Below are 111179 nucleotides of genomic sequence, written 5' to 3'. Positions count from 1 at the left end.
GATGGCCTCCTCGCTCGCCGCATCGCGGGAAAGGATGCCGGTCTGGCGGCCATCGGCCATCACCAGAATGCGGTCGGAGAGGTGCAGCAGTTCCGGCAATTCGGAGCTGATGACGGCAATGGCCAGCCCGTCGCGCGCAAGCTTGAAGATGAGATCGTAGATCTCGCGCTTGGCGCCGACGTCGATGCCGCGCGTCGGCTCGTCGAGAAGAAGCACGCGCGGCCGTGTCGCCAGCCATTTGCCGATGACGACCTTCTGCTGGTTGCCGCCCGACAGCGTGCCGGCTGGCTGGTCGATGTCCTCGCAGCGTATGCCGAGCGCCCGGACCGCGTGGCGCGCCAGCTCCTGTTCGCCGGCCAGCGAACGGATGCCGAAACGCGCCAGCGATCCGACCAGCGGCAATGCGACGTTGTCTGTAATGGAAGCCTGGAGATGCAGGCCTTGGGTCTTGCGGTCCTCGGTCACCAGCGCAATGCCGAGGCGCCTGGCATCGCGCGGCGAGCGGATCTCGACCGGCGCGCCGTCGAGCCGGATCTCGCCGCCGGTGCGGCCATCGCTCGAGCCGAAGATCGCCTCCAGGATTTCGGTGCGCCCTGAACCCAGCAGCCCGCCAATGCCAAGGATCTCGCCTTCGGCGAGTTCGAGGCTGACTCCGTCGATCACGGTGCGCCAGCCATGGGCGTCGGGTTTCGTCAGCGACAGGTTCTCGACGGAAAGCACGATTTCGCCGCCGGAACGGCGCTCCTCTTCCGAGGAGGCCAGCAGGTCTCGCCCGACCATTGCCGAAATGATGGCGTTCTCGTCGAGCTCGCCCATCGGCCGCGTCAGCACGTGGCGTCCGTCGCGAAACACAGTGACCCTGCCCGCCAGGTGCATGACCTCGTCGATGCGGTGCGAGATGTAGACGATGGCGACGCCGCTGTCGGCAAGCTGGCGGATGATGCGGAACAGCCTCTGGCATTCGGCTGGAGAAAGCGCCGAGGTCGGCTCGTCCATGATCAGGATGCGCGCCGACATCGACAGCGCCTTGGCGATCTCGACCAGTTGCTGTTCGCCGACGCGCAAGGTGCCGACACGGGCTTCCGGGTCGAGCTCGATGCCCAGCCGCTGCAGAAGGGCGCTGGCGGCGCGGCTGCTCGCCTTGCGGTCGACGATCAGCCCGGCGATCAGCTTCTCGCGTCCGAGAAAGATGTTGTCGGCGACGCTGAGTTCGGGAACCAGATTGAGCTCCTGGTGGATGATGGCAATGCCGGCGGCCTCGGCGTCGCGCACGCCGGCAAAATTCGCGGCTACGCCGTCGACGCGAACCGTGCCGTCGTAGCCGGTGTAGACACCGGAAAGGATTTTCATCAGCGTCGACTTGCCGGCGCCGTTCTCGCCCATCAAGGCGTGGACTTCGCCGCGCCGCAGCTCGAAACCGACGTCGACCAAGGCGGCAATGCCGCCGAAGCTCTTGGATACGTGCTCAGCGCTTAGGACGACATCCGAACGATCCGCCGCAACATCCCGACGCGCGATGGAATTTCCGTGCTCCATGACAAAGGCGGCCTCCCTTCCGTCGTCGTCTGACCCTCATGAACGCTATTCTAAACGTTTCGATCCTGTCAAGCTTCTATCTGGTGACGTGAGATTGGCTCATTTCAATTCTTGCGAAAAACCGCGATATTCCGTAGGTATGATGCATAGAGAGGCGGCGAAACGTTTCGAAAATGGCAGGGCCAAGCAAGACAAGGCAGCGAAAATCGACGGCGCCGACCATGCTTCACGTGGCCGAAGCGGCGCGCGTGTCGGTCGCCACGGTTTCGGCGCTGATCAACGGCACGGCGACCGTCAGTCCGGAGCTCAGCCAGCGCATCGAGCAGGCGATCCGCGATATCGGCTACAAGCGCAATGCGATCGCCCGCAGCCTGAAAATGGGCACAACGCGCACCATTGGATTGACTGTCCCGCACATCACCAATCCGTTCTTCACCGATGTCGTGTCAGTCATCCAGCAGGCCTTCGACCGCGCCGGCTATGCGGTCATGCTGTGCTGCACGGACGAGGACCTCAACACCCAGGACGACCAGATCAGGCTGCTGCTCGACCGTATGGTCGACGGGCTGATCGTGGCGCGGGTCGGCGATGGGACGATCCTCAAGCGCATCGTCGACGACGCCAACGTGCCGGTCGTCCTGCTTGACCGCATCTGCGACGGTGTCGACACGGATGCCGTGGTGCTCGACAACCAGCGCGCCGTGTTCGACGCCATCACCTACCTGATACATCTCGGGCACCGGCGCATCGGCTACATCACCGGAACGTCGGATATCTCACCGATGCATGATCGCATGGCCGGATATCGCGAAGCGCTTCAGGCAGCCGGCCTGCCGGTCGCCGAGGAGCTGGTACGTTCCGGCAATTTTCACGAGATCGACGGCTATAACGCGGCCATGCAGCTGTTGTCGCTGCACGACAGGCCGAGCGCGATCTTCTCAGCCAACAATCCGATGGTGATCGGCACCATGAAGGCGATCCGCGATATCGGCCTGTCCTGCCCGGAAGATGTTTCGATCGCCTGTTTCGACGATTTTCCGTGGTCGGACGTGTTTGTCCCGCAACTGACCACGGTGGCGCAGCCGGTGCAGGCGATCGGCGAACAGGCGGCCAATTTGCTGCTCGACCGCCTTGCCGGAAATCGCGACGCGCCGCCGCGCAAGCTGGTGCTCAAGGGCCGGCTGATGATCCGCAATTCATGCCGACCGCTGGGAGCGGTGGCGCAGAGTGTGAGTGCGTAGAGCGGTTCAGTGGTTGAATCGCTATCGGCAAGCGCCGAGCTGGAAATCTCACGCCGCTTGCGACAGCGATTTGTGGGCGTCGGCCAGGATTTCGAAGGACCTCACCCGAGCCGCATGATCGAATATCTGCGCGGTGACCATCAATTCGTCGGCGCCGGTGCGGCGAACGAAGGCGTCGATGCCTTGCCGCACCGTTTCCGGCGAGCCGACGACGGCGCAGGACAGCGCTTGGCCGAGCATGGACTTGGCCATCGGATCGAGATCGCGGTCATAGTTCTCGACCGGTGGCGGCAATTTTCCGGGGCGGCCGGTGCGCAGATTGACGAAAGCCTGCTGCAGCGAGGTGAACAGCAGTCGTGCCTCAGTGTCGGTGGGCGCCGCAAAGACGTTGAGGCCGAGCATGACATAGGGCTTGTCGAGCTGTTCCGACGGCTGGAAGCGGGAGCGGTAGATGTCCAGCGCATGGTCTAGCTCGGCCGGCGCGAAATGCGAAGCGAAGGCGTAGGGCAGGCCGAGCATGGCGGCAAGCTGCGCGCCATACAGGCTGGAGCCGAGGATCCAGACCGGCACGGTCTGGCCTTCACCCGGCACGGCGCGCAGCCGCTGGCCCTCTTCCGCCGGCAGGAAATAGCCCATCAGCTCGACGACGTCCTGCGGAAAATTGTCGGCACCGGCCTCGAGATTGCGGCGCAAGGCGCGCGCCGTGTTCATGTCCGTGCCGGGCGCCCTGCCGAGGCCGAGATCGATGCGGCCGGGGAACAAGGCGGCCAGCGTGCCGAACTGCTCGGCGATGACCAGCGGCGAGTGATTGGGCAACATGATGCCGCCGGCGCCGACGCGAATGGTCTTGGTGCCGCCCGCGACATGGGCAATGACGACCGAGGTGGCGGCACTTGCGATGCCCGGCATGTTATGATGCTCGGCCAGCCAATAGCGCTTGTAGCCCAGCCGCTCGGCATGGCGGGCAAGATCGAGCGAATTGGCCAGCGACTGCGAGGCATCGCTGCCTTCGACGATCGGCGACAGGTCGAGGACGGAAAGGGCTGCCATGTCAGGTCTCCACGAGGTTTATCTCAAGCACCCTGCCTCGAAGGCCGTGCGGTCGGGAATGAGGATGCCAAGCCGCCCCCGAGCGCATCGGCAAATCCGCTGGCCGCGGCCATGCGTTTCTGCTCGGCGGGGCTGCCGCGATGATGGACAGGAAATGCAATCCCGGATCTGTCGACGCCAAATGTTGGCGACGCGCCCAGCCGCGCATCGCGCAAGCCGGCATGGCCGATGCGAGCGAAACAGTCGTCGAGGTCGAAGGAAGCATCGCTCATGGGAAGGGCACCGGCCATTGGACCGGCCGGATATAGGCATTCGAGCCAGGCGCCGCAAACCAGACGCGCGGCTTTATGCCGGAGCCTTACCTTCCTCGGTGGCCTCATCTTCCACCGCCGAGAGATGTTGTGCCGCCAGGAAGTTGCCGACATGGCTCAGACCGTCGAAGTGATCGCAGAACACCTTGATGAGGACCAGCAGCGGCACCGCCATCAGCGCGCCGACAAAGCCCCATAGCCATGACCAGAAGGCAATGGCGATGAAGATCGCCACGGCGTTGATCTCGAGCCGCCGGCCGACAACCATCGGCGTTACGAATTGGCCTTCGACGATGTCGCACAAAAGCAGGAAGGCAGGCGCCAACAACGCATAGGAGATCGTGTCGAAGCTGATCAGCGCGATGATCGTGACCACGATGAGCGTGATCATGGCACCGACATAGGGCAGGAAATTAAGCAGAGCGGCCGTGGCGCCCCAGACGAGCGGGTTGGGCATGCCGAGTGCCCACAGACCAAGGCCAATGATCGTGCCGAGGCCGATATTGATGATGGTGACGGTGAGCAGATAGTGCGAGATTTCCCGTTCCACGTCGTAAACGACCCGCAGCGCCCGCTTCTTCTCGGTAAGGCTGGCGAAGGACTGGATGATCTTTTCATAGAACATCGTGCCTGAAGCGAGCAGGAACAGCGACAGCACGAAGATGATGGTCAGGCTTGTTCCCGCCGAAAGAATGTTCGAGGCCGCCGACGACAGGAAGCCAGACTGGGCTACCGCGACTTTCTGTATGCCCGGCTCCTGCGACGTCTCGGTGAGGCCTTCGATCTGATGTGTAACCTCCATGATCCTCTCGAGCGGAGGCCGCAAATGCGCCAGCCGCTCGGTCAGCCGCTGGCCGATCGACGAGGTGTTGTTGATGAGATCGATCACCGGGCCGCTCAGCAGGTAGCCGGCGCTGGCGAAGAGGCAGAGGGACAGAAGCACCAGAAGCGTCGCCGAAATCACCTCGGGGATGCCGCGCTTGCGCAGAAGCCTGACGATCGGCGTCAGCGTCAATGCCAGCAGAAAAGCCAGTATGACCGGCATGAAGAAGGCACGGGCGAAATAGAGCGCATAGATGGCCATGAAAATGAAGATGCCGACGAGCAGCGAGCGTATCATATGGGTGTCGGCGCGGGCGGCGATGCGCGCCTCTTCTGCTTCGGAAACGCCCGCGACCGAAGCGGTGGGGTCAGCTTTCATCACGGTCCCTCGGCGGCGCACCGCAATTGGCGCAACCGCTGAGAAAACGCCCCTGCCGGTCCAAAGTTCCGTTAGCCGGCGTTGACGGCGAGCCCACGAGGCCCGCCGTCGCGGTTACTGTTCCCGCGCAATTTTTCGCGGAAGTGCAATACTACGCGGCAGGCGCCGGGGCCGGGACGGCGTCAGCCGTTTCCTTGCGCACGATCGGCGCCACCCTGGTGCCGTAGAGTTCAATCGCCTTCATGACCTTGGCATGCGGCATGATGCCGATCGCCATCTGCAGCAAAAAGCGGTCATTGCCGAAGATCTTGTGCTGGGCGACGATCTTCTCGGCCACCTGCTCGGGATTGCCGACGAACAAGGCGCCGCCCGGGCCGCGTGACTGGTCGAAATGCGCCCGCGAGGTCGGACCCCAGCCGCGCTCGCGGCCGATGCGGTTCATCACCTCGGCCTGTGGGCCATAGAAATCGTCGGCCGCCTTCTCGGTCGTGTCGGCGATGAAGCCGTGGACGTTGATGCTGGTGGCAAGACCCTTCGGATCGGCGCCCGCGCGCCTGGCGGCCTCGCGATAGAGGTCAAACAGCGGCGCGAACCGCGCCGGCTCGCCGCCGATGATGGCGAGCGCCAGCGGCAGGCCGAGCGCGCCCGCGCGGGCGGCGGACTGCGGCGTGCCGCCGATGGCGATCCAGATCGGCAGTTTTTCCTGCAAGGGGCGTGGGTAGACGCCGCGATCGTTGATCGGCGCGCGCAGATTGCCGGACCAGGTGATCTTCACCTGATCGCGGATGGCGAGCAGCAGGTCGAGCTTTTCGGCGAACAGCTCGTCATAATCCTCAAGATTGTAGCCGAACAGCGGAAAGGATTCGATGAACGAGCCGCGCCCGGCCATGATCTCGGCCCGGCCGCCGGAAAGAAGGTCGAGCGTGGCGAATTGCTGGAAGACGCGGACCGGATCGTCCGAAGACAGGACAGTGACGGCGCTGGTCAGTTTTATGCGTTTGGTTTGCTCGGCCGCCGCGGCCAGAGCCACGACAGGCGCGGACGCGGCATAGTCCGGCCGGTGATGCTCGCCAAGGCCGAAAACGTCAAGGCCGACCTGATCGGCCAGTTCGATCTCCTCGATCAGGTTGCGCAGCCGCTCGTGCGGGCCGATTGCGCCGGGGCCCGGCTGCGGGCTGACGTCGGCGAAAGTGTAGAGACCGAGTTCCATCTGGTGTCATCCTGGCGTTTGATTTTCGCGCTAGAGGTAGCGATCAGCCCGTATCACCACCAGAGGGTCTGACTGCGAACAGTGCGTGTCCGTTTCGGCCGCGAAGGCGTCTCCCGGCTGCAACAGCACGGAATTTCATGGCTGGCATACCGTTTTGGCGCTTGAACTCCCGGTTTTCGCGCGTATGTAAGCGTCGCGAATTGACTTCAGGGAAGTGGACTTGGCTATCTACAGGGAAAAAGACATTTTCGAGCGGCGCAACGCCGCGAACGAGGCAAAGAAGGCGCTTCTGGAGCGCTTCAAGTCGAAGCCGGCGGCGGACGATCCCGCGGTGCTGGCGCGACAGGCCGAACGCAAGGCTATCCTTGCGGCGCGTGAGATACGCGAGGCCGAGAAGGCGAGGCTGAAGCAGGAAAGGCTGGCACGCGAGGCAATCGAGAAGGCCGAGCGCGAGGCCGCAGCCGAAGCCGCACGGGTCGCGGCCGAAGAGGCGGCGCAGGCGGAAGCCAGGATTCGGGAAGCCGAAGAGGCCGAGCGCATCGCGCGTCTGCTGGCCGACGAGGCCGAGCGCAAGGCGAAGCGCGACGCGCGCTATGCGGCGCGCAAGGCGCGCACCGGCAGGACACCGCCAGGCTTTACCGGCCGCTAGCCTCAGACCGCCGGAGCAACCTGCTTCGAGGATCAGGGTCGCTGCGAAGCGGCCCTGCATGCGTTTGTCCGCGCGCCAATTCGTGCGATTGCCGACGCCGTTCGTGATGCGACTTTCGCAAAATTGCTCTGTTTGCTTCGACGCAATTTCGGATGGAAAACCGCTTCGCTTCCTGGATTGCTTTATGCCGCGAATTTCAGCCCCATAATGCCGCAGACGATGAGCGCGATGCAGGCGAGCCTGATGACGGTCGCCGGCTCGCCGAGCAGCCAGATACCGAGCAGCGCCGTGCCGACCGTGCCGATGCCGGTCCACACCGCATAGGCGGTGCCGACGGGCAGCGCTTTCAGCGCCAGTCCAAGCAGCGAGAGACTGACGATCATCGAGGCGACCGTGAGCACGGTCGGGACGAGCCGGGTGAATCCGTCGGTGTATTTGAGGCCGATTGCCCAGCCGATCTCGAACAGGCCGGCGAAAAACAGAAAAATCCATGACATGGGGAACGCTCCATCCAAGCATCGCACCAATGTCCGTTTCAAGACGATGCAATGCGCGATCGACCGAGCACCGCGGCAGCCGATGCCCTATCAGACAGTGGGCGGGTCGTCCCGACCGGATTTCAGGAGATGTGGGGTCGTCCCCGCACCAGATATAGGGTGTCTTAACGCCCGATCAACAAACTGCCGGCGGTGTTCCGAACGCCGCCGGCGAACTCCATCCGAGGCACGCGACTATTTTTCCTTGAGCCTCGTTGCCTTGACCGGCGGCGCCTTGAGCGTGGGAGCAGCGGCCGGCTTCTTGGCGTCCTTCTTTGGCTTGCGGGCCTCCTTGCCTGCCTTCATCGCACCTTTTGCCATGATTCGTTCCTCCAGTTGCGGGAAGTGAAGTGAAACAAGAGAAATGCCTCTAGGCAAGGGCCGTTCGCGGTCACGGCCGCGAAAACCGGCAACCTGTTTCGGCGGCCTTATGAATCCGAACCGGCGCGCAGCGACTTGAACGGACGGGGTGTTGGTGCGTCGCGATGGCCGCGGAATTTCGGCGGGCCCGCAGCATGATCTCAAGGAAATCGGCTCCCACTTTTCCTGCAATTGCTCTAGACTTCGCGTGTCGGACAGGACGACAGGGAAGCAATGGCGGGGCATGGCGGCTCTCGAACGGTCATCTACGCGGCGCTCGCCGGCAATCTCGCGATCGCGCTGACCAAATTCGTCGCAGCCTTCTTCACCGGCAGTTCGGCGATGTTTTCGGAAGGCGTGCATTCGCTGGTCGATACCGGCAATGGCAGCCTGCTGCTTTATGGCATGCATCGCGCCGCACGCCCGGCCACCCGCGCGCATCCGCTCGGCCATGGCCGCGAGCTCTACTTCTGGAGCTTCATCGTGGCGCTTCTCGTCTTCGCGCTCGGCGCCGGCGTATCGTTCTACGAAGGCGTGACGCACATCATTGCGCCCGAACCGGCCGCCAATGTCAGGGTCAACTACATCGTGCTCGGCCTGTCGTTTCTGTTCGAGGGCAGCTCATGGCTGGTGGCGCTGAGGGAATTCCGCCGGCAGAAGGGCCAGCAGGGCTGGCTGCAGGCCGTGCAATCGAGCAAGGATCCAAGCGTCTACACAGTGCTGTTCGAGGACAGTGCCGCGCTTCTCGGCCTGATCGTCGCCTTTGCCGGCATATTGGCGGCGGAGATTTTCGAGATGCCGGAACTGGACGGCGCCGCCTCGATCGGCATTGCGCTGATCCTGGGTGCGACCGCGGCCTTCCTGGCGCGCGAGAGCAAGGGGCTGCTCATCGGCGAGCCTGCTTCGCCCGCGGTGCAGAAAGAAGTGCTGGCGATCGCGCAGCAGGATCCGGCGGTGCAGCGGGCGAACGGCGTCCTGACGGTCCACCTGGGGCCGGAAGAAATCGTTGCCGGCCTGAGCATCGAATTCGAGGACCATCTGTCGGCGCCGGAAATCGAAGCCTGCGTCGAGCGCCTCGAAGCGCGGCTAAGGAAGGAAATGCCCGAGATCACCCGGCTGTTCGTCAAGCCGCAGACGACAGGCACCTGGGAACAGCGGCGCAAGCTGATCGAATCGGCATCCGAGTAGAGTTTTGAGCAGGTCTCGAAAGCACATTTCACTCCTCGGGATTATGTCTTGGACCAGCGTCGCGTCGTTGCCTTGCGACGCTGCGCCGCTAAAATCAGCCGATCGAGTTTTGGAGGACTGATTATGAAGATCGACGGCGGCTGTCATTGTGGTGCCATCACCTATGAGGCGGAGGTCGAACCGGAAAAGACCTCGATCTGCCATTGTACCGATTGCCAACAGTTGACCGGTACGGCCTTTCGCGTCACCGTTCCGGCGCCTGAAGATCACTACCGGATCACAAAGGGTACACCGAAGGTCTACATCAAGACCGTGGCAAGCGGCGCCAAGCGCGTCCAGGCCTTTTGCGCCGACTGCGGTTCGCACCTTTACGCCACGTCGGTCGGAGATGGCCCAAAGGTCTACGGCATTCGAGTGGGAACCGCGCGGCAACGCCAGGATTTGATTCCGACACTGCAAAAATGGCACCGCTCGGCGCTTCACTGGCTACCTGAATTTCACGGCATGACCACAGTGGAGGAGCAGTAGCGCCGTCCGGTGCGGCGCCTCATTCGTCGCCTTCGACGACCCTCAGCCTGAGCTGGCCGGTCTTTGAATCGGCAACGCGTGGGGAATCGACAACGCGCGGGCCGGGTTCCGGCTTCGCAGGGGCTGGTGACGCCATGTCAGGGTCGGCATCGCCTCCGGGCTGCGCCCCAAACTCCAGAGCTTCGATCTTCTGGCCGCGTTTGGTCACCTTCGACGTCGAGACGAGGATGTCGTCTATATCCTTGGCCGACTGGGCAAAATGGCCCTGCAATTTGCGCACCCGCTCGTCGACGCGCGAAACATCCTCCATCAGCCGGATCACCTCGCCCTGGATCAGGTGTGCCTGCTCGCGCATACGGGCATCCTTCAGGATCGCCTGGATGACCTGGATCGACAGCATCAGGAGCGACGGCGAGACGATGACGACGCGGGCGCGGTGCGCCTTCTGCACCACCGCCTCGAAATTTTCGTGGATCTCGGCAAACACCGATTCCGACGGCACGAACATGAAGGCGGTATCCTGCGTCTCGCCCTGGATCAGATATTTATCCGCGATATCGCGGACATGCACCTCGATGTCGCGGCGGAAGGCCTGCGACGCGACCTTCTGCTGTTCGGCGCCTTCGGCGGCGCGGATGGCGTTCCAGGCTTCCAGCGGAAACTTGGCGTCGACGGCAAGCGCCGGCGCGCCGTTGGGCATCTTCACCAGGCAATCGGGACGGCTGCCGTTGGACAAGGTCGCCTGGAACTCGTAGGCGCCGTGCGGCAGACCGTCGGCGACGATCGCTTCCATGCGCGACTGGCCGAAGGCGCCGCGCGTCTGCTTGTTGGAGAGGATCGCCTGCAATTGCACGACCTGGCCGGCGAGCGACTGGATGTTGCCTTGCGCGGTGTCGATGACGGCCAGCCGCTCCTGCAATTTGGCCAAGCTCTCATGAGTGGATTTGGTTTGCTCGGTCATGGTCTGGCCGAGGCGGCCGGTCATGGCATCGAGGCGCTGGCCGATCGATTGCGTCAGTTCCGCCTGCCGCGCGCCGAAGACTTCCGCGATGGCGCCCATGCGGCCCTGCATCTCGGCTTGGCTTTGCAATATGCCGGCCATCCGCGCCTCGGCGTCGCGGGCATGGTCGGCGGCTTCGGCAGCGGCCACGGCGCGCGCCTTGGCCGAGCGCCACAGCGCGACGACAAGCGCCACGAACAGGCCAAGAAACACAAAGGCCCCGAACGCCAGCGCATGGCCGAGCGTGATCGTGGTCGCGCCAAGCCGGGCGACAGGTTCCGAAAGGATGGATGTCAGGTCGTTCATGCACACAGCATAGACGATTCGGCCGGCCAGCACAGATCAAAACGTGAACGATCCCCCGGCGTACCGGTTGACGCCCTTTATTCAAGGTCTTAGGTGAGACGCCATGCCGATCAAGCCGCTCATCATCCTTCCCGACCCCATCCTGCGCCAGGTTTCCAAGCCGGTGGAGCGCGTCGACGCGCCCTTGCGCAAACTGGCCGACGACATGCTGGCGACCATGTATGACGCGCCCGGCATCGGGCTGGCCGCGATCCAGATCGGCGAGCCGCTGCGCATGCTGGTGATCGACCTCGCCAAGGAGGACGAGACGCCGGCGCCGCATGTCTTCATCAATCCCGAAATCCTGGAAAGCGCCGACCAGCGCTCCGTCTACGAGGAAGGTTGCCTGTCGATTCCCGACTATTATGCCGAGGTCGAACGCCCGGCTTCCGTGCGGGTCAAGTATCTCGACCGCGATGGCAAGCTGCAGGAAATGGAGGCCGAGGGGCTGATGGCAACCTGCCTGCAGCATGAGATCGATCATCTCAACGGCGTGCTGTTCATCGACCACATTTCGAAGCTGAAGCGCGACATGGTGGTGAAGAAGTTCAAGAAGCTGGCCAAGGACAAGGCTCCGGGCAAGCTGGTGGGATAGGGGACAATGCCCCTTCGCGTCATTTTCATGGGGACGCCGGAGTTTTCGGTGCCGACATTGCGCGCAATTGCCGATGCCGGACATGAGGTCGCGGCCGTCTACACGCAGCCGCCGCGAGCCGCCGGCCGGCGCGGCCTTGAGCTGACGCCGTCGCCGGTACAGCGCGAGGCGGAACGGCTGGGCATCGAGACGCGCACGCCGACGTCGCTCAAGGGCGAGGCCGAACAGGCAGCTTTTCGCGCGCTGCAAGCCGATATCGGCGTGGTCGTGGCTTACGGCCTGCTGCTGCCCAGGGCGGTGCTTGAGGCGCCGCGACTGGGCTGCATCAACGGCCATGCCTCGCTGTTGCCGCGGTGGCGCGGTGCGGCGCCCATCCAACGGGCGATTATGGCGGGCGACAGCGAAACCGGCATGATGGTCATGCGCATGGAAGAAGGCCTCGACACCGGCCCGGTGGGGCTGGTTGAAAAATGCGTCATCGAACCCGATATGACCGCCGGCGATCTGCATGATCGATTGATGAGCGTCAGCGCCGCACTGATCGTGGAAGCGCTGGCGCGGCTGGAAAGGAATAGCCTGGCGTTCACCGCCCAAGCGGTTGAGGGGGTGACCTACGCCAAAAAGATCGATAAATCCGATACGCACGTGGATTGGACGCGACCCGCGGCCGAAGTCCACAATAACATTCGCGGCCTGTCGCCCTTCCCCGGCGCCTGGTGCGAGGTTGAAATTGGTGGCCGGGTGGAACGGCTGAAACTGCTTCGCTCGACGCTTGCGCAAGGCATGGGCGAACCGGGAGGAATTCTCGACGACCGCCTGACGGTCGCCTGCGGAGCGGGCGCGATCCGGCTGGTCGAAGTTCAACGGGCGGGCGGAAGGCCCGCCGCCGCGCAAGAATTCCTGCGCGGGACCAAGATCGAAAAAGGAATGAAATTGTCATGAGCATGATGTCGATACGCGCGGCGACGCCGCGGGATCGCGAGGCCATCCGCCTCGTCGAGGAACACGCTTTCGGCCAGCAGGCGGAGGCCGGGCTGGTTGACGCGCTGGTTTCCGGCGGCGACGCCGTTGTCGAACTGGTGGCGGAAGAAGACGGGCAAGTGGTTGGCCACATCCTGTTTTCGCGGCTTTTCGCCCGCACCGGCGGCAAGGATTTCCCGGCGGTGGCACTGGCGCCGCTGGCGGTGGAGCCCTCCTTTCACGGCACCGGCATTGGCGGCGCGCTGATCCGCGAGGCTCACATCCGCCTGCGCGACGCCGGCGAGATGCTGGCCGTGGTGCTGGGCGACCCCACCTACTACGGCCGTTTCGGCTACAGCCACGCGCGCGCCGAAGGATTCGAGAGCGAGTACCAGGGCGAGGCGCTGCAGGCGCTGGCCTGGGGCGACGCTCCCGAAACCGGCCGGCTGGTCTACGCCTCGGCCTTCACCGCACTCGCCGCCTAGGCGAGTGCGTATAGCCGCCCGACATGCCGCGTTTTCGCCTCGACATCGAATATGACGGCAGCCTGTTTGCCGGCTGGCAGCACCAGGCGGACCAGCCTTCGGTGCAGCAGGCGATCGAGCAGGCGATCGAAAAATTCTGCGGCCAGCAGGTCCGCTTGCGCGCTGCCGGCCGTACCGATGCGGGCGTGCATGCGACGGCCCAGGTGGCGCATGTCGACCTGGCCAAGGCCTGGCCGGACGACAAGGTGCGCGACGCCGTCAACGCGCATCTGCAGGCCGCCGGCAACCGCATCGCGATCTTGAAAGCAACGACCGTCGTCGACGGCTTCGATGCCCGCTTCTCGGCTATCGGCCGTCACTATCTCTACCGCATCCTCAACCGGCGCGCGCCCTCGGCGCTGGAAAAGGGCAAGGTATGGTGGGTGCCGAAGCAGCTTGACGCCGCTGCCATGCACGAAGCAGCCAAAGTGCTGCTCGGGCGGCATGATTTCACCACCTTCCGTTCCACGCAATGCCAGGCCGAGAGCCCGGTGCGCACGCTCGACCGTCTTGACGTCAGCCGTTCGGGCGACATGATCGAAGTCAGAGCCTCGGCGCGTTCCTTCCTGCACAACCAGGTGCGCTCGATGGTCGGCTCGCTCAAGCGCGTCGGCGAAGGCGCATGGACGGCCGGCGATCTCAAGGCGGCGCTCGAGGCGCACGACCGCGCCGCCTGCGGCCAGGTGGCGCCGCCCGACGGGCTTTTTCTGATCGGCGTCGATTATCCCGGATAGAGTCCCGAAAGGCTCTGAGCTCCGGTGTCCGGAACCGTGATGCCAAGCAGCGCCTGCAGCCCGAACAGCACGATCAGCGAAGCGATGAACATGCCAACGAAGACAGCGGTCCCGATTGCGGCCCCCCTGCCGATGGTCGCGTTGGTCATGCGCCAGGTCAGCACCATCGACAGCGCGAACAACAGCAGCGACACAAGGCTGGAGATCTGGCTCGCCGAGGTCAGGAAAAGCCTGATCAGCGCGGACGGCAGCATCAGCCAGGCGGTGATGGCAGAAGCCCAGTTCGAGGCCACGACATAGTGCACGAAGCGGCCGCCGATGCCGGCGCGCGGCGCGACCAGAGCGAGTGCGACCAGAGGCAGCACCCAGGAACCGATATCGACTGTCGCCAGCCGCAACAGCATGCTGAAGCGGCCCGCGAAGGCATCGGGATCGCCGATCTCGTTGGCGATGCCGACCCAGCCGACGATCAATGCCGGCGCCGCGACGACGATGGCGAAAAAGGAATTCCAGAAACCATCGGCAGACAGGTCGAGCAGACGCAGGCCATCGGCCCTGCCGAGCATCAGTCGCCAGGCGCCGGTCAGCGAAACTTGGGTCTCGTCCGCCGAAAGCATGCTGCTCAGTCCTGTCCGAACCAGTCTTCGATGAAGCGCTGATAGATTTGCGTCAGCGTCTCGAGATCGGCAAGGGCGACGCGCTCGTCGACCATGTGCATGGTCTTGCCGACCAGGCCGAATTCGACAACCGGGCAATAGTCCTTGATGAAGCGCGCATCCGAGGTGCCGCCGGAGGTGGATAGCGCCGGTTCTCTGCCGACCACCGCCTTGACCGAGCCGCTCAACGTCTCGATCAGCCTGTCGTCGCGGGTCAGGAAGACATGGCTCGGCCGGTCGCGCCAGACGAGTTCGTAGTCGACCGGCATCTCCTTGCCGGGCCGATATTTCCTGCGGCCCGCCGCCTGGTCGAGACGGTTGTGGATTTCGGCCTGTATGGTCTCGGCGGTCCAGCTGTCATTGAAGCGGATGTTGAAGGTGGCGGTCGCCTTGGCTGGAATGACGTTGGTGGCCGGGTTGCCTACGTCGATGGATGTCACCTCCAGATTGGTCGGCTGGAAATCCTTCGTGCCCTCATCGAAGACGGGATGCAGCAAAGCATCGACCAGGCTCATCAGCCCGCGTACCGGATTGTCGGCAAGCAAGGGATAAGCGACATGGCCCTGGCGGCCATTGACGATGACGTCGCCCGACAGCGAGCCGCGCCGGCCGATTTTTATCATGTCGCCGAGCGCAGCCGGGTTGGTCGGCTCGCCGACGATCGATGCATCCCATTTCTCGCCCCTGGAAGCCGCCCATTCGAGCAGCTTCGTGGTACCGTTGATGGCCGGGCCTTCCTCGTCGCCGGTGATCAGCAGCGAGACCGAGCCCTTCGGGCCGCCATTCGTCTCGACATGGCGCGCTATCGCGGCGATGAAACAGGCGATGCCGCCCTTCATGTCGACCGCACCCCGGCCATACATCTCGCCATTGGCGATCTCGGCGCCGAAGGGCGGATGCGTCCAGGCGGCTTCGTCGCCGACCGGCACCACGTCGGTGTGTCCGGCGAACATCAGATGCGGGCCATTGCCTGAGCGCCTGGCATAAAGGTTTTCGATATCGGGCGTGCCGTCTTCCGAAAAAATCGGGCGATCGACGAGGAAGCCGAGCGGTTCCAGCATCGTCTGCAACGCGGTCAGCGCACCGCCTTCGGCCGGCGTCACGGAGGCGCAACGGATGAGGGCGGCGAGGTTTGCGGCGGGATCGGTCGGCAGCGTCATGGCAAAAGCGATAGTCGAAAGCTGAAGGCCTGTCACGGCCAGACGTAGGGGCCAGTCCTATGACCGGCGATACCGCCGACATTATGGTTTTCATGTCGTATAGTCGTGGGCCCGGTGCGGAGCGACTGGATGGCAAACGGGGACAAGAGAATCGTCATTGCCGGCGCCGGCAGCATCGGCTGCTATGCCGGCGGCTGCCTGGCGCTCGCCGGGCGCCAGGTGATTCTGCTTGCCCGGCCGCGCATCGAGGCGGCTCTGCGGCAAGGCGGATTGCGGGTCAGCGACCTTGAGGGCCGCGACCGGGGCCTCGAGCGGCAAGCGCTTGCCGTCACCACAGATCCAGCCGCCGCCTTGCCGCAGGCGGACGTGATCCTGGTCACCGTCAAGAGCGGCGCGACGCGGGAAATGGCTGCGCTCATCGCCGCACATGCCCCGCCGGACGCCGTGGTGGTGAGCCTGCAGAACGGCATCGACAATGCCGACAGGCTGCGCGCCGGTGTCGACGGGCGAACAGTGCTGGCGGGCATGGTGCCGTTCAATGTCGTGCAATCGGCCGACGGCGAATTGCCGCTTCGTGTCCACCGCGCCAGCGACGGCAAGGTCATGATCGAGGACAGCGATGCCGGTCTGATCAGCCTTCTCGGCGTCGAAGGGTTCCGGGTTGAAGTCCATGCCGACATGAAAGCCGTGCTGTGGGGCAAGCTTTTGATGAATTTGAACAATGCGCTGGTGGCGCTTTCGGGCCTGCCGCTGGCGAGCGAGCTTGCCGACCGGCGCTGGCGGCTGATCCTGGCAAGACAGATCGACGAGGCGCTCCAGGCCATGAAGGCGTCGGGCATCGAGCCGGCGCGGATCGCCGGCTTGCGGCCGGCGCTGTTGCCGATAGTGCTCCGCCTCCCCGATTGGCTATTCAGGCTGCTGGCGCGGCGGATGCTGGCCATCGACCCGGAGGCGCGTTCCTCCATGTGGGACGATCTGCAGCGCGGCCGGCCGACGGAGATCGGCGATTTGCAAGGCGCCGTTCTTCGCCTGGCGCAAGAAGCGGGCACGCCGGCGCCGACGGTCCGGCGGATCATCGCCCTGGTGCGTGAAGCGGAAGCGGCCGGCCGCGGATCGCCCGGTTTCGGCGCGGATCAGGTCGCCGCGCCTGAAGCGCGTCGCGTCTGAATGAATTCAGGCGACGCGGATCAGGCCTTCATTTTCATGCATACCGTCAGTAGCGTATCGCGATGATGGGCGCTCAGGGTTCGGCCGGTGCATTGGTGCGCTTGCCATAGCGGTTGGGTCCCGGCTTGCCCGGAAACAGGCAAAGCACGACGAAGGCGACGATCGAGACGACCGGCACGAACAGGATCAACGCCGCGATGCCGGGCTTGTCGAGGTCGTGCAGCCGCTTCACCGCCAGTGCGATGTTCGACCACAGCGAGGCGATGAAGGCGATGAAGAAGACGAACGACCACATGTTGCTCTCGGGCGAGCCTTCCGGCACCAGCGTGAAACGATAGAGCGGGAAGGCCTGGATGATGGCCACGAGCAGCCCACCAAGAAAATAGGCCGCGCGGCTGACGCGGCCCGATGTCTTGAAGAAAAGCCAAGTAAGGTTGGATCTGTCAGGCAAGCGGGTCCCGTCCATATTGATTGACACCCTGGGCGCCTTCGAGAACGCCGAGACCGATCAGCGTCCACCAGCCCGACTTGTCGCGGTCGTGCCAGCGTTTTGCATAGAGAGCAATCGCGAAATAGATCGACGCCAGCGCGACGAGCATGCCGATCCTGCCGCCGCCTGCGGTCGTGAAGCGCGTGCCGAGAATCGCATCGAGAATGAAGACAACAATACCGATGACGATGAATATACCGATGCCGGCCCAGAACTTGGCGCGATTGATGCGGCTGTCGAAGCTCGTCAGCAGATACTTCCAGTCCATGTCACCCCTCCATGTTGAACCGGCGCGACCGATCGTCGCGCCGGCGGAAGGTGCGCCCGCTTTCCAAAAAGATCAATCGCGCAGCAATTCGTTGATCGACGTTTTGGACCGGGTCCTGGCATCGACCCGCTTGACGATGACCGCGCAATAGAGACTTGGACCCGGCTCATTGTTCGGAAACGGCTTGCCAGGCAGCGAACCGGCTACGACGACGGAATTCGGCGGCACTTCGCCGTAGAAAATCTCGCCGGTGGCGCGGTCGACGATCTTGGTCGATTGGCCAATGAAGACGCCCATGCCGAGCACAGAGCCCTCGCGCACGATGCAGCCTTCGACCACTTCCGAGCGCGCGCCGATGAAGCAATTGTCCTCGATGATGGTGGGACCGGCCTGCATCGGCTCCAGCACGCCGCCGATGCCGACGCCGCCCGACAGGTGCACATTCTTGCCGATCTGGGCGCAGGAGCCCACCGAAGCCCAGGTATCGACCATGGTGCCCGAATCGACATAGGCGCCGACATTGACGAAGGACGGCATCAGCACGGCGCCCGGCGCGACATAGGCCGAGCGGCGCACGATCGACGACGGCACGGCGCGGAAACCGGCCTTCTCGAAATCGACGGCGCTCCAGCCGTCGAACTTCGACGGCACCTTGTCCCACCACACGGCCTGGCCGGGACCGCCCTTGATGATCTCCATCGGGTTCAGCCGGAAGGACAAAAGGACGGCTTTCTTCAGCCATTGGTTGACATGCCACTGGCCATCGGCCTGGCGCTCGGCAACGCGGGCGGTGCCGCGGTCGAGCAGATCGAGCGCCGACTGGATGGCGTCGCGTGTCTCGCCTCTGGTCGCCGTCGAAATCGCGTCACGTTCCTCGAAGGCCTTGTCGATGGTCTTTTCGAGGCTCGCCAGATCCGGCTTCGACATGAATTCGCTCCATTACCAGGCTGTTAAGGGGCTGAGCCTTAACCTGTTTTGAAAATCGCGCGGACCCTATGTGAAGGCAGAGTAGGGGTCAATCGCGACTGCGCCATGTGACGGCGCAAGTGAATGAAATGGACGGACCTGACATGACACCCATGGAAAAGGCGGGCTGGACGCCGCTGCCGCATTCGGACGAGGATCTGGAGCGGGCCAGGAGCGTGCCGGACACGCCGCAGACGCGCGCCGAGACCTACCGCCTGGCGTGGAACGATCCCGACTTCATGACGCGGCGCGAACTGCGCGCGGTCAGGCTGCAGCTCGAACTCCTGAAGCCGGAGATGATCCTGGCCGAGCGCGGTATCCGCTCGACCGTGGTCCTGTTCGGGGGCGCGCGGCTGCCTGAACCCGGCGGCGAGGCCTGGGCGGCCAAAAACGAGACGCAGAAGAAAAACCTCGAGGAAAACAGCAAATATTACGAGGAAGCGCGCAAATTCGCCCGCCTGTGCTCGCAGCAATCGGCCAGTTCATACTACCGCGAATATGTCGTGGTGACCGGCGGCGGGCCCGGCGTGATGGAAGCGGGCAATCGCGGCGCCGACGATGTCGGCGCGCCCTCGATCGGCCTTAACATCGTTCTGCCGCACGAGCAGGCGCCCAATGCCTATGTGACGCCGGAACTCTGTTTCAACTTCCACTATTTCGCCATCCGCAAGATGCATTTCGTCATGCGCGCGAAGGCCGTCGCGGTGTTTCCCGGCGGCTTCGGCACGATGGACGAATTCTTCGAGACGCTGACGCTGATCCAGACCGGGCGCATGGAGCGCGTGCCGGTGATCCTGTTCGGCAAATCCTTCTGGAAACGGGCGATCGATCTCGACTTCCTCGCCGAGCAAGGCACGATCAGTCCCGGCGACCAGGACATCATCGATTTCGTCGACACCGCCGACGAGGCCTGGGGCATCGTCAGCCGGTTCTATAAGTTAGGGGAGTAAGGGAGTAGGGCAGTAAGGCAGTATATCTAGAATCAAGGGCTGAGAGCGCCCCTCATCTTCCTACTGCCCTACTGCCCTACTGCCCTACTGCCCTACTGCCCTACTGCCTTATCCCCACGACTATCTCCGTCAGAAACCCGGCCAAATCGTCGGTGACGAAGTCGACATCATCTTCCTGCGCCGGATCGCGCTCCCAGATTTCGGAGAATGTCGGCTCGAAATTGCGCGGCACCACCAGGACCGTCGTCATGCCCAGTGACTTCGGCACGGACAGGTTGCGCGCGAGATCCTCGAACATCACCGCATTGTGGCCGGTGACGGCGTGAAGTTCGGCGAATTTCTCGTAGGTCTGGCGCGCCGGCTTGGGGTTGAGCCCGGCGGCGACGATATCGAAGATGTCGTCGAAATGATCAAGGATGCCAAGCTGGCGCGCAGTGCGCTCGGCATGCCTGCGGTCGCCGTTGGTGAAGATGAACTTGCGGCCGGGAAGCTGGCGAATGGCGGTGCCGAGGACGGGATCCGGCACCAGCCAGGAATAGTCGATGTCGTGGACCTTCTCGAGGAAATCGTCGGGGTCTATGCCATGACGCGTCATCAGCCCGTTCAGTGTCGTGCCATACTCCCGATAAAGTTCCTTTTGCAGCTTGCGCGCGTCCTCGCGAGGTAGCGACAGCAGTTCCCCGACATAGGCGGTCATCTTGACGTCGATCTGCGAGAACAGATTCGAATGATGCGGATAGAGCGTGTTGTCCAGGTCGAACACCCAGTCGGTGACATGGGCGAAGCGAGCGGGGTCGGGGTGTGTAGCCATGCGCCCCTTATGGCACGAAACGGACGATCTTGAAGGGGCTTTATCCACAACTTCTACGCGCCGAAAGTGGCAGAACAGTCTCACCGTTCAAATTTTAGGCATCCTGGAAAGGTGGCCTTCAGGGCTTGCTGGCACAGAGGCGGTCCAGTGGGAGCCAGCGATGAGCAGTATAATTCTGAAGTCCGCCACCATTGCTTTCGTCTCCGTCGCGGTTTCGCTCCTTCTGACCCTGATCATCGTCCCCGCCATGGGATTCCCGGTCAACCGCATGATCTGGCTGACCTCGACATTGTGTCCGCTGGTTCTTGCATGGGCGGCCTGCGCAAGCACGTTCTGGCACAGCGACAGGCTGAAGTCGGCGCATCGCGACCTTGCCCGCACGCACGCCCAGCTTGCCGCAGCGCATCGCCGGCTGGCGGAAAAGGCCAGCCGCGACGACATGACGGGCATGCTCAACCGGGAAAGCTTCTTTGCCGTGCTCAACGGCTCCCGGCACAAGCCCGATCGCGGCGCCTTGCTGATCATCGATGCCGACCATTTCAAGATGATCAATGACAGTTTCGGCCATCTGACCGGCGACGACGCGCTGCTCCTGATCGCCAGCGCCATCAAGCGCGGGGTGCGCGACGGCGACGTCCTCGGCCGCATCGGCGGCGAGGAGTTCGGCGCATTGCTGGTCGGAGCCACGGAACGGGAAGCCAAGCGCGTTGCCGAGCACATCCGCCGCGAGGTCGAGCTGATCCGCTTCCGGCCCGTGGACGAGCGGACCATTCCGCTGACCGTCAGCATCGGCGGAACCCTCTGCGACGAAAGCGCCAGCGTGTCGGAGCTGATGCGGGCCGCCGACCGGCGCCTCTACCAGGCCAAACATCGGGGACGCAACCTGGTGATCCTCGACACCGACATCTCCGAGGCGGCCTGAACGGGCTGATCCAGCATATCGGCTTGTTAAGGAGTCTCTAACCCTGTTTGCACTCGGCTGCGCATTGTTCCGGCTTGCAACCAGTTTTGGCACGCTTCTGGCTTCGATGATGAAGCATGTGCCGTTCAGGGAACATGCCTGGATGTTCAGGGAACATGCCTGGATAGAGACCCCGTCGAGAGACCTGTCATGAGTTTCCTTATCAAGAAGATATCGCGCCGAATGATCATGCAGACGCTGATCGCGGTGCCTGCCCTGTCGCTGTTCCGCAAATTGCCCGATGCGGGTTCTTCCGAAGCCGCCCCCGATGAGATCGTCGAGGTCAATGGCTGGATCCTGAAGCGGAGCGACCTGGCATGATCTTCGACAGTTATGAGGCGTTTCGCGCCGCGAATTTCACGCCCAGGGTCTGCGTTCTCGGCTCCGGCCCGGCCGGCACCACGATCGCCAGAAAGCTCGGCGCCGCCGGCATATCGGTCGTGGTGCTGGAGGCCGGCGGCAGGGAGTTCAGCGACACCTCGCAAGATTTCTACCGCGGCACCACGGTCGGCGATTTCTATTTCGATCTCGATATCACCCGGCTGCGGTTCATGGGCGGCAGCTCGAACCACTGGGCCGGCTGGTGCCGCGTGCTCGACAAACAGGATTTCGAGCCGAAGGCGTGGGTGCCGGACACGGGCTGGCCGATCCGGCGCAGCGACATCGAACCGTATCTGGGCGAAGTGCGCGACATCCTGGAACTGCCGGATTTCCGGCCGGACGCGCCGATCTCGGACGACATCCGCTGGGTGCAGCTGATCAAGAGCGGTGCGGTGCGCTTCGCTGAAAAATACGCCGACGAGCTCGACAAGAGCAGGAACATCGCTGTCGTGCTCAACACCTGCGCCGCCGAGCTTGCCGGCGACGGCAGACGCGTGACCGGCGCCAGGCTGTGGTCGCAGGGGCAGGATGCCGGCTTCTTTAGCGCCGATTATTTTATCGTCAGTACCGGGGGGCTGGAGAATTCGCGGCTGCTTTTATGGTCGAACCAGCGCTCCAATGGCGGCGTCGTGCCGAACGCGACGGCACTTGGCCGCTACTGGATGGAACACCCGACCTTCCAGGGCGGCAACGCCATCCTGTCCGACTATGGCGCATTCGAGGTCGATGCGGTGAACGAGGCCTTCTTCTCGCCGATGCCGGCCGCGATGGAGCGGCTGCGGATCATGAATTTCGGCATCAGGCTGATCGAGACGCCCTATCCCGGCGTCAAGGACCTGATCGCGGATCTCGCCTGTACGGCGCCCAACATGGCGGAGTGGCTATCGGGCAGGCTCAACCAGAACCTGCGCTGCGCGGCCCAGCTCTATGTCGCCTGGGAGCAGGCGCCGCTGGCCTCGAATCGGGTCGAGCTGTCGAAGACCGTGGTCGACCACGCCGGCGTGCCGCGCATCGAGCTGCACTGGAAGAAATCGGACCTGGAACGCCGCACGCTGCTCGAAGGGCTGAGGCTTTTCGGGACGACGCTAGCCCAGAAGAACCTGGGCCGGGTGCGTATAGCCGACTGGATTTCGAATGGCGGCGACTACCCGACGGACGAGGAGACGGCCGGTCACCATCACATGGGCGGCACGCGCATGGGCACCGATGTCGCCACAAGCGTCGTGGATGCCAATTGCAAGGTGCACGGCATGGACAATCTCTATGTCGGCGGCTCCTCGGTGTTCTGCACCTCGGGCCAATGCAACCCGACGACGACGATCACGGCGTTGGCCTGCCGGCTCGGCGAGCATCTCGGCAAGGTGGTCACCGCCTGATCGTTCCGCAGCCCCGCGAAATCACCTCATCCCGGCAAGGCCGCGTCACATAATGGCGCGGCCGCCGGAGCGGCTCAAAGGCCGTGGAGATGCGCACCAGCACGGCGGCGACGCAGCTTTCCGGAATTGCCCTATGCCCGCCGTTCCGACCTGCCGAAACGCCGTTCGAGATAGGCCTGGCCGAACTCCAGCGTGATCGACAGGATCCAGTAGATCATCGAGGCGGTGATCAGCATTTCGATATGGCGGAACTCCGTCTGGCCCATGGTGCGGGCGAGATACATGATCTCCCAGACGCCGACGACCGACACGAGGGATGAGTCCTTCAGCATGGCGATGAACTGGTTGCCGGTCGGCGGGATGATGACGCGCATGGCCTGCGGCAGGATGACCAGCCCCATGGTCTGGCCGGGGCTCAGTCCAAGCGCGGTGGCGCCTTCGCTCTGTCCGCGCGGAATGCTTTCGATGCCGGCGCGGAAGATCTCGGTCATGTAGGCGCCATAACACAGCGACAACGCCAGAATGCCGGCCGGCACCGCGCCGATCACGTAACCGACCTGCGGCAGGCCGAGATAGATGATGTAGATCTGCATCAGCAAAGGAAGGCCGCGGAACAACGAGGTGTAGAAAGTGGCCAGCCCGTACACAATGCCGTTTCCGGTCAGTTTGGCGATGGCGCCGACAAGTGCGATGGCTGTCGCGATCAGGATCGAGATCGCCGAAATGTAGAGCGTGGTGGTGACGCCCTGGGTGATCAGGAAGCCGATCTTCCTGGCGATGAAGGCAAGCGACAGGTCGAAGGAATAGAAGAACAGCATCAGGAGCACGAACAGTTCGATCCAGACGCCGACGATCTGCTGCCGCCGGGGCAAAAGCAGCAGCAGCTTGCAATTCACCAGCACAATGAGCGCGATCAGCACTGCGGAAACGGCGCGCGACAGGGCAGGGTTGGCCTGCAGCCAGCCGGATGCAACTGGAATCACCGAGCCGATCCAGCTTGACTTGATGCCCATCGCGTAAAGGCCGGCGGCCAACAGCGCCAGCACGAGCGCCGCCGCTGCGCGGCGGGTGATCCCCGGATAGAAGAGCATCAGCCTGCCGATCATGCCGTCACCTTGTCTTTCGTGGCGGCATGACGTTCTCGCCACCAGTCCTGCGCCTGCAATTTCCAGTAGGTGAGCTGCGCGGCCGCCAAGCCGGCGGCGCCGCCGGCCCAGCTCAATCCGAATGGCGCGAACTGCCGGTACCGGTCCGAAACGCCCAGAATGCCTTCCGCAACGACTTTTCCGGCGATCGCCGTGGTGTTGAGACCATGGCCGCCGAAAGCCGTGCAATACCAGACGCCCGGCTGCAATTCGCCGATCTGGGGCATCAGGTGACGGGCATAGGACATCAATCCGGACCAGGCCAGTTCGGTCTTGAGGTCCGCAAGCTGCGGATAGGTACCGACCATCTCGCGGCGCAATTCGCGCGCTAGCGCGTAGGCAGAAGCGGCGCGCGTGGTGATGCGCCCGCCCCACAAAAGGCGATTGCCGCCATCGACCAGCCGATAATAGTCGCCGGCCCGCCGGTTGTCGCCGACCGCGTCCGTGGTCGCAACGGCTTGCGCGATCAGGCGCGGCGCCGGCTCGGAAACCATCACATAGGTCGCGATGGGCAGGAAGGCGCGGTGGAGCTGGGTGAATACCGGGCCGGTGTAGCCGCCGGTAGCCAGCACGACGCGAGTTGCCCGAAGCGTGCCCTCTCGCGTGCGCAGCATCTTTTGCGGCCCCGACAGATCACATTGCACGACTTCGGAGCTCTCATGGATGCTGCCGCCAAGCCGCTCGATCTCATCGGCCACGGAACGCAGATAATTAAGCGGATGGATGTGAAAGGCTTTCGGGTCGCGCAGGCCCTGATAGTAGCGAGCCGATTTAAGCACCGAACGGACGTCTTCTCTGCGCAGATATTGAAGCTCGTATCCGTGGTCGCGCGCCGTCTGGTCGGCATAGGCCTTGAGCGCGTCGCCATCGTCGTAGCGCAGGACGCTGACCAGCCCGTCGCGCGGCGTGGCGGCCGATATGTCGAGCGCCTCGATGGTGTGACGCACGAATTCGACGCCCTCGATCGACAGCCGGTGCAGTTGCCGCGCGGCCTCCTTGCCGACGCGCGCGGCAATGGTGTCGCCGCCGGTGGCGAAGCCAGGCGTGACGAAGCCGCCATTGCGGCCGGAGGCGCCGAAACCGACGACCTGGGCCTCCAGCACGGCGACGCGCAGCCCGGAACGCGACAGTTGCAACGCCGTGGTCAGACCGGCCAGTCCTCCGCCGACGACGGCCACGTCACAGTGCGCCTCGCCGCGGAGCGGGGGCCTGATCTTCCGGTCGATCATGGTGCGGGCGTAATAGGTGTCCGGATAGGCCATCGGCGACTTTCAACTGCATCCCGCTCAGAGTCAGGAAAAGCGCGTAGCGCTTTTCCCTGGGGAATTGCGCAAGAACAAAAGGTTTAGAGAGGGGTGGCGATTGTTTCAAACGCTGAACCGCTCCAGCATCTGACGCGTGATGCCCGCCGGTCGCCGAGCGGCGGCCGGCGGGCAATCCAACGTCATTTGGCGCTGTAGTCCTTGCCGTACCATTTCGTGGTCAGCGCGGCGAGCGTGCCGTCCTTCTTCAGCTCGGCGATGATGCCCGAAACCTTTGCGGTCCAGTCGGGGTCGTTCTTCTCAGCGATGACCACGAGCGGTTCCCGGAAGGCATATTCCCCTTCGAGGATCTTCACGGGATAGCCGTTCTTGATGGCGTTCTGCGCCGTCTGCTCCGGAGCGATCACGGCATTCAGGCGGACGCCGTCGCCAAGCCGCAGGTCATCGAAGGGAAGCATGGAATCGGCGAAGGTGCGGATCTCGCCGGGCTCCAGCTTGTATTCGACGGGAGGCAGGCCGGGCGCGTCGATCTCAAGCTTGCGGCGGATGAAATCCTCCGAGGTGGTGGCCGTCTCGACGCCGATCACCTTGCCGTTGAGATCGGCGACCGACTTCGCGGTGCTGTCCTTGTGCACGACGTAGACATAGGGGCTGTAGTAATAGATGCCGACAAAATCGATCACCTTGGAACGGGCCTTGGTCGGCGTGACCGAGCCGACGCCGAGGTCGTAGCGCCCTTGCCAGCGGCCGCCGGTCAGGGTCGCCCAGTCGGGCGTCTCGAACGAGACCTCGACCCCCAGCCGTTTGCCGATCTCGCGCGAGACATCGATGTCGAAGCCGGCGAGCTCGTTGCTGTCATTGAGAAAGCTTTGCGGCGGCCAGGCGGCGTTGGTGGCGACGACCATCGCCTTCTTCGACGTGACGCGATCCAAAGTTTCTCCGGCCATGGCCGCCGTCGTGATCGCGAATGTCGCGACGGCAAGAATGGCGAAATCGAGCAGTTTTTTCAAAGTTATCCTCCCTTATGGATGCAGCTGAAATGACGGTACCTGCGTCGGGCACCAGTGGTTGTTTCGATCGGCCTCGTCCGCGACGTCTCCGCGGCGTACCGTGGCGTTCGGCTTGCGGATGCAAGTCCAACGCGGCTCGGTGTCGATTTGCGTCCATCGCAGCCGAAGCTGTTCCCCCTCATGGACTGGCGTTTGTGACAGTTGACACTCAGGTCGCGAAAAGCAGGGTTCCACCCGGCGAAATGCCGGATAATGGCAGCCATGCAGTCATTACGTGCCGTGAGGCGGCAAAATGCCGGATATTTGCGCCTTGCGCAGCCTGCACCGGCGGTTCCTGAGGATTGTCGCGGCGGTGGTTCAGCCGATAGGATCGCGCCGAGCGATTGGACGGGTTCCAGGGCGGATCGAAGGAGAGGATTGATTGTGGAATTGACCGAAAAAGATCGCCAGCTGCTCGCGCTGATGCAGAAGAACGCGCGTGAGCCGGTCGCATCACTGGCGCGTCAGCTCGGCGTATCCCGGACTGCCTTGCAGGAGCGCATACAAAAGCTCGAGGCGGGCGGGGTCATCGAAGGCTACGCGGTGCGGCTGACCAAGGAGGCGGCACAGAATTCCGTCCACTGTTTCACCTTCGCCGCCCTGAACAACAAGAGCTACCCTGACGTCTCCAGGAAGATCAAGGCGATGCCTTCGATCCAGGCGGTCTATGCCATAACCGGCGAGTGGGACCTGATCATCCATGTCGCGGCCGAGACGCTCGAGAAGCTGAACCGGGAAGTGAATGCGCTGAATGAAATCAGCGGCATCGTCAAAACCGCATCGCATGTGGTGATGGAGACGAAGTTCAATCGCAACATCTATGCCGCACTGTAGGAAGGGCGAGGTTTCGCTCGCCCCTGCCCATCCAAATCCGGCTACACAGTCGCCGGGTCGAGTGCGGGCTCGCCCATGCGGCGAGCGACGATCGCCCCGAAATCAGCGGTCTGGAATGTGTCGCGCAGCGCGTCGAAGGACGGCAGCACGAAATAGACGCGCTGGAACTTGTCGATTTCGTAGCCCGTGCGCATCACCGTTTCCAGGTCGAAAGGCGCATGGTGCGCATCCTTGCTTTCGACCGCGAACTGCAACTCCGTGAAGGATGACATCAGACCGGCGCCGAAGGCCTTCAGCGGATGACCACTCTCCTGCATGAGGCCGTATTCGGCCGTGTACCAGTAGAGCCGGCTGATCATTTCGTCGCCGCCGAGCGCGATGATGTCGCCGGCCTTCTGGCCATACATCTGCATGAAGTCGGCGAAGACCGGCTGCGACAGCACCGGCACATGGCCGAAGAAATCATGGAACATGTCGGGTTCGACGATGTAGTCGAGCTCCTGCTGCGTCCGCAGCCAGTTGGTGACGGGGAAACGGCGGCTGGCGAGATGGTCGAAGAAGGGCGCGGCCGGGATGAGCCCTGGCACGGCGACGATCTCCCAGCCAGTGAGCTTGCGCAACTTGGCACTGACTTCGTCGAAGTCCGGGATGCGGTCGAGCAGGCCGAGCTTGTCGACGCCGTCGAGATAGGAATGGTGGGCGAGCTTGCGCGTCAGTTTCGTCTGGCGGTCGCACAGCGTGCGCCACACCGCCTGTTCCTCGGCGCTGTAGTCATAGCCTTGCGCCACGGTGAAATCGGCACGGCAGACCGAGTAGTCGCCGCGCAACCCTTGAGCCGCGCAGTCGCGGGCATATTCGGCAACGCTCATTGTCGTCATGGTTTTCTCCTCGCCAATCTTGAATTTCCGGATGTGCCCGAAGTTAACCGGACTTGCGGAGGCAAATCGGTTTTGGTGATGGCCGGAATGAGGATTTTTGGATAACATCCACTCGGAATGTGCCATAGCGGAGTGAAAATGCCTCAATTCGACGATTTCGAGATCAAGATGCTCGATATCCTCCAGCGCGACGGACGCAAGCCGGTCTCCGAACTGGCGCAGGAGATCGGCCTGTCGACGACACCTTGCGCGCGGCGCTTCGAGGCGCTGCAGGAGGCCGGCATCATCAAGGGCTTTGCCGCCGTGCTCAGCCGCCGTGCCGTCGGCCTGACGGTCGAGGTGTTCATCCAGGTGCGGCTGGTCAGCCACAGCGACGGTTCGCCCGAGAGTTTCATCGCCGCGGTCCAGCGCATGGACGAGGTATCATCCTGCTGGACGATGACCGGCGACCACGACTTCCTGCTGCATGTCATGGTGCCGTCGGTCGACGAACTCAACGCCTTCGTCATGCACCGGCTGATGCGGCTCGACGGTGTGCGCGACGTCCACACGCAGCTCGTGCTGCAGAACATCAAGGGACCCGGCCACGTGCCGCTCGGACATCTGCGGCGGTGATGGCGCCGGCCAGCATGGGCGGACCACCCATGAAGAGGTCCCGCCATGAAGCTCGTTCTCCATGCGCTGGTATACGCAGATGGACGGCGACTCTGGTCCGCGAGTCTGGGGATTTCTGACGCGCGATGGCCGGATGAAAGATGGCCGATTTCCGGAGCGCGCCACAGGACGCGGAAGAGCAATCGACGGTGTTCGAACGGACGGCATGGAAACCTGCCGTGCTCGCGGCCATGCATTCGCACCGCGCCTGACTTTTTCACGCTGGCCGTTATCAGGCTGCGCGCTACTTCCTGGAAGCAGAGGGTGTCCGGCAGGAGGAAGCGATGGAGCTTGTCACCCATAAAAAGATGAAAGAGGGCCGGCTGATGCCTTGGGGAAAAGGCACCGTCGTCAGCGGCGCCAGGGGCTATGTCTTTCTCGCCGGCAATACGGGCACGGCCGAAGATTACGACCCGTCGACGGGCAAAGGTGGCGCCGTCGGGGACGCGGCGACGCAATGGCGCTCCATTTTGACGACCATCAAATCGGACCTGGAGGAGCTTGGCAGCTCGCTCGAGCATCTCGTCAAGATCACCCAATATGTCAAAGGACCATTTCCGGACGGCGGCGTTCTGAGTTCCCCCAATTTCCGGCTGGACGTCATGGACGAATTCTTCGCCGCGCACTGCCCGAAGCACTGCAGCTACAACAATCCGCCGCCATCGGAGGTAATCGGGGTTGCCGCACTTGCGCATCCCGATCTCGTCATCGAGATCGTGGCGATCGCCGCTCTACCGGACTAGCGTCCGGCGCGACAGCCCACAAATGTCAGGGCACGATCAGCGTGCCGGCGCCGTGCTCGGTGAACAGTTCAAGCAGCACCGAATGCGGCGTCTTGCCGTTGAGGATGACGACGCCTTCGACGCCGCGCTCGATCGCCTCGATGCAGGTCTCGACCTTCGGGATCATGCCGCCCGACACCGTGCCGTCCTTGATCAGCGCCTTGGCCTCGGCGACCGTCAGCTCGTCGATCAGCTTCTTGTCCTTGTCGAGCACGCCCGGCACATCGGTGAGGAACAGAAGACGCGAGGCCTTGCAGGCGCCGGCGATGGCGCCGGCGAAGGTATCGGCATTGATGTTGTAGGTGTGACCATCGCGGCCGGGCGCCACAGGTGCCAGCACCGGGATCATCTCGGAGCGCGCCAGAAGGTCGAGCAGCGTGCGGTCGACCTCGACCGGCTCGCCGACGAAGCCGAGATCGAGCACGCGCTCGATGTTGGAGTCCGGGTCGATCATGGTCTTGCGCGCCTTTTCGGCGAACACCATGTTGCCGTCCTTGCCGCACAGGCCGATCGCCCATTCGCCCTCGGCGTTGATGAGTGCGACGATCTCCTTGTTGATAGAGCCCGCCAGCACCATCTCGACGATCTCGACCGTCTTCTGGTCGGTGACGCGCAGGCCGCCCTCGAATTTGGATTCAATGCCCATCTTGTTGAGCATGGCGCCGATCTGCGGCCCGCCGCCATGGACGACGATCGGGTTGACGCCGGACTGTTTCAACAGCGCGATGTCGCGCGCGAAGGCTTTGCCGAGTTCGCTGTCGCCCATGGCGTGGCCGCCATATTTCACCACCACCGTCTTGTTCTCGTAGCGCTGCATGTAGGGCAGCGCCCGCGACAGCAGGGCGGCCTGCATTTCGGCGGTGGCGGCGATGTCCGTCATCGGCGTGGTTCCCTGGCTTTTGATTTCATGCCTGTCGTTGCCCCAAAACCGCTGCGCATTTTTGGCGACATGCATCAGGTAAAGACGGCGGCGTCTTAGCGGGAATTGACGCGGGCCGCAAACGGCTTTGCTGTCATATTCGGGCGGCTCACGACCTCGTCATCACTTAAGGCACCATAAGCGGCGCCCTGCGGCCAAGCCAACCGGAGATCTTCTCCATCTGCGCGGCCAGGGACAAAAGCGTCTCCTCGTCACCGGGGCGGCCCGCGGCCTGGACGCCGAGCGGCAGGCCGGCTTCGGTGACGTAAACAGGGAGCGCGATGGAAGGCTGGCCGCTGACATTCTGGATCGCCGGCCAGTGAGTGAACCACAGGCTCTTGTCCATCAACTGGCCGAACAGCGGTTCGATCCTGAGCAGCGCCGTGAGGCGAAGCTTGTCGAGCATATTCTCGATGAGCTCGTCGGCACCCTTCGGGTCCATCGCACCGCAAGCGAGCGGCGGGTGGGCGATAACAGGCATCAGCACGGCGTCGTAACGCGCCGTCTCCGCAATCAGTTGCCGCGAGGCGGCATGCAGCCGCTGCAAGCCGGCATAGGTCTCGCCGGCCGAGACCATTTCGCCCAGTCGGCCGAGCACCCGCGTCGCGCGCTCGATGTCGCCGGTGACGGTGCGGCCGACGCGCACCGCCTCGGCCCGCAACATGCCTGCGACAGCCGAGGCAACCGTTCTGCAGAAATCGGCGAAGAAGTCGCGACCGATGGAGGGCAAATCGATTTCCTCGACGCTGTGGCCGCCCTCGCGGGCGAGCGCCACCGCGGTATCGAGCGCTTTCAGCGTCTCGGCCGAAATCGGCAGGCCGAGCGGAGAGTTCCGGTACATTGCGAGCTTGAGCTTGCCGGGATCGCGCGCGGCAGCCGCGGCGAACGCACCCTTCGGCGGCGGCGCGACATAGGGTGCGAGCGGGTCGGGGCCATGGGTGAGGTCAAGCAGCAGGGCGCAATCGCGCACCGAGCGGGTGACGGCATGGTCGACCACCATGCCGTACCAGCTTTCGCTCACCAATGGCGACAGCGGGACGCGGCCGCGCGAGGTCTTGAGACCGACCAGCCCGGTGCAGGCAGAAGGCACGCGGATCGAGCCGCCGCCATCTGAGGCATGCGCCACCGGCACGACGCCGGCGGCGACCAGTGCCGCAGCGCCGCCGGACGAGCCGCCGCTGGTGTGGCCGGTGTTCCAGGGATTGCGGGTGATGCCGAAGGCTTTTGATTCGGTCATCAGCCGCAGCCCGTGTTCGGGCGATGTCGAGGTGACGATGGGTGTCAGTCCGGCGGCGAGATAGCGTTCGGTCAGCACCGAACTGACCTCGGGCATCCAGGCGGGGATGCGGCTGCCGCCATGCGACGGCACGCCCTTGATGGCGATGCCGAGATCCTTGATGGCGAAGGGCACGCCGGCCAGCGGTAGGGAACGATCGATGCCCTTCGCCCGGCTGCGCGCCGCATCGTAGAGTGTCTCGGCCGTGGCATTGATTTCAGGCCGGCTGGCCTCGGCGCGCGCGATCGCCGCGTCGACCAGTTCGACCGGCGAAACCTCGCCCTTGCGCACCAACGTGGCAAGGCCGGTGGCGTCTTCTTCCCACAGCACTCGTTCGACCGACATGCGCGCTCCCCCGATCCAGGCAAGGTAACCAGCGGCCAATCCGTTGGCAATCGAGCGATGGAACGAGTGCGGCGCGCTGCGGAAAGCTTTGGGTGTACGGAAATTTGCGCCGTTGCAAATACATCGCAATCCCCTAATTTGCCGACATGACGCCACAGGAGATCAGCAATCTGATTGTCCGGACTTCGATGAAGGACCGGGCTTCGTTCGATCTGCTGTACCGGCAGACCAGCGCGAAACTTTTCGGTGTTTGCCTTCGTGTATTGAAGGACCGGGGAGATGCCGAAGAGGCGCTTCAGGAGGTCTTCGTCAAGATATGGACGAAGGCGGACCGTTTCGCCGTCTCGGATCTAAGCCCGATTTCCTGGCTGGTGGCCATCGCGCGCAACCATGCGATCGATCGTATCAGGGCGCGGCGGGAACCTGCCGCCTACATCGATGCCGCGCTCGATGTGGCCGATCCGGCGCCGGGACCAGAGGCCATGACCGTGGCAGGTGGCGAGTCCGAGCGCATCCACCATTGTCTCGAGGAATTGGAAAAGGGACGGGCAGCGGCTGTCCGGGGCGCCTATCTGAACGGCGAGAGCTATGCCGAACTGGCGGAGCGTCACGGCGTGCCGCTGAACACGATGCGAACCTGGCTGCGACGCAGCCTGCTGAAGCTCAGAGAGTGTCTGGAAAGATGACGCTGGTGGACGACGACGGACCGGAACGTGGAGGCGACGACCTGTTCGCCGCCGAATACGTTCTTGGCGTCCTGACAGCGGAAGAACGCCAGATTGCGTCCCGCCGCATCGATGGCGACGCCGCATTCGCTCGGCTTGTCAATGCCTGGGAGGCCCATTTTTCGCCCTTGGCCGTCGCCTATCCCGGGACAGAACCTCCGATCAGGGTCAAGGAGGCGATCGATCGCCGGCTGTTCGCCTCGCAGCCTCGCGCCGGCCTATGGTCGAGCCTTGCCTTCTGGCGCGGCCTTGCCGCCGCCGCCATCGCGGCGCTGGCGATCTACATCGCCTTGCCTTTCATCAACCCGCCGCTCCAACAACCACAGCTTGTCGCCTCGCTGGCCGCCGAAGGCAGCGACGTCAGATACCTCGTCGTCTATGACGCGGCGCATCATGAAGTCGGCCTGTCGCACGTTTCCGGTGAGCGGGCCTCCGGCAAGGACTTCGAACTGTGGGTGATCGTGGGCAAGAACGCGCCGGTTTCGATGGGCGTCATCCCGGCCGGGAAGGCTGCGCATGTGACGGTTTCGCCGGCCGTGCAGCAGAAACTTGCGCAGGGCGCCGTGCTGGCGGTCAGCCTCGAGCCTTCAGGCGGTTCGCCGACCGGCCAGCCGACGGGACCGGTGGTCGCGGCAGGCGACCTGAAGGGCATCTGATGGCTCCCCGCCCGGACCGTCGCCTTACAAAATAGTGAAGTCTATTTTTGCATGGATAACCGCGGACCAAATTCCCGCAGTTGGATCAGCCTATCTACTGAAATCACCGGGCGTCATTCGGAATAAAAGAATTCTTTCATGGGAGCGAAACTAAGTTTTGCATGGCCCGTATCTCCTCGCGTTCCCAATGATGGGGAAAACAACCCGAGGAGACTTACATCATGCGTAAACTCGCCACCCTTTTGCTCGCCGGTACGATCGGCCTCTCAGCGCTCGGCACCATCGCCTATGCCGCCAATCCGATGGTCGGGGGCGCACCCATGTACGCCAAGAAGAACATCATCGAGAACGCCGTCAATTCGAAGGACCACACGACGCTGGTCGCTGCCGTCAAGGCAGCGGGCCTGGTCGACACGCTGCAGGGCGCCGGACCCTTTACTGTTTTCGCTCCCACCAACGAGGCCTTTGCAGCGCTTCCGGCCGGCACGGTCGAAACGCTGCTCAAGCCCGAGAACAAGGACAAGCTGACCAAGGTCCTGACGTGCCATGTGATCGCGGCGAAAGCGATGGCCGCCGACGTCGCCAAGATGGCCAAGGCCGATGGCGGCGCGCATGTGGTCAAGACCGCCGGCGGCTGCGAGCTGACGCTCAAGGCCGACAAGGGCAAGGTCACCGTCACGGACGAGAACGGTAACGTCGCCCATGTGACGATTGCCGACGTCAGGCAGTCCAATGGCGTCATCCACGTCATCGACAAGGTTCTTTTGCCGAAGATGTAACGAACGGCTCGCTGCCGGCGAACAGGCAGCAAGGCTCTCCTGCCGGTGCGCGGCTCCGCGTTGCGCCGGCAGGCGTCCGCTACGCACTGTGGCTCCAACCAGGAGGCTGGTGCGGGTAACGTTCGGCCCTCAACGGCTTTTGATTTTCAGCCGAGCGTTGAATGTGGCAAACAGACAGCAGGAGGATTGGCCATGAACCGTCGCGACTTTCTCTTGAGCGGCGCCGCCGCCATCGGCGTGGTGGCCGGCACGGCATCTCTGCTACGCATGGGCGGATCGCAGGATGCACGTGCGGCGGAGACCTTCGAAGTCACCAAAACCGATGCCGAATGGCGCGCGATCCTGTCTCCCGCGGCCTTCGACGTGCTGCGCAAGGAAGGCACCGAATATCCCGGCACCAGCCCATTGCTCAACGAGCACCGCAAGGGCGTCTTCGCCTGCGCCGGCTGCGACCTGCCGGTTTACTCCTCCGAGACGAAGTTCGATTCCGGCACCGGCTGGCCGAGTTTCTGGCAGGAGATCGCCAATGCCGTCGGCAAGACGCAGGACCGGTCGCTCGGCATGACTCGCACCGAGGTCCACTGCCGCCGCTGCGGCGGCCATCTGGGCCATGTCTTCGACGACGGCCCGCCGCCGACCGGGCTGCGTCACTGCATCAACGGCGTGGCGCTGAGCTTCAAGCCCGCCACAGCCTGAGACCATGCGGCCGCGATATGAAAAAACTCCGGGCTTGCGACCCGGAGTTTTTTAGCGGTCAGTCATTTCGGGCGTGGACTGGAGGAGCTTCCCGAAACGGCTGCCCGTGTTTCCTTGCTTCCAGCGCATTACCGGACGCAAATCGTTTCTCCGGTATTGCCCTGGTGTCAGTGCCCGCCGCCACCACCGCCGGCGGCCGCCGGTTTGCGGATCATCATGGTGAACAGGCCAAGCGTCGCGAACAGCACCGTCAGCATGTAGAACACGTCCATGAAGGACAGCAGCGCCGCCTGCTGCTGGACCATGCCCGACAATTTCGAGATCGCCGCGCTGGCCGCATCCAGGCCGGCGGTCTGCTCGAAATTGAGCGTCATGTTCTGAAGCTTCTGCTGCGCGGCCGCACTTCCCCACTGCACGTGCTCGGAGAGCCTTGCATAGTGGAAGGCGTTGCGGTCGATCAGCACCGTGTTGATCAAGGCGAGGCCGACGGCACCGCCGAGATTGCGGGTCAGGTTGAACAGGCCCGATGCATTCTTCAGCCGCTCGGGCGGCAGCGTGCCGAGCGCGATGTTGTTGATCGGCACCATGCACAGCATCATCGAACAGCCGCGCAGGATCTGCGGGATGAGCAGCTCGTAGAAATCCCAGTCGGCGGTCAGGTGCGTCATCCACCAGGTTCCGGTGGCAAAGCCGAAGAAGCCGATCATCATCATCAGCCGCGGGTCCATCTTGTTCGACAGGATGCCCGAGACCGGCGCGGTGAAGAACATCGCCAGGCCGCTGACGAACAGCGCCTCGCCGATCATCATGGAATCGTAGCCGCGGATGCGTCCGAGGAACACGGGGTAGAGATAGGTGAGACCGTAGAGGCCGATGCCGATGACGAAGGAGAACAGCGAGCCGAAGGCGAAGTTGATATTGCTGAACGCCTTGAGATCGACGATCGGCTCCTCGGCGGTGAACACCCGCCAGAAGAACAGCACCGCGCCGAAGGTCATGACGACGGCACAGATGAACACCGCCTGATCCTGCAGCCAATCATTGTTCGGGCCTTCCTCGAGCACATATTCCATGCAGCCGAGGAACGCCGCCATGCCGGCAAGGCCCCACCAGTCGAACTTCGAGAACAGCTTGAGGTTGGGCTTGTCGAAATCGATCAGCGACCAGGCCGCCGTCGTCACCAGGATGCCGGGCACGACATTGACGAGGAACAGCCAGTGCCAGGACATTGCGTGGCTGATATAGCCGCCGACGGTCGGGCCGATTGTCGGCGCCAGGGTGGCCACCAGGCCGATCATCGGCGACACGACGGCACGGCGCGACGGCGGGAAGATGGTGAAGGCGGCCGCGAAGACGCTGGGGATCATGCCGCCGCCGATAAAACCCTGGATGGCGCGGTAAACGATCATCTGGTCGATGTTGGTGGCGGTCGCGGCGAGCGCGCTTGCGGCGGTAAAACCCGCCGCCGAAATTGTGAACAGAACGCGCGTCGACAGCATCCGGCTGAGAAAGCCGGATAGGGGGATCATGACCACCTCGGCGATCAGATAGGCCGTCTGCACCCAGGGGATCTCGTCGGAACTGGCGCTCAGGCCAGCCTGGATCTCGGCCAGCGAGGCCGAGACGATCTGGATGTCCAGGATGGCCATGAACATGCCGAACACCATCGCCAGGAAGGCTATGACGCGCCGCGTCGAGATGGTGTCAGGCACAGCCGGCCTCGCCGGCAGCGCTCCTGCGGTCAGGGTTGCGGTAGCCATGGCGTTGCTCCCCGGAGCGCGCTCAGTTGATCGCGGCCGGCGCGGTGCGGCTGTCGACGGCGACAACGACGCTCAAGCCGGCGCGTAATCTGCCGCTCTTCAGCGCATCGGCCGGCACGTCGATGCGGACCGGGACGCGCTGCACCACTTTGGTGAAGTTGCCGGTGGCGTTTTCCGGCGGCAGCAGCGAGAACACGGCACCCGAGGCCGGCGCCAGCGAGGAGACAGTGCCCTCGATGGGCTCGCCGTCGATGGCATCGACCGAAATCCTGACCTTTTCGCCGGGCACCAGCCGGGCAAGCTGGGTCTCCTTGAAGTTGGCGACGATGTAGAGCTTGTTCATCGGCACGATGACGGCGAGCTTCTGGCCGGGGCTCACGAGGTCGCCCTGCTCGACGGAACGGTTGCCGACGACGCCGTCATAGGGCGCCTTGAGCACAGTGAAGGAAAGGTCGCGCGCGGCCTTGTCGCGGTTGAGCTGCAAGGATGCCAGCGTGCTTGCCGATTCAGCGCGCTGCGCCTCCAGCACGCCGATATTGGCTTGTGCTGCGGCGATCTGCGCGTCGGCGCCGACGAGAGCGGCGTTGGCCTGGTCGAGCGCCGTCTGGGCGTCGTCGAGTTGCGCCTGCGTACCGACATGGGTCTTGAGCAGTTGCGCGGCGCGCTGCTGGGCGCGCGCGGCATTGGCCGCCGCGGCCTGGTCGGCGGTCTTGGCGGCCTGCGCCTGCTGCAAGGAGGCCTGCGCCGCCTTGGTCTGCGCATCGATGCGATCGAGCATCCTGGCCAGCGTGGCGATCTGCGCCTCGGCCTGGGCGACCGCTATTTTGTAATCACCGTCATCGACCGTCAGCAGCGGATCGCCGGCCTTGACCTGCTGGTTCTCGCTGACCTTGACCTGATCGACATAGCCGGAGATCTTGGGCGAAATGAAAGCCATGTCGGCCTGGACATAGGCGTCGTCGGTCGAAATCATGAAACGGCCGGTGGTCCAGTAATCATAGCCGTACCAGGCGCCGGCGCCGAGCAGGGCGACGCCGATGATCGGCAGCAGGAAGGAGCGCACGGAACGCTTCTTCTTCGGCGGAGTTTCCGCCAGAGGCGGCGCGGCGACTGGCTGGACGGGAACTTCCGGTGCTTCCGTCGCCGGAGCAACCTTAGCGTTGGGGAAAGGACGGACTTCGGCGGTGGACGGCGCGTTCGAGGACATGACATCTCTCTAAGTTATAATACTGAACCGTTCGGTTCGATCCGGCCGTTGACATAGCGCCTAAAGAGGACCATATCAAGAGGCAATCGAACCGCTTGGTTCGAATTATTTTCGAGGTGTGACTTTAATGGCCGACACAACGCCCGACGTCGAAAACGACAATTGCGGCGACCTGCTGGACGGCTTGCGCCGCGGCCGCCCGGCAGCCGGACAGGATCCGGTCAAGCGCAGCCAGATCATCGATGGCGCCCGCCGGGTCTTTATCGACAAGGGCTTTGAGGCGGCCTCGATGAACGACATCACGCGGGAAGCCGGCGTGTCGAAAGGCACCATCTATGTCTACTTCGCCAACAAGGAAGAGCTGTTCGAGGCGCTGATCGAGGAAGAGCGCGGCACGATCTTCAAGAACATGTATGACGTGCTCGACCGTGCCGACGACCTGCGCGAGACGCTGGTGAAATTCGGCAAGGTCCTGTCCATGAAGATCACCTCGGCCAAGGTCATCCAGGCCCAGCGCACGGTGATCGGCGCCTCCGACAGGATACCCGACATGGGCGCGCGGTTTTACGAACGCGGCCCCAAACGCGGCCACGACAAGGTCGTGACCTTCCTCAATGCCGCCATCGACCGTGGCCTGCTCAAGATCGACGATGTCGACCTTGCCGCCTATCAGTTCACAGAACTCTGCCTGGCCGGTCTTTTCCGGCAGTGCATCTTCGCCTATCGCGCCAAGGCTCCGAACCAGGACGAAATCGACCATATCGTCAGGTCGGGCGTCGACATGTTCCTGAAGGCCTATGGCACCGAAATGCTTGCCGCGGAGGAAAGCCACAAGATGATCGCCCTGGAGGCGAAGGCTTAACCCGGCTTTTTGTGCCGCTAGCCGCCATTGGCCGCGAGCACGATCGCGGCGCGCAGCTCCTCCAGGCCCTCGGCCTTTTCCGATGACGTCGCCAGCACGAAAGGAAACGCCGCCGGTCGCTTCTTGATCTTGGCAAGCGTCTCCTCAATCAGCCGCGGCACGCTGGCGGCCTTGATCTTGTCGGTCTTGGTCAGCACGACCTGGTACGAAACCGCCGCCTTGTCGAGCAGCGACAGCACCTCGTCGTCCTTGGCCTTGATGCCGTGGCGGGCGTCGATCAGCACATAAACCCGCTTCAGCGTGACACGGCCCTTGAGATAGTCGAAGACCAGCTTCGTCCAATCGTCGACCTTTTCCTTGGGCGCGGTGGCATAGCCGTAGCCCGGCATGTCGACCAATGCCATTGGCGGCAGGTCGGCGCCCTCCCCCGAAAATCCGTCCGGCACGAAATAATTGAGTTCCTGCGTGCGCCCCGGCGTGTTGGAGGTGCGCGCCAGGCCCTTCTGGTTGACCAGAGCGTTGATCAGCGACGACTTGCCGACGTTGGAGCGGCCGGCAAAGGCGATTTCCGGCGGCCCTTCCGGCGGCAGGAACTTCATGGCGGGCACACCGCGGATGAAGATCCACCCGCGGGTAAACAGGTCCGTGCCGATCGTGGTGCTGTATTGAGCGTTCAAGCTGCTGTCTCCAGAAGAGAAATATCGGCGCCCCTGATGGCATCGAGGTTGCGGCTGATCTTGTCCACCGGCCAATCCCACCAAGCCACCGCCAGCAGCCGCCGGATCGTCCTGTCGTCGAAACGCATCTTGACGACCTTGGCCGCGTTGCCGGCGACGATGGCATAGGGACGCACGTCGTGCGTGACCACGGACTTCGCCGCGACGATGGCGCCATGGCCGATTTGCACCCCCGGCAGGATCACTGCCTCCATGCCGATCCAGACATCGTTGCCGACCACCGTGTCGCCGCGCACCTCCTTCGACCATGTGGCGGGGTCGAAACCCTTTTCCCAGCCATGGCCGAAAATGTTGAACGGATAGGTCGAAAAACCGGACATGGCGTGGTTGGCGCCGTTCATGATGAAGCGGGCACCTTCGGCGATGGCGCAGAACTTGCCGATGATCAGCCTGTCGCCGATGAAGGGATAGTGGTGCAGCACGCATTTCTCGGCGAATTTATCCGGCCCTTCCGGATCGTCATAATAGGTGAAGTCGCCGATCTCGATGTTGGGCGCGCTCACCAGCGCCTTGAGGAAGCCGACGCGCGTGTGCATCGGGATCGGGTGCTTGATGTCGGGATTGGGTCCGGTCATGGCGGTTCGTCCGGGAATTGGCTGGCGGACGCGTCCCGCGTCGGCGCACACCTCGTCAAAGTAGCGTAATCCGCCGTATAGCACCAATCGCCCCGGGAGCGAGTCTTCGATGGTGGACAAGCGCATTTGCCGGATCGGACGGTGCCGCGCGTTTGCAGTTTCGCCCATCGCGGGCGGACGTGGACCGATGCCGGCGCACAAGAAAAAACCCGGACGAGCCGGGTTTTTTGAATCGTGAGCCGGCGCCTCTATTCCGCTGGCGACGGTTTCTTGCGGAACAGCGCCAGCAGATTGTCCCACAGTTCGATCTTGGCGCCCTGGCGCTTCATGATCACGCCTTGCTGGAGGATCGACAGCGTGTTGTTCCAGGCCCAGTAGATGACCAGGCCTGCCGGGAACCCAGCCATCATGAAGGTGAAGATGACGGGCATCCAGGTGAAGATGGCTGCCTGCGTCGGATCCGGCGGCGTCGGGTTCATGCGCATCTGCAGGAACATGGTGACGCCCATGATCAGCGGCCAGACGCCGATCATCAGCATGTGGGGAAGCGTGATCGGGATCAGCCCGAACAGGTTGAAGATCGAGGTCGGATCGGGCGCGGCCAGATCCTGGATCCAGCCGAAGAACGGCGCATGGCGCATCTCGATGGTGATGTAGAGCACCTTGTAGAGCGAGAAGAAGACCGGGATCTGCAGCGCCACCGGCCAGCAGCCGGCGAGCGGATTGATCTTCTCGGTCTTGTACAGCTCCATCATCGCCTGCTGCTGCTTCATCTTGTCGTCCGCGTATTTCTCGCGGATCTCGAGCATCTTGGGCTGCACCTTCTTCATGTTCGCCATTGACGCGTAAGACTTGTTGGCGAGCGGGAAGAAGATGGCCTTGACGATGACGGTGGTGGCGAGGATCGCCAGGCCGAAATTGCCGAGGAATTTGTAGAGCGTGTCGATAAGCCAGAACATCGGCTTGGTGATGAAGTGGAACCAGCCCCAGTCGATCAGCAGGTCGAACCGCTTGATATGGCGGTCTTCGGCATAGGCATTGATCTTGGCGACTTCCTTGGCGCCGGCGAAGACCTCGGTCTCGACGGTTGCCGACTGGCCGGCCTCGACATTGATCGGGTCGGTGAGGAAGTCGGACTGGTAGCGGTGGCGGCCGTCCACGAAATAGCCGAAGCGCGGCTGAAACGGCTGCTTCTCGCTCGGAACCACCGTCACCGCCCAATATTTGTCGGTAATGCCAAGCCAGCCGTCCGTCGACTTGCCCGGCTTGACTTCCTTGTCCTTCTCGATGGACGCGTATTTGTGTTCCTGCAGGCCTTCCGCACCGGTGAAGCCGATCAGGCCTTCATGCAGCACGTAGGTGCTGGCGACTGCCGGCTTGTCGTAGCGCGTGACGCGGCCGTAATTCGACAGCGTAACCGGGGCCGAACCCGAATTGCGCACCTCGTCGGAAACGGTGAACATGTAGTCGCTGTCCACAGAGAAGGTGCGCTTGAAGGTCAGCCCCTTGTCACTGGTGTAAGTCAGCGTCACCGGCGTCGACGGGGTCAGCGTCGGATTGCCTTCGACGTTCCACACCGTATCCGCGCCCGGTACCGTACCCGTCTTGTCGTTGCCGACGAAGCCGATCTCGGCGAAGTAGCCGCTGGGCAACTCCGAAGGGTTGAGCAGTTCGATCTCGGGCGAATTCTTGTCGACGGTTTCGGTGTAGTGCTTGAGCTTGAGGTCGTCGAGACGGGCGCCGGTCAGGTTGATCGAGCCTTCGAGGCTCGGCGTATCGATCTTGACGCGCTTCGAAGCCGCCAGCGCCTGGTCGCGGCTGGCCGCGGTGACGGTGTCTCCGCCGGGCGCGTTGGGGATGGCACCGGGAGCGGTGCCGGCCGGTGCCGGCGTTGCCGCGCCCGGATTGGCTGTCTCTGCCGCCTTCTTCTGCTCTTCCACGCGCTGCTGCTCGACGCGCGCCGCCTCGCGCTGCTGTTCGACGCGCGGGTTCATGTAGAAGACCTGCCACAGGGTCAGGATCAGCACCGACAGCGCGATGGTGATGAAGAAGTTTCGGTTGTTTTCCATCGAGAGCCCTTGGCCTATCGTGTTCCGCGAAGTCGGCGGGAGAGTTCGGCCTTCAACTGGCCGAACGGGGCGCGGAGCGCATCATCGCGCCCGACGATGACATAATCATTGCCGGGCATCATGTCATCGGCCGCATGGGTGCGCACGGCCTCTTTCAGCCGCCGCCGGACGCGGTTACGCACGACCGCGTTGCCGACCTTCTTGGTGACGGTGTAGCCGACGCGCGGCGCGCCGCCGTCGCCGCGGTCGAGGACCTCGACGAGGAAAAACCGCCCGCGACGTTTTTCACCACGGCGGACGGCCAGGAATTCCGCGCGTTTCAGAAGCCGCTTGGGATTTTGTCCCACTGGCTTGCCGGTTGCGGGCAACGATCTTGTCTCGCTCAGGCGCTGAGCCGCTTGCGGCCGCGGTTGCGGCGAGCTGCGACGACGCCGCGACCACCCTTGGTGGCCATGCGGGCACGGAAACCGTGCCGGCGTTTGCGGACGAGTTTGGACGGTTGGTAGGTACGCTTCATTTGTTTTAATACCGCGGGGTGCGGCCCTTCTTGATTCTGTCACTCTGTAACAGGAGCTTTGCCGGGCCGGCTTTGGCGCGATCGAAACCGCGCCGGGACGAATGGCCCGAGCGTGAGCGGGCTTATAGAAAGAAGGGTTTTGGAAGTCAATCCGGTGCCGGGCCGGTGCCGGGCCGGTGCCGGGCCGGTGTCGCCGGGCCCGGGATGCGCACTTTCGGCGGCAATTATATCTCTCCGACCAAGGGGGAAATTGGCAAAAAAGCCGCAATCGCCTAATCTGGGCTGATCAAGCGATTGTGAAGACAGGACCGCATGAGCGAAACCACGCACGCCGAGGAAGGGACAGGACCAGCGCCAGCCGCCGTCCGCAGCGTACCCTTGTCGCGCGGCCTGTCGACAAAACTGCTGCTGTTGACCATCGTCTTCGTGCTTTTGGCCGAGGTGCTCATCTTCCTGCCCTGGATCGCCAGCTACCGGCTGGCCTGGCTCAAGGAGCGGCTGAGTACCGCCGCGGCCGTATCGATCGTGCTGGTGCAGGGCGAACCGACCTCGCTGTCGCGCACGGCGCAGAACGACGTGCTTATGGCGATCGGCGCCAAGGCGATCGCGGTGCGCGACGGCGGCGTGTCGCGGCTGCTTGTGGTGGCCGATATGCCGCCGCAGGTCGACGAGCACATCGACCTCGCCAGCGTCGGCATGGTCAAGGGCATGACCGGCGCGCTCGACACGCTGTTTTTCGGCGGCGACCGGATGCTGCGCGTCTTCGGGCCGGTCGGCGACAGCGACAAGGAGTTCGAGCTGATCATGCCGGACTACAGCCTGCGCAAGGCGATGCTTATCTATTCGCGCAACGTCGCCTTCGTCTCGCTGCTGATCTCGCTGTTCACGGCCATGCTGGTCTATGCCGCGATCGACCTGATCATGATCGGACCGATCCGCAACATGACGCGCTCCATGCTGTCCTTCTCGCAGGCCCCCGACGACCCCAGCCGGATCATTCATCCCGCCGCTCGCGCCGATGAGATCGGGGTGGCCGAGCGCGAGCTGTCGCAGATGCAGGAGCGGCTGCAGAAGATGCTGACCGAGCAGAAGCACCTGGCCGACCTCGGCCTCGCCGTGTCGAAGATCAACCACGACATGCGCAACATCCTGGCCTCGGCGCAGCTCATTTCGGACCGCCTGCGCCAGGTCAAGGATCCGACCGTGCAGGCCTTCGCGCCGAAGCTCCTGCGTGCGCTCGACCGTGCGGTCTCCTACTCGGAAGGCGTGCTTCATTACGGCCGTACGCAGGAGCCGCCGCCTTCGCGCCGGCGCGTGCGGCTGCGCCAGCTGGTCGAGGACGTGCACGGCCTGCTCGACATCGAGGAAGGCATCGAGTTCATCAACGCGGTCGAAAAGGCGTTCGAGGTGGACGCCGATTCCGACCAGTTGTTCCGCGTGCTCACCAATCTGTGCCGCAACGCCGTGCAGGCGATGGCGGCGGACACGGAGAGCGCCGTGGTGCGCCGGCTGGCGGTTTCGGCCGAGCGCATGGGCAGCGTCAGCCGCATCGTCGTGACCGACACCGGTCCCGGCCTGCCGCCGAAGGCGCGCGAGAACCTGTTCGCGGCGTTCCGCGGCTCTGCGCGCAGCGGCGGCACCGGGCTTGGCCTGGCGATCGCGCATGAACTGATCCGCGCGCATGGCGGCACGGTGGAGCTGGTCGAATCGATCGGCGGGCGCACCACCTTCGCCGTCACCATTCCCGACCAGCCGGTGCGGCTCGACCAGGCCCGCAACGGGCTGCGCCGCCCGGCCTGACAGGCTTGGGCGCTGTTTCGCCCGCAAACCGGTCCGGCCCCCCTTCGCCCTGAATGCCGCTTCGAACAACCCGATTTCCGGCCGGATCCAGCGGATGACGCATCGACGACAAAACTTTTGCCGGATCGGCTTGCTTTTCGCGAATTCAGTCGCTAGGGAACTGCACACATTCGCGGCCGGTCCTCAAGGATCGGATCGCGGGGTCATGGAAAGCATGACCTGATGCGCGCCCGTAGCTCAGCTGGATAGAGCACCAGACTACGAATCTGGGGGTCAGGAGTTCGAATCTCTTCGGGCGCGCCATTTTATCCTATTGAAATCAATAGACTTCCAGGCGTTTCGAGCGCGACGCCACTGGCTCGATTTTCGGAATTCAGCCGGTTTTGGCAAGACGGCGGCAGCCGGTGCCAAAATCGCACTATGGGCTAAAGTGCCCTACTTGGAACGGCACAGTCTCTGCCAAGCATTCGAATTTGCTGAGTCTCCTGGCGGTGCACCGTGACAGACTCACATTCCGGGGCCGCGCAGGCGTACTCGGGATTTGAAATCATTGTAATTCTTCTTTCCGATCTTTCAGTGCGCGCCACCCGCCTCGACATGGCCCGGGTTGCGCAACAGCAGCGTGGCGAAGAACGCGACGACAAGGGCTGCTCCGAGCAGATAGAACGCGTCGCTGAAAGCCATGATGAAAGCCTGCTTGCGCACCATCTGTCCGATGGCGATGACGGCCTTGTGCATCGCGGCTGCGCGATCGCCGGCGCCATGCGCCAGGAAGTACCGGGTCAGATGCTCGATGCGCGCGCGAGTGCTCTCTTCGAACAGCGACACCGACCGCACCAGCACGTTGGAGTGGAACTGCTCGCGCTTGGTCAGAAAAGTCTGCAGCATGGCGATGCCGACGGCGCCGCCGAGATTCCGGATCATGTTGAACAATGCGGAGGCGGAGCCGGCGTTCTCCTGTTCGATGCCGGCCGTAGCGACCGCAGCCAGGGGTACCATGACCAGGGCCTGACCGACGGCACGGACGACATTCGGCCAAAAGAACTGCTCCGACGCGTAGGTCGCCGTCATTTCGATGTTCATGAAATTGCTCGCCGCGAACAGCGCAAAGCCGAAGGCGACGATAATGCGCATGTCGAAACGCTTCATCAACTGCGGCACCAGCGGGATCAGCACCAGTTGCGGCAGGCCTGTCCAGGCCAGCACCATGCCGATCTGCTGGGCGTTGTAGCCCTGGATGCGCGCGAGATAGACGGGCAGGATGAACACCGCCCCGTAGAGCGCAATTCCGAGCAGGAAGCTGGCCAGGATGGAGAAACCGAAATTCCAGCGGGCGAACAGTCTGAGGTTAAGCAAGGGCCTTTCGCTTCTCAACTCGATCCACAGGAAAAGCGATAGGCTGACGAGGGCGATCAAGGACAGCCGCACGATGAACGGCGAGCCGAACCAATCGTCCTTGTTGCCCTCCTCGAGCACGGTCTGCAAGGTGCCGAGCCCGATCGCCATGGTGATGATCCCGGCCCAGTCGCCCTGGCGCAGCAGCGAAAGCTGCATCGGCGCCCTTTCGAGGGACATCCACAGCATGCCGACCATCAGCGCGCCGGGGACCAAGTTGACATAGAAGATGAACTGCCAGCCCCAGTTCTCGGTGAGATAGCCACCGATTGTCGGTCCGATGGCCGGTGCGAAGGTCGCCGACAGCGCGAACAGGGCGAATCCGATCGGCTGCTTCGCCTTGGGCAGGAGGGTTATGGTGATGGTGAAGGCGACCGGGATCAGCACGCCGCCGCAAAAGCCCTGCAAAGCACGCAGAACAATCATCTGCTGAAGGTTTTGCGCGAAGGCGCAGGCAACCGAGAAGGCGAGAAACAGGATTGCATTGGCCAGAAGATAAAGGCGGATGGAAAAGACCCGCGACAGCCAGCCAGTGAGAGGAATGACGACGATCTCGGCCACCAGGTAGGCGGTCGATATCCAGCCGCCGTCATCGATGCCGGCGCCGATGGCGCCCTGAATGTCGGCGAGGGATGCGTTGACGATCTGGATGTTGAGGACCGCCATGAAGGCGCCGAGCGTCGAGCCAATGACGGCGATCCAGGTCTTGAGCGAGGCGGAAGAGGCATCGGTGGGCGCCAAGCTCGATGCTTTGGCTGCCGCCGGCGCAGGCGTGGGGTTGGTGGTGAAGATCGCGGGCACGGCTGAATTCCCTGTTTGACGAAGAGTGCGTGAGACACTGGCGTGGCTGCCACCATGCGAGGTCCCGGAGAACCTCGCGCAGCCGCTACGAGTTACCAGCCGGCGATGATCCGGCGGCCGCTGTCCGGTTCACCCCGTTCGGCCAGGATGGTTGCCTTCGTGTCGATCGTCGGTTCCGCCGACATGCCGGCGCGCAGCTTGCCGGCGAGCCTGCCGTCGTTGATCGCGATCTTCACCGGGATGCGCTGCACGATCTTGGTGAAATTGCCGGTGGCGTTATCGGGGGGCAGCAGCGCGAACTCGAGACCGCTGGCCGGCGACACACTGTCGACGCGGCCCTTGAGTGCCACGCCGGGAAAGCCGTCGACCGCGATCTCGACCGGCTGTCCGCTCTGCACATGGGTAAGCTGTGTCTCCTTGAAATTGGCCACGACATAGACCGCATTCAGCGGCACCACCGCCATGAGCAGCGTGCCGGCCTGCACATACTGGCCGACGCGAAGCGAACGGGCCCCGACGGTGCCGTCGACGGGCGCTGTGATCGTGGTGTAGGAGAGATTGAGTTTCGCCTGACGCAGGGCGGCCTGGCTGCTGTCGCGCTCGGCCTCCGCCTTGCCGCGCTCAGTCGTGAGCACGTCGATCGCTTTGCGGGCAGCAACCAGTGCGGCGCGATCCCGCCGCAGTTGGGCTTCGTTTTCGCCAAGGGAGGCCGCGGCTTGCTGGGCGCGTTGGCTGGTGCCGTAGCCGCTTTTCAGCAGGGTTTTATAGCGGTCACCCTCCTGCTGCGCGAATTTGAGCTTCGCCTCGGTTGCGGCGACGTTGGCCTTTTGCTGTTCGACCACCGAATGCTGCAGGCCGATCTGGGCGTCGAGGTTATGCAGCGTCGCTTCGGCTGCTTCGACATTGGCTTGCGCTTGGTCGAGCGCGGTCCTGAAGTCGCGGTCGTCGATGCGGGCCAGAACCTGGCCCGCCTTGACGGGAGTGTTGTCATCGACCAGCACCTCGGCGATGTGGCCCGAGATCTTCGGCGCGACAGTCGTATAGTCGGCCTTGACATAGGCATCGTCGGTCGATTGCAGATACTGCCCGACCGTCCAATAGTCATAGCCGTAGAGCGCAGCCGCGGTCAGGCCGACCACCAGACCCAACCCGACAACGGTGCGCTTGATCATCGTCTTGCGGGCCCGCAGCGCGGGCTTCACCTCAACCGGGTATTCCAAGGTGGCGGGTTTGACGCTTACGTTCATCGTAATCTCCTCTCACGGTCGGGCCGAGTGGCCGATTGGTGCAAGGACGATGCAACGGCAATCTTGATGTGATAATCGAGGAAAGAACAGAAGGATCATCCATTAAGAGCGGATAATCGAAATGGACAGGCTCACGAGCTTGACGGTGTTTGGCCGCGTTGTGGAATGCGGCGGCTTTTCCGCGGCAGCCCGACGCCTCAACATGTCGACGACCATGGTCAGCAACCACGTCCAGGCGCTGGAGGACAGGCTCGGCGTCCGGCTTCTCAACCGCACCACCCGCAAGGTGAGCCTGACCGAGATCGGCCAGGCTTACTACCAGCGTTCCTCACAAATCCTCGCCGATCTGGAGGAGGCGGACCGCGTCGCGGGAGCACTTCAGGCGACGCCGCAAGGCACGCTTCGCCTTCATTCCAGCATGAGCGTCATCCGTTTTCTGGCGCCGATCGTTTCCGAATTCGTCAACCTTTATCCGGCTGTTTCGGTCGATCTCACCGTCGGCGAAAGAATGGTCGACATGGTGGAGGAGGGCTTCGACCTTGACGTGCGTTCGCTGCCGCTTCCCGATTCAAGCCTGATCGTCCGGCGGCTGACCTCATGGCGCAACATCGTCTGCGGTTCGCCCGGCTATTTCGAACGCCATGGAACACCGCGTCGGCCCGATGACCTCGCACGCCACAATTGCATGCGCCATGCGTCATATCCTTTCGGTAACGAGTGGCGTTTCGAGGACCCCGACGGCGAGCCCGTTTCCGTCCGCGTCGATGGCAACTTATTGACCAACAGCCAGGAGACGCTCAGACGCCTTGCTCTCGACGGCCGCGGTCTGTTCATACCGCCGCCCTTCCTCGTGGCCGACGACCTGAGCGCCGGGCGCCTTGTCCGGGTGCTGGAGGAATATTCAGGAGTCGAGTTCGCGATCAACGCGTTCTATCCGCATCGTCACCATGTCTCGGCCAAGGTGAGGACTTTCATCGATCTGTTGGCCGAGCGCTTTGCCGAACACCGCAGGTGGATGGAATTGAAGTACTGAACGACGGTTACACCGTCCGCCGCCGGAAAGTCGGCGGGCTGATGTGCCTTCTGATCTCTGGCCGGCCACATGCCGGCAAGGGCCGGAGCGATTGCCAGCACCGACATGGCAAAATCCTCGATCCGGGAGGGGTCAGCGCTGAGGCAGCGCGCCCGCTCATGATCCTATTATCCGCTCTTGGCGGATGATCCTTCCCAATCTTCGATGATTATCATGAGTGGGCCCAAGATGCATCGTCTTGGCGAACAGGCAAGGACCTGTTCTTGAACCCAAGTCCAGAACTCAACCTTAGGAGATTTCCATGAAAAAGATCGCTCTTGCCACCGCCGCGTTCCTGGCCATCACTGGCGCCGCACTCGCCGAGAACCCGAATGTCGGCGGTTCCGACATCAATGCGATTGCCCGGGAACAGCTCGACAACACCCACACGTCCTCGATCGCGCATAGTGCAGCCTACGAACTGCTCAATGCGGGCTCCAATGCGGCCATCGCGCAGGATCAGGCGGTCGAGCGTCGCCGGGACCTTTTCGGCAACCGTTAGACACCGGCTCCGGCCGCCGAACCCCCAAAGCAGCGGGCTCATTCGCCGCCTTCGCCTCGGGGTTCGACCGGTCGCGAAAAAAGGAGAAATGCGATGGACGCAGTCGTCAACGGCGCCGCCTTGGAGCGGGCCGAAACAAGGAGTGCACCGCAGCGGCGTGGAGTCGAGGCTCTACAGATTCTGATGGCGCGCGTCGCGGCGATCTTGGTCTGGGTCGAAGCCGGTATGGAAAGGCGCCGGAGCCGCCGCATGCTGATGGAACTCACGGACTCGCAATTGCAAGACATCGGTCTTTCTCGCGCCGACGTTGCCGGCCGAGACTGGAAAACCGATCGTTTCCGCCCTGTTCCAGCCGATGGTCGCTAAATAACCATGACAGGCATCAAGCACCCACCGGGACAAACCGGAAAGCCTTACCTTCATCAACAGGAGAAAGAACATGCAGTTCATGGTCTTGACACGTCGGCGGACGGAAAGCTTCAACGACGCGGACTACACGCCCGAGAGACTGGAAGCCGAAGCCGAAGGCGTTCGCCGACTTTTCATGGCGAGCACCGTGCGACAAATCTGGAACCGCGGCGACATGGGCGGCGCTTGTCTTCTCATGGAGGCCGAAACGGAGGAAGAGGTTCGCTCGGTGCTCAATGCCCTTCCGCTGTTCAAAAGCGGCATGCAGGAAACGGCCTCCATTGTTCCGCTACGGCCATATAGAGGCTTTGGGCCGCGGCAATAGAAGATGTCAGAAGGCATGCATGGCATATGGGACCTCGGCCAAGCGATCCCTGGCTCCGCAGAGCTTCATTCCCCGCGCGTGCCTGGGAAAAGAACCGTCAGTCTTTGCTCGGCCGCCGCCCAAGCCCGCAGGTGGTAGCTGCGCAGCACGAACACGCTTGCAGCGAAGGCGAGCATCCCGGCTGTCACACCGAGAGCCATTCCGGCGCCGGCTGCCGCTGTGGCGGCTATGCCCGTAAAGACACCTGCGATGGCGCTGCTGATCACGCTCACCATTCCGGCCGTGGTCATGAAATACTGCAACGGCGATGGGCTGAGCCCCTTGTCCACGAGCACCGCCGAGCGATCGTCATGCGTGGAATGAACGAGGTAGCTTTGCATGGCGGGCGCGACTTCGACGTAGTAGTGCCGGATCCGCGCCATTCCACGGGCGTGCACCATGTCCTCGATGGCGACCTGCACGGCGCGGACGAAGGTGACCAGGCCGATGAAGAAAACGCAGGGCAGCAAGATCAGGCTGAACAGCACGAACGGCGTACCCATTTTCGTGACCTGCGCGACGAATGACAGCGCGATCGCCGCGCTTGAGACTGACGTGAGGAACAGATTGGCGCGCTGATTCGCCTCCTGAATCGTGGCTGCGCGGGCGGTCTGCAACACGAAGTGCTCGGTCGTCATGCACTGCAGAGTTACCTGCGCGTCGTTGCCTTCTTCCGCCATCCCATCGTCCTCCGGTCGGCTCGACCACAGCGCCGCCGAAATCGCTCAGGATCGGCAAGCCGCCTTCAGTCGCGCATATGCGGGCCTGGCGGCCTTCCATAGCCGCCCATGGAGCCACGCCGGCCCGAGAGGCTGGGTCATTCCACGCGCTCGAACACATCCAGGCTGGTCCCGAAGGCGCGCCATGCCCCAACTCTGACCATCCTGGCAGGCGCCCCTTCCGCCGATGCGGTAAGGGTCTGCCCTGCAACGGTATGCCAAAGCATCTCGAGCTTACTTTCCCTCAGAATACCGGTGTAGCTGACGGCCGCAGGCCCGGCCTTGCCCTGTCCCGCAGCCGTGAAGCCGATTACGTCGCCACTAGCAGCGCCATGGATCGGAAGTTCCTGACCAAAGAAACTGCTGTCTTCCAACGCGGTCCTGAACGTGCCGCGGATGACGCCTTCCGCGTCGTGCTCGATGATGACGGTCGAGCCGTATTGGTTTCGCCAAGTCCCGATCCAATCTGGCATGGTGCACTCCACGAGCGGTTCGGGATCAACGTGCAGGGCCCGCACGTGTTCCGAGGCTGCCTGCGCCGCTCGGCGTCTAGGCAAACCTCTGGGCAACCGTCGCCGGGCCAAGTGCGGCGCTGATGCCGCAACAGCGCCAATTCCGGCTCCGCGTCAGTTGACGTCGATGACGACCATCAGCCCGCCGCCACCCTTTTGCTCGACATTGTTGTTCGTCGTGTGGTGCGGAATGTGGCAGTGGATGAGCCATTTGCCGGGTCGCCGCGCCGTCCAGACGACATCATAGCGCTGGCCCGGACCGACATTGATGGTGTCGGCGAGGAAGCGGGCCGAAGGGGGAATGGTCTCGCCGTCGCGTGCGACGACCTCGAATGGTCCGCCATGAATGTGCATCGGATGGATGAAGCCGTTGTTGGTGCCGATGAAGCGAACCTTCAGGGTCTCGCCGACCTTCATGCGGATCGTCTCGGTGGAGGGATAGGCCTTGCCGTTGATGGTGAAGAAGTTCGGCATGCCGCCGTCCATCGGCATCGAGGGATAGGTCAGCCCCTCTCGCACCAGCCATTCCTGCAACTCGATGACGTAGTCATGGTCGGCGGCGACCTCATCGGCGGGGTTGGCGGGATCGATGATCAGGGCGCCATAGAGGCCGAGTGCCTGGGTGCGGTCGGGCTTGGCGTGCGGATGGTAGAAATAGGTGCCGTGCTGGGTGGCCGTGAATTCGTAAGAATAGGTCTGCCCCGGCTCGATCGGGGCCTGCGTGATCTCGGCCGGCCCGTCCATCTGGTTGGGCAGGATCAGGCCATGCCAGTGCACGGTCGTTTCCTCAGGCAGATCGTTTGTCACGTTGACCCTGATGCGGTCACCCTGCCGGATGTGGATGCGCGGGCCGGGAATCTGGCCGTTATAGGCATAGGCATCGACCGCGACGTCCGGCAGGATCTGCCAGCGGATCACCGAGGGCCTCAGCTCGAACACCTTCACGCCGTTCTCCATTCGGAACGGCAGATCCTGGTCGCCCTTGGTGGCGAGGTCGTATAAAGCGGTGACGAGGCGCGGATCGGCCGCCGCCATGTCGCGCATGGCGTCGGCCGGGGTGTCACGGTCCATGATCATGCCCTGCGGCATGATCACCCCGCCGACGTCGCGGGCCGAAAGCCTGAGGTTCAGCCAGTTCGCCGGAGCGGCCATGCCAACACCAAGCGCAATCAGCGACACCACGCCGAGCGCGGCGATCTGCGGCGTGGTCGCGTCCGACCGCGTCTGATGGCCGCCCTTGCTTTTGTGGGAACCCGTGTCGTGGCCATGCTCGCGATGACCATGGCCACCGGCCTGCCGCATTTGCGTCTGCGCATGCTGCCTTCTGGCAGCGGGCTCCTGGTTGTCTTTCCCGGCCTCCGGCGGGCGCTCGGTCATCAGGCCGTGCTTCAACTCGCGCGCAACCAGCCAGACATTGGCGGGGTAGGCAAGCGCGAAACCGGCGATGACGCCGAGCGACATCACGCCCCAGAACAGCAGCTCGGCCGGCTCCATGGCGCGCATGTCGCGGCCCATCATCAGGAAGCTCATGACCGGCGCCATGCCGGCCATCATGAAGTTCATCGAAATGAACTCGGGCAGGAAGCTCTTGCGCACGTTTTCCCAATAGCTGCCGCCCATCATCGATTTCATGAACAGCGACTGGAAGATGAAAAGGCCGAACGCGAAGCCGGCGAGATATTCGACGATGAGATCGAGCCACATCGGCAGGCCGAGCGTGGCGGTGACGACCGCGGCAAGGATGATGCCCGTCGCATCGCCGGCGACACAGTGGATGGTCGAGCCGACGCCCTGCTTCCAGAGCGGACTGGTGAAGGCTTCATGCTCGCCCGGGCGCGGCTCCTTGTCGGCGAGCACGTAAAGCAGCAGCCCGAGCGGGCCCATATAGAGCGTCACCAGGATGAAGCCCCATTTCATCACCACCGGCTCAGGATTGTTGCGGTACTGGTCAACGCCGACATAGAGCGTCGAGGCCAGGGCGAGCACGAACCAGGCGACCAGAAAATAGTCGATCGGTTGGATAAGCATGGATTCGGCCTCTTTGCGTCGTCAGATAAAACGGCAGGTTGTGCCCTCCTGCGGATGAACGCGGTCGTGGCGGATACGATCCCGTCTGTTCCTCTCATACGCCGACGGCTCGATCCCGCTTGACCTTCCAGCTACTGGAACCTCTAGGGTCGGAGCGAGGTCTTCCGGCGAGGCCTTTCCATCGGGCGCAAGGAGCAAAAAATGCATCGACGCGGTTTTCTGGCGGCAGGCCTGGCGACGGTTCTGGCGAGCCCGCGCGCACTGGCGCAGACGAAGATGGACGACATGTCGATGCCCGGCATGGATATGGGCGGCCATGCCGGCCACGACATGGCCGCGATGAGGCAAGACGCTGTTACCCTGCCCGACGGCCAGGCGTTGCGCGACCTGCCGCTGCTTGCCAACGAAACTGATCGGCCAGGCCTGTTCAAGGCGAGGCTGGCGGCGGAGCCGGCCGTCGCGAGGTTCGCCGAGAGGCTCGACACGCCGATCCTCGCCTATAACTGTGTGAGCCCGGGCCCGCTGATCGAAGCCTTCGAGGGCGACCGCGTGGAGATCACCTTCGCCAACCGCTGCCATTCCAGGTTCCGGCAAAGGGTGAAATGAGAATGGCTGCGACCGCGCCGGCGCGCCCTTTTTTGCAAGACAATCAACCAGCAGGCCGCCAATTGACGAACAGTGTCGCACCGTTGTCTGTTAGCAGGCGACGCCTCCTGGCGCTCACGGGGGAACCTTTCCCGCGCGTGGGGGTTTGGCCGGACGACGCCCGCTGACGGACAAGGTCACGCCGGAGATTCAGGATCATTTCATCCAGCGAAAGAGCCGGATCAGGAAAGCTGTTCGACGGGCGCACGCATCGGATCGCTTCGGCGCTGGAGCAGCTTGGGATCGACTCGAAGCTGAACGAGACAGACGGCGCCGCCGTCGTTCATGAACTGCCGGTCGAGTTCATGGCCAACGTGGCTGGACTGCGTGCAAACGTTAAAGGGACCTACTCGAATGCGGTGCCTCGTCACAGCTATGGCGCTGACCTTTGCCGCGCTCTGCGCCCCCGCACCCGCGCAAGAACAGCAGCACGCAACCTCTGTTGAAACGCAGCAAACCGGCCTGCCACCCGGCTTTGAGGCGCAATTCCAGCACCGCTATATCGACGCGAACGGTACCCGGCTCCACTATGTCATCGGCGGCGGCGCCACCGGCCCGCTCGTGGTACTGCTGCACGGTTGGCCGCAGACCTGGTATACATGGCGGAATGTGATGCCGTCGCTGGCGAAGGCCGGCTACCGCGTCGTCGCCGTCGACTATCGCGGTGCGGGAGAATCCGACAAGCCACTCGCCGGGTATGACAAAGCGACTATGGCCGCCGATATTCGCGCCCTTGTCCACGGGCTCGGCGCGACCAAGGTCGATCTGGTCGGGCGCGACATCGGCGTGATGGTCGCCTATGCCTACGCCGCGCAGTGGCCGGACGAGGTCGCGAGTTTGGTGATGCTCGACGTGCCGATTCCGGCCACCGCCGCATGGAACGAGGCGAAGCACAAGCCCGATCCGGAGCTTTGGCATTTCGGGCTGTTCCAGCAGCGCGACATCGCCGAAATGTTGGTCGCGGGCCACGAATACCCGTTCATCCGGGATTTCTATCTGAAGCGCGCCTACAGGCACGTCGCCGACGAGGACATAGCGGTCTATGCCAGGGCCTACGCCGCTCCAGGAGGGCTTCGTGCCGGCTTCGAGCTCTATCGCGCCTTTCCCGAAGACGAGCGCCGTTTCGCCGAATTTGAGAAACGCAGACTGCCCATGCCTATCCTGGCGCTTGCCGGCGACAAGAGCAACGGCATGACGGAACTCGCCATGGCGAAGGACCTCGGCATCAACGTGCGCGGCGGTGTCGCACCGGACACCGGGCACTGGCTGCCCGACGAAAACCCGGAGTTCCTCACCAAGGAGCTGGTCGCCTTCTTCAGTCAAATCTATCGCGGAGCGAAATAGTGCGGTGATCATCCGCTTTGGACATTCATCGCCCTGATCGTTCCTGAGACAGTCACTCGTTGCGGCGTCCGCCGCCAGCCGTTAAACAGAGACTGACACACGAGCGTGAGAAGCAGCCGTGAGCGAGCCGACGCAGCGAATGGTCGAGACCAACGGCATCCGCCTCAACGTCGCGGAGCAGGGCGATGGCCCTTTGGTGCTCTTGTGCCACGGCTTTCCCGAATCCTGGTATTCCTGGCGCCATCAATTGAGTGCGCTCGCGGCGGCGGGCTTTCACGCCGTCGCCCCCGACATGCGGGGCTATGGCAGGAGCGATCGGCCGGAGGCGGTCGAACAGTATACGCTCTTCCATCTGGTCGGCGACATGGTGGGCCTTCTCGACGCCCTCGAAGCGCCGACCGCCATCATCGCCGGCCACGACTGGGGCGCCGTCGTCGCCTGGCACGCGGCGCTGATGCGCCCGGACCGATTCCAAGCCGTCATCGGCCTCAGCGTGCCGTTCCGGCCGCGGGCCAAGGTGCGCCCAACCAGCGTGATGCCGCGAACGACGGACTCGCAATTCTACCAGCTCTATTTCCAGCAACCCGGCATTGCAGAAGCCGAGCTGGAGCGGGACCCCCGGACCACGGTGCGGGCCATGCTTTACGCCGCATCGGGGGATGCCTCGGGCACGAGCGCGGGTGGAATCGGCATGGTTCCACATGATGGAGGTTTCCTGCAAGCCGTCGAGGCACCGCCGGGCCTACCGCCCTGGCTCAGCCAAGGCGACCTCGATTTCTACGCCGGCGAGTTCCAGCGCACCGGTGTCGCGGGAGGTCTCAACTGGTACCGCAACATCGACCGGAACTGGGAGCTGATGGCGCCCTTTGCGGGCGCGCGGATCAAGGTTCCCGCGCTCTATATAGCGGGCGACCGCGATCTGGTGGTCGCCTTCCCCGGAATGGACCAGTTACTGGCCAATCTCGGAAATTTCGTCCCGCAACTCCGCGACAAGTTGATGCTGCCCGGCTGCGGGCACTGGACCCAGCAGGAACGCCCGGACGAGGTCAACGCCGCGATGATCCATTTCCTCCGGAGCGTGCGGGAACAGCGCTGATCCGAGGACACGACCGGAGCGGAAATCATGGAGATGAGCGTAAAGAGATTTTTTGAACGCTATCAGCGGTTTTTCAAGGAGTCGCTTGGCGGCGGCATGGATATGGATGAGGCCGCGTCGCTCTACACGTCGGAGTTCATAGCCGCCTCGCCTGCCGGCGTCGTGACCGGAAAGAACGACGATCAACTCAAGCAAGTCATGGCTCAGGGCTATGCTCACTACCGGGCGATCGGAACGAAAGAGATGCGGATACGCGACATCGGCATCTCGCCGATCGACGAGCATCATTGCGTTGCCCATGTTGCGTGGACCGCGACCTATGCCCGCGAGGGCCAAGCGGACGTCGGGATAGATTTCGACGTTCACTACCTTGTCCGGAAACTCGACGGGGAGCCGAAGATATTCGGATGGGTGGCGGGCGATGAGCAGGCGCTGTTAAGGAAGCACGGCATCATCTGAGGTCCGCCGCTCCCATTCCCGGTTGTGCTCAGCCCCCTCCTCGGCTTCTGTGTGGTGGCCATCATTGGCTGTGTTTTCGAAGCGCGTCGACAATGACCTTGAAGGCCGGCGAGTTCTGGCGACTGCTTGGATAGTATAGGTAATAGCCGGCGAATTTCGGCGCCCAATCGTCGAGCACGAGTTGCAGCCGGCCGGCGGCAACATGCGCCGTGACCAGATCCTCGGGCACATAGGCAAGCCCGTAGCCGGCAATGGCGGCGTCGACCATCGGCAGGGTCGAGTTGAACACGAGTTGGCCATCGACGCGCACACGCAGAGCCTGGCCGGCCTTCTGGAATTCCCAGGCATAGAGGCCACCGGCGCTGGTCATGCGCAGGTTGATGCAATTGTGGCCGATCAGGTCTTGCGGCGCCTTCGGCACGCCACGTCCGGCGATGTAGGCCGGCGAGCCTACGGCAACAAGCCGCCAGTCCGGCCCGATGCGCACGGCGATCATGTCCTTCTCCACGCTTTCGCCAAGCCGCACGCCAGCATCGAAACCATCCTCGACAATGTTGCGCAATCCGTTGTCCCGGCTGAATTCGAGCTTGATGTCGGGATAGTCGGCAAGGACAGGCCGCAGTTTCGGCCAGACCAGCTGCTCGAGCGCATGATCGGAGACGGTGATGCGCACGGTCCCCGAGGGTTTGTCGCGATAGGCCGTCAGCGCCGCGATGTCGGTTTCGATATCGACGATGCGCGGTGCCAGGGATTGACGCAACCGCTCCCCCGCCTCGGTCGTCGAGACACTGCGCGTCGTTCGCGCCAGCAGCCGCAGGCCCAGGCGCGTTTCGAGCCGCTTGATGGTGTGGCTGAGGGTCGATTGAGTAATACCGATCTTGGCGGCGGCCTTGGTGAAACTGCGCTCCTCGGCCACCATCAGGAACCACAGAAGATCGTTGAAGTTTTCGCGCATGGCCTTCTGCCCCGCTGAATACGGCCCGACGTTATTTATGGCCTGCATCGATAAGTTCAAGCGACTTTCAGCCGCTAATCATTCCAATAGTCCGGCGCTATCTCCTGTCGCGAACAGGCCGCCGATGCGTTTTCCGGCGGCTGGCTTTTTGTGCGTGGTGACGGCTGATGGAAACGACTTACGACGACAGGCTGGTGAAGCCTCGGGCAGCATGGGGTGCGGTGTTCTCGATGACGCTTTGCGTCGCCGTCCTCATCGCTTCCGAGTTCATGCCGGTCAGCTTGCTGACGCCGATCGCCGACGGGCTCGGCATCACCGAAGGCCGGGCGGGACAGGCAATCTCGGTCTCCGGCATCTTCGCGGTCCTCACCAGCCTGTTCATCGCCGGCCTGACGCGGCATATCGACCGCAAGCTGGTGCTGACGTCGTTCTCGCTGCTGCTCGCCGTGTCCGGCCTGGTGGTGACCTTTGCGCCCAACTATGCCGTGCTGATGATCGGCCGCGTCTTGCTCGGCATTGCCATCGGCGGTTTCTGGTCGATGTCCACCGCGATCGTGATGCGCCTCGTGCCGGAGGACTCCGTGTCCGAGGGCCTGGCGATGATCAACGCCGGCAACGCCATCGCGGCAACCATATCGGCGCCGCTCGGAAGCCTGCTCGGCGATTATGTCGGCTGGCGCGGCGCGTTCTTCCTCGTGGTGCCGCTGGCCCTCTTTGCCCTCGTCTGGCAAGGCCTCAGCCTGCCTGCGCTGCCGCCACGCGGCCGCAAGGCGTCGGGCAATGTCCTCCGGCTGCTGCTGCGCCGTCAGGTCGCGCTTGGCATGGCCTCGATCCTGATGCTCTTCATGGGCCAGTTCGCGCTCTTCACCTATCTCAGGCCTTTCCTGGAAACCGTGACCGGTGTCGGTGTTTCGGCGCTCTCGGCGATCCTGCTCGTGATGGGACTAGCAGGCGTCGCCGGCACCTGGACCATAGGCCGGCTGCTCAAGACGCGGCTCTACAGCATCGTCATCATCATTCCGCTGGCCATGGCGCTGCTGGCCGTCGCATTGATCGTGCTTGGATCGATGCCGGTGGCCGTCACCGCGTTGCTCGTCGGCTGGGGCTTTTTCGGAACCGCGGCGCCGGTCGGCTGGGGCACCTGGCTGAGCCGCGCGCTGCGCGACGATGCCGAAGCCGGCGGCGGCTTGCAGGTCGCCGTCATCCAGTTCGCCATCACGCTCGGCGCGGCGGGCGGCGGCCTGCTGCTGGACACGCTCGGCTGGCGAAGCCCCTTCGCACTTGGCGCGGTGCTGCTTGTGGGATCCGCGCTGGCCGCGGCGGCAGCCGCCCATGATCATGGCAAGGACGCGCCATGACACGCAGCCACATGACGCGCCGCACCGCGGTTGCCGCCGCACTGGCAGCCGCGTTCGCGCCCTCCGCCGCGCCAGGCCAAGCCCGCGGAACGGACGGACAGGAGAAATCGTTGATGAGGATTGCTATTGAAGTGGACGCGATGCGCCTGACGGCCTCCCTGTTCGACAATCTGAGCGCGCAGGATTTCGCCGCGATGCTGCCGCTGGACCTGACACTGGAAGACTACGCATCCGTCGAGAAGATCGGCTACCTGCCGCGCAAATTGCGGATCGAGGGCAGCGGCCCGTTCGACAGTGAGGCCATCGGCGACATCGCCTACTACGCGCCCTGGGGCAATCTCATCTTCTTTTATGGCCCCTACCGGTATTCGCGCGGCCTGATCCGGCTCGGCCGGCTCGACAGCGGTATCGCGCCGCTGCTGCGCGGCGGACGCTTCAACATACGCATAGAACGCCTGACATAGGCTCAAGGAGAAAACCATGCTCGGAACAGTTCTCTACGGTGCCGGCGACATCCGCTGCGAGGAAGTGGCGGAGCCCGAAATCCTTCATCCCACCGACGCCATCCTCAAGCTCTCGGCCACCTGCATCTGCGGCTCCGACCTGTGGCCCTATCGCGGGCTCCAGCCGCTGAACGAACCGATGCATATGGGCCACGAATATTGCGGCGTGGTGGTGGAAGTGGGCAGCGCGGTGAGAGCGGTGAAGCCCGGCCAGTTCGTCGTCGGCTCGTTCTGCACCTCCGACAACACCTGCCCGCATTGCCGCTTCGGCTTCCCCTCGTCCTGCGAGCAGCGCGAGTTCATGAGCCGGGCGCAGGCGCCGATGCTGCGCGTGCCGCTTGCCGACGGCACGCTGGTCGCCACCCCCGGCATGCCCGAGGACGATCTGATCCCGAGCCTGCTGGCGGCATCGGATGTGCTTGGCACCGGCTGGTATGCCGCCGACGCCGCGCACGTCGAGCCCGGCGCGACCGCGGTCGTCGTGGGTGACGGCGCGGTCGGGCTGATGGGCGTGCTTGCGGCCAAGCAGATGGGCGCTGAGCGCATCATCGCCATGAGCCGCCACAAGACGCGCCAGGATCTCGCGCTCGAATTCGGCGCCACCGATATCATTTCGGAGCGCGGCGATGACGGCGTGGCGCGGATCAAGGAGCTGACCCACGGCGTCGGCGCGGAATCCGTGCTGGAATGCGTCGGCACGCAGGAATCCATGATGCAGGCGATCAACTGCGCCCGCCCCGGCGGCTCGATCGGCTTCGTCGGCGTGCCGCATGGCGTCCAGCTCGACGGCCAGGGCCTCTTCTTCGCCCAGAAGAGCCTGCTCGGCGGCCCCGCGCCCGTGCGCCGTTTTCTTCCGCATCTGATGGATCTGGTGCTGGAGCGCAAGGTCAATCCCGGCAAGGTCTTCGACCTGACCCTGCCGCTGGCCGATGTCGCCGAGGGCTATCGCGCCATGGATGAGAGGCGGGCGATCAAGACGCTGCTTCGTCTGTAAGCGCCGCACTGCGTTCAGCCCACAAATGCAGGGGAGCAAACCTCAAGGAGACCAAAATGAAGAAAATCCTGGCAGCAACGGCCGCGAGTGTGGCGGGAGGCATGCCCGTGCAAGCGCAGGGCATCGAAATCCGGACAAACGGCAGCACGCCGGCGATGATCGGAGCGGCAGAAAACTTTATCGGGCAAGCGGTCATCACTGCGCTGTTTCCCGCCACCGAGATAACGCGCGCAAGCACAGGGCTGGTGAACTTTGCTCCCGGAGCGCGCACCGTCTGGCACACCCATCCTGCCGGTCAATTGCTGATCGTCACATCAGGCCAAGGCTGGATTCGCGAAGACGGCAAGGAGGCCCTCGTCATCAATCCAGGCGACGTCGTCTGGATTCCCGCCGGGGTGAAGCACTGGCATGGCGCGACCGCCACCAGCCCGATGGCCCATATCGCGTTGAGCTACATGCATGACGGCAAGAATGTCGACTGGCTGGAGCCTGTCTCCGACGAGCAATACCGCTGACCGTACGCAGGAACGAAAGGCATCATCATGAAACCTTCAACCATTCTCGCACTCGCTTTGTCGATGGGGGCTGCCGACGCTGCGGCGCAGACGGGATCGCAGACCGGCAGCCTGCCTCCAGAGGATGTGCAGGCCGTCTCGCCCGCCCTTGCGCGCTATGCGACGGACAAGCTTGCCAATGACGTTTGGAAGCGCCCCGGCCTGTCGCGGCGCGATCGCAGCATCGTCACCATCGCGGCGGTGGTCACCCGCAACCAGGGCATACTCCTGCCGGAGCAGTTGAGCCTCGCCCTCGACAGTGGCGTGAAGCCGGCCGAGATCTCGGAGATGATCACGCATCTTGCCTTCTATGCCGGGTGGGGCAACGCGATGGCAGCCACGGCGATCGCCAAAGCGGTGTTCGAGGCACGCGGCATCGGGTCGGACCAGCTCCCCAAGGCTGTCGTCGATTTGCTGCCGCTCGACGAAAAGGCGGAGGCCGATCGTGCCGCACGGGTCGAGCAAGGCACGGGACCGGCGTCGCCGGGCCTGGTGCGCGACACGACGGAAGTGCTGTTTCGCGACCTGTGGCTGCGTCCCGATCTCGCGCCGCGCGACCGCAGCCTGGTGACGGTCAGCGCGCTGGTCGCCGCCGGTCAGGTGGAGCAGATTCCCTATCATCTCAACAGGGCCATGGATAATGGACTGACGCGCGCCGAGGCCTCGGAGGTGATCAGTCATCTCGCCTATTACGCGGGATGGCCAAACGCTTTCTCGGCAGCCCCGGTCGCACGCTCCGTATTCGAGAAGCGCTCCGCCGACTGATCATTTTCGACCGTAACGACCCTGCCGTTCGAGCCGCGCGGCCTGACGCGGCCAAGTGGCGATGCGGCGAGCATCTGGAGACTGCCCAGCGCAAATTCAGGGCGGTCTGGCGGATCGAGGCCGAAAGCCGACGCGGGCGGCATGACCTGACATTGCGCTCAGCCGGCGCGCGATCCCGGCGCTTCCGGCCGGAGATAGACCGTCAGGCAGCAGCAACAGATCGCCAGTCCGGCGATCGGGTATTTCAGGGCGACGACCGCCGCCAAGCCGAAAAGGCACAGCGTCACCATCGAGCGGATGCGCATGACCTTGCGCACCTTGAGCGGAACGGTGTCGGCCGGCATCGGGTCGATGAGTTCCCGGATCAGGAGAATGTAGGTCAGGTTCACCAGGAAGAAGACGACCGCGTAGAACGCCACCGGCTGCGGGGCCAGCTCGCTGACCGCCATCCACGCGGTTGCCAGCGGCAGCAGCGACACCGAGAACAGGTGCGCGAAATTGTACCACATCAGGCTGGTCGTCGCCGCCGTGGCATGGCGCAGGAGATGATGGTGGTTCGCCCAGACGATGGCGATGAAGAGATAGCTCACGCCGTAGCTCAGCCATGTCGGCCACAAGGCCAGCAACGCAGTGAAGGTCGGCACCTCCGGTGGGCGCAGGTCAAGCACGAGCACGGTGATAAGGACGGCGAACACGCCATCCGAAAATGCGCTCAATCGCTCAAGCCCTGTCGAGGGAAGCACCTGGAGTGTCCTTGTCGAGGTTCGTCCGGCCTATGGTAGCATCGCCACCCGCAATATCCATGGCTGCCCAGTTGAGATCGCTAACGCGTTGCTTCGCGCCAAGTCCAACCCCGCTCACGACGCCTTGGCCAGAAAGCTCTGGTAATCCGATTTGGCCTGCAGCAGGCGCAGCACGTTCTCGCGCGAGCCGCGCACATGGGCGCGCGCCAGGGCGCCGGCGCGCTTGGCGTCGCCGGCGCAGATCGCCTCGACGATCTCGGCATGCTCGTCGCGGGCGATCTTCCATTCGTCGAGCCACAGCAGTTCCGTCCAGACATAGTGCTGGCATTTGTCGAGGATGCCGCACAGCATGCCGTGCAGCATGGCATTGCCGCTGATTTCGGCGATGACGCGGTGCAGATCGATGCCGACTTCAAGCTCCTGGAATTTTTCCCTTGTGGTTCGATCTGCAATGGCGGCCAGCCTCTCGCATTCGGCCAGCATGGCGCGCAGCCGCGCCTTGTCTTTCTCGGTGGCCGCAGCCGCCGCCAGTTCGGTGGCGTGGCCGTCGAGCAGTTCGCGGATGTCGAAGGCCTCGCGGAACATGTTTATGTCGAACTCGGTGACGGCGTAGCCCTGCCGCGGCCGGCCGGTGACCAACCCGTCGCGCTCGAGGCGGTTGAAGGCCTCGCGCACGGGCGTGCGGCTGACATTCAGCTTTGCCGCAATGTCGCTCTCGGTGACGCGCGCGCCCGGCGGGATCTGGCCGGTCACGATCATTGCCTTGAGCGCGGAATAGACCGAGTCGCGCAGCGTGTTTTTTGTTTCCTTGGCCAAGTTCCGTATCCAGTCTCCGGTCCGTGCCGGAAATCGATGTGTTTCGCGCGTAGCTGTATTCAAAATCGGCGCGTTTTGCCATTCCCCGGCCCCGGGTCGGTGGCCCCAAGGCCCCGCCGAGCGGTGTTGACTTCGCTGATCCCCGAGCTACACTCAAAATTGTATACAAAATCGCATGCGAAATCAAAAACAATGGGAACACCGGTTGGAGAACCGAAATGAACAGCACCAAAGGCATTAGCGTCGTTGCCATAGCGGGCCTCATGGCCACGGTCACGGCGCCCGCCGCGGCAGGCGACACCATTACCGTCGCCTCATGGGGCGGCACCTATCAGGAGGCGCAGGCCAAGGCCTTCTTCAAGCCGACCGCCGATACGCTCGGCATCACCATCAAGGAAGACACGACCAACGGTCTCGATGACGTGCGCCTGCAGGTGACAGGCAACGCGGTGAAGTGGGACATCACCGAGCTCGGCGCCGACGAATGCGCGCGCGGCTCGAAGGAAGGGCTTTTCGAAAAGCTCGACTACAACCTCATCGACAAGAGCGGCATCAATCCCAAGCTCGTGCATGACGACTGGGTCGGCATCTCCTACACCTCCGTGGTACTCGTCTACCGGACCGACGTATTCGGTGACAAAGGCCCCAAGACCTGGGCCGACTTCTGGAATGTGGAGAAGTTTCCCGGACGGCGCGCACTGAGCAGCAGCCAGGCGACGGAGACGCTTAGCGTTGCAGCCCTCGCCGAAGGCATTCCGATCGACAAGGTCTATCCTGTCGACATCGACGGCGCGCTGAAATCGGTCGACAAGATCCGTGGCCATGTCGATGCCTGGTGGACTTCCGGCGCGCAGGCCATGCAACTGGTGAAGGACGGCGAGGTCGACATGGCAAGCATCTGGAACGGCCGCGCCGGCACCTTGAAGAAGGAAGGCGCGCCGGTCAGCTTCTCCTTCGACCAGGGCGTACTCACCGCCGACTGCATGGTCATTCCCAAGGGCGCCAAGAACAAGGAGGTCGCGATGAAGGCGCTGGCGATGTTCGTCAGTCCGCAATTACAGGCCAATCTGCCGCTTTATGTCGACAACGGACCGGTCAACGAGAAGGCGTTCGAGACCGGGAAGATCCCGCCGGAGCGGATCAAGGACATCAACTCGTCGCCTGAGAACGTCAAGAAGCAGGTGCTGCAGGACGCCGAGTTCTGGCGCGACAACCTCGTCGAGGCGACGGAGAAGTTCAACAATCTGATCCAGCAATAGACCGGAAACCCTGACATTGCGGGGCCGCCTGGCCCTGCTTCTTGGAGTCCTGCCTAGGAGAAAACAATCTTGTCCATTGCGCCATCCGCGCTGCCGATCGGCATGCGCGCGATAGAGAAACGTTTTGGCTCCGTATCGGTGCTGCGCGACCTCAATCTCGACGTCGCGGCCGGCGAATTCCTGACGTTGCTCGGCCCTTCCGGCTCCGGAAAGACGACGCTGCTGATGATCCTGGCGGGATTCGTCAGGGCCAATGCCGGCTCAATCAAGGTCGGCGACGAGGAGATCATCACCACGCCGCCGCACAGGCGCAATATCGGCATGGTGTTCCAGAACTATGCCCTGTTCCCGCATATGAACGTCTTCCACAACATCGCCTTTCCGCTGAAGCAGCGCCGCGTTCCGGCCGCCGAGACGGTGGAACGCGTCGAAAAAGCGCTGGAGCTGGTGAAGTTGCAGGGCCTCGGCGAACGGCTCGTCGACCAGCTCTCCGGTGGCCAGCGCCAGCGCGTGGCGCTGGCGCGCGCCATCGTGTTCGAGCCGCGCATCGTGCTGATGGACGAGCCGCTGTCGGCGTTGGACAAGGGCCTGCGCGAGCACATGCAGATCGAACTGCGCGCCCTGCATCGGCGGCTTGGCATGACGACTGTCTATGTCACGCACGACCAGCGCGAGGCGATCACCATGTCGGATCGTATCGCCGTCATGAATGCCGGGCGCATCGAGCAGCTCGACAAGCCCGAAATTCTCTACGCCGCGCCGCGCACCCGGTTCGTCGCCGGCTTCATCGGGGAATCGAATTTCATTCCCGTCGAATGCCGCTCCGGTTCGGTCTGGTACGAGGACAGGCAAATCCACACCGCGGCGCCGGCGCCGGCATCGGGCCAGCAGCTGATGGTAGTGCGGCCGGAAAAGCTGCGGCTGCTGTCAAATGCAGAGCCGGCCAAGGGCGTCAACGTGCTCAGCGCGACGCTCAGTGACGTGATTTATCAGGGCGACAGCTTCGTCTGCTACGCCGTGCTGCGCGACGGCAGGCAGCTGACATTGCGCGACTATTGCCGCAGCGACGTGCTGGCCAGGTTGCCGGCCTCCGGGCAGCCGATCGCGCTTGGCCTCGATGCGCAGGATACGATCCTGGTGGCGGCGGACTGATGAGCGTGCAAACCGCCACGATGGACGAGGCAATTGGCGCCATGACCCAGGACCTGAACGCGCATGCGTTGCGCGCCGATGCGCGGCGCGAGCAGTTTCGGCTGCTGGCGCTGCTGGCGCCAAGCCTGTTCTTCGTCTTTGCCATCATCATCGTGCCGATCGGCTGGCTGTTCTGGCTGTCGCTGTTCGACGAGGTCGGCGTCTTGAGCGCCGCCAACTATGCGCGCTTCTTCGAGCAGGCCTCCTATATCAAGACCTTCCTCACCACCTTCAAGGTCGCCTTCATCGTCACCGCCGCCTGCGTGCTGCTGGGCTATCCCTTGGCCTATATGCTGTCGCAACTGCCGCGCCGGGCGGCGTCGATCTGCCTGATCTTCGTCATCCTGCCGTTCTGGACATCGGTGCTGGTGCGCACCTATGCCTGGCTGGTGATCCTGCAGCGCAAGGGGCTGATCAACAGCTGGCTGATCGACCTCGGAGTCATCAGCCAGCCGCTGCCGCTGGCCAACAATTTTTCCGGCGTCGTCATCGGCATGACGCATATATTGCTGCCGTTCCTGGTGCTGCCGCTCTACGCCTCGATGAAGACCATCGACACCGACTGCCTGCGCGCCGGGATGAACCTGGGCGCCGGCCCCGTCGCCACCTTCCGGCAGATCTTCTTTCCGCTGTCGCTGCCCGGCCTCGCCTCGGGCGTGGTCATCGTCTTCGTGCTGTGCCTCGGTTTTTTCGTCACGCCGGCGCTGATGGGCGGCGGCAAGGTTGTCATGTGGGCGATGCGCATGGAACAGACCACCAGTCTCTATTCCAACTGGGGCGCCGGCGCGGCGCTCGGCGTCGTGCTGCTCGCGGTCACGCTGGCGCTGCTCGGCCTGTTCCAGTGGCTGCTCGGCGCGCGCGCCACAGGTGTGTGGAGTTCGCGATGAGTGGAGATGTCGGCCTGCCGATCTCGCACCGGCAACGTCTGTGGCTCTATGCGCTGGGCGGCCTCGTGCTGCTGTTCCTGATCGCGCCGTCGGTCATCATCGTCATCATGTCGTTTTCGGATTCGACGCTGCTGCAGTTTCCGCCCCAGCAATGGTCGCTGCGCTGGTACCAGACCTACTTCCAGTCGCCGGAGTGGCGCGACGCGACGGTCGTCTCGGTCAAGGTGGCCGTTATGACAGCGCTGGTGGCGACGCCGCTCGGCACGGCCGCCGCCTACGCCATCAATCGCGGCACGCTGCGCTTCAACGGCAGCATCAACGCACTGATGACGGCATCGCTGATCGTACCTGTGATCCTGATCGGCATCGGCACTTTCTTCCTCTACGCGCGCATCGGGCTGAACAACACGCTGACCGGCCTGGTCATCGCGCATACGGTGCAGGCGCTGCCGCTGGTGGTGCTGACGGTGCTTTCGGGCCTGCGCTCCTACGACATGAACCAGGAGCGCGTGGCGCGCAGCCTGGGCGCCGGACGCGTAGCCGCCTTCTGGCAAGTTACCATGCCGCAGATCCGCTTCTCGATCGTCTCGGGCGCGCTGTTTGCCTTCATCACCTCCTTCGACGAAGTGGTGGTTTCGCTGTTCATCTCGGGCGGCGAGACGACGACCTTGACGCGCCGCATGTTCAACGCCCTGCGCGACCAGATAGACCCGACGATCGCTGCCATCTCGACCTGCCTGATCGTGCTGTCGGTCGTGCTCTTGTCGGTGGCGCAGATCTTCGGCAGACGGCATTGATTTCACCGGACCAATTGGCTTCAAGTGACCAGGAGATATTCGGACAGAATGCGTGATTTCCAGTTTCCCGGCCGCTCGCCGGTCCGTGCCACCGAAGCGATCGCCGCGACCTCGCATCCGCTTTCGACGCTTGCAGCCATTGACATGCTGCGCGCCGGCGGCAATGCCATGGACGCCGCTGTCTGCGCCGCCGCCGTGCAGGGCGTGGTCGAGCCGCAATCGACCGGCATAGGCGGCGACTGCTTTGTCCTCTATTGCCCCGCGGGGCAGGGACACGTGCTGGCTTTCAATGGCTCCGGCCGGGCGCCCGCCAAGGCGACCGTGGACTGGTATCGCGACAAAGGCTTCAGCGAACTTCCCAAACAGGGACCGCATGCCGTGACCGTGCCCGGCGCGATCGACGCCTGGTGCAGGCTGCTGGAAGACCATGGCAGCAAGGACCTTGCAGAGGTGTTGGCGCCGGCGATCAACTATGCCGAGAACGGCTATGTCGTGCATGACCGCGTCGCCTTCGACTGGGCCGAACCGGAGACCGACCTGTCGGCCGACGAGCACGCCGCGCGCATTTTCCTGCCGGGCGGCGAGGCGCCCAGGGCCGGCGACGTGCACCGGCAGCCGGAGCTTGCCGCCACCTTACGCATCATTGCCAGGCATGGCCGCGCCGGGTTCTATGAAGGCACCGTGGCCGACGACATTGTGAGCCGGCTCAGGGCGTTGGGCGGACTGCATTCGCTTGAGGATTTCGCTTCGACCAAGGGCGATTATGTAGCGCCGGTCAGCGTCTCCTATGGCGGCCACGAGATCCACCAGATGCCGCCGAACAATCAGGGGCTGACGGCGCTCGTGATGCTGAATGTGCTGTCGGGGCTCAGGCTCGGCGAGCTCGACCCCGGCGGCGCCGAGCGCCTGCACTTGGAGATCGAAGCGGGGCGGTTGGCCTACCGCGACCGCGACCGTTTCCTCGGCGACCAGGACCATGTGCCGGTGCCGGTAAAAGAGCTTCTGTCGGCCGCCTATGCCGAGCGGCTGCGCGCCGAGATCGACCGCCAGCGTGCCATGACGCACCTGCCGGATGTGCAGCTGCCCGGCAGCGACACGGTCTACATCTCCATCGTCGACCGCGACCGCAACGCGGTCTCCTTCATCAACTCGACCTATTATTCCTTCGGCAGCGGCGTCGTCGGCCCGAAGACCGGCGTGGTGCTGCAGAACCGCGGCTCGAGCTTCCGCCTCGACCCGGCGCATCCGAACGCCATCGCGCCCGGCAAGCGGCCGATGCACACGATCATGCCCGGCATGGCGACGCGGAACGGCCGCGTGGTGATGCCGTTCGGCGTCATGGGCGGCGGCTACCAGCCGTTCGGCCACGTCCATCTTTTGACCAACATGCTCGACTTCGGCATGGATCCGCAGCAGGCGCTCGATGCGCCGCGAGTGTTCTACAATGACGGCATGGTGGAGGCCGAGCGCGGTGTTCCCGCTGATGCGATCGAAGGCCTGCGCCGCCGCGGCCATGCCATCACCCAGCCGCACCACCCGCTCGGCGGCGGCCAGGCGGTGCTGATCGACTGGGAAAAGGGAACGCTGACCGGGGCGTCGGACCCACGCAAGGACGGAATGGCGCTTGGGTATTGATGGGATCGGGACAGCCGTCGCGGCCCGGATATGGCTGCAGTTGCCACAGGAAGCGTCGGCGCCGCCCCACATGAGCAGCATACCCTCACCCCGCCACCAGGTGACCGCCTCCGACATCGCTCAGCGCCAGCCTCTGCGGGCTCTCGCCCAGCCTCCGCGTCGCACTCGGAATCTCCTGGTCCAGCCTTGCGAACCGGCTCCTGCGCTTCGCCGGATCGGGCACCGGCACAGCTTCGATCAGCCGCCTGGTGTAAGGGTGGCGCGGGTTGGAGAAAACCTGGTCGCGCGTGCCCATCTCGACGATCTGGCCGAGATACATGACGGCGACGCGGTCGGAGATGTTTTCGACTACGGCCATATCATGGGAGATGAAGAGGTAGGCGACGCCGAATTCGCGCTGCAATTCCTTCAACAGGTCGAGCACGCGCGCCTGCACGGAAACGTCGAGGGCCGAAACGCTTTCGTCGGCGATGATCAGCTTCGGCCTGAGCGCCAGGGCACGGGCGATGCAGACGCGCTGGCGCTGGCCGCCGGAGAATTCGTGGGGATAGAGCTCCATCTGGCCGGCCGACAGGCCGACACGCTCGAATAATGCCGCCACCCGCTCCCTGCGCTCCTCCTTCGAAGCGACGCCATGGATGACCAGCGGCTCGGCGACGAGATCGCCGACGCGCATGCGCGGGTCGAGCGAAGCGTAGGGGTCCTGGAAGATCATCTGCACGTCGCGGCGCACCGCCTTGCGCTCGTCGCGGCCGAGGCCCGACAGGTTGCGTCCGCCGATGACGATGTCGCCGGTATAAGGCACCAGTCCGGCCAGCGCCTTGGCGGTGGTCGACTTGCCGCAGCCGGATTCGCCCACCAGCGCCAGCGTTTCGTTGGGCGCGATCGAAAAGCTGACGCCTTCGACGGCATGGACGCGCCGGTTGACCCGGCCGAAGAAGCCGCCACGCAGGTCGAACCGGACATGCAGATCGGTGACATCGGCGACGTTCGCCGGCGCAACCGGCTCGGCAATCTCTTTCGATTTCTGGCGGCCGGCGCCAGTGCCGATGCGCGGCACGGCGGCGAGCAGCTCGCGTGTGTACTCGGCTTGCGGCCTGGCGAAAATGTCCGATGTCTTGCCTTCCTCGACCATGCGGCCATGCCGCATGATGATGACGCGGTCGGCCATTTCGGCGACCACGCCCATGTCGTGGGTGATGAGGATGACGCTGGTGCCGTGCTGGCGCTGCAGGTCGCGCAGCAGTTCCAGAACCTCGCCCTGCACGGTGACGTCGAGCGCAGTCGTCGGCTCGTCGGCGATCAGCACGTCGGGTTCCAGCGCCAGCGCCATGGCGATCATCACCCGCTGGCGCATACCGCCGGACAGCTCATGCGGAAACTGTTTCAGCCGGCTTTCGGCTTCCGAAATGCGCACTGCCTTCAACGCCTCGCTGGCGCGGCTTCGGGCCTCGGCGGGCGAGAGGCTGGTATGCGCCTCGATGGATTCGGTGAGCTGGCGGCCGATCGACAGCACCGGGTTCAGCGAGGTCATCGGCTCCTGGAAGATCATGGCGATGCGGTCGCCGCGGATGCGGCGCATCCGGCGCTCGTCGAGCGCTGTGAGATCGGTGTCGCCCGCATCCCCGCCAAGAAGGCGGATCGTGCCCGAAGATATGCGCGCGGCGGGCCGCGGCAGTAGTTGCATGATCGCCAGCGCGGTCATCGATTTGCCGGAGCCGGATTCGCCGGCGATGCAGAGCGTCTCGCCGCGTGAAAGCGTCAGAGAGAGGTTGGAGACGACGTCGCGCTCGCCGTCCTCGCCACGCACGGAGACGGAGAGATTGGCGATGTCGAGAATTGTTTCGGTGGCTGAGGTCATTGCAGACGCAAACCTGCAAGGGATTTATTCTGTGGCGCCCCCAACCCGGACCTTCGGTCCGACCTCCCCACAAGGGGGAGGTAGGGCGCCGGTTTTTTACTCTCCCCCTTGTGGCGAGGGTCGCTGCGAAGCAGCGGGGTGGGGGTGCAGCGCCGACCGAATATCATTCGAACACGCAGCGCGGGAAGTAGAACGACACCACCCAGTTCGGCATGTCGACGATCTCGCTGATCCTGAGATCGCCACAGACCGAGGCCAGCATATAGGCCTCGACCGGATCGATCTGGTAACGGCCGGCGAGCAGGTCGATCATCTGGGCGACCGCCTCTTTCGCGCCGGTCATCAGGTCCGGGCCGATGCCGGTGGTCACCTCGTAGCCCTTGGTGTCGAGATGACGCGTCACCGGGCCCGGCGTGGTGAAGCGCGGCATCTTCAGCCTGGCGTCCTTGACCAGGTCGAGCTTGAGCACGACGTCCATCGGGCTTTCGATCGCCGTGCCGCAGACCTCGCCGTCGCCCTGCGCGGCATGCGTGTCGCCGACCGAAAACAGTGCGCCGGCCACCTCCACCGGCAGATAGAGCGTTGTGCCGGCGGCGAGGTCGCGAATGTCCAGATTGCCGCCGACGCGGCGGGGCGGCACCACCGAGTGATGGCCCATCTCGCCCGGCGCGTTGCCGATGGTGCCGGCGAAGGGTTTCAGCGGCACGCGGCCGTTCTTGCCGAACAAGGCCGGCTCCAGCGAGGCGGCATCGTATTTCCAGATGTTCAGCGCCGGCTGCTTGAAGTCGTCGGCGAGCAGGCCGAAACCTGGAATGTTCGCCGTCCAGCCGAAGCCGGACGGTTTGAACATCTCGATCGTCACCTTCAGCGCGTCGCCCGGCTCGGCGCCCTCGACGAAAATCGGCCCGGTGACAGGGTTGATCCCGGCGAAGTCGAGCTTGGCGATGTCGGCGACGGTGCTGTCGGGCTTGAGCTGGCCACCGGAGGAATCGAGGCACTGAAACTCGATGGTCGAGCCGGGCGCCACGCGCTGCGCCGGGGCAAAGGAATTGTCCCAGCCGAAATGGTGATGGCGTCCGTGGATGGTGTAGTCGCAGTTATTGCACATCTTTTACGTACACATTGTCGTAGTTGATCGGGATATGGACCGGGTCGACATAGAGGTTGTCGGCGCCGCCCATGCGCGCGGACTTCATGGTGAAGCGCTGCTCGTTGAAGACCGGCGCCCAGGGCGCGTCCTCCATCACCTTGTCGTAGATGGCGCTCCACATCTTGTCGCGCTCGGCGGCTTTAGCCGGGTCGACCACCGAGTCGGCCTCGGCCGCCTTGGCGTCGAGGTCCTTGTTGCAATACCACGACCAGTTCCAGCCGCCAGGCACCGCGCCAGCACAGCCGAGGATCGGACCGTAGAAGTTCGATGGGTCCGGGAAGTCGGCGATCCAGGCCATGCCGCCCGACCAGATCATCGGCGCGCCGGCCTTGTCGCCGCCGGCGGCGATGACGTTTGCCTGGGCGAGCGACTGGATGCTGGCCTTGATGCCGATCGCCGCGAGGTCCTGCTGGATCGCCTGCGCGATGCGCGGATTGGGATCGGTGTTCATGGCGAAAAGCTGCGTCTCGAAGCCGTCGGGATGGCCGGCTTCGGCCAGCAGCGCCTTGGCTTTGGCGACGTCATAGGGATAGCCCTTGTACGCCTTGTCGTAGCCCGGCATCGAGGGCGGCAGCGGCTGGTTGGCCGGCACGGCACGGTTGTTGATGATCTGGACGACACGCGCCTTGTTAATCGCCATGTTGACCGCCTGGCGCACCTTCACATTGTCGAACGGCGCCATGGTGGTGTTCATGGTGACGTAGCCGGTGTGCAGCTGCCCGCCCTCGACGACGCGCGCCTTCTGCTCGGGATCGGCCATCACCTCCTGGAACTTGGCCGGCGGAATGCCGTCGCCGGGCACGTCGATCTCGCCCTTCTGAAGGCGCAGCAGCGCCACGATCGGCTCCTGGCCGATCTCGAAGGTGATCTTGTCCAGATGCGGCAGTCCCTTGTGCCAGTAGTCCGCGTTGCGCTCGAAGACGATGCGCTGGCCGAGCGTCCACTCGGCGAGCTTGAAGGCGCCGGTGCCGACCGGATGCTTGCCGAAATCGGCGCCGTATTTCTCGACCTCTTCCTTCGGCACGACATGCGAGAAGTTGATGGCCATGACATGCAGGAAGGTGGCGTCGGGCCGGGTCAGCTCGAACTTGACGGTATAGGGATCGACGACGGTGACGCCGGACAGGCTTTCGGCCTTGCCGGCGGCGACATCGTCATAGCCCTTGATCGAGCCGAAGAAGCCGGCGCCGGGGCTCTGCGTCTTCGGGTTGGTGACGCGGTCGAGCGAGTATTTCACGTCCTCGGCGGTCATTTCGCGGCCATTGTGGAATTTCACACCATGGCGCAGCTTGAAGGTGAAGGTCTTGCCGTCGGGCGAGATCTCGTAGCTTTCGGCGAGATCGGGCTTGAGGTTCGTGGTACCCGGCTCGTAGTCCATCAGCCCGTCGAACAGGCTCTTGATCATCGACCAGTTCTGCCAGTCATAGCCGATCGCCGGGTCGAGGGTCGCGACATCGTCCTTGTAGGTGATGGTGATGGCGCCGCCCTGCTTGGCGTTGGGATCGATAGTGTCCTCGGCGCGGGCGCTGGTCATGCCGAGCATCAGCGCCAGCGCCGATGCGGCCACGGTTGATGCGAGAAGCTTTTTCATTGTTATGTTCCCTTTCTCTGTTGGTTTTCTGGTTTCATCTGAGCTTGATGCGGGGATCGATGAACGGGGCGATGATGTCGGCCAAGAGATTGCCGAGCACGATGGCGAAGGCCGACACCAGCGTGACGCCCATGATGATCGGAATGTCGACGCGCTGGATCGCCTGCCAGGCGAGCTGGCCGATGCCTGGCCAGCCGAACACGCTTTCGACCACCACGATGCCGCCCATGAAGATGCCGATGTCGATGCCGATCATGGCGATGACCGGCAGGATGGCGTTGGGGAGCGCATGGCGGAACAGGATGGCGCGGCGCGCCAGGCCCTTGGCGCGCGCGGTGCGCACATAATCCTGGCGGAGCACGTCGATCATCGAGGAGCGCATCATGCGCGCGTACCAGCCGGCGCCGAGAATGCCCATGGTTAGCGAGGGCAGCACCAGATGGCGCCAGGTGCCGTAGCCGCCGATCGGGAACCAGCCGAGCCGCACGGCGAACACGTAGAGCAAAAGCAGGCCGACGACGAATTGCGGCGCCGAGACGCCGACGAAGGAGGCGACCATCAGCGTCTGGTCGGTGGCGGTGCCGCGCTTCACCGCCGCAATCAGGCCCATCGAGAGCCCGATCAGCAATTCGCACAGGATGGCGCCGACCATCAGGAGCAGGCTCGCCGGCAGCCGCGAGACGATCAGTTCGGTGACCTCGGAGCGTTGGATGTAGGAGCGGCCGAGATCGCCGCTGGCGAGCTTCGTGAGATAGTGCCAGTACTGGACGACGAAGGGCTGGTCGAGGCCGAGCTGCTGGCGGATGTTCTCGACCGTCTGCGGCGTGGCGCTGCGGCCGGCGATCTGGCGCACCGGGTCGGCAGGCAGCAAATAAAGCAGCGCGAAGGTGATAAGCGAGACGCCGAGCAGGATGAGCAGCGACTGGATCAGGCGGCGGCCGAGATAGGCGATCATGCCCGGCCCCTTTGCGTCGGATCGAGGATGTCGCGCAGCGCGTCGCCGATCAGGTTGAAGGCCAGCGCCAGCGCCAGGATCGCCGCACCCGGGAAGAACACCAGCCAGGGCGCCGCCTGGAAGTAGGTCTGGTTCTCGAAGATGATGTTGCCCCAGGAGGCCGTCGGCGGCTGCACGCCGATGCCGAGGAAGGAGAGCGTTGCTTCCAGCAGCACCGTGGTCGAGATGCCGAGCGTGCCCCAGACGATGATGGTGGGCAGGAGATGCGGCAGGATGTGACGAAACAGGATGCGCGGCGCGCTCGCCCCGATGGTGCGTTCGGCGTCGATGAACTCGCGTTCGGCGAGCGAGGAGGTTTCGGTATAGATGACACGCGCGGTCTGCACCCAGTTGACCAGCGCGATGACCAGAGCGACGATCCAGAGACTTGGCTCGAACACGGCCGCGAGACAAATGGCGAGCAGCAATGCCGGAAACGCCATCATCAGATCGGTGAAGCGCATGAGAGCACTGCCGATCCAGCCGCGGAAATAACCCGCCGTGACGCCGACCAGCGTGCCGATCAACAGCGCCACGCCGTTGGCGGCGATGCCGATGATCAGCGAGGTGCGGGCGCCGTAGAGGATGCGGGTCAACAGGTCGCGGCCGAGCAGATCGGTGCCCAGCCAGAATTTTGCGTCAGGCGGCAAGGGCGAGCCTTCCAACGTCAGCCCGTCGAACATCTGCTCATTCGGGTCATAGCCGGTCAGCCATGGCGCGAGGATCGCGCCGGCAAGGACGATGGCGACGATGAACAGACCGAGCAGCGCCAGGCGGCGTTTGACCAGCCGGCGCCAGACGCCGGCGCGCGACTTGACCGGCATGCGTGCGGCCGCCGGGAGGTCAGGCGCGATAGGAGTGGTCATCGCCGCCTTCCTCACCCGTTACTTCCTCATTGGTCATTGCCACGATGCGGCGCGCCGCATCCTCGACACTGATCTGCCAGCTCATCGCCAGCGAGCGCAGCTGCGCGTAGGCGCGATCGTCGTCGGCGCCTTTCGACAGTGCCGCGACGGCGCGCACGATGGTCTGGCGCTCGGCGACACGCTGACGCAGCGAGGCGATCTCGCCGGCCAAATGTTTTCGCGCCTCGAAACTCTGCCTTGCGATCAGCAGCGCGCTGTAGACGCCGGCAGTGCCGACCGGCTTCAGGAGCTGCGCATCGGCCTTGTGCGAGAGAGCCCATTCGATGCGGCCGGGCGCCTCCGAACCGATCAGCGCCACCAGCGGCATCGGCGCCTCGCCGGCCTTCCACGGGAATTGCTCGTCGAAACCGAGATCGGCGTCGAAGAACACGAAATCGGCGGCCAGCGCTTCAGGCGGCAGTTCGGGCCAGCAGTCGACGGTGACCAGGCCGATGGCGGACAACTGCCTGGTGATGGCCTGCACGGTCGGGTGCGGGCGATGCAGGATGAATGCCCTGGCGCCGCCGAGATTCGGGATGCGCGATGGCCTGGTCACGACACCACCCTCAGGCGCGGCCGGCCGAATGTCGTGGCGGGGTCGTAGCGTGACAGGTACGGATCGGGCGCGACCTCGTGCTGCCGGCTGACGACCTCGAAGAAGCCGTCGGCGATCCGGCCGATGATTACCGGCAGCGTTGCGTGCTGGGAATGAGCGTCGATAGCAATCGGGCCGAGCCGGGTGGAGAAGCGCCGTTCGGCGAAGGCCTTGGAAAATTCCGCCGGACCGGCGTCGGGATCACGCGAGAGCACGTCGGCCATCACTTGCACGGAGGCATAGGCGGAGGCCTCGAAAGACGAGGCGAAGGCCGCCGGGCGAGGCGCGAAATACGGCCCGACCGACAAATGCCCCTTGCCGGTTTCGCCGATCGCCGGCAGCTCACCCTCGGTGAGGTTGCAGGAGATGATCGGGCACACCTCGGGGCTGAAGGCCGGGTCCTCAACGCCCAGGTCGCGGTAGGCCGCCAGGAAGGCGTAGGAGGAGGTGCCGATCAGGTTGTTGAGGACGAAGTTCGGCCGCGTCGCCCGGATCTCGGCGATCAGCCGCGACACGTCGGTCTCGCCTATGCGCAGATAGCGCTCGCCCAGAACCTTGCCGCCGGCATCCGCGATCAGGTCGCGCGCCACGCGGTTCATCTCCCAGCCCCAGATGTAGTTCGAGCCGAGCAGGAAGCCGTTGGCGCCGAAGCGGGGCACGACATGGGCCATCAGCGGCACCAGATGCTGGTTTGGGCAAGCGTGCATGTAGACGACGTGCTCGTTGGCCTCGAAGCCTTCATAGGGGCAGGCGTACCAGAGCATGCCGCCGGCTTTTTCCAGCACCGGAATGGTCTCCTTGCGACTCCAGGAAGTGACGCAGCCGACGACATGGCGGGCGCTGCTGGTCTTGAAGATGTCCTCGCAGAGCGTCGCATAGCGATCGGCATTGCTTTGCGGGTCACGCTCGACGGGCATCAGTTCGATACCCGAGCCGCGGTCGGCATTGGTGTCGGCGATGGCGCGCATGGCGCCCATCCGGCACGCATCGGAGACGAGCTGGTAGCTTCCCGAGCGGGAATAGAGGATGCCGATCTCGATACGCCGTTTCAAACAGATCCCCAAAATAACAATGCCCCGCAGCCACCGCCGGAGGGCGAGGCATACGAGGCATTCTTGCCGCCCGGCGATCAGGGCCGGTATTTTCAGCCTAAACTATTCCGTGCCACCACGCAGTCAAGCGGGAAAGTGGGTAGTGTCTCAGTTTGAAATTAGACGCCGCGCTTGTCGCGATCCTAGCCAAACTCCTATGGAAAAGCGGCGCGATTGAAAAGAACATGTGACCTTTTGGACCGGTCGGAATCAGGCCGCCTTGCGCCGTATGAGAGATGCTAGGACGGTACGCATTCCTGAGTATGCCGGGCCGCCGATTGTCACTTCCCAGTCAGTGCCGCGTTTACGGGGAAACTTAGCACTGCGTAGCGCTTCACGGAATGCTGTCGGCTCAACGCCTACGGTTTGAGCCATTTCTTCAGCGGTTGTGTATTTGGCTATCATGAAATCTCCTGTGCTTTCCTCTAGGCATATAGGGATTCAGAGCGGAATGCGCCAGCAGACCGGCCAGATCGCAACCGGGACACTACGGGAAAGTGCGTTCGTCAGCTCAACCGCGGCGCTGCGGCCCGTTTGGCGCGGCGGCTAGGCTACCGTGCTCGCCGTTCAGAAAATTTTGAGAGAATATTCCGGGCTTCCGGGCGAACCGGGGAACGCGGTTCTTTGATAATATCCCTAGAGTTTCTGATGATCTGGACAAGGCTTGGCGTTCCGCCGGGCTTGTGACTTCGCAACCGCAGAGATCCATCATGTCCGATTTCAGGAACACCTTGTCGTCTTCCCTCTCGTCATATTTCAACCGCCGCGCGGGTCTTGGCTTGCTTTTCGCTTCGGCGGTCGCGGTCGCCGGGCTGATTGCGCCCAGCGCTTCGTTCGCCGAGGACAAGAAGGCGATCAAGGTCGGCATCATCAGCGGTGAGGACGAGGATGTCTGGCGGGTCGTCGTCGCCCAGGCGGCGCAAAAGGGCCTCAGCATCGAGACCGTGGTGTTCAACGATTACACCCAGCCCAACGAGGCACTGGAGCGCGGCGAGATCGACGCCAATGCCTTCCAGCACCAGCCCTATCTCGACAACCAGATCAAGACACAGGGCTACCACATCGTGCGCGTCGGCTATACCGGCGTCTGGCCGATCGGCCTCTACTCCAAGAAATATACGAAGATCGCCGACCTGCCCGAGGGCGCGGTGATCGGCGTGCCGAACGATCCCTCCAATGAAGGCCGGGCGCTGCGCGTGCTGCAGAACGAGGGCGTGATTAAACTGAAGGACGGCACCGGCATTCTCGCCACCACCGCCGACATCGCGGAAAACCCGAAGAAGGTCGAGATCAAGGAGCTTGACGCCGGCATTGTCGGCCGCTCCGTCGAGGATCTCGATGCCGCCGTGGTCAACACCGACTGGGCGCTGAAGAGCGGCCTGACACCGGAAAACCGTATCGCGCAGGAGCCTATCGCCGACAACCCCTACCGCAACTTCATCGCGGTCAAGGTTGGCAATGAGAACGAGCCCTGGGTGAAGACGCTGGTCGCCTCCTACCAGAACGAGGCGGTGAAAGCCGAGTTCGACAAGGTCTACAAGGGCACCGGCCTCAGCGCCTATTGAGGCTGTTAGGGCATTTGACATGAAGGCGGTCCGCGCGATGCGCGGGCCGCGATCGTATTTCGGGATCCGCGCATGAACCAGCATTTCTCCGCAACCGCAGAAGCCGTGGAGGGCACAGGCCCACCGCCGCAAGACGTGGTGCGGCTCGTCGACCTGAAGCGCCGCTTCGGCGCGACGGCGGCACTCGACGGCATTTCGCTGACGGCGCGCAAGGGGGAGATCCTCGGCATCATCGGACGCAGCGGCGCCGGCAAATCGACGCTGATCCGCTGCCTGAACGGACTGGAGCGGCCGGATTCCGGTGAAGTCTTCATCGAAGGCCGAGAGATCAGCCGGCTCGGCGAGCGCGACCTGCAGCCGCTGCGGCGGCGCATCGGCATGATCTTCCAGCATTTCAACCTTTTGTCGGCCAAGACCGTCGAGGACAATGTGGCGCTGCCGCTCAAGATCGAGGGCCGCCCGAAGGCGGAGCGGCTGCGCCGCGCCGCCGAACTGCTTGAACTGGTCGGCCTGTCGGAGAAGGCAAAGGCGTATCCGGCATCGCTGTCGGGCGGACAGAAGCAGCGCGTCGGCATCGCCAGGGCACTGGCCGCGCGGCCGGCGCTGCTGTTGTCGGATGAAGCCACCTCCGCGCTTGACCCGGAGACGACGCGGTCCATCCTCGCCTTGCTGAGGGACATCAACCGGCAGCTTGGCCTGACCATCCTTTTGATCACCCATGAGATGGAGGTGATCCGCTCGATCGCCGACCGCGTGGCGGTGATCGACGCCGGGCGCTTCGTCGAGCAAGGCCCGGTCTGGTCGGTGTTTGCCGAGCCGCGGTCGCCGATCACGAAAAGCCTGCTTGGCGCCATCCGGCCGCAACTGCCGGCCGAGCTCTTGGCCCGGCTGCTGCCCGCGACCGGCGCGGAGACGATCCTGCGCGTGGATGTGGCCGGGGAGGCCGCGCAAAGCCCGCTCTTGTCCGATCTCGCGGCGACGGTGCCTGGCCCGTTCCGCCTTATCCATGGTGGCATCGACCATGTCCAGCAGCAGCCGGTCGGCACATTGTTCCTGTCTGTTCCCGGCAAGGATGCAAGCCATCTCGCGCGAGTGATCGCATTCCTGAAGTCCCGCCAGGCGCGGGTGGAGGTGCTTGGCCATGTCGCCGATCCTGTTTGAGCTTCTGCTGCGGTCGATCTGGGAGACGGTGCTGATGACGGCCGCTTCCGGCCTCATCTCGCTGGTTTTCGGCCTGCCGCTTGGTCTCGCCTTGATCGCCACCGAACGCGGCGGCATCGCCGAAAGTCCTTGGGTCAATCGCGTGCTGGGGGCGGTCATCAACGGCTTCCGCTCGGTGCCGTTCATCATCCTGTTGGTGGCGCTGATCCCGGTGACGCGGCTGATCGTCGGCACCTCGATTGGCACCTGGGCCGCGATCGTGCCGCTGTCGATCGCCGCCACGCCCTACTACGCGCGCATCGCCGAAGTGTCATTGCGCGAGGTCGATCATGGGCTGATCGAGGCGGCTCGCGCCATGGGCGGCAATCGCTGGACGATCATCCGCGAGGTGCTGGTGCCGGAAGCGCTGCCAGGCATCGTCGCGGGCTTCACCGTGACGCTGGTGACGCTGGTCGGCGCCTCAGCTATGGCCGGCGCGATCGGCGCCGGCGGCCTCGGAGACCTCGCCATCCGTTACGGCTATCAGCGGTTCGAGACTTCGGTGATGATCGCCGTGGTCATCGTGCTGATCGTGCTGGTCTGCGGCATCCAGTGGGTGGGCGACCGGCTGGCGGCGAAGCTGGACCGGAGGGGGTGAGCGGCTGAGCTACGCGATGATGTCTTCGATAAGCGTTTGAAGCGGCGCCTCGGAACCACCGAAGCTGTCAATCATCGCCTGAATAACGCGATCTCGCTCCAGGATATCGGCGTTGAATGTGAAGCCCGCATGTTCAGCAAGCATTGCAAGGAAGGTGAGTTGGGTACGGCCGTTGCCTTCGCGAAAGGGATGAACGGCATTGATCTCCGCAATGACGTGGGCCACGTGCCTCGCAAAGCCGAGGCTGTCTAGGTCTGCCAAGGAGTCGGGGTCGCCAAGTTCACGGAACACCCGAACCATCTCGCTGGCGATGTGCTCGGGATAGCAAAACCAGCTGCCACCCTTGCCGATCCGGATGGTGCGCGGCTGACCGGCCCAAGCATACACGTCTTGGAACAGGTGCCGATGCAGGTGGAGATAGTGACGGTAGTCGAGTTCGCCTGCCGGAAGGGGCTCGTCCGCGCGAGTCAGGAACAAGGCAGAGCTCGACCTCATCGAGCTCTGCCTGCTCGCGGATATCAAGCAGATTCATAAGCACAGAGTGGATCGAACTCGGCAGCGTAGACCAAAGGCCTATTTCTTTTTGCGGATTTCTTCTTTGATCAGCGAGCGCCGCTCGTCACCGGACAACCCTTGCCGCACACCATGGTTGAGTGTTTTCGCCATGCGGGACGACAACTTCATACCTTCGACAGCGCTGATTTTCTCGCCATGCGCTCTCGTCAGCACGAAATGACCCGTCTTGGCTGAGCGGCCGGTTCTTGAATTAAGATACTTCATTCGCAAATCATATCATGGACCCGCAGGAGAGGCCAAAACGATTTCCGAGCAAGCCGGACCAGGCCGCGGCCTTACTCCTCCGGGTCGAACAAGGCGCCAGCGAGTTCATGCGGCGCCGAACAAATCCCTGGCCTGTTCAGCCGTATAATAACCAAGCCTGACGTCCTGAGCCACCAGTTCCGGATCGCGCTCGCGCGGATTGCCGTAGCCGCCACCACCCGGCGTACCGACGCGGACGCGGTCACCGGCCTTGAGCGCGATGTCCTGCTCCTTGGAGAGGTGCGGCGGCACATGTTCCTTCCCGTCGCGGATGACGGCCACCGTGTTGGGCTCGCCATCCCGGCCGCCGAGCGCGCCTTGCGGGCCGAAGCGGCCATGGTCCATGACAAAGGAGGCGCGGGCTTCTCCACGCAGGATCTCGACCTCGTAGGCAAGGCCAAAGCCGCCGCGATGTTTGCCGGCGCCGCCCGAGCCCTCGCGCAACGCATAATGACGGTAAAGCACCGGAAAGGCCTGCTCCATGATCTCGACCGGCGGCGACTTGGAGATGCCGATGGTCGAGCAGCCATTGGTCAGCCCGTCATGGCCGGCATTGCCGCCATAGCCGCCGCCGGAGATCTGGTACATGACATAGTCGCGGCCGCGCGCCGGATCGTTGCCGCCGAGCGCGAAATTGCCGCTGGAGCCGGCGGGGGCCGCCGTCACCTTGTCGGGCAGCGCCTGCACCATGGCCGCGAACACCGCCTCGGCGATGCGCTGCGACACTTCCGCGGCGCAGCCCGAGACCGGGCGCGGATATCTGGCATCCAGGAAGGTACCCTCCGGCCGCTTGACCTCGAGCGGCTCGAAGGCGCCGGCGCTGATCGGCACATCGGGGAAGATATGGCGCATGGCGAGATAAACCGAGGACAAGGTGGTCGCCAGCACGCTGTTCATCGGCCCCGCGCAGGGTTTTGACGAGCCGGCGAAATCGAAAGTCAGGGTGTCGTCCTTCTTCTCGACGGCGAGCGCGATGGTCAGCGGCTCGTTGACCACGCCGTCGGAATCGACGAAGGCCGTCGAGCGGTAGGTCCCGTCGGGAATGGCCGCTATGTTGGCGCGCATCTGCTCGGCGGCGCGGCGGCGCAGTTCTGCGATCGCCTCGACAACGGTTTCGTCTCCGTAACGATCCAGAATTCCATTGAGCCGATCCTGGCCGATCAGCAGTGCGGCAGCCTGCGCCCTGATGTCGCCGATGCGCTGGTCGGCGACGCGGATGTTCGAACAGATGATGGCGTAGATCTCCGGGTCGAGTACGCCTTTCTTGAACAGTTTGACCGGCGGCAGCCGCAAGCCTTCCTGCTCGACCGCCGTCGCCGAAGCCGAGAAGCCGCCGGGCACCGAACCGCCAATGTCGGGCCAATGACCGGTGTTGGACAGCCAACAGAAAATCTTGCCGTCCCGGTAGACCGGCATGACGAAGCGCACGTCCATCAGATGCGTGCCGCCGAGATACGGGTCGTTGACGATGTAGATATCGCCCGGCTCCGGGGCCAGGCAGCGGCCGTCGGCGATCATCTCGATCACCGTCCTGGTCGAATATTGCATGACGCCGACGAATACCGGCAGGCCCTGGCTGCCTTGCGCGATCAGCGAGCCGTCGACGGCCGAATAGATGCCGTCGGAGCGGTCATTGGCCTCGGCGATGACAGGTGAGAAGGCGGCGCGGGAAAAGGTCAGGTCCATCTCATCGCAGACCTGCTGCAGGGCTGCCTGGAGAACCGAGAGCGTGATGGCGTCGAGCTTTTGCATCTCAGGCCTCGCCAATGTCGATGATGATGTTGCCGTCGGCGTCCGAGCGGGCACGGTCGCCGGGTTCGAGCACCGTGGTAGCGTCCATCTGTTCGAGGATCGCGGGCCCTTCGATGATCACATCGAGCGGCAGTTCTTCGCGTGCGTATACGGGCGTGTCATGCCAGCGCCCGCTGTACCAGACCGGCCGGATCTCGCGCCGGGCCTCGTCGAGCGTCTTTGCCCGCCCGGCGGGGTCGATCAGCCGCGACAGATCGATCGCCGGCCTGACACCCGTCACCGAGGTGTTCAAGTTGACCAGATTGGCGCGGATTTCCGGCAGCTCGACCTTGAAGCGCGCGAAATAGGCCTTTTCGAACAGCGCCTGCAGCTCCTGCCGGGTCACCGACGAGGACGGCAGCGGCACGTTGATGATGTGGGTCTGGCCGACGAACTGCATGTCGGCGGAATGGGTGACGCGGATGGTCTGCGGTTTCACCGCCTCCTTGGCGATCAGCTCCTCGCCTTCGTTTCGATGCCGTTCCAAAACCCGATGGAGCTGGCTTTCATCAAGAACGCCTACCGGCCGGTTGATGGTGTTGACGAAATCATGGCGCAGATCGGCGACGACGCAGCCGAGCGCATTGGTGATGCCGGGCCGTGCCGGCACCAGCACCCGGGGCAGTCCAAGTTCGCGCGCCAGAGCGGTGGCGTGCAGCGGGCCGGCGCCGCCGAAGGCGAACAGCGCGAAATCGCGCGGATCGTGGCCGCGCGACACCGACACCATGCGGATGGCGCCGGCCATCTTCATGTTGCCGAGCCTGAGCACCGCGCCGGCTGCTTCGACGCCGGACAAGCCCGTCGCCTTGCCGATCCTGTCGGCGAAAATGCCGGTGACACGCTCTGATGTGACCGGATTGTCGACGGCAAGCAGCTTCTTCGACGCCAGCCGGCCGAGCACCAGATTGGCGTCGGTGATGGTCGGCTGCAGGCCGCCGCGGCCGTAGCAGATCGGGCCTGGATTGGCGCCGGCACTTTCCGGGCCGATCTGGATCAGGCCTGCCGCGTCGACGCGCGCGATCGAGCCGCCGCCGGCCCCGACCGTGTGCACCGCCACCATCGGCACATGGATGGGCATAGCGTATTCGATCTCGATCTCGTTCGAAACCGCCGGTTCGGCGTTGCGGATCAGCGCCACGTCGGTCGAGGTGCCGCCCATGTCGTAGGTGACGAGATTTTCGAAGCCGGCGCGCTTGCCCGTGTAGGCGGCGGCGATGACGCCCGAGGCCGGGCCGGACATCACGGTCTTGGCCGATTCACGTGTGACGAAGCGGGCCGAGATCATACCGCCATTGCCGTTCATGATCAGGAAGTCGCGGGCGTAGCCTTTGTCGGCGAGTTCCTTGCGCAGCCGCTCGACATAGCGCTCGAGGATCGGCTGCACCGAAGCGTTGACCGAGGCGGTGACGCCGCGCTCGAATTCGCGCGCTTCCGACAGCAGCGCATGACCCGCGGTGATGTAGTCGTTCGGCCAGAGTTCGGCGGCGATCTCGGCGGCGCGCCGCTCGTGCGAAGGGTTAGCGTAGGAATGCAGGAAGTGGATGACCAGGGATTCGCAGCCGGCATCGATCAGCGCCTTCACCGCCTCGCGCATTTCGGCTTCGTCGAGTGGCATGCGTACCGCTCCCGACGCCTCGACGCGCTCGGACACTTCGAGCCGCAGGTTGCGCGGGATGACCGGAACAAAGGTGCCGGTCATGCCATAGGGCTGCGGCCGCGTGCGCCGGCCGAGCTCGATCACGTCGCGAAAGCCGCGCGTGGTGATCATGCCGGTCTTCGCCAGCCGGCGTTCGAGCACCGCGTTGGTGGTTGTCGTCGTGCCATGCACGATAAGATCGATGCCGTCGATCGGAAAGCCGGTGGTATCGAGCGCCGAAACGACGCCGAAGGCTTGGTTGTCGACGGTCGTGGGCGTCTTGGCGATATGTACCCGCCCGCCATCCTTGCCATCAATCAGAAGCAGATCGGTGAAGGTTCCGCCGACGTCGATGCCGGCGACGACACTGCCCAGGGAATCCGGCGGCTGCACCGAAAAATTCTCTTTCATTGTCGAAACCCGAAATGCTGGGACTACGGATATGTCACAGTTTGGAAAGGTGTTTTACGGCGGCATCTTGACGCAAATATCGTTTGTATACTAATAAATTCCGGACACAAGAGCTTACCGCTTTGGAGTGTGCGAGCAGCACGCCGGAACCTGAACGGTCCGGGCGCGCAGGAATAAGGTTTGGCGCCCGCGTTCGTGAGTTGGGCCAGAAGGTTGGATTTGATGAACACCACATCCGCGTTCAACACCGCCGGCGCCCGCCCGCTGCAATTTCCGATTCCAGCCAATGTCTATGCCGAAACCGTGGTCTCGGTGAAGCACTACACCGACCGGCTGTTCTCGTTCCGCATCACCCGTCCGCAGTCGCTGCGCTTCCGTTCCGGCGAATTCGTCATGATCGGCCTGCCCAATGCCGAGAAGCCGGTGTTCCGCGCCTATTCGGTGGCCAGCCCGGCCTGGGACGAAGAGCTGGAATTCTTTTCCATCAAGGTACCGGACGGCCCCCTGACCTCGGAGTTGCAGAAGATCCAGGTCGGCGACACCGTCATCATGCGCCAGAAGTCGACCGGCACGCTGGTGGTCGACGCGCTGACGCCGGCCAAGCGGCTGTTCATGATCTCCACCGGCACCGGCATCGCGCCCTTCGCCAGCCTGCTGCGTGACCCTGACACTTATGAAAAATTCGAGCAGCTGGTCCTGACCCACACCTGCCGTGACAATGCCGAGCTGACCTATGGCCAGGAACTGGTGGCGGCGCTCGAAAGCGACCCGCTGATCGGCGAACTGACCGGCGGCCGTGTCACGCTCTACAACTCCACGACCCGCGAGGAGTCGGCGCGCATGGGCCGTATCACCGCGCTCATCGGCTCCGGCAAATTCTACGCCGACCTCGGCATAGAGAAGCTCAATCCCGAGACCGACCGCATCATGATCTGCGGCTCGATGCATATGCTCAAGGACGTCAAGGAGATGGCCGAGAGCCTCGGTTTCCAGGAAGGCTCGCTCAGCCATCCCTCGACTTTTGTCGTCGAGCGCGCCTTCGTCGGCTGAGGCCTGCTCTTCTCCGGCGATCGAGCTTTTGACCTTCTGGTCAAAAATTAGCTGCTTTCGCGGCCTTTTTCAGCTATCCTCGCTTGAGGACTCGTGAAGCGCGGCTTCGCGGGCTATCTTCGTGCGTGTCGCCCAAAAGTGCCGAGCGGTTTGGGAAGACGATACACACCTAGACATAAGCGCAGTCGCTGAGTGAAAGGGCAGGAGATGAGCAGCACAATCCGCGAGGCCGAGGCCAAGGTGATGCCGCTGCCGGCGCGCGCCGCCGCCAACACCGCCCTCCCGCTGGATCATCGCATCGCGCGCAATCCCGGCATGAAGCTCGACCTCGGCTTTCTGGAGTCGGTGCGCAGCGTCAACCGCTCGGCGCTGGAACGGCGCGTCGCCAGCCTGACCAAGCGGCGCTCGATCAAGGCCGACAACCAGGCGGCCTGGCTGCTGCGGGCGATAGCCTGCATGGACCTGACGACGCTCAACTCGAACGACACGGAAGAGCGCGTGCGCCGGCTTTGCGCCAAAGCGATCAATCCGCTGCGCCGCGACATCGCTGAGGGCCTGGGCATTGCGGGCGAACCCATCCGCCCGGCCGCCGTCTGCGTCTATCATCCGTTCGTCGCCACCGCGGTCGACGCCGTGCGCGGCACCGGCATCCATGTCGCCGCCGTCTCCACTGCCTTCCCGCATGGTCTTGCGCCACTGTCGACCCGCCTCCAGGAGATCGAGGCCTCGGTGCGCGACGGCGCCGACGAGATCGATGTCGTCATCCCGCGCGGCCTGGTATTCGGGGCCAAATGGCGCGAGCTCTACAATGAGATCGTCTCGATGCGCGCTGCCTGCGGCGATGCGCATCTGAAGGTCATTCTCGGCACCGGCGACCTCGCCACGCTGCGCAATGTGATGCTGGCCTCTATGCTGGCAATGATGGCGGGCGCCGATTTCATCAAGACCTCGACCGGCAAGGAAAGCGTCAACGCCACGCTGCCCGTCGGCCTTGCCATGGTGCGCGCCATCAGGGCCTATTTCGAGGAGACCGGCTATCTCATCGGCTTCAAGCCGGCCGGCGGCATTTCTACCGCCAAGGTGTCGCTCGACTGGCTGGTGCTGATGAAGGAAGAACTCGGCCGGCCATGGCTGGAACCGGATCTGTTCCGCTTCGGCGCCTCGAGCCTTCTCACCGATATCGAGAGGCAGCTCGAGCATCACCTGACCGGGCATTATTCGGCCAATCATCGCCACGCGATGGCTTGAGTCAGGGCTCGAACGTGGAGCCCTACGGCGCCCCCCTCTGTCCTACCGGACATCTCCCCCACACGGGGGGAGATCACGCGCTTCCTTGTTTTCGTCCATTTTCAACGTCGCAAGGGCAGCGACACGCTGAAACTGCCAATCTCCCCCCTTGTGGGGGAGATGTCCGGCAGGACAGAGGGGGGCGCGACAGAGCGCTTGCCGAGGCAATTATCTGGAGGGCCCCATGAACATTCTCGAACGCTATCACGCCATGGAATACGGTCCGGCGCCGGAAGCCCGCAACGAGGCCGACGCCTGGCTTGCCGCGCGCGATTTTTCCAAGGCATTGTTCATCGACGGCACCTGGAAGGCGGCTGGGGGCGGCAAGACCTTCGAGACCAGCGAGCCTTCTTCCGGCAAGCTGCTGGCCAAGGTTTCGGACGCGGGCGCCGCCGACATCGACGCGGCGGTCGCGGCGGCCACCAAGGCGCTGCCGAAATGGTCGGCCTCCTCGGGCTATACCAGGGCAAAAGTGCTCTATGCCATCGGCCGCGCCATGCAGCGCCACCAGCGCCTGCTCGCGGTGCTTGAGACAATCGACAATGGCAAGCCGATCCGCGAGAGCCGCGACATCGACGTGCCGCTGGCGATCCGCCACTTCATCCATCATGCCGGCTGGGCGCAGGCGCTGGACAGGGATTTCCCCGGCCACAAGGGCGTCGGCGTCGTCGGCCAGATCATCCCGTGGAACTTTCCGCTCTTGATGCTGGCCTGGAAGATCGCGCCGGCGCTGGCCGCCGGCTGCACGGTGGTGCTGAAGCCGGCCGAGTTCACGCCGCTGACAGCCATCCTGTTCGCCGAAATCTGCGAACGCGCCGGCGTGCCGAAAGGCGTCGTCAACATCGTGCAGGGCGGCCCGGAAGCGGGTGCGGCCATCGTCAAACACCCCGGCATCCAGAAGATCGCCTTCACCGGGTCTTCCGAAGTCGGCAAGATCATCCGCAAGGCTACCGCCGGCTCGGGCAAGAAGCTGTCGCTGGAGCTTGGCGGCAAGTCGGCCTTCATCGTGTTCGAGGATGCCGATCTCGACAGCGCCGTCGAAGGCCTGGTAGACGGCATCTGGTTCAACCAGGGACAGGTGTGCTGCGCCGGTTCGCGGCTGCTGGTGCAGGAAGGCATCGCCGACGCCTTCATCGCCAAGGTCAAGGTCAGGATGAGCCGGCTGCGCGTCGGCAGCCCGCTGGACAAGAACACCGATATCGGCCCGCTGGTCGATCTGACGCAGCTCGATCGCGTCAAGGGCCTGGTCGCCGAGGGCGCAAAACAGGGGGCGGTCTGCTGGCAGCCGGATGCGGCGCTGCCCTCATCCGGCTATTACCATCTGCCGACCCTCGCTACCGGCGTTTCGCCGGCTAATATTCTCGCCCAGGAAGAAGTGTTCGGCCCCGTTCTGGCGACCATGACGTTCCGCAACACCGAGGAAGCGATCGAGCTCGCCAACAACACCCGCTATGGCCTTGCCGCTTCGGTGTGGAGCGAAAACGTCAACCTCGCTTTGCACGTCGCACCGCAATTGAAGGCCGGCGTGATCTGGGTCAACGGCACCAATATGTTCGACGCCGCCTGCGGCTTCGGCGGCTACCGCGAGAGCGGTTTCGGCCGCGAGGGCGGGCGCGAAGGCATGTTCGAATATCTCACGGCAAAGCTGCCGCTCGGCCCGGTCATCAAGCCGGCGACAGTCTCGGCACAACCCGTTGAACAGGCCGATGGCGCAGCAATCGACCGGACGGCAAAACTGTTCATCGGCGGCAAACAGGTTCGGCCCGATGGCAACTACTCGCTGGCGGTTGTCACCGCCAAGGGCAAGCTTGCCGGCGAAGTCGGCTTGGGCAACCGCAAGGATATACGCGATGCCGTCTCCGCGGCGCGGGCCTGCAAGAGCTGGCCGGAGGCGACCGCCTACAACCGCTCACAGGTGCTCTACTATCTGGCGGAAAACCTCTCCGGCCGGGCGGAGGAGTTCGCCGCCCGTCTCGTCCAGCTCACGGGCGCGACCGCCAAGGCGGCACGCGAGGAGGTCGACCAGTCGATCGAGCGGTTGTTTCTCTATGCCGGACTTGCCGACAAGTTCGAGGGGCGCGTGCACCAGCCACCGGCACGGGCGGTGACGCTGGCGCTGCATGAGCCGGTTGGCGTCGTCGGCATCGTCGCGCCCGACAATCAGCCGCTGCTCGGGTTCATCTCACTGGTCGCGCCGGCGCTGGCAATGGGCAACACGGTGGTCGCGGTGCCTTCGGAGCGCCATCCGCTGCTCGCCACCGATCTCTATCAGGTCATCGAATATTCCGACGTGCCTGCCGGCGCCATCAACATCGTCACCGGACGCACGGCCGAACTTGCCGGCGTGCTGGCCAAGCATGACGATGTCGACGGGCTCTGGCTGTTCGCCGATGCCGACACCTGCGCCAAGGCGGAGGTCGAGTCCGTCGGCAACCTCAAACGTATCTGGAGCGGCAATGGCCGTAGCCTCGACTGGGCCTCGGAAGAAGCCGCTGGCGATGTTTTGCTGCGCCGCGCCGTCGAGGTGAAGAACGTCTGGGTGCCCTACGGCGACTGACGTTCCATGCTGTCACGATGGAGATCGGGTTCGGGCTTGACGCTCGGGCTTATGTTCTTTAACGAGAAAAAACATCTTTATCTGTGAACTGACAGAGCAGGCCACATCATGGCCTGTGACTGGCACATGACGCCTTCGCAGGCCGCCGATAAAGGCAGTTAACCCAGAAGGAGAACAGCATGGCGGATCTGGCAGGCAAGGTCGTCGTCATCACGGCAGCGGCGCAAGGCATCGGCAAGGCAAGCGCGCTGGCCTTCGCCAAGGCAGGTGCCGTGGTCCACGCCACCGACATCAACGAGACGCTGCTGGCGGAACTCGCCAAGACCGCAGGAATCAAGACCCGCAAGGTCGACGTGCTCAATGACGAGGCGGTCAACACCGCCTTCGCCGGGATCGGCCGCGTCGACGTGCTGTTCAACTGCGCCGGTTTCGTCCACTCCGGCTCGATCCTGGAGATGAAGGACAGCGATCTCGATTTCGCTCTCAACCTCAACGTCCGCGCCATGATCCGCACCATCCGCGCCGTGCTGCCCGGCATGCTGGAGCGCGCAGACGGGTCGATCATCAACATGGCCTCGCTGGCGAGCTCGCAGAAGGGCGTGCCGAACCGTTTCGCCTATGGTGTCACCAAGGCTGCGGTGATCGGCCTGACCAAGGCAGTCGCGGCCGACTATGTCGGCAAGGGCATACGCTGCAACGCCATCTGCCCTGGTACGGTCGAGAGCCCGTCGCTGCAGGATCGCATGCACGCGCAGGGCGATTATGAAGCCGCGCGCGCCGCCTTCATCGCGCGCCAGCCGATGGGCCGGCTCGGCACGCCGGAGGAAATCGCCGATCTGGCCGTCTATCTGGCCGGCGCCACCTACACATCCGGGCAGGCCTACAATATCGATGGTGGCTGGTCGATCTGACCGGATCGAGGAGTCTGAAAATCCCGCTCACCGGCGATCACTATATGGTGTCCGCGCTTGCCCTGGATCAGGCCGGTGGTACGGTCCGCCGGCTTCCCCAACGGGAGCCATTCGTTTCGGTGAAGAGTTTGCAAAAGGCCGCGAGGCCGCAACCAGGAGAAGGGTTTAAATGAAACTGCTGCGCTATGGCGAGGTGGGGAGCGAACGTCCCGGCCTGCTCGATGCGGATGGGACGATCCGCGACCTCTCCGCCCATGTCGCCGACATTGCCGGCACCACGCTTCACCCGGCCTCACTGGAGATGCTGTCCAAGCTCGACGCAAAGTCGCTGCCGGCGGTTTCCGGCAAGCCGCGGCTCGGCGCCTGCGTTGCCGGCACCGGCAAGTTCATCTGCATCGGCCTCAACTATTCCGATCACGCCGCCGAGACCGGCGCCACCGTGCCGCCGGAGCCGATCATCTTCATGAAGGCCAGCTCGGCCATCGTCGGACCGGACGATGACGTGCTGATCCCGCGCGGCTCGGAAAAGACCGACTGGGAGGTCGAGCTCGGCGTGGTCATCGGCAAAACGGCAAAATATGTCAGCCAAGCCGATGCGCTCGATTATGTCGCCGGCTACTGCGTCGCGCACGATGTCTCCGAGCGCGCCTTCCAGGCCGAGCGCCAGGGCCAATGGACCAAGGGCAAGAGCTGCGACACGTTCGGCCCGACCGGCCCATGGCTGGTGACCAAGGACGAGGTCTCGGATCCGCAGAACCTGAAGATGTGGCTGACCGTCAACGGCAAGACCATGCAGAACGGCTCGACGAAGACCATGGTCTACGGCGTCGCCTATCTTGTGTCCTATCTCAGCCAGTTCATGTCGCTGCATCCCGGCGACATCATTTCGACAGGCACGCCGCCCGGCGTTGGATTGGGCATGAAGCCGCCGGTGTTCTTGAAGGCCGGCGACGTGGTGGAGCTGGGCATCGAAGGGTTGGGCCAGCAGAAGCAGACGTTCAGGGCTGACGCATAACTTTCACGAGTCGCGCCGCCCCTCATCTGGCTGCCGCCATCTTCTCCCCGTAAAACGGGGAGAAGGACGCTGTCGTTGCTGCTTTCGCCAATCGCCGGCGCTGGAGCTATCTTCCTTCTCCCCGTCACTATACGGGGAGAAGGTGCCGGCAGGCGGATGAGGGGCAGCGCCAACCTATGTTGCGATACTACTTCAGCACCTTCCCATCCGCGCCAAACCGATAGGTCTTCGCCGGATCCGGCGTTGCATAAAGTGTCGCCCCCGGCTCGGCGTCATAAACACCGAAAATGCGCACGGTGATCAGCCCGGCCTTCTCGCAGTCGAGATAGAGATTGGTGTCGGCGCCGAGGTGCTCGGCATGCACTACCGTGCCTTTCCAGGCGCCGGATTTCGGGTCGACAGTCAGATGCTCCGGCCGCACGCCGATGCTCTTGGCGGTTTCCCCAAGCCTGGCGCCGTCGATGAAGTTCATCTTCGGCGAGCCGATGAAGCCCGCGACAAATTCGTTCGCCGGCGAATTGTAGAGTTCCATCGGTCCGCCGATCTGCTCGATTTTCCCGGCATTGAGCACCACGATCTTGTCTGCCAGCGTCATCGCCTCGACCTGGTCGTGGGTGACGTAGATCATCGTCGCCTTGAGGCGGCGATGCAGCTGCGCGATTTCCAACCGCGTATTGACGCGCAGTGCCGCGTCGAGATTGGACAAAGGCTCGTCGAACAGGAACAGCTTTGGCTCGCGCACCACGGCGCGGCCGATGGCGACGCGCTGACGCTGGCCGCCGGAGAGTTCCGCGGGACGCCTTTCCAGATAAGGCTCAAGCGACAGCATGGACGAAGCGATGCCGATGCGGCGGTCGATCTCGGCCGCCGGCGTGCCGGCCTGCTTGAGGCCAAGGCCCATATTGTTCTTCACCGTCAGGTGCGGATAGAGCGCATAGGTCTGGAACACCATGGCGATGCCGCGCTTGGCCGGCGGCGTGGCCGAGACATCCGCGCCATCGATGACCACCCGGCCCGAGGTCGAATCCTCCAGCCCGGCGATCACCCTCAGCAAAGTCGACTTGCCGCAGCCCGAGGGGCCGACGAAGACGACGAATTCGCCATCCGTTACTTCGAGGTCGATGCCCTTCAGCACCTCGACCGGGCCGAAAGCCTTCTTCACGTTTTCGATCTTCAGCGAGCCCACGGCAGTCCTCCAAATTGATAAGTGGGCGCCAGGGCACCCCCCTCTGTCCTGCCGGACATCTCCCCCTCAAGGGGGAAGATTGGCAGCTTTGACGCTGACACACTCTTGTTGACGTTTGTGATCGGCGAAGGCCATGCCGACAGCTGATCTCCCCCCTTGAGGGGGAGATGGCCGGCAGGACAGAGGGGGGCGCCGTAGAGCGCAACCCCTGCCGATAGCTCCCTTTTCACAATCGCACCGCCTTCCCGCTGCGCACGCTCTCATCGGCGGCAAGGCAGACGGCGAGCGATTTCACGGCGTCGTCCATATGGCGGGTGAGATCGATATCCTCGCGGATCGCCTTGAGGACAAAAGCCTGTTCGAGATCGCAGAGATCCTGGTGGCCGGGTTCACCCTCCATCGACAGCATCTCGTCCGGCTTGGTGAACGTGCCGTCCGCGCCGGTTTTCGCACTGTGCAGGCGGATGGTCGACGTCTTGGTGTGGGTGTCGATGTCATCGGACTTAACGCCTTCCTTCATGACGATCGACACGCAGCCCGTCGGCGAGATGACATCTTTGACAAAGAACGCGGTCTCCGAAATCATCGGTCCCCAGCCGGCCTCGTACCAGCCGACCGAGCCGTCATCGAACAGCACCTGGAGGTGGCCGTAATTGTACATCGTGGGCGCCACCTCCTCGGTCAGCCGCACGCCCATGCCGCGCACCTCGACCGGCCTGGCGTCGGTGATCTGCAGCATGACGTCGAGATAATGCACGCCGCAGTCAACGATCGGCGAGGTCGTGCGCATCAATTGCTTGTGCGTCTCCCAGGTGTGGCCGGAGGATTGCTGGTTGAGGTTCATGCGGAAGACATAAGGGCCGCCGAGCTTGCGCGCCTCGGCGATCAGCCTGATCCAGGACGGGTGGTGGCGCAGGATATAGCCGATCACCAGTTTCCTGCCGTTGGCCTTAGCGGCCGCGACGACGCGGTTGGCGTCAGCCACCGTCGTCGCCAGGGGCTTTTCGACGAAGACATGGCAGCCGGCCTCGAACGCCCTAACCACATAGTCGGCGTGGCTGTCGGAATAGGTGGCGATGCAGGCGACATCGGGCTTTTCGTCGCGCAGCGCATCGTCGAAGGAGCGCCTGATGCCGTAGCCCGACAGCCCATCCGGCAGCGGCACGTCAGAGCGGTTGATCAACGCGGCGATCTCGAAGCCCGGATTGGTGTGATAGGCGAGCGCATGGCTGCGGCCCATATTGCCGAGGCCGGCGACGACGACACGAAGGGGGGATTCAGAGTTCACGGAGCTGCTCCAGATATCCTGATTTCTCTTGAGAGGGTGTCACCCCACCCGGCGCTACGCGCCGACCTCCCCATCGAGGGATGGTAGGACGTCGGCGTGACCCCCGCCACGCTCAAAGAGGCTTCTCCGAAACGTGTCCCTTGGCCGTCGTGAATGAAGCCGTGACCTTCGACCTCCCCTTGATGGGGAGGTCGGCGCGAAGCGCCGGGTGGGGTGAAGGCTCCAACAGAGATTTGTCCGCTCACTTGACGGCTCCTGACGTAATGCCGCGGATCAGCTGCCGCGAGAAGATGACGTAGAGGATCAGCACCGGCATGATCGCCAGCGAGAGCGCGGCCAGGATGGCGTTCCAGTTGGTGACGAACTGGCCGAGGAAGAGCTGCGCGCCGAGGGTCACAGTCTTGGTCTCTTCCGACGGCGCCAGGATCAGCGGGAACCACAGATCGTTCCAGATCGGGATCATGGTGAAGACGGCGACTGTCGCCATCGATGGCCGCACCAGCGGCAGCACCAGCCGGAAGAAGATGGTGTATTCCGACAGGCCGTCGATGCGGCCGGCGTTCTTCAGGTCGTCCGACACCTGCCTCATGAATTCCGACAGAATGAAGACGGCCAGCGGCAGGCCTTGCGCGGTGTAGACCAGGATCAGCGCCGTCAGCGTGTTGACCAGCCCGCTCGCCACCATCAATTGCAGGATGGCGACGGTGGCCAGCCGGATCGGGATCATGATGCCCAGCGCCAGATAGAGGCCCATCAGCGTATTGCCGCGAAAACGGTATTCCGACAGGGCGAATGCCGCCATGGCGCCGAACAGCAGCACGAAGAACAGCGAGGCGACCGTGACGACGAGGCTGTTCTGGAAGTAGTGGATGAAGTCGCCCTGGCCGATCACCGTGGTGTAGCCGATCAGGTCGAAGGTCTTTGGCGTCGGCGGCGTCAAAGGCGCGCCGAAAATGCCGGCGCGGGATTTGAACGAATTCATGATGACAAGGATCACCGGGAACAGCGCGATCGCCGTGTAGGTCAACAGGACCGCATGGGCGCCGATCGTGCGGGGCAGCGAACGGGTGGCGGTGCTCATTGGATGGTCTCCTGAGGAGCTACTTTGCCGAGGAACAGCACCCAGCCACCCCCCTCTGGCCTGCCGGCCATCTCCCCCGCAAGGGGGGAGATTGGCAGCTTTGGCGCCGACACATCTCCTGCATCGCTGGTGGCTGGCGAAGGCCGTGACAACAGCTGATCTCCCCCCTTGCGGGGGAGATGTCCGGCAGGACAGAGGGGGGTGCTCGAGCTCGACATATCGCCCCCTAAAACTGATATCGACGCAGGCGCGTCTGGATGAGGAAGAGGTAGACGCAGACACCGCCGAGGATGATCAGGAACATGATCGTGGCGATGGTCGCGCCCATATTGGGGTCGCCGACCTGCAGCTGGAAGCCGAAGAATGCGCGGTAGAGGAAGGTGCCGAGAATGTCGGTCGAATAATTCGGCCCGGCGAGCGCGCCCTGCGCGGTGTAGATCAGGTCGAAGGCGTTGAAATTGCCGACGAAGGTCAGGATCGAGATGATGCCGATCGAGGGCAGGATCAGCGGCAGCTTGATCTTCCAGAACTGCGACAGGCCGGTGATGCCATCGCATTCCGCCGCCTCTATGACCTCATTGGGGATCGACAGCAGCGCGGCGTAGATCAGCATCATGGGGATGCCGACGAACTGCCACACCGAGACCAGGCTAAGCGCGGTCAGCGCATACTGCTCCTTGCCTAGCCACGGCGTGAACAGGCTTTTGAGGCCGACCAGATCCATCATATGCGGCGCTACGCCCCACAGCGGCGACAGGATCAGCTTCCAGGCGAAGCCGACGATGACGAAGGACAGGATGGTCGGCACGAAGATCGCCGTGCGGTAAAAGGCCGAAAAGCGCAGCCTGGGACTGGACAGAAGTGCGGCCAACAGTACGCCGATCGGATTCTGCACCAGCATGTGGATGATGAAGAACCAGACATTGTTGCGCAGCGCATTCCAGAAATTCACCGACCAGTTTGGATCGCCGAACAGGGTGCGGAAGTTTGCCAGCCCGACGAAGACCTGGGATTGCTCGATGTTGCGGAACAGCGACAGCTGCAAAGTGCCGGCGAGCGGCAGGATCATGATCGCCGTATAGACGAGCACCGCCGGCGCCAGGAAGACGGCGATATGCCAGCGGATCGGTCTTTTCGGTCGTGCTTGTGCGGCCATGAGTTCGGTCCCCACCGATCAGGTCTGGGAAAATGCTTTCGACAACAGCGCTGCCCCTCATCCTTACCCTCTCCCGGTGAAGAACGGAGAGAGGAGGTCGCCAGCGTTGCGGCAACTCCCTTTCTCACCGTCACTGTACGGGGAGAAGGTGCCGGCAGGCGGATAAGGGGCGGCGCCGTCCTTCGCAGTCGATGCTATCGAAAAACGCTGGGCCGTCCACTTGGAACGGCCCAGCTCATTGCCCGAGCCTTACTTGGCGGGCTTGTACCAACTGTCGAGGCCGTCCTGCAGCTTCTTGGCAGCGGCTTCCGGCGTATCGGTGCCGTTGATGACATTGGCCGATTCGACCCAGGTCTCGTTCTCGAGGTTCGGCGTGCCGCGCGACAGGATCTGGTAGGTCGAGCGAATCGTCGACTTGCACTTGCCGCGCCAGGAGACGAATTCCTGCGCCAGCGGGTCTTCCATCTTCACCGGCGAGGAGTTCAGGCTGAAGAAGCCCGGCAGCGCGTTGGCGTAGATGGTGGCGAAATCCGGCGAGGCCACCCAGGACAAGAAGGTCTTGGCCGCATCCGCATGCTTGGAGCCCGCATTCAGGCCCATGCCGATATCGGTATGGTCGGAGATGTAGCAGGTATCGCCGGCCTTCTCGACCGGCGGCGGGAAGGCACCCATCTTGAACTGGGCCTGAGTGTTGAACAGGCCGATTTCCCACGAGCCGGCCGGGTAGATGGCGGCGCGGCCGAGCGTGAACAGGTTCTGGCTGTCCGGATAGGTCTGCGCCTCGAAGCCGTCGCCGAGATAGGGCTTCCACTTGGCCAGTTCCTCATAGGGCGCGACCCAGTCCTTGTCGGTCAGCTTCTGCTCGCCCTTGATGAGGGCCGCACGGCCTTCCTCGCCCTTCCAGTAGTTGGGGCCGATGTTCTGGTAGCCCATGGTCGCGGCTTCCCAGAGATCCTTGGTGCCCATCGCCATCGGGATGTAAGTGCCGTCGGCCTTGATCTTGTCGAGCGCGGCGAAGAACTCGTCACGGGTCTCCGGCACCTTGATGCCGAGCTTGTCGAAGGCGTCCTTGTTGTAGATGAAGCCATGGATGACCGACGCCATCGGCACGCAGAAGGTCGCCTTGCCGTCGTCGGTCTGCCAGGCGGACTTGGCCACCGGCGAGAAGTTGTCCATGCCCGGCAGCGAGGAGAGGTCCGCGAGATTGCCCTTCTTGAACAGCTCGAGCGACTTGTCGAACGGGCGGCAGGTGATCAGGTCGCCCGCCGAACCGGCGGCGAGCTTGGCGCCGAGAGCCGCGTCATATTCGGTCGGCGCCGAGGGCGCGAACACCACCTTGATGCCGGGGTTCTTGGCTTCGAAAGCCGGGATCAGCTTGTCCTTCCAGATGGCAAGGTCGTCGCCGCGCCAGCTTTCGATGTTGAGCGTTACGTCCTCGGCGTAAGCCACCCCGGCGGAGCCGAGAATGCTGGTGCCCAGAAGCAGTGCCGTCAGTAGTTTCGTTGTCATGCTCAGTCTCCCTGTTGACCTTTTTCAGGTTCGGTTTTGATGAGAACAGAGGCGTTGCGCCCCTTGCTCCCCTCGCAAGCCTGCTTCACCCCGATGGACACCGGGATGAAACAGGCTCTATTTCTTTGTTCGAGCATGATCTTTTCCGAGAAGCGGTCTCCACTTTTCGGGATCATGCCCCAGCGCGGAAAGGGCCGGCCGCAGCTTCTGGCCGGCCTCTTCCAGTATCTGCTGCGCCGTGTCGGCGCTGTCGGCGCCGGCGGCAAGCAGAATGGCGGTCTTGACCGCACCGCCGCTCTTTTCGAGCAAACGGGCCGCGTCGTCGCGGCTGCCGCCGCTGATGGCCGCGACGATCCGCGCCGCGCGGTCGCGCAGCTTGCTGTTGTCGGCCATGAGATTGACCATGTAGCCGTCATGGACATGGCCGAGATGGATAGCGGCGAGCGTCGACAGCATATTGAGGGCTATCTTCTGGGCCGTGCCGGCGCCCATGCGCGTCGAGCCGGCGATCACTTCCGGCGGCGTTTCGAGCAGGATGGCGGTTCCAGACAGACGCAGCAGAGCCGAGTCCCGGTTGTTGGCGATGCCGATGGTGGCCGCACCGCGACGGGCGGCTTCCTCGATCGCCCGCAGTGCATAGGGCGTCGTACCACTGGCCGAGATTGCGATCAGGCAGTCGCCCTTGCCAATGCCGGCGTTGGCGACCGCTGTCGCGGCCTCCTCTTTATCGTCTTCGGGGCCGCCGGCCAGCGTTCTGAAGGCCTCATCGCCGCCGGCGATCAGGATGGCGATGCGGTCGCGACGGATGCCGAAGGTGCCAGGCAGTTCCAGCGCATCGGCAAGCGCCATCAGGCCGGAGCTGCCGGCCGCGGCATAGGCGAGCTTGCCGCCGCCCTTCAGGCTACCGGTGATGATCTCGGCCGCTTCGGCGATGGAGGGAATGGCGTTGCGCACAATCTTCGCCGCCTCGACCTGCGCATCGGCCAGCGAAGCAAGGATCGCTTCGGGAGCCTGGATATCCAGCCCCTCAGCATTCCTGTGCAGCGCTTCGGTGCGCGTTTCGGCCATCCCAATTCCTCCAATTCGGAAAACAATACCAAAAAAATACCACTTGTCCACACGCATTAACGAATTCGCCGCACCGAAATCGCTGGCGCAGGTAAATGGCCAAGTTTTTCAGTGAAATACGCTCTAATCTTTTTTGCAGCGGAAATTAACCCTTGGCTATTGGTATTTTATTGGTATTATCGGCCTGGAGGAGAAATCACGTGAAATTCGTGCTTGGCATCGATGGCGGCGGCACCAGCTGCAGGGCGGCCCTGGCAATGGCGGACGGCACGGTGCTCGGCCGCGCCAAAAGCGGCGCCGCCAACATCCGCACCGACCTGACCGGCGCCCGGTCGAACATCGTCGAGGCGGCGCGGCAAGCCTTTGTCGCGGCTGGCCAGGATTCGGACCTGATCCCGCAAACACCGGCCATTCTCGGCCTCGCCGGCGCCAATGTCGGCACCTACCGGCAGCAGCTCGAGGCGATCCTGCCGTTCAGCACCAGCCGCGTCGAAACCGATGCCGAAATCGCGCTGGAAGGCGCGGTCGGTTCCGGCGACGGCGCCATGGCGATCCTCGGCACCGGCACCGCCTATATGGCGCGCAAGAACGGCAAGTCGCGTGCCATCGGCGGCTGGGGCTTCCAGGTCGGCGACCAGGGCAGCGGCGCCCGCATCGGCCGCGACCTGCTCGAACAGACCCTGCTTGCCCATGATGGCGTGCGCGCGCGCACGCCGCTGACCGATAGCATGATGGCCGTGTTCCGCGACAATCCGGAGGATGTGGTCGAATTCACCACCAATGCCAAGCCCGGCGATTTCGGCGGCTTCGCCCCCAAAGTGTTCGAACATGCCGAAAAAGGCGACGCGGTCGCCAACTGGATCCTCGACAAGGCAGTCGCCGATGTCGAGGCCTCGCTCGGCGCGCTGGAATTGGCGGACGACGCGCCGCTCTGCCTGCTCGGCGGGCTGGCGCCGCTCTACGCGCCGCGCCTGTCTGCACGCTACCGGGCGCTGCTTCGGGAGCCGCTCGACGATGCGCTCGGCGGCGCCGTGCAGATGGCGGTCCGCCTGTTCGCGCCGAGGGGAGCGGCTCGATGAGCGACGCCGCCGACCAGATCTTCGCCGCGCTGAAACAGTCCTCGCAAAGCGGTGCGCCGCTCTACCTACAACTGCGCAAAAGCATTGAGGATGCCGTCAATCGCGGCCTGATCGGGCCCGGCGACGCGCTGCCTTCCGAGCGCGACATCGCCATCAAGGCCGATATTTCGCGTGTCACCGTGCGTAAGGCGGTGCAGGACCTCGTCAAGGGCGGCATCCTGGTCCAGCGCCACGGCTCCGGCACCTTCGTGGCGCCGCGCATGGAGCGGGTCGAGCAGTCGCTGTCGCGGCTGACCTCCTTCACCGAGGACATGGCGCGGCGCGGCATGGTTGTGCGCTCGGCCTGGCTCGACCGCGGCCTTTACGCGCCCTCGCCCGACGAGATGATGGTGCTTGGCCTGTCGTCGAACGAATTGGTGGCGCGCGTGGCGCGCCTGCGCATAGCCAACGACACGCCGCTGGCGATCGAGCGCGCCTCGCTGTCGGCCAGCGTGCTGCCGGACCCCGCTGGAATTGGCTCCTCGCTCTACGCAGCCCTGGAATTGACCGGCAACAGGCCGGTGCGCGCGGTGCAGCGCATCTCGGCCGCCAATCTCGGCGACGGCGACGCGCGCCTGCTCGAAGTGCCGCCGGGCATTGCCGGCCTGCACATCGAGCGTATTTCCTATCTGGCGAGCGGCAAGGTGATCGAGTTCACCCGCTCCATCTACAGGGGCGACGCCTATGATTTCGTCGCCGAACTGCGGCTGACAGGGCCGAGCGAAGAGGGCCGACCATGACGACCGAGCCGAACAAATCGACGGAGCCGACCCATATGCGGCGCGAGATCGAGGAGATCCCGCAAGCCGTCGCCCGCCTGCTCGACGGTTCCGGTGCCGTACTTTCCGAGGCCGGCCGCGGCATTCGCGAGCGCGACCCGCATTTCGTCGTCACCGTGGCGCGCGGCTCGTCCGACCATGCCGCTACTTTCATGAAATACGCGGTCGAACTCACCGCCGGTCTTGCGGTGGCTTCGGTCGGGCCTTCCATCGCTTCGATCTATGGCCGCAAGCTCAGGCTCGGCGGCTCCGCCTGCCTGGCCATCTCGCAGTCGGGCAAGAGCCCCGACATCGTCGCCATGGCCGAAACCGCACGGGCAGGTGGCGCGCTGACCATCGCCGTCACCAACACCGCCGATTCACCGCTGGCGCGCGCCTCGGACCATGCGATCGACATCCTGGCCGGGCCCGAGCGCAGCGTCGCGGCGACCAAGACCTTCGTCAATTCCGCTGTCGCCGGCCTTGCTCTGATGGCGCATTCCACCGGCGACGAAGCGCTTCTCAAGGCGCTTGCCCGCTTGCCCGAGCATTTCGGCAAGGCGATCGCCTGTGACTGGATGAGCGTGCTCGTCGAAACGATCGAAAAGCAGAAGTCGCTGTTCATCCTCGGCCGCGGCCCATCCGCGGCGATGGCCAACGAAGCGGCGCTGAAATTCAAGGAAACCTGCGGCATGCATGCCGAGGCCTACAGTGCTGCCGAAGTCATGCATGGCCCGCTGGCGCTGATCGGCCCCGATTTTCCGGTGCTGGCCCTGGCCGCGCGCGACGCATCCGAACCGTCCGTGGCCGAAGCCGCCGACAGCCTGGCGGCCAAGGGGGCGCCGGTCTTCGTCACCTCGATGCTGGCGAACAAGGCCACACGCCTGCCGCATGTCGCCACCGGCCATCCACTGACCGATCCGCTGACGCTGATCGTGTCCTTCTACGTGTTCGTCGAGGCCCTTGCGCGCCACCGCGGCCTCGACCCGGATACGCCGCGCAACCTTCGCAAGGTGACGGAGACCGTATGAGCGACCGTTTCGCCCTGACTGGCGCCCGTATCTTCGACGGCGACGACTGGCATGACGGTCATGCCCTCGTCGTGCGCGACGGTCTGATCGAGGCCATCCTGCCCACCGGCGCGCTTGCCGCGGATATGCGCCGCGTCGACACCGGCGGCGGCATGCTGGCGCCGGGCTTCGTCGACATCCAGGTCAATGGCGGCGGCGGCGTCATGCTCAACGATCATCCCGATGTCGCCTCGATCGAGACCATCTGCCGGGCGCATGCGCCGTTCGGCACCACCGCACTGCTGCCGACGCTGATCACCGATACGGCTGATATCACCGCCGCGGCGATCGCCGCCGGCGAGGCGTCGGCACTGCGGAAAGTGCCGGGGTTTCTCGGGCTGCATCTGGAAGGTCCGCATCTGTCGATCGCCCGCAAGGGTGCGCATGACCCGGCGCTGATCCGGCCGATGACGGACAAGGACGAGGCGATGCTGATCGCGGCGCGAGGCAAGCTCCCGGTGCTGCTCACCACGATCGCACCCGAATCCGTCGAGGCGGCCCGTGTGGCCGCCTTGGCCAAGGCTGGCATCATCGTCAGCCTCGGCCATTCCGACACCGGCTACGCCACGGCAAAAGCCTTCGCCGAGGCCGGCGCCAGCGTGGTCACGCATCTGTTCAATGCCATGAGCCAGATCGGCAACCGGGAGCCGGGACTGGCGGGCGCCGCCATCGACATCGGCGGCCTGTCCGCGGGACTGATCGCCGACGGCATCCATGTCGATCCCGCCACCATCGCAATAGCGCTGCGGGCCAAAGAGGGGCCGGGCAGGATCGTGCTGGTCACCGACGCCATGGCGACGATCGGCACCGACATGACCTCCTTCACGCTCAACGGCCGCACCATCTACCGCAAGGACGGCAGCCTGCGGCTTGCCGATGGAACGCTGGCCGGCGCGGATCTCGACATGATCTCGGCTGTGCGCTTCACTCACCGCAGCGTGGGCGTGGAGCTTTCCGAGGCCTTGCGCATGGCCTCTCTTTATCCGGCGCAGGCGATCGGCCAATCGCACCGGCTCGGCCGCTTCGCCAAGGGCGCCGCCGCCGACATCGTTTCGCTTTCGAACGATCTCGACATCAAAACCGTCTGGATCGGCGGCGACAGGGTTTTTTCGACCAGCGCCGGCGGGCAACGGTGAAAGCCGGCCATGGCTGACGTCGATTGCGTCGTCGCCGGAGCCGGCGTCGTCGGGCTCGCCATTGCCAGGGCGCTCGCCTTGTCGGGCCGCGAAGTGCTGGTTATCGAAAAGGCCGCCTCGATCGGCACCGTCACCAGCTCGCGCAATTCGGAAGTCGTTCATGCCGGGCTCTATTACGCGCCCGGAAGCCTGAAGACGCGTTTCTGCGTCGAAGGACGCGAACGGCTCTATGCCTATTGCCGCGAGCGTGGCATCGGCCATCGACGCACCGGCAAGCTGATCGTCGCCGTCGGACCGGGCCAGCTGCCTCGGCTCAATGCAATCCGGGCCAATGCGGAACAATGCGGCGTCGACGACCTCGACTTGCTGACCGCCGCGCAAGCAGAAAGCCTCGAACCGGCGCTGAGCTGCGCCGGGGCGCTGCTGTCGCCGTCGACGGGCATCGTCGACAGCCAGGGGCTGATGCTGTCGCTGCGCGGCGACGCGGAGGCGGCCGGTGCGTCGTTCGCCTTCCTGACCGCCGTCGCAGCGGCGACGGTCGAGGCCGACGGGATTCGTATCACCACGCGCGATGGCGACGGCGAGACGTTCGCGTTGAAAGCCGGCGCTTTCGTCAACGCCGCAGGGCTCGACGCGCAGGCGCTGGCCGGCCGCATCGAAGGGTTCCCGCAAGAGCTCGTGCCGCCGCTCTGGCTGGCGCGCGGCAACTACTTTTCGCTTTCGGGCCGCTCGCCATTCTCGCGGCTGATCTATCCAGTGCCGGTCAATGGCGGCCTGGGCGTGCATCTGACCCTCGATCTTGGTGGCAGCGCGCGCTTCGGCCCAGACGTCGAATGGATCGGCCAGGCGGACTATACGGTGGATCCCGGCCGCAGCGCGGTCTTCTATGACGAGATCCGGCGCTATTGGCCGGATCTGAGGGACGGCGCCCTGCTGCCGGCCTATGCCGGGATCAGGTCGAAACTATCGGGCCCGAACCAGCCGGCGGCCGACTTCATGGTGCAGGGTCCGGCCGACCACGGCGCGGGCCGGATCGTCAACCTGTTCGGCATAGAGAGCCCGGGCCTGACGGCAAGCCTGGCGCTGGCCGAGCATGTCGTCGGTCTCTTGTTCCCCCGATAGTGCCCAGGCGATCGCACGAAACTGTTCGCGATGCTCCCCGTCCAAACAAGCGGGATGAGGTATCCTTGCCTGGATCGACTTAGCTGGCGGGACTGCTTATGGAAAAAAGATCCTTGTAGGTATCGCGCAGCAGATTCTTTTGCACCTTGCCCATGGTGTTGCGCGGCAATTCGTCGACGAAGACCACGCGCTTGGGATGCTTGTATTTCGCCACGCGCGCGGCAATGGCATTGAGTATCTCGGCAGCGGTGACGGTCGAAGCCGGCGAGCGAACCACGACGGCCGTTACGCCTTCGCCGAAATCGGGATGGGCAACGCCGATGACGGCACTTTCCAGGACGCCGTCAAGCGCGTCGATCTCGCTCTCGAGCTCCTTGGGATAGATGTTGTAGCCGCCCGAGATGATCAGGTCCTTGCCGCGGCCGACGATGTGGACATAACCGTCGGGGTCGATCATGCCGAGATCGCCCGTGATGAAGAAGCCGTCGGCGCGGAATTCCGCTTTGGTCTTTTCCGGCATGCGCCAGTAGCCGGAGAAGACATTCGGCCCCTTGACCTCGATCATGCCGACCTCGCTTTGGGCAAGCGGCCTGCCAGTGTCGGGGTCGGCGATGCGCAACGACACGCCGGGCAAGGGAAAGCCGACGGTGCCGGCGCGGCGCTCGCCATCATAGGGGTTCGAGGTGTTCATGTTGGTCTCGGTCATGCCGTAGCGCTCGAGAATGGCGTGGCCTGTGCGCTCGCGCCAGGCCCTGTGCGTCTCGGCCAGCAGCGGCGCCGAGCCGGAAACGAACAGGCGGATGTTTCTTGCCGCCTCGCGGGTCAGCCCGTCCTGCTGCAAGAGCCGGACATAGAAGGTCGGCACGCCCATCAGCGCCGTGGCGTCCGGCAAGAGCGCGACGACGCGCCCTGCGTCGAATTTCTGCTCGAACAGCATCGAGGCGCCGGCCATCAGGATGACGTTGGTGGCGACGAACAGCCCATGGGTGTGGAAGATGGGCAGCGCGTGGATCAGCACATCGTCTGATCTGAAGCGCCAATAGTCGACCAGCACGCGCGCATTCGAGGCGAGGTTCTCGTGGCTGAGCATGGCCCCTTTCGAGCGGCCGGTCGTTCCCGACGTGTAGAGGATCGCCGCAAGATCGTCGGGACCGCGCGCGACGTCGTGGAAGTCGGGCGATTGCCGCGACGCCTGGTCCGCCAGCGATCCTTCGCCCTTGCCGTCGAGGGTGACGGCAAGGGCTCCGCATTTTTGCGCCAGGGCTTCGATGTCGGCTGCCCGTGCCGGATCGCAGACGACCAGCCGGGGCTCGGCGTCGCCGAAGAAATAGGCGAGTTCGGCCAGCGTATAGGCGGTGTTGAGCGGCAGGAAGACGGCGCCGGCACGCAGGCAGGCGAGGTACAGCAGCATAGCTTCCGGGCTCTTCTCGACCTGCACCGCGACCCGGTCGCCGGGCTCGACGCCAAGTTGCAAAAGCGCGTGCGCCAGTTGCGCCGAGCGCGCCAGCATGTCGCCATAGGTCAGCACGCGGCCGTCATCCGTTCGCATCAACAGGCGTCCGGGCTTCGGCATCCGGGACCGGAAAATGTCGAACAGATGATTGCTCATGAGGTCTTCCTGCGTCTGGCGGCCAAAGGCATGCATCCGACGGAGCCGGGCCTGTCTTCCGGTTCGGCCGCTTGCACGGCGCCAGACTGTTGGTGGTTCTTGCCGACCCGTCAAGCCCGCAAGGGCGGCTCCACGCGGCCGCCATGATCATGTCGCCGGCGAAAAGCGGAAGGCCTCGGCGGTGGGGGGCAAAGGCTTGGGGCGCGATGCGGCGCTACCGTGGGGTGCGCTCGGCCCTGGCGCTGGCCGGCTCTGATGCTTCGACCTGCTTGAAGCGCTCCATGCACATGGCTGCCGTCAGGCGATAGTGATTGAGCAGGGCTTCGACCGCGGCGTCGGCATTACCGTCCAGCGCATTTTCCGCGATCAGGCGGTGCTCCGCAAAATCGTCGCGCTGGATGCCTTCGCCGTTACTGGCCATTCGGCGGTAGCGGTAGGCGTGATCGGAAAGCTGGTCGCAAAACCCCACTAGCCATCGCGACCGGCAGGCCGAGATCAGCGCACGGTGGAAAGTGCGGTGCAGTCTCTCCCAGTCCGGATTGAGCGACGACAGATCCGTTGGCATGAGACGTGAGGTGCGCCCCAACCGATGCAACGCCAGAACCAGCTGTTCTTCCCATTCGGCGGTGCGGTGGGCGATGGATTCGCGAAGCGCCCGTTCCTCGAGCCAGCAACGGGTACGCGTCAATTCCTCGAGCTCTGCAGCGCTGACCGGCATGATGAAGAAGCCTCGCTGGTCATGCCGACCGAGAAGCCCTTCCGAGGCCAGGCGATTGAGAGCCTCACGAACCGGGGAAGCGCCGGCGCCATATTTGGAAACAACCCACTCAACCCGCAGCTTGCTCTCGGTTTCAAAGGCGCCCCGCAGAAGATCGGCACGGAGTTGATGATAGACAGTGCTGGCGAGCGTACTCTTCGAGCCTGTGCCGTCGTCATTCAGATTGGCAGCTGCGTATGTCAAAATCGGCTCCTTGTCCCCAAATCTGGTCCTGGGCAATTCGAGTCCGAGAAACAGTTCCCTTTCCGTACACGTACCCTACCGCGCGCGCCTCGACGCGCTCAAGCGGGAGATCGCGTCATTGTACTTTAGAACAAAGAAATATGCACGATCCTATATCTGGTCGAACGAAATCGTGTTCGGCTACAACCGGCGGAAATTTAACGTGTTTATATGCAGGATCACCTGTTCTTCCGTGCCTCCGCGCGAACCTCTTTTCTGTCGCGCGCAAAAGACACCGAACAGTGGGACCGAATCAGGCCTTTTATCCTGCCCATGGCTTTTGTCGCGGGGCCAGCCGCAGCGAAGCGCGCAGTGCAGGCCCCCGGGGTTGACCACGTGGGGAGATCCTGGCCTCCATCGGTTCCTTGTGCGGTGCTTTTAGCCGGCTGCCTTGTCGGCCGCCGTCCTGATCGCCCCGATATTTGCCCGGTACGCTTCCACGCTGCCGCCCTTGAAGATGGCGGCGCCGGCCACCAGCACATCGGCGCCGGCGGCGGTCACCAGCGGCGCGGTTTCGGGCGACACGCCGCCGTCGATCTCGATGCGGATCGGCCGGCCGCCGATCAGCGCCTTGACCCGCCTCACCTTGTCGACGATTGCCGGAATGAAGGCCTGGCCCCCGAAACCCGGGTTGACGGTCATGATCAGGATCAGGTCGAGCCTGTCGAGCACGTATTCGATCGCACTTTCCGGCGTTGCCGGATTGAGCGAAACGCCGGCCTTCTTGCCGAGATTCCTGATCGTCTGCAACGAGCGGTCGAGATGCGGCCCGGCCTCGGCATGCACCGTCATGCCGTCGCAACCGGCCTCGGCGAAGGCGGCCAGATAGGGATCGGCCGGCGCAATCATCAAATGGCAGTCGAAGAAAGCCTTGGTGCGATTGCGGATCGCCTTGATCACCGGCGGGCCGAAGGTGATGTTGGGGACGAAATGGCCGTCCATCACATCGAGATGGATCCAGTCGGCGCCGGCTGCCGTGACGGCTTCGACCTCGTCGCCCAGCTTCGAAAAGTCTGAAGCCAGCACCGAAGGTGCGATCAAGGTTTTTTTCGTCATGATGACGGGGCCTTTCCGAGCGCCTTTTTCATCTGATCACTGCCTAAAGCGCAGCCGCTGACTTGTCGAGGGTGCGAGCTTGGCGGTTCCACAGCTGGGGTAGTGCGGCGTCCTCTTCGTGTTGCAGCTTCAGCCTGCCCGGCCACGAAGAACCCCGCCGGATTGCTCCGGCGGGGTTTCCGATGTGCCTTCAGGCGATGGTTACTGCTGCTGGAGATCCAGGATTCTGTTTGGAGCCGTATCCTGCCGCTGTTCGGACTGCGGCCTGCGCCGTGGCAGAACCTGCTGCAGCAGCAGTCCCGGGTTGAGTTCCAGCGAGGGCAGCCCGCGCACCGGCCTGCAGTTCGGATAACGGCCGATCATGCCTTCCGGGCAACGCCGCCTGAAGATCGGCTGGCACTGGCCGTTGACCATTTGCGAGCCCGGCGCGCATTCGCTCTCTTGCCTGGACCGGCGGCATGCGCCGTCGATCACCTGGGTTCCACGCGGACAGACGCACTCGCCGCGCTTGTTGTGGATCTGGCCGCGAATGTCGCACTGCTCCACATCGGGCTGCTTGCGCCGGCACACTCCATTGCGCAGCTCGGTCCCCCTCGGGCAGACGCAGTCGCCATTGGCGTCGTGGACCTGGCCGCGGATGGTGCATTGCTCAGGCTCCGGCTGGAGAGCCCGGCAGGCTCCCTTGCGCAGTTCGGTCCCTCGTGGGCAGACGCATTCGCCTTCCGCGCCGTGGACCTGGCCACGGATGGTGCACTGCTCAGGCTTCGGCCTGTCGCGTACGCAGGCGTTGGCATCCCGGTCGAGATGCGTGCCCCTGGGACAGGTGCAGCCATGGCCGTTCGATGTCGGCACCGAGCCCGGTATCGCGCAGCCCGGCCTGGATATCGTGACGCAGGCGCCATTCTCCAACTCGGTCCCGCGCGGACAGACGCAGCGTCCGTCCTCTGTGCGGACCTGGCCCTTGAGCAGCACGCAACGCTTTGGCTCCTTCGGCGGGATGATGACGCCGCCGGACGAGCACTGGCCGTTGCGATAGGTGGTGCCTTGCGGGCAGACGCACCGGCCGGCGTCGTTCATGACGAAGCCTGCCGAGCATTCCTTCTTCGTCTCATGCCCGATGGCGAAGGGATGGCAGGCATAGGCCTTGTCGCGATTGCCCTGGGTATTGGCCTGGTCGCGGGAAAGCACATCTCCGCCGCCCTGCACCCGCGTGTCGGGAGAGAGCACGCCGACGCAGTTCTGGCCGTTGACGCTGCCTTGCAGATTGGCCAGGCGGCCGTCGTCGGGGATGACCACGGTGACGTGGTGGACGCGGCTTTCGCCAGCGCCAAGCGTCAGGTCTGCGATGCAGGACGCAGGCAAGGCCGCCGGTTCCGGCGAGCAGCCGAAGGCCGGCTCGATCGAGGTGATCGCGACGCCTTCCAGCCGGCCGAGGCCTTCGACGCCGATCGCATCGCCGATGCGGACAGGGCCGGAAAATTCCGCCGGGCCGTCGTTGGTGATGGTGATCTCGAACGAGCAGGGTTCTCCGGGCCGGCACTCGCGGTCGCCGGTCTTCTCGACGCGGATGGACGAGACCCCGCCGCCCTTGGCGCAGGCCCGGCCGACCGGATGGACGACGTCCTCGCCCTGCGCCGGGCCGTAGGAGCCCCGCGCGCAATTCTCGAACTCGCCGTTGGCCGAAACCGTCACGTCGAAGTGCCTGCTGGTTCCGGGTGTCATGACGGCGCCTGGAATCTGGCACGCCAGCGTGTCGGCCGGAACCGGTCCGCACGCCCATTCCGCGCCGTCTGATGTGACGGTCTGGATCTGGACGGGCGCGCCGCCCGACACCAAAGCGGCGGCATCGTTGACCCGCACCGGACCGGTGGGGGCAGCCGTGCCGGCATTGCTGACGGTGATGCGGCAGGAGACGAAAGCGGCACCCGCCAGCGAACCGCCGCATGTCTTGGTGATACGCAGGACAGGCTGGCCGCCATTGGGACGAGGAATGCGTTGCATGGCGCAGGCCCGGTTATTGGTGAGGTCGGTTTCGCCGGGGATCGGTTTCACCTCGGCGCAATTCTCGACCGTGTCCGACCGGTAGCCGGCCGGCACCACCGCCTTGACGACGATCGCCGTCAAAGCGCCCGGCGGCAGCGAGATGCCGGCATTGTCGCAACGGAACTGGCCGGGCCCGTTCGGACCGCATGTCCAGGGTGGGCTCGGGCCAAAGGTCGAGGAGGCCGGCGCGCCGCTGGGATAGGTGTCGACCACGGTCAGCGG

General features: G+C 64.0%; 109 protein-coding genes and 1 tRNA gene (2 of these 110 cut by a window edge). 54 read left to right on the top strand and 56 right to left on the bottom strand.

Going from position 1 to position 111179, the window contains the following annotated elements:
- Window positions 1–1536: the 5' portion of a sugar ABC transporter ATP-binding protein gene (locus FJ490_RS10790; protein WP_140655302.1), read on the bottom strand. It extends 48 nt beyond the left edge of the window; 1536 of the gene's 1584 nt are visible here — the first part of the coding sequence; its start codon is at window positions 1534–1536; the stop codon falls past the left edge of the window.
- 221 nt (window positions 1537–1757) lie between these two features.
- On the opposite strand from FJ490_RS10790, the gene FJ490_RS10785 reads away from it, so the two are divergent.
- Entirely contained in the window at window positions 1758–2777 is a 1020-nt protein-coding gene (locus FJ490_RS10785; protein ID WP_140491411.1) for a LacI family DNA-binding transcriptional regulator, read from the top strand.
- A 48-nt stretch (window positions 2778–2825) separates the two neighbouring features.
- Here the strand turns inward: FJ490_RS10785 and FJ490_RS10780 are convergent, their stop codons facing one another.
- From FJ490_RS10780 to FJ490_RS10765, 4 genes are all read right to left on the bottom strand, one after another.
- Window positions 2826–3827, bottom strand: coding sequence for an LLM class flavin-dependent oxidoreductase (locus FJ490_RS10780; protein WP_140524214.1), 1002 nt, complete (start codon window positions 3825–3827; stop codon window positions 2826–2828).
- Window positions 3828–3850: 23 nt separating this feature from the next.
- Entirely contained in the window at window positions 3851–4099 is a 249-nt protein-coding gene (locus tag FJ490_RS10775; RefSeq protein WP_140655300.1) for a hypothetical protein, read from the bottom strand.
- Window positions 4100–4172: 73 nt separating this feature from the next.
- Entirely contained in the window at window positions 4173–5339 is a 1167-nt protein-coding gene (locus FJ490_RS10770) for an AI-2E family transporter (protein WP_140514329.1), read from the bottom strand.
- 151 nt (window positions 5340–5490) lie between these two features.
- Window positions 5491–6549 carry an LLM class flavin-dependent oxidoreductase gene (locus tag FJ490_RS10765; RefSeq protein ID WP_140491419.1) on the bottom strand — a complete coding sequence of 353 codons (1059 nt, stop codon included), beginning with the start codon at window positions 6547–6549 and terminating at the stop codon, window positions 5491–5493.
- Window positions 6550–6769: 220 nt separating this feature from the next.
- Here FJ490_RS10765 and FJ490_RS10760 point away from each other — a divergent pair, with 220 nt between their 5' ends.
- Window positions 6770–7198, top strand: coding sequence for a DUF6481 family protein (locus tag FJ490_RS10760; RefSeq protein ID WP_140491421.1), 429 nt, complete (start codon window positions 6770–6772; stop codon window positions 7196–7198).
- A 182-nt stretch (window positions 7199–7380) separates the two neighbouring features.
- On the opposite strand, the gene sugE is transcribed toward FJ490_RS10760, so the two are convergent.
- Window positions 7381–7695 carry a quaternary ammonium compound efflux SMR transporter SugE gene (sugE, locus tag FJ490_RS10755; protein ID WP_140524218.1) on the bottom strand — a complete coding sequence of 105 codons (315 nt, stop codon included), beginning with the start codon at window positions 7693–7695 and terminating at the stop codon, window positions 7381–7383.
- 234 nt (window positions 7696–7929) lie between these two features.
- Window positions 7930–8055: a hypothetical protein gene (locus FJ490_RS33515; protein WP_140491427.1), complete on the bottom strand. Its 126-nt coding sequence runs from the start codon at window positions 8053–8055 to the stop codon at window positions 7930–7932.
- A gap of 273 nt (window positions 8056–8328) precedes the next feature.
- Here FJ490_RS33515 and FJ490_RS10745 point away from each other — a divergent pair, with 273 nt between their 5' ends.
- Window positions 8329–9282: a cation diffusion facilitator family transporter gene (locus tag FJ490_RS10745; RefSeq protein ID WP_140524219.1), complete on the top strand. Its 954-nt coding sequence runs from the start codon at window positions 8329–8331 to the stop codon at window positions 9280–9282.
- A 123-nt stretch (window positions 9283–9405) separates the two neighbouring features.
- Window positions 9406–9810 carry a GFA family protein gene (locus FJ490_RS10740; protein ID WP_140491431.1) on the top strand — a complete coding sequence of 135 codons (405 nt, stop codon included), beginning with the start codon at window positions 9406–9408 and terminating at the stop codon, window positions 9808–9810.
- Window positions 9811–9829: 19 nt separating this feature from the next.
- Here the strand turns inward: FJ490_RS10740 and FJ490_RS10735 are convergent, their stop codons facing one another.
- A complete protein-coding gene (locus FJ490_RS10735) occupies window positions 9830–11116 on the bottom strand; it encodes a DNA recombination protein RmuC (RefSeq protein ID WP_140491433.1) in 1287 nt (428 codons plus the stop codon).
- Window positions 11117–11219: 103 nt separating this feature from the next.
- On the opposite strand from FJ490_RS10735, the gene def reads away from it, so the two are divergent.
- From def to truA, 4 genes are read left to right on the top strand one after another with little or no spacing between them, the layout of a single operon-like run.
- On the top strand, window positions 11220–11750 hold the full coding sequence (gene def / locus FJ490_RS10730; RefSeq protein WP_056573548.1) for a peptide deformylase: 531 nt from the start codon (window positions 11220–11222) through the stop codon (window positions 11748–11750).
- Window positions 11751–11756: 6 nt separating this feature from the next.
- Window positions 11757–12692: a methionyl-tRNA formyltransferase gene (gene fmt, locus FJ490_RS10725; protein ID WP_140514325.1), complete on the top strand. Its 936-nt coding sequence runs from the start codon at window positions 11757–11759 to the stop codon at window positions 12690–12692.
- Window positions 12689–13195 (top strand): N-acetyltransferase, encoded by a 507-nt coding sequence (locus FJ490_RS10720; RefSeq protein WP_140514323.1) that lies wholly within the window; start codon window positions 12689–12691, stop codon window positions 13193–13195. The genes fmt and FJ490_RS10720 overlap by 4 nt, the downstream gene beginning before the upstream one ends.
- A gap of 23 nt (window positions 13196–13218) precedes the next feature.
- Entirely contained in the window at window positions 13219–13968 is a 750-nt protein-coding gene (gene truA / locus FJ490_RS10715; protein WP_140524228.1) for a tRNA pseudouridine(38-40) synthase TruA, read from the top strand.
- On the opposite strand, the gene FJ490_RS10710 is transcribed toward truA, so the two are convergent.
- A complete protein-coding gene (locus tag FJ490_RS10710; protein ID WP_140514320.1) occupies window positions 13956–14585 on the bottom strand; it encodes a transporter in 630 nt (209 codons plus the stop codon). The genes truA and FJ490_RS10710 overlap by 13 nt on opposite strands.
- A 5-nt stretch (window positions 14586–14590) precedes the next feature.
- Window positions 14591–15784, bottom strand: a complete 1194-nt coding sequence (dapE, locus tag FJ490_RS10705) for a succinyl-diaminopimelate desuccinylase (protein WP_140559065.1) — start codon at window positions 15782–15784, stop codon at window positions 14591–14593.
- A 129-nt stretch (window positions 15785–15913) separates the two neighbouring features.
- Here dapE and FJ490_RS10700 point away from each other — a divergent pair, with 129 nt between their 5' ends.
- Window positions 15914–16951 carry a 2-dehydropantoate 2-reductase gene (locus FJ490_RS10700; protein WP_140655286.1) on the top strand — a complete coding sequence of 346 codons (1038 nt, stop codon included), beginning with the start codon at window positions 15914–15916 and terminating at the stop codon, window positions 16949–16951.
- A gap of 73 nt (window positions 16952–17024) precedes the next feature.
- Here FJ490_RS10700 and FJ490_RS10695 read toward each other — a convergent pair whose 3' ends face one another.
- From FJ490_RS10695 to dapD, 3 genes are all read right to left on the bottom strand, one after another.
- Window positions 17025–17402, bottom strand: coding sequence for a DUF805 domain-containing protein (locus FJ490_RS10695; RefSeq protein ID WP_224646216.1), 378 nt, complete (start codon window positions 17400–17402; stop codon window positions 17025–17027).
- Window positions 17395–17709: a DUF805 domain-containing protein gene (locus FJ490_RS10690; RefSeq protein WP_140655284.1), complete on the bottom strand. Its 315-nt coding sequence runs from the start codon at window positions 17707–17709 to the stop codon at window positions 17395–17397. The genes FJ490_RS10695 and FJ490_RS10690 overlap by 8 nt, the downstream gene beginning before the upstream one ends.
- A 72-nt stretch (window positions 17710–17781) precedes the next feature.
- A complete protein-coding gene (dapD, locus tag FJ490_RS10685; RefSeq protein WP_140491451.1) occupies window positions 17782–18636 on the bottom strand; it encodes a 2,3,4,5-tetrahydropyridine-2,6-dicarboxylate N-succinyltransferase in 855 nt (284 codons plus the stop codon).
- Window positions 18637–18779: 143 nt separating this feature from the next.
- Between dapD and FJ490_RS10680 the strand changes: the two genes are divergently transcribed.
- On the top strand, window positions 18780–19625 hold the full coding sequence (locus FJ490_RS10680) for an LOG family protein (RefSeq protein ID WP_140491453.1): 846 nt from the start codon (window positions 18780–18782) through the stop codon (window positions 19623–19625).
- Between the two features lie 100 nt (window positions 19626–19725).
- On the opposite strand, the gene FJ490_RS10675 is transcribed toward FJ490_RS10680, so the two are convergent.
- The gene (locus FJ490_RS10675) at window positions 19726–20436 is read right to left on the bottom strand and encodes a pyrimidine 5'-nucleotidase (RefSeq protein ID WP_140491455.1); all 711 of its coding nucleotides are present in this window, start codon (window positions 20434–20436) and stop codon (window positions 19726–19728) included.
- Window positions 20437–20596: 160 nt separating this feature from the next.
- Between FJ490_RS10675 and FJ490_RS10670 the strand changes: the two genes are divergently transcribed.
- The 3 genes from FJ490_RS10670 (at window position 20597) to FJ490_RS10665 (ending at window position 23154) form a co-directional block, all read left to right on the top strand.
- Window positions 20597–21358, top strand: a complete 762-nt coding sequence (locus FJ490_RS10670) for a GGDEF domain-containing protein (protein ID WP_140491457.1) — start codon at window positions 20597–20599, stop codon at window positions 21356–21358.
- Between the two features lie 189 nt (window positions 21359–21547).
- Window positions 21548–21718, top strand: a complete 171-nt coding sequence (locus FJ490_RS32650; protein WP_181165184.1) for a hypothetical protein — start codon at window positions 21548–21550, stop codon at window positions 21716–21718.
- Window positions 21715–23154, top strand: coding sequence for a GMC family oxidoreductase (locus tag FJ490_RS10665; protein WP_140728798.1), 1440 nt, complete (start codon window positions 21715–21717; stop codon window positions 23152–23154). Before FJ490_RS32650 ends, FJ490_RS10665 begins: the two co-directional genes overlap by 4 nt.
- Before the next feature lie 131 nt (window positions 23155–23285).
- Here FJ490_RS10665 and FJ490_RS10660 read toward each other — a convergent pair whose 3' ends face one another.
- The 3 genes from FJ490_RS10660 to FJ490_RS10650 all read right to left on the bottom strand — a co-directional run bounded on the left by FJ490_RS10660 (window position 23286) and on the right by FJ490_RS10650 (window position 26508).
- Entirely contained in the window at window positions 23286–24260 is a 975-nt protein-coding gene (locus FJ490_RS10660; protein WP_140728797.1) for an amino acid ABC transporter permease, read from the bottom strand.
- Window positions 24257–25561 carry an FAD-binding oxidoreductase gene (locus FJ490_RS10655; protein WP_140662440.1) on the bottom strand — a complete coding sequence of 435 codons (1305 nt, stop codon included), beginning with the start codon at window positions 25559–25561 and terminating at the stop codon, window positions 24257–24259. The genes FJ490_RS10660 and FJ490_RS10655 overlap by 4 nt, the downstream gene beginning before the upstream one ends.
- A 182-nt stretch (window positions 25562–25743) precedes the next feature.
- Window positions 25744–26508, bottom strand: coding sequence for a transporter substrate-binding domain-containing protein (locus FJ490_RS10650; RefSeq protein WP_246672623.1), 765 nt, complete (start codon window positions 26506–26508; stop codon window positions 25744–25746).
- Between the two features lie 315 nt (window positions 26509–26823).
- Here FJ490_RS10650 and FJ490_RS10645 point away from each other — a divergent pair, with 315 nt between their 5' ends.
- Complete coding sequence (locus FJ490_RS10645; protein ID WP_224519054.1) at window positions 26824–27444, top strand: Lrp/AsnC family transcriptional regulator; 621 nt, start codon at window positions 26824–26826, stop codon at window positions 27442–27444.
- A gap of 41 nt (window positions 27445–27485) precedes the next feature.
- Here the strand turns inward: FJ490_RS10645 and phhA are convergent, their stop codons facing one another.
- Window positions 27486–28322 carry a phenylalanine 4-monooxygenase gene (gene phhA / locus FJ490_RS10640; RefSeq protein WP_140728795.1) on the bottom strand — a complete coding sequence of 279 codons (837 nt, stop codon included), beginning with the start codon at window positions 28320–28322 and terminating at the stop codon, window positions 27486–27488.
- 138 nt (window positions 28323–28460) lie between these two features.
- Between phhA and FJ490_RS10635 the strand changes: the two genes are divergently transcribed.
- Together FJ490_RS10635 and FJ490_RS10630 are read left to right on the top strand one after the other, a co-directional pair.
- Window positions 28461–28937 (top strand): Lrp/AsnC family transcriptional regulator, encoded by a 477-nt coding sequence (locus tag FJ490_RS10635; RefSeq protein ID WP_140491470.1) that lies wholly within the window; start codon window positions 28461–28463, stop codon window positions 28935–28937.
- Window positions 28938–29260: 323 nt separating this feature from the next.
- Window positions 29261–29719 (top strand): RidA family protein, encoded by a 459-nt coding sequence (locus tag FJ490_RS10630; protein WP_140559074.1) that lies wholly within the window; start codon window positions 29261–29263, stop codon window positions 29717–29719.
- A 25-nt stretch (window positions 29720–29744) separates the two neighbouring features.
- Here the strand turns inward: FJ490_RS10630 and argB are convergent, their stop codons facing one another.
- Together argB and FJ490_RS10620 are read right to left on the bottom strand one after the other, a co-directional pair.
- Complete coding sequence (gene argB, locus FJ490_RS10625) at window positions 29745–30638, bottom strand: acetylglutamate kinase (RefSeq protein WP_140491474.1); 894 nt, start codon at window positions 30636–30638, stop codon at window positions 29745–29747.
- 166 nt (window positions 30639–30804) lie between these two features.
- Entirely contained in the window at window positions 30805–32298 is a 1494-nt protein-coding gene (locus tag FJ490_RS10620; protein ID WP_140524235.1) for an amidase, read from the bottom strand.
- 146 nt (window positions 32299–32444) lie between these two features.
- Here FJ490_RS10620 and FJ490_RS10615 point away from each other — a divergent pair, with 146 nt between their 5' ends.
- From FJ490_RS10615 to msrB, 4 genes are all read left to right on the top strand, one after another.
- Window positions 32445–32984, top strand: coding sequence for a sigma-70 family RNA polymerase sigma factor (locus FJ490_RS10615; protein ID WP_140662446.1), 540 nt, complete (start codon window positions 32445–32447; stop codon window positions 32982–32984).
- Window positions 32981–33679, top strand: a complete 699-nt coding sequence (locus FJ490_RS10610; protein ID WP_140728807.1) for an anti-sigma factor — start codon at window positions 32981–32983, stop codon at window positions 33677–33679. Before FJ490_RS10615 ends, FJ490_RS10610 begins: the two co-directional genes overlap by 4 nt.
- A gap of 221 nt (window positions 33680–33900) precedes the next feature.
- A complete protein-coding gene (locus FJ490_RS10605; protein WP_140551640.1) occupies window positions 33901–34458 on the top strand; it encodes a fasciclin domain-containing protein in 558 nt (185 codons plus the stop codon).
- Window positions 34459–34650: 192 nt separating this feature from the next.
- Window positions 34651–35154, top strand: coding sequence for a peptide-methionine (R)-S-oxide reductase MsrB (msrB, locus tag FJ490_RS10600; protein WP_140491485.1), 504 nt, complete (start codon window positions 34651–34653; stop codon window positions 35152–35154).
- A 167-nt stretch (window positions 35155–35321) separates the two neighbouring features.
- Here msrB and FJ490_RS10595 read toward each other — a convergent pair whose 3' ends face one another.
- Window positions 35322–36914: a DHA2 family efflux MFS transporter permease subunit gene (locus FJ490_RS10595; RefSeq protein ID WP_140582799.1), complete on the bottom strand. Its 1593-nt coding sequence runs from the start codon at window positions 36912–36914 to the stop codon at window positions 35322–35324.
- 22 nt (window positions 36915–36936) lie between these two features.
- On the bottom strand, window positions 36937–38121 hold the full coding sequence (locus FJ490_RS10590) for an HlyD family secretion protein (protein WP_140582796.1): 1185 nt from the start codon (window positions 38119–38121) through the stop codon (window positions 36937–36939).
- 127 nt (window positions 38122–38248) lie between these two features.
- Between FJ490_RS10590 and FJ490_RS10585 the strand changes: the two genes are divergently transcribed.
- On the top strand, window positions 38249–38983 hold the full coding sequence (locus FJ490_RS10585; protein ID WP_140514299.1) for a TetR/AcrR family transcriptional regulator: 735 nt from the start codon (window positions 38249–38251) through the stop codon (window positions 38981–38983).
- 17 nt (window positions 38984–39000) lie between these two features.
- Here FJ490_RS10585 and yihA read toward each other — a convergent pair whose 3' ends face one another.
- From yihA to rpmH, 5 genes are all read right to left on the bottom strand, one after another.
- On the bottom strand, window positions 39001–39660 hold the full coding sequence (gene yihA, locus FJ490_RS10580) for a ribosome biogenesis GTP-binding protein YihA/YsxC (RefSeq protein ID WP_140728794.1): 660 nt from the start codon (window positions 39658–39660) through the stop codon (window positions 39001–39003).
- Window positions 39657–40295, bottom strand: coding sequence for a CatB-related O-acetyltransferase (locus FJ490_RS10575; protein WP_140625223.1), 639 nt, complete (start codon window positions 40293–40295; stop codon window positions 39657–39659). The genes yihA and FJ490_RS10575 overlap by 4 nt, the downstream gene beginning before the upstream one ends.
- Before the next feature lie 248 nt (window positions 40296–40543).
- Complete coding sequence (gene yidC, locus FJ490_RS10570; RefSeq protein WP_140582791.1) at window positions 40544–42364, bottom strand: membrane protein insertase YidC; 1821 nt, start codon at window positions 42362–42364, stop codon at window positions 40544–40546.
- Between the two features lie 14 nt (window positions 42365–42378).
- Complete coding sequence (gene rnpA / locus FJ490_RS10565) at window positions 42379–42732, bottom strand: ribonuclease P protein component (RefSeq protein ID WP_140514294.1); 354 nt, start codon at window positions 42730–42732, stop codon at window positions 42379–42381.
- 14 nt (window positions 42733–42746) lie between these two features.
- Window positions 42747–42881 carry a 50S ribosomal protein L34 gene (gene rpmH, locus FJ490_RS10560; RefSeq protein ID WP_008833937.1) on the bottom strand — a complete coding sequence of 45 codons (135 nt, stop codon included), beginning with the start codon at window positions 42879–42881 and terminating at the stop codon, window positions 42747–42749.
- A 312-nt stretch (window positions 42882–43193) separates the two neighbouring features.
- Between rpmH and FJ490_RS10550 the strand changes: the two genes are divergently transcribed.
- The gene (locus tag FJ490_RS10550) at window positions 43194–44681 is read left to right on the top strand and encodes a HAMP domain-containing sensor histidine kinase (RefSeq protein WP_140491502.1); all 1488 of its coding nucleotides are present in this window, start codon (window positions 43194–43196) and stop codon (window positions 44679–44681) included.
- A 226-nt stretch (window positions 44682–44907) separates the two neighbouring features.
- Window positions 44908–44984: transfer RNA gene (locus FJ490_RS10545), tRNA-Arg, on the top strand.
- A gap of 270 nt (window positions 44985–45254) precedes the next feature.
- On the opposite strand, the gene FJ490_RS10540 is transcribed toward FJ490_RS10545, so the two are convergent.
- Together FJ490_RS10540 and FJ490_RS10535 are read right to left on the bottom strand one after the other, a co-directional pair.
- Entirely contained in the window at window positions 45255–46877 is a 1623-nt protein-coding gene (locus FJ490_RS10540) for an MDR family MFS transporter (protein ID WP_140491504.1), read from the bottom strand.
- Between the two features lie 92 nt (window positions 46878–46969).
- Window positions 46970–48124, bottom strand: a complete 1155-nt coding sequence (locus FJ490_RS10535; RefSeq protein ID WP_140514288.1) for an HlyD family secretion protein — start codon at window positions 48122–48124, stop codon at window positions 46970–46972.
- 121 nt (window positions 48125–48245) lie between these two features.
- Between FJ490_RS10535 and FJ490_RS10530 the strand changes: the two genes are divergently transcribed.
- The 4 genes from FJ490_RS10530 (at window position 48246) to FJ490_RS10515 (ending at window position 50431) form a co-directional block, all read left to right on the top strand.
- A complete protein-coding gene (locus FJ490_RS10530; RefSeq protein ID WP_140514286.1) occupies window positions 48246–49157 on the top strand; it encodes a LysR family transcriptional regulator in 912 nt (303 codons plus the stop codon).
- Between the two features lie 301 nt (window positions 49158–49458).
- A complete protein-coding gene (locus FJ490_RS10525) occupies window positions 49459–49698 on the top strand; it encodes a DUF680 domain-containing protein (RefSeq protein ID WP_140554644.1) in 240 nt (79 codons plus the stop codon).
- Window positions 49699–49791: 93 nt separating this feature from the next.
- Complete coding sequence (locus tag FJ490_RS10520; RefSeq protein ID WP_246672607.1) at window positions 49792–50064, top strand: DUF1127 domain-containing protein; 273 nt, start codon at window positions 49792–49794, stop codon at window positions 50062–50064.
- Between the two features lie 73 nt (window positions 50065–50137).
- Window positions 50138–50431 (top strand): muconolactone Delta-isomerase family protein, encoded by a 294-nt coding sequence (locus FJ490_RS10515; protein WP_140547678.1) that lies wholly within the window; start codon window positions 50138–50140, stop codon window positions 50429–50431.
- A gap of 65 nt (window positions 50432–50496) precedes the next feature.
- On the opposite strand, the gene FJ490_RS10510 is transcribed toward FJ490_RS10515, so the two are convergent.
- The 3 genes from FJ490_RS10510 to FJ490_RS10500 all read right to left on the bottom strand — a co-directional run bounded on the left by FJ490_RS10510 (window position 50497) and on the right by FJ490_RS10500 (window position 53729).
- Entirely contained in the window at window positions 50497–51150 is a 654-nt protein-coding gene (locus FJ490_RS10510) for a hypothetical protein (protein ID WP_140728793.1), read from the bottom strand.
- Window positions 51151–51287: 137 nt separating this feature from the next.
- The gene (locus tag FJ490_RS10505; RefSeq protein ID WP_140625230.1) at window positions 51288–51662 is read right to left on the bottom strand and encodes an avidin/streptavidin family protein; all 375 of its coding nucleotides are present in this window, start codon (window positions 51660–51662) and stop codon (window positions 51288–51290) included.
- A 153-nt stretch (window positions 51663–51815) separates the two neighbouring features.
- A complete protein-coding gene (locus FJ490_RS10500) occupies window positions 51816–53729 on the bottom strand; it encodes a DUF4396 domain-containing protein (protein ID WP_140728792.1) in 1914 nt (637 codons plus the stop codon).
- Window positions 53730–53930: 201 nt separating this feature from the next.
- On the opposite strand from FJ490_RS10500, the gene FJ490_RS10495 reads away from it, so the two are divergent.
- From FJ490_RS10495 to FJ490_RS10480, 4 genes are all read left to right on the top strand, one after another.
- The gene (locus FJ490_RS10495) at window positions 53931–54335 is read left to right on the top strand and encodes a hypothetical protein (RefSeq protein WP_224680503.1); all 405 of its coding nucleotides are present in this window, start codon (window positions 53931–53933) and stop codon (window positions 54333–54335) included.
- Window positions 54336–54728: 393 nt separating this feature from the next.
- Window positions 54729–55718: an alpha/beta hydrolase gene (locus FJ490_RS10490; protein WP_210239740.1), complete on the top strand. Its 990-nt coding sequence runs from the start codon at window positions 54729–54731 to the stop codon at window positions 55716–55718.
- A 118-nt stretch (window positions 55719–55836) separates the two neighbouring features.
- Window positions 55837–56814 (top strand): alpha/beta hydrolase, encoded by a 978-nt coding sequence (locus FJ490_RS10485; protein ID WP_140728791.1) that lies wholly within the window; start codon window positions 55837–55839, stop codon window positions 56812–56814.
- A 27-nt stretch (window positions 56815–56841) separates the two neighbouring features.
- Window positions 56842–57273, top strand: a complete 432-nt coding sequence (locus tag FJ490_RS10480) for a nuclear transport factor 2 family protein (protein WP_140514275.1) — start codon at window positions 56842–56844, stop codon at window positions 57271–57273.
- Window positions 57274–57334: 61 nt separating this feature from the next.
- Here the strand turns inward: FJ490_RS10480 and FJ490_RS10475 are convergent, their stop codons facing one another.
- Complete coding sequence (locus FJ490_RS10475; protein ID WP_140514273.1) at window positions 57335–58228, bottom strand: LysR family transcriptional regulator; 894 nt, start codon at window positions 58226–58228, stop codon at window positions 57335–57337.
- A 167-nt stretch (window positions 58229–58395) separates the two neighbouring features.
- On the opposite strand from FJ490_RS10475, the gene FJ490_RS10470 reads away from it, so the two are divergent.
- The 5 genes from FJ490_RS10470 to FJ490_RS10450 all read left to right on the top strand — a co-directional run bounded on the left by FJ490_RS10470 (window position 58396) and on the right by FJ490_RS10450 (window position 62402).
- Window positions 58396–59586: an MFS transporter gene (locus FJ490_RS10470; RefSeq protein ID WP_140728790.1), complete on the top strand. Its 1191-nt coding sequence runs from the start codon at window positions 58396–58398 to the stop codon at window positions 59584–59586.
- Window positions 59587–59597: 11 nt separating this feature from the next.
- The gene (locus tag FJ490_RS10465; protein WP_140728789.1) at window positions 59598–60050 is read left to right on the top strand and encodes a cyclophilin-like fold protein; all 453 of its coding nucleotides are present in this window, start codon (window positions 59598–59600) and stop codon (window positions 60048–60050) included.
- 16 nt (window positions 60051–60066) lie between these two features.
- Window positions 60067–61083 (top strand): zinc-dependent alcohol dehydrogenase family protein, encoded by a 1017-nt coding sequence (locus tag FJ490_RS10460; protein ID WP_140728788.1) that lies wholly within the window; start codon window positions 60067–60069, stop codon window positions 61081–61083.
- Between the two features lie 56 nt (window positions 61084–61139).
- Window positions 61140–61598 carry a cupin domain-containing protein gene (locus tag FJ490_RS10455; protein ID WP_140491532.1) on the top strand — a complete coding sequence of 153 codons (459 nt, stop codon included), beginning with the start codon at window positions 61140–61142 and terminating at the stop codon, window positions 61596–61598.
- Window positions 61599–61661: 63 nt separating this feature from the next.
- On the top strand, window positions 61662–62402 hold the full coding sequence (locus FJ490_RS10450; protein ID WP_348640072.1) for a carboxymuconolactone decarboxylase family protein: 741 nt from the start codon (window positions 61662–61664) through the stop codon (window positions 62400–62402).
- Window positions 62403–62560: 158 nt separating this feature from the next.
- On the opposite strand, the gene FJ490_RS10445 is transcribed toward FJ490_RS10450, so the two are convergent.
- Complete coding sequence (locus FJ490_RS10445; RefSeq protein WP_246670963.1) at window positions 62561–63118, bottom strand: TMEM175 family protein; 558 nt, start codon at window positions 63116–63118, stop codon at window positions 62561–62563.
- 141 nt (window positions 63119–63259) lie between these two features.
- Entirely contained in the window at window positions 63260–63961 is a 702-nt protein-coding gene (locus FJ490_RS10440) for a GntR family transcriptional regulator (RefSeq protein ID WP_181165185.1), read from the bottom strand.
- Window positions 63962–64179: 218 nt separating this feature from the next.
- Between FJ490_RS10440 and FJ490_RS10435 the strand changes: the two genes are divergently transcribed.
- The 5 genes from FJ490_RS10435 (at window position 64180) to ggt (ending at window position 69730) form a co-directional block, all read left to right on the top strand.
- Entirely contained in the window at window positions 64180–65220 is a 1041-nt protein-coding gene (locus FJ490_RS10435; protein ID WP_140728787.1) for an ABC transporter substrate-binding protein, read from the top strand.
- Between the two features lie 69 nt (window positions 65221–65289).
- On the top strand, window positions 65290–66372 hold the full coding sequence (locus FJ490_RS10430) for an ABC transporter ATP-binding protein (protein ID WP_140728786.1): 1083 nt from the start codon (window positions 65290–65292) through the stop codon (window positions 66370–66372).
- Window positions 66372–67298, top strand: a complete 927-nt coding sequence (locus FJ490_RS10425; RefSeq protein WP_140728785.1) for an ABC transporter permease — start codon at window positions 66372–66374, stop codon at window positions 67296–67298. The genes FJ490_RS10430 and FJ490_RS10425 overlap by 1 nt, the downstream gene beginning before the upstream one ends.
- Window positions 67295–68095, top strand: a complete 801-nt coding sequence (locus FJ490_RS10420) for an ABC transporter permease (protein WP_140559092.1) — start codon at window positions 67295–67297, stop codon at window positions 68093–68095. The genes FJ490_RS10425 and FJ490_RS10420 overlap by 4 nt, the downstream gene beginning before the upstream one ends.
- A gap of 48 nt (window positions 68096–68143) precedes the next feature.
- A complete protein-coding gene (gene ggt / locus FJ490_RS10415; protein ID WP_140563703.1) occupies window positions 68144–69730 on the top strand; it encodes a gamma-glutamyltransferase in 1587 nt (528 codons plus the stop codon).
- Between the two features lie 85 nt (window positions 69731–69815).
- On the opposite strand, the gene FJ490_RS10410 is transcribed toward ggt, so the two are convergent.
- The 7 genes from FJ490_RS10410 to FJ490_RS10380 all read right to left on the bottom strand — a co-directional run bounded on the left by FJ490_RS10410 (window position 69816) and on the right by FJ490_RS10380 (window position 77878).
- Complete coding sequence (locus FJ490_RS10410) at window positions 69816–71591, bottom strand: ABC transporter ATP-binding protein (RefSeq protein WP_140491551.1); 1776 nt, start codon at window positions 71589–71591, stop codon at window positions 69816–69818.
- Window positions 71592–71754: 163 nt separating this feature from the next.
- Window positions 71755–72699 carry an acetamidase/formamidase family protein gene (locus FJ490_RS10405; RefSeq protein WP_140491553.1) on the bottom strand — a complete coding sequence of 315 codons (945 nt, stop codon included), beginning with the start codon at window positions 72697–72699 and terminating at the stop codon, window positions 71755–71757.
- Window positions 72689–74332 carry an ABC transporter substrate-binding protein gene (locus tag FJ490_RS10400; RefSeq protein WP_140728784.1) on the bottom strand — a complete coding sequence of 548 codons (1644 nt, stop codon included), beginning with the start codon at window positions 74330–74332 and terminating at the stop codon, window positions 72689–72691. Before FJ490_RS10400 ends, FJ490_RS10405 begins: the two co-directional genes overlap by 11 nt.
- A gap of 34 nt (window positions 74333–74366) precedes the next feature.
- Window positions 74367–75287, bottom strand: coding sequence for an ABC transporter permease (locus FJ490_RS10395; RefSeq protein WP_140491557.1), 921 nt, complete (start codon window positions 75285–75287; stop codon window positions 74367–74369).
- On the bottom strand, window positions 75284–76150 hold the full coding sequence (locus FJ490_RS10390; RefSeq protein WP_210239460.1) for an ABC transporter permease: 867 nt from the start codon (window positions 76148–76150) through the stop codon (window positions 75284–75286). The genes FJ490_RS10395 and FJ490_RS10390 overlap by 4 nt, the downstream gene beginning before the upstream one ends.
- Window positions 76151–76169: 19 nt before the next feature.
- Window positions 76170–76787: an ANTAR domain-containing protein gene (locus tag FJ490_RS10385; RefSeq protein ID WP_140491561.1), complete on the bottom strand. Its 618-nt coding sequence runs from the start codon at window positions 76785–76787 to the stop codon at window positions 76170–76172.
- A complete protein-coding gene (locus FJ490_RS10380) occupies window positions 76784–77878 on the bottom strand; it encodes a transporter substrate-binding protein (protein WP_140491563.1) in 1095 nt (364 codons plus the stop codon). Before FJ490_RS10380 ends, FJ490_RS10385 begins: the two co-directional genes overlap by 4 nt.
- A gap of 749 nt (window positions 77879–78627) precedes the next feature.
- Here FJ490_RS10380 and FJ490_RS10375 point away from each other — a divergent pair.
- The 3 genes from FJ490_RS10375 (at window position 78628) to FJ490_RS10365 (ending at window position 81280) form a co-directional block, all read left to right on the top strand.
- Complete coding sequence (locus FJ490_RS10375; protein WP_140491565.1) at window positions 78628–79482, top strand: MetQ/NlpA family lipoprotein; 855 nt, start codon at window positions 78628–78630, stop codon at window positions 79480–79482.
- A 72-nt stretch (window positions 79483–79554) separates the two neighbouring features.
- Window positions 79555–80643: a methionine ABC transporter ATP-binding protein gene (locus tag FJ490_RS10370; RefSeq protein WP_140728783.1), complete on the top strand. Its 1089-nt coding sequence runs from the start codon at window positions 79555–79557 to the stop codon at window positions 80641–80643.
- Window positions 80624–81280 carry a methionine ABC transporter permease gene (locus FJ490_RS10365; protein ID WP_140728782.1) on the top strand — a complete coding sequence of 219 codons (657 nt, stop codon included), beginning with the start codon at window positions 80624–80626 and terminating at the stop codon, window positions 81278–81280. The genes FJ490_RS10370 and FJ490_RS10365 overlap by 20 nt, the downstream gene beginning before the upstream one ends.
- 9 nt (window positions 81281–81289) lie before the next feature.
- On the opposite strand, the gene FJ490_RS10360 is transcribed toward FJ490_RS10365, so the two are convergent.
- The 4 genes from FJ490_RS10360 to FJ490_RS10345 form a co-directional block, all read right to left on the bottom strand.
- Entirely contained in the window at window positions 81290–81757 is a 468-nt protein-coding gene (locus FJ490_RS10360; RefSeq protein WP_246670964.1) for a Fic family protein, read from the bottom strand.
- A 96-nt stretch (window positions 81758–81853) separates the two neighbouring features.
- Window positions 81854–82060 (bottom strand): hypothetical protein, encoded by a 207-nt coding sequence (locus FJ490_RS10355; protein WP_140728781.1) that lies wholly within the window; start codon window positions 82058–82060, stop codon window positions 81854–81856.
- A gap of 105 nt (window positions 82061–82165) precedes the next feature.
- A complete protein-coding gene (locus FJ490_RS10350) occupies window positions 82166–83851 on the bottom strand; it encodes a hydantoinase B/oxoprolinase family protein (RefSeq protein ID WP_140728780.1) in 1686 nt (561 codons plus the stop codon).
- Between the two features lies 1 nt (window position 83852).
- A complete protein-coding gene (locus FJ490_RS10345; RefSeq protein WP_140524293.1) occupies window positions 83853–85937 on the bottom strand; it encodes a hydantoinase/oxoprolinase family protein in 2085 nt (694 codons plus the stop codon).
- Between the two features lie 222 nt (window positions 85938–86159).
- On the opposite strand from FJ490_RS10345, the gene FJ490_RS10340 reads away from it, so the two are divergent.
- From FJ490_RS10340 to FJ490_RS10315, 5 genes are all read left to right on the top strand, one after another.
- Complete coding sequence (locus FJ490_RS10340) at window positions 86160–86987, top strand: ferredoxin--NADP reductase (RefSeq protein ID WP_140491577.1); 828 nt, start codon at window positions 86160–86162, stop codon at window positions 86985–86987.
- A gap of 207 nt (window positions 86988–87194) precedes the next feature.
- Complete coding sequence (gene deoC / locus FJ490_RS10335; RefSeq protein WP_140559097.1) at window positions 87195–88235, top strand: deoxyribose-phosphate aldolase; 1041 nt, start codon at window positions 87195–87197, stop codon at window positions 88233–88235.
- 223 nt (window positions 88236–88458) lie between these two features.
- On the top strand, window positions 88459–90831 hold the full coding sequence (locus FJ490_RS10325; RefSeq protein ID WP_140728779.1) for an aldehyde dehydrogenase family protein: 2373 nt from the start codon (window positions 88459–88461) through the stop codon (window positions 90829–90831).
- A gap of 179 nt (window positions 90832–91010) precedes the next feature.
- A complete protein-coding gene (locus FJ490_RS10320) occupies window positions 91011–91742 on the top strand; it encodes an SDR family oxidoreductase (protein ID WP_140625250.1) in 732 nt (243 codons plus the stop codon).
- 169 nt (window positions 91743–91911) lie between these two features.
- Window positions 91912–92757: a fumarylacetoacetate hydrolase family protein gene (locus tag FJ490_RS10315; protein WP_140514225.1), complete on the top strand. Its 846-nt coding sequence runs from the start codon at window positions 91912–91914 to the stop codon at window positions 92755–92757.
- A gap of 187 nt (window positions 92758–92944) precedes the next feature.
- On the opposite strand, the gene FJ490_RS10310 is transcribed toward FJ490_RS10315, so the two are convergent.
- The 6 genes from FJ490_RS10310 to FJ490_RS10275 all read right to left on the bottom strand — a co-directional run bounded on the left by FJ490_RS10310 (window position 92945) and on the right by FJ490_RS10275 (window position 100045).
- Window positions 92945–93943 carry an ABC transporter ATP-binding protein gene (locus tag FJ490_RS10310; protein ID WP_140491591.1) on the bottom strand — a complete coding sequence of 333 codons (999 nt, stop codon included), beginning with the start codon at window positions 93941–93943 and terminating at the stop codon, window positions 92945–92947.
- Between the two features lie 226 nt (window positions 93944–94169).
- On the bottom strand, window positions 94170–95231 hold the full coding sequence (locus FJ490_RS10300; protein ID WP_140728777.1) for a Gfo/Idh/MocA family oxidoreductase: 1062 nt from the start codon (window positions 95229–95231) through the stop codon (window positions 94170–94172).
- Window positions 95232–95472: 241 nt separating this feature from the next.
- Complete coding sequence (locus FJ490_RS10295; RefSeq protein WP_140728776.1) at window positions 95473–96312, bottom strand: carbohydrate ABC transporter permease; 840 nt, start codon at window positions 96310–96312, stop codon at window positions 95473–95475.
- A 226-nt stretch (window positions 96313–96538) separates the two neighbouring features.
- Window positions 96539–97468: a sugar ABC transporter permease gene (locus tag FJ490_RS10285; protein ID WP_140524307.1), complete on the bottom strand. Its 930-nt coding sequence runs from the start codon at window positions 97466–97468 to the stop codon at window positions 96539–96541.
- A 249-nt stretch (window positions 97469–97717) separates the two neighbouring features.
- A complete protein-coding gene (locus FJ490_RS10280; RefSeq protein ID WP_140491603.1) occupies window positions 97718–98977 on the bottom strand; it encodes an ABC transporter substrate-binding protein in 1260 nt (419 codons plus the stop codon).
- Window positions 98978–99094: 117 nt separating this feature from the next.
- Complete coding sequence (locus FJ490_RS10275) at window positions 99095–100045, bottom strand: N-acetylmuramic acid 6-phosphate etherase (protein WP_140728775.1); 951 nt, start codon at window positions 100043–100045, stop codon at window positions 99095–99097.
- A 200-nt stretch (window positions 100046–100245) separates the two neighbouring features.
- Between FJ490_RS10275 and FJ490_RS10270 the strand changes: the two genes are divergently transcribed.
- The 5 genes from FJ490_RS10270 to FJ490_RS10250 are packed head-to-tail and all read left to right on the top strand — an operon-like array spanning window position 100246 to window position 105249.
- A complete protein-coding gene (locus FJ490_RS10270) occupies window positions 100246–101124 on the top strand; it encodes an N-acetylglucosamine kinase (protein WP_140728774.1) in 879 nt (292 codons plus the stop codon).
- Complete coding sequence (locus FJ490_RS10265; RefSeq protein ID WP_140491609.1) at window positions 101121–101903, top strand: GntR family transcriptional regulator; 783 nt, start codon at window positions 101121–101123, stop codon at window positions 101901–101903. The genes FJ490_RS10270 and FJ490_RS10265 overlap by 4 nt, the downstream gene beginning before the upstream one ends.
- Complete coding sequence (locus tag FJ490_RS10260) at window positions 101900–102952, top strand: SIS domain-containing protein (RefSeq protein WP_140491611.1); 1053 nt, start codon at window positions 101900–101902, stop codon at window positions 102950–102952. The genes FJ490_RS10265 and FJ490_RS10260 overlap by 4 nt, the downstream gene beginning before the upstream one ends.
- Window positions 102949–104127 carry an N-acetylglucosamine-6-phosphate deacetylase gene (gene nagA / locus FJ490_RS10255; RefSeq protein WP_140728773.1) on the top strand — a complete coding sequence of 393 codons (1179 nt, stop codon included), beginning with the start codon at window positions 102949–102951 and terminating at the stop codon, window positions 104125–104127. The genes FJ490_RS10260 and nagA overlap by 4 nt, the downstream gene beginning before the upstream one ends.
- A 9-nt stretch (window positions 104128–104136) precedes the next feature.
- Window positions 104137–105249 (top strand): NAD(P)/FAD-dependent oxidoreductase, encoded by a 1113-nt coding sequence (locus FJ490_RS10250; RefSeq protein ID WP_140728772.1) that lies wholly within the window; start codon window positions 104137–104139, stop codon window positions 105247–105249.
- Window positions 105250–105328: 79 nt separating this feature from the next.
- Here the strand turns inward: FJ490_RS10250 and FJ490_RS10245 are convergent, their stop codons facing one another.
- From FJ490_RS10245 to FJ490_RS10230, 4 genes are all read right to left on the bottom strand, one after another.
- On the bottom strand, window positions 105329–106858 hold the full coding sequence (locus FJ490_RS10245; RefSeq protein ID WP_140728771.1) for a malonyl-CoA synthase: 1530 nt from the start codon (window positions 106856–106858) through the stop codon (window positions 105329–105331).
- Window positions 106859–107072: 214 nt separating this feature from the next.
- On the bottom strand, window positions 107073–107819 hold the full coding sequence (locus FJ490_RS10240; protein WP_140514205.1) for a GntR family transcriptional regulator: 747 nt from the start codon (window positions 107817–107819) through the stop codon (window positions 107073–107075).
- A gap of 417 nt (window positions 107820–108236) precedes the next feature.
- The gene (rpe, locus tag FJ490_RS10235; RefSeq protein ID WP_140514203.1) at window positions 108237–108914 is read right to left on the bottom strand and encodes a ribulose-phosphate 3-epimerase; all 678 of its coding nucleotides are present in this window, start codon (window positions 108912–108914) and stop codon (window positions 108237–108239) included.
- Window positions 108915–109115: 201 nt separating this feature from the next.
- On the bottom strand, window positions 109116–111179 hold the 3' portion of the coding sequence (locus FJ490_RS10230; RefSeq protein WP_140728770.1) for a hypothetical protein. Its footprint extends 1698 nt past the window's final position; the window shows 2064 of its 3762 coding nt (coding positions 1699–3762); its start codon lies off the right edge, out of view; it ends in the stop codon at window positions 109116–109118.

The organism is Mesorhizobium sp. B2-5-11 (assembly GCF_006440835.1).
GTDB lineage: Bacteria > Pseudomonadota > Alphaproteobacteria > Rhizobiales > Rhizobiaceae > Mesorhizobium.
The sequence above is the reverse complement of the archived record's forward strand: the minus strand, read 5'-3'. Positions and strand labels throughout refer to the sequence as shown.

Excerpts from the sequence above, each read along its gene's own strand:
- FJ490_RS10785 (WP_140491411.1), top strand. The coding sequence starts at position 1,758 with ATGCTTCACGTGGCCGAAGCGGCGCGCGTGTCGGTCGCCACGGTTTCG.
- FJ490_RS10780 (WP_140524214.1), bottom strand. The coding sequence starts at position 3,827 with ATGGCAGCCCTTTCCGTCCTCGACCTGTCGCCGATCGTCGAAGGCAGC.
- FJ490_RS10775 (WP_140655300.1), bottom strand. The coding sequence starts at position 4,099 with ATGAGCGATGCTTCCTTCGACCTCGACGACTGTTTCGCTCGCATCGGC.
- FJ490_RS10770 (WP_140514329.1), bottom strand. The coding sequence starts at position 5,339 with ATGAAAGCTGACCCCACCGCTTCGGTCGCGGGCGTTTCCGAAGCAGAA.
- FJ490_RS10765 (WP_140491419.1), bottom strand. The coding sequence starts at position 6,549 with ATGGAACTCGGTCTCTACACTTTCGCCGACGTCAGCCCGCAGCCGGGC.
- sugE (WP_140524218.1), bottom strand. The coding sequence starts at position 7,695 with ATGTCATGGATTTTTCTGTTTTTCGCCGGCCTGTTCGAGATCGGCTGG.
- FJ490_RS33515 (WP_140491427.1), bottom strand. The coding sequence starts at position 8,055 with ATGGCAAAAGGTGCGATGAAGGCAGGCAAGGAGGCCCGCAAGCCAAAG.
- FJ490_RS10745 (WP_140524219.1), top strand. The coding sequence starts at position 8,329 with ATGGCGGGGCATGGCGGCTCTCGAACGGTCATCTACGCGGCGCTCGCC.
- FJ490_RS10740 (WP_140491431.1), top strand. The coding sequence starts at position 9,406 with ATGAAGATCGACGGCGGCTGTCATTGTGGTGCCATCACCTATGAGGCG.
- FJ490_RS10735 (WP_140491433.1), bottom strand. The coding sequence starts at position 11,116 with ATGAACGACCTGACATCCATCCTTTCGGAACCTGTCGCCCGGCTTGGC.
- def (WP_056573548.1), top strand. The coding sequence starts at position 11,220 with ATGCCGATCAAGCCGCTCATCATCCTTCCCGACCCCATCCTGCGCCAG.
- fmt (WP_140514325.1), top strand. The coding sequence starts at position 11,757 with ATGCCCCTTCGCGTCATTTTCATGGGGACGCCGGAGTTTTCGGTGCCG.
- FJ490_RS10720 (WP_140514323.1), top strand. The coding sequence starts at position 12,689 with ATGAGCATGATGTCGATACGCGCGGCGACGCCGCGGGATCGCGAGGCC.
- truA (WP_140524228.1), top strand. The coding sequence starts at position 13,219 with ATGCCGCGTTTTCGCCTCGACATCGAATATGACGGCAGCCTGTTTGCC.
- FJ490_RS10710 (WP_140514320.1), bottom strand. The coding sequence starts at position 14,585 with ATGCTTTCGGCGGACGAGACCCAAGTTTCGCTGACCGGCGCCTGGCGA.
- dapE (WP_140559065.1), bottom strand. The coding sequence starts at position 15,784 with ATGACGCTGCCGACCGATCCCGCCGCAAACCTCGCCGCCCTCATCCGT.
- FJ490_RS10700 (WP_140655286.1), top strand. The coding sequence starts at position 15,914 with ATGGCAAACGGGGACAAGAGAATCGTCATTGCCGGCGCCGGCAGCATC.
- FJ490_RS10690 (WP_140655284.1), bottom strand. The coding sequence starts at position 17,709 with ATGGACTGGAAGTATCTGCTGACGAGCTTCGACAGCCGCATCAATCGC.
- dapD (WP_140491451.1), bottom strand. The coding sequence starts at position 18,636 with ATGTCGAAGCCGGATCTGGCGAGCCTCGAAAAGACCATCGACAAGGCC.
- FJ490_RS10680 (WP_140491453.1), top strand. The coding sequence starts at position 18,780 with ATGACACCCATGGAAAAGGCGGGCTGGACGCCGCTGCCGCATTCGGAC.
- FJ490_RS10675 (WP_140491455.1), bottom strand. The coding sequence starts at position 20,436 with ATGGCTACACACCCCGACCCCGCTCGCTTCGCCCATGTCACCGACTGG.
- FJ490_RS10670 (WP_140491457.1), top strand. The coding sequence starts at position 20,597 with ATGAGCAGTATAATTCTGAAGTCCGCCACCATTGCTTTCGTCTCCGTC.
- FJ490_RS32650 (WP_181165184.1), top strand. The coding sequence starts at position 21,548 with ATGAGTTTCCTTATCAAGAAGATATCGCGCCGAATGATCATGCAGACG.
- FJ490_RS10665 (WP_140728798.1), top strand. The coding sequence starts at position 21,715 with ATGATCTTCGACAGTTATGAGGCGTTTCGCGCCGCGAATTTCACGCCC.
- FJ490_RS10660 (WP_140728797.1), bottom strand. The coding sequence starts at position 24,260 with ATGATCGGCAGGCTGATGCTCTTCTATCCGGGGATCACCCGCCGCGCA.
- FJ490_RS10655 (WP_140662440.1), bottom strand. The coding sequence starts at position 25,561 with ATGGCCTATCCGGACACCTATTACGCCCGCACCATGATCGACCGGAAG.
- FJ490_RS10650 (WP_246672623.1), bottom strand. The coding sequence starts at position 26,508 with ATGGCCGGAGAAACTTTGGATCGCGTCACGTCGAAGAAGGCGATGGTC.
- FJ490_RS10645 (WP_224519054.1), top strand. The coding sequence starts at position 26,824 with ATGGCAGCCATGCAGTCATTACGTGCCGTGAGGCGGCAAAATGCCGGA.
- phhA (WP_140728795.1), bottom strand. The coding sequence starts at position 28,322 with ATGACGACAATGAGCGTTGCCGAATATGCCCGCGACTGCGCGGCTCAA.
- FJ490_RS10635 (WP_140491470.1), top strand. The coding sequence starts at position 28,461 with ATGCCTCAATTCGACGATTTCGAGATCAAGATGCTCGATATCCTCCAG.
- FJ490_RS10630 (WP_140559074.1), top strand. The coding sequence starts at position 29,261 with ATGGAGCTTGTCACCCATAAAAAGATGAAAGAGGGCCGGCTGATGCCT.
- argB (WP_140491474.1), bottom strand. The coding sequence starts at position 30,638 with ATGACGGACATCGCCGCCACCGCCGAAATGCAGGCCGCCCTGCTGTCG.
- FJ490_RS10620 (WP_140524235.1), bottom strand. The coding sequence starts at position 32,298 with ATGTCGGTCGAACGAGTGCTGTGGGAAGAAGACGCCACCGGCCTTGCC.
- FJ490_RS10615 (WP_140662446.1), top strand. The coding sequence starts at position 32,445 with ATGACGCCACAGGAGATCAGCAATCTGATTGTCCGGACTTCGATGAAG.
- FJ490_RS10610 (WP_140728807.1), top strand. The coding sequence starts at position 32,981 with ATGACGCTGGTGGACGACGACGGACCGGAACGTGGAGGCGACGACCTG.
- FJ490_RS10605 (WP_140551640.1), top strand. The coding sequence starts at position 33,901 with ATGCGTAAACTCGCCACCCTTTTGCTCGCCGGTACGATCGGCCTCTCA.
- msrB (WP_140491485.1), top strand. The coding sequence starts at position 34,651 with ATGAACCGTCGCGACTTTCTCTTGAGCGGCGCCGCCGCCATCGGCGTG.
- FJ490_RS10595 (WP_140582799.1), bottom strand. The coding sequence starts at position 36,914 with ATGGCTACCGCAACCCTGACCGCAGGAGCGCTGCCGGCGAGGCCGGCT.
- FJ490_RS10590 (WP_140582796.1), bottom strand. The coding sequence starts at position 38,121 with ATGTCCTCGAACGCGCCGTCCACCGCCGAAGTCCGTCCTTTCCCCAAC.
- FJ490_RS10585 (WP_140514299.1), top strand. The coding sequence starts at position 38,249 with ATGGCCGACACAACGCCCGACGTCGAAAACGACAATTGCGGCGACCTG.
- FJ490_RS10575 (WP_140625223.1), bottom strand. The coding sequence starts at position 40,295 with ATGACCGGACCCAATCCCGACATCAAGCACCCGATCCCGATGCACACG.
- yidC (WP_140582791.1), bottom strand. The coding sequence starts at position 42,364 with ATGGAAAACAACCGAAACTTCTTCATCACCATCGCGCTGTCGGTGCTG.
- rpmH (WP_008833937.1), bottom strand. The coding sequence starts at position 42,881 with ATGAAGCGTACCTACCAACCGTCCAAACTCGTCCGCAAACGCCGGCAC.
- FJ490_RS10550 (WP_140491502.1), top strand. The coding sequence starts at position 43,194 with ATGAGCGAAACCACGCACGCCGAGGAAGGGACAGGACCAGCGCCAGCC.
- FJ490_RS10535 (WP_140514288.1), bottom strand. The coding sequence starts at position 48,124 with ATGAACGTAAGCGTCAAACCCGCCACCTTGGAATACCCGGTTGAGGTG.
- FJ490_RS10530 (WP_140514286.1), top strand. The coding sequence starts at position 48,246 with ATGGACAGGCTCACGAGCTTGACGGTGTTTGGCCGCGTTGTGGAATGC.
- FJ490_RS10525 (WP_140554644.1), top strand. The coding sequence starts at position 49,459 with ATGAAAAAGATCGCTCTTGCCACCGCCGCGTTCCTGGCCATCACTGGC.
- FJ490_RS10520 (WP_246672607.1), top strand. The coding sequence starts at position 49,792 with ATGGACGCAGTCGTCAACGGCGCCGCCTTGGAGCGGGCCGAAACAAGG.
- FJ490_RS10515 (WP_140547678.1), top strand. The coding sequence starts at position 50,138 with ATGCAGTTCATGGTCTTGACACGTCGGCGGACGGAAAGCTTCAACGAC.
- FJ490_RS10510 (WP_140728793.1), bottom strand. The coding sequence starts at position 51,150 with ATGGCGGAAGAAGGCAACGACGCGCAGGTAACTCTGCAGTGCATGACG.
- FJ490_RS10505 (WP_140625230.1), bottom strand. The coding sequence starts at position 51,662 with ATGCCAGATTGGATCGGGACTTGGCGAAACCAATACGGCTCGACCGTC.
- FJ490_RS10500 (WP_140728792.1), bottom strand. The coding sequence starts at position 53,729 with ATGCTTATCCAACCGATCGACTATTTTCTGGTCGCCTGGTTCGTGCTC.
- FJ490_RS10495 (WP_224680503.1), top strand. The coding sequence starts at position 53,931 with ATGCATCGACGCGGTTTTCTGGCGGCAGGCCTGGCGACGGTTCTGGCG.
- FJ490_RS10490 (WP_210239740.1), top strand. The coding sequence starts at position 54,729 with ATGCGGTGCCTCGTCACAGCTATGGCGCTGACCTTTGCCGCGCTCTGC.
- FJ490_RS10480 (WP_140514275.1), top strand. The coding sequence starts at position 56,842 with ATGGAGATGAGCGTAAAGAGATTTTTTGAACGCTATCAGCGGTTTTTC.
- FJ490_RS10475 (WP_140514273.1), bottom strand. The coding sequence starts at position 58,228 with ATGCGCGAAAACTTCAACGATCTTCTGTGGTTCCTGATGGTGGCCGAG.
- FJ490_RS10470 (WP_140728790.1), top strand. The coding sequence starts at position 58,396 with ATGGAAACGACTTACGACGACAGGCTGGTGAAGCCTCGGGCAGCATGG.
- FJ490_RS10465 (WP_140728789.1), top strand. The coding sequence starts at position 59,598 with ATGACGCGCCGCACCGCGGTTGCCGCCGCACTGGCAGCCGCGTTCGCG.
- FJ490_RS10460 (WP_140728788.1), top strand. The coding sequence starts at position 60,067 with ATGCTCGGAACAGTTCTCTACGGTGCCGGCGACATCCGCTGCGAGGAA.
- FJ490_RS10455 (WP_140491532.1), top strand. The coding sequence starts at position 61,140 with ATGAAGAAAATCCTGGCAGCAACGGCCGCGAGTGTGGCGGGAGGCATG.
- FJ490_RS10450 (WP_348640072.1), top strand. The coding sequence starts at position 61,662 with ATGGGGGCTGCCGACGCTGCGGCGCAGACGGGATCGCAGACCGGCAGC.
- FJ490_RS10435 (WP_140728787.1), top strand. The coding sequence starts at position 64,180 with ATGAACAGCACCAAAGGCATTAGCGTCGTTGCCATAGCGGGCCTCATG.
- FJ490_RS10425 (WP_140728785.1), top strand. The coding sequence starts at position 66,372 with ATGAGCGTGCAAACCGCCACGATGGACGAGGCAATTGGCGCCATGACC.
- FJ490_RS10420 (WP_140559092.1), top strand. The coding sequence starts at position 67,295 with ATGAGTGGAGATGTCGGCCTGCCGATCTCGCACCGGCAACGTCTGTGG.
- ggt (WP_140563703.1), top strand. The coding sequence starts at position 68,144 with ATGCGTGATTTCCAGTTTCCCGGCCGCTCGCCGGTCCGTGCCACCGAA.
- FJ490_RS10410 (WP_140491551.1), bottom strand. The coding sequence starts at position 71,591 with ATGACCTCAGCCACCGAAACAATTCTCGACATCGCCAATCTCTCCGTC.
- FJ490_RS10405 (WP_140491553.1), bottom strand. The coding sequence starts at position 72,699 with ATGTGCAATAACTGCGACTACACCATCCACGGACGCCATCACCATTTC.
- FJ490_RS10400 (WP_140728784.1), bottom strand. The coding sequence starts at position 74,332 with ATGAAAAAGCTTCTCGCATCAACCGTGGCCGCATCGGCGCTGGCGCTG.
- FJ490_RS10395 (WP_140491557.1), bottom strand. The coding sequence starts at position 75,287 with ATGATCGCCTATCTCGGCCGCCGCCTGATCCAGTCGCTGCTCATCCTG.
- FJ490_RS10390 (WP_210239460.1), bottom strand. The coding sequence starts at position 76,150 with ATGCCGGTCAAGTCGCGCGCCGGCGTCTGGCGCCGGCTGGTCAAACGC.
- FJ490_RS10375 (WP_140491565.1), top strand. The coding sequence starts at position 78,628 with ATGTCCGATTTCAGGAACACCTTGTCGTCTTCCCTCTCGTCATATTTC.
- FJ490_RS10370 (WP_140728783.1), top strand. The coding sequence starts at position 79,555 with ATGAACCAGCATTTCTCCGCAACCGCAGAAGCCGTGGAGGGCACAGGC.
- FJ490_RS10365 (WP_140728782.1), top strand. The coding sequence starts at position 80,624 with ATGTCGCCGATCCTGTTTGAGCTTCTGCTGCGGTCGATCTGGGAGACG.
- FJ490_RS10355 (WP_140728781.1), bottom strand. The coding sequence starts at position 82,060 with ATGAAGTATCTTAATTCAAGAACCGGCCGCTCAGCCAAGACGGGTCAT.
- FJ490_RS10350 (WP_140728780.1), bottom strand. The coding sequence starts at position 83,851 with ATGCAAAAGCTCGACGCCATCACGCTCTCGGTTCTCCAGGCAGCCCTG.
- FJ490_RS10345 (WP_140524293.1), bottom strand. The coding sequence starts at position 85,937 with ATGAAAGAGAATTTTTCGGTGCAGCCGCCGGATTCCCTGGGCAGTGTC.
- FJ490_RS10340 (WP_140491577.1), top strand. The coding sequence starts at position 86,160 with ATGAACACCACATCCGCGTTCAACACCGCCGGCGCCCGCCCGCTGCAA.
- deoC (WP_140559097.1), top strand. The coding sequence starts at position 87,195 with ATGAGCAGCACAATCCGCGAGGCCGAGGCCAAGGTGATGCCGCTGCCG.
- FJ490_RS10325 (WP_140728779.1), top strand. The coding sequence starts at position 88,459 with ATGAACATTCTCGAACGCTATCACGCCATGGAATACGGTCCGGCGCCG.
- FJ490_RS10320 (WP_140625250.1), top strand. The coding sequence starts at position 91,011 with ATGGCGGATCTGGCAGGCAAGGTCGTCGTCATCACGGCAGCGGCGCAA.
- FJ490_RS10315 (WP_140514225.1), top strand. The coding sequence starts at position 91,912 with ATGAAACTGCTGCGCTATGGCGAGGTGGGGAGCGAACGTCCCGGCCTG.
- FJ490_RS10295 (WP_140728776.1), bottom strand. The coding sequence starts at position 96,312 with ATGAGCACCGCCACCCGTTCGCTGCCCCGCACGATCGGCGCCCATGCG.
- FJ490_RS10285 (WP_140524307.1), bottom strand. The coding sequence starts at position 97,468 with ATGGCCGCACAAGCACGACCGAAAAGACCGATCCGCTGGCATATCGCC.
- FJ490_RS10280 (WP_140491603.1), bottom strand. The coding sequence starts at position 98,977 with ATGACAACGAAACTACTGACGGCACTGCTTCTGGGCACCAGCATTCTC.
- FJ490_RS10275 (WP_140728775.1), bottom strand. The coding sequence starts at position 100,045 with ATGGCCGAAACGCGCACCGAAGCGCTGCACAGGAATGCTGAGGGGCTG.
- FJ490_RS10265 (WP_140491609.1), top strand. The coding sequence starts at position 101,121 with ATGAGCGACGCCGCCGACCAGATCTTCGCCGCGCTGAAACAGTCCTCG.
- FJ490_RS10260 (WP_140491611.1), top strand. The coding sequence starts at position 101,900 with ATGACGACCGAGCCGAACAAATCGACGGAGCCGACCCATATGCGGCGC.
- nagA (WP_140728773.1), top strand. The coding sequence starts at position 102,949 with ATGAGCGACCGTTTCGCCCTGACTGGCGCCCGTATCTTCGACGGCGAC.
- FJ490_RS10250 (WP_140728772.1), top strand. The coding sequence starts at position 104,137 with ATGGCTGACGTCGATTGCGTCGTCGCCGGAGCCGGCGTCGTCGGGCTC.
- FJ490_RS10245 (WP_140728771.1), bottom strand. The coding sequence starts at position 106,858 with ATGAGCAATCATCTGTTCGACATTTTCCGGTCCCGGATGCCGAAGCCC.
- rpe (WP_140514203.1), bottom strand. The coding sequence starts at position 108,914 with ATGACGAAAAAAACCTTGATCGCACCTTCGGTGCTGGCTTCAGACTTT.